This is a genomic window from Allobosea sp. MMO-172 (genome assembly GCF_037147855.1).
GTDB lineage: Bacteria > Pseudomonadota > Alphaproteobacteria > Rhizobiales > Beijerinckiaceae > Allobosea.
Map to the genome: position 1 here is coordinate 1 of NZ_JBBCUM010000017.1, position 112,768 is coordinate 112,768.

A 112,768-nucleotide genomic window follows, 5' to 3' on the forward strand; every position below is an offset into this window, starting at 1 on the left:
GACGAAGGAGACGCCGAAGAAGGAGAAGCCGCGCACGACGCGCGCCTTCGGCACGGTCAGCATCGAGGTGGTCAGCGGATAGGTGACCTGGTCCTCGATCACCTGCGGCGCCTGGCCGGGATATTCGGTGTAGACGATGACCTGGACGTCGGAGAGATCCGGGATGGCGTCGAGCGGCAAGGTCCTGAGCGCATGGACGCCGGCTGCCACGGCGAAGGCCGCTCCGACAAACACCAAGATCAGGTTGCGCGCCGACCAGGCGATCAGGCGGGCGATCATGGCTTGGCCTCCGGCTGCGCGAAACCGTTCAGGGCAGCCTTGAGGTTGCTCTCGGCATCGATCAGGAAGTTGGCGGAGACGACGACGCGGTCGCCCTCGGAGAGGCCTTCGCTGACCGCGACCATGCCGTCGCCGCGACGGCCGAGCTTGACGTCGCGCGGCTCGAAACGGCCCTCGCCGCGATCGAGGATGACGAGGCGGCGCGTGCCGGTGTCGATCACGGCACTGTCGGGAACAGCGAGTTCCGGGCTTGCATCGCCGGAGCCGATCTCGACATCCGCATACATGTTCGGCAGCAGCATGCCGTCGCGGTTGGCGAGCTCGATGCGGACCTTCGCCGTGCGCGTCGCCTCCGCGATCTGCGGGTAGATCACGCTGACTCGCCCCTCGAACGCAGTGCCCGGACGGCCGCGCAGCCGCACCGTCGCCGGTGCGCCGATCCGAACCGCGGCCAGCTCCCGTTCCGGCACATCCGCCAGCACCCAGATCATCGAAATGTCGGCGAGCCGGAACAGGCTGTCGCCGGCCGCCATCTTCATGCCGTCGCTGACATTGCGTTCCAGCACGATGCCATCGCGCGGCGCCGACCAATTGATGCTCAGCGGCACCTTCCGGCTGCGCTCGATCTCGGCGATGACCTCGGGCGGAACGCCGAGATTCTCCAGCCGCTGCCGCGCGCCGCCTTCAGGTCCGCCGCGCGCGGCGGCGTTGAGCTCGGTGATGAACTGCGCGCCCGCCGTGCTGATCTCGGGCGAATAGATGCGCGCCAGCCGCGTTCCCTTTGAGACCCGGTCGCCTGTCGTAATCGGCGCGACCTCCTGGACGAAGGCGTCGGCGCGCAGGGACACGACGGACACACGCCGTTCATCGAGCTGGACGGTGCCGGGCACGCGGATCGACTGTGCGATGGCGCGGCTTGTGACGGGTTCGGAGCGCACGCCGCTGCGCTGGATGCGGCCGGGCGAAAGCTTGACGACCCCGTCGTCGCTTCCCTCGCCTTCATGGACGGGGAGGTAATCCATCCCCATCGAGTCCTTCTTCGGCACCGGCGAGATATCCGGGAGTCCCATGGGGTTGCGGTAGTAGAGGATGCGCCCCTTCCCGGCCTGGGCCGTCCGCTCTTCGCCCGGAGGCTTCTCCTCGAAGCTGATATCCTCGCTGGCACGGACGGCCCTGAACGGCCTGCCATCCCCGGTCTGGCGCGGTTCAGCCGCATACACCGGCTTCCGGTCGGGGTCCTGATAGTAGATCACCGGCCCGGTGCCGGCAGGCTCGTTCGCCGCGAGCGAGCCTTCGCTGCCGAGCCCCCCGCGCGGGCCAGCCGCCGGAAGGCCGCGATGTCCGGCCCAATAGCCCGCTCCTGCCGCCGCCAGAACGGCGAGAGCCAGGCCCGTGAGGGCGATCCGTTTCATGGCACTGCCTTGAGGATCAGCTTGTTTTCGAGCGTGCCGGTTTCGCCCTGGACCTTGGCGCCCAGCGAGAGGCGCCAGCCCCCGGCCATGGTCAGATTGGTCTTGAAGCGATAGGTGCCGGGCTCGGTCGAGGGCATCGCCTCGATCGGCGACGCCATCGTCTCCATGCCGTCTGGCGCCATGTCGATGCGCTGGGCGAAGATCACGGCGTCCGGAACCGGCTTGCCCGAGCGCTTGTCGACGAGCTGGACGGCGACGACGACGCCGTTGCCCTGCTTGAGTTCGCTCTGCACGAGCCGGAATTCATAGTCCTTGATCTCCGCCAGCGCCGGCACCGCGAGGGCGGCGAGCGGAAACGCGGCGACGAGCGCGCGCAACGTGTTGATAGGGGTCATGGTCGAAATCCTGAATCCATCAGGCTGCCGCGCGGGCGCACAGCCTTGAACGTGGCGATGGCCACGGTTCACCGACCGTCGGCGCTGCCGCGCGGTCGGTGCCGACGCACAAGCGTCGGCGATGTCTCAGGTTCGCGGAGGTCGGGCGGGCGGCTCGAACGGCCGCGAAACATGATCGGCGTCATCACCGCCCAGTCCGAGTTGGGCAACGATGAGCCGGGCGAGCGCAACGAACGACGTCGGTTCACTGGCGAAGCACTTGGCCAAGCAGAAGCTCAACGCCGGGCAGTTGGTCGCGCAGTCCTTGGCCTTGCCCTGGTCCGGCGGGCAGCACGGCATCGCGCCATCCATAGGCATTGCCATTTCCACGGCATCGGTCCGCCCGAAGCTCGCTGACGCCGGGCTGACGAAGGCAGCCAGGATCGTGGCCGTGACGAACAGGGCCAGAACTAAACAATGCGCGAGGAGCCGAAGCTGCATGGGAATAGCAATGTCATGACTGGGCTGGTTGCGAAAGCGAGACTATTTCAAGACATCGTCATCGCCGATACCCCTGCCGGCTCAACGCAGGACGCGCCTGATCAGCCCGTTGGCCAGTTCGATCAGGATGACGAAGGTGACAACGACCAGGGTGAGCGTCGCGACCTTCTGATACTGAAAGGTCCTAACATAAACCTGGATGTAGAATCCGATGCCGCCGGCCCCAACGATGCCGAGAATAAGCGATTCACGCAGGTTCATCTCAAAACGGAACAACGTGTCGCGCACGATGTCCGGCGCCATCTGCGGCCAGGCGCCGAAGCGCAGCTTCTGCAGGAAGGTGGCGCCGGCGCTGTCGAGCGCCTCCATCGGGGCGCGGTCGATGCCGTCGATCGCTTCGGCGTAGAATTTCGCCAGCATGCCGGTGGCGTGGAAGGCGATGGCGAGGATGCCCGGCAGCGGCCCGAGCCCGACAGCGCCGACCATCAGCATCGCGACAAGGAGCAGCGGAATGCCGCGGATGGTGGCGAGGCACCATTGCACCGGCAGATGCAGCCAGCGCGGCGTCAGCGTCTCAGCCGCAAGCAGGCCAAAAGCAATCGAGAGCAGCACGCAGCCGAGCGTGCCGAGCACGGCGATGCGCAAAGTCTCGGCTGAGGATTCGAGCACGACGGGCAGCACCGACAGATCAGGCGGCAGCATGCGTGCGAGGAATTCGGCGATGCGCCCGCCGCTGCTAGCGACCCGGTCGAGTTCGATGTCGCTGCCGCTCCAGGACCAGACGATCAGTGCAGCCAGCGCCAGCGAGAACAGGAACGGCGCATAGGAGCGGGAGCGCCCGTCGCGGTCGCGGCGTGGTCCGGTGGCCCTGGCCGGGGAAACAGCGAGGCTGTCCTGTGCGCTCATCAGGCGGGTTCCGGAACCAGTCCGGCCTCCTCGTAGATGCCGGCCAGCGTGTCGTCGCGCAACGCCTCTGGCGGCCCGTCGAAAACGACGCGGCCGCGATCGAGCGCGATGAATCGGTCCACGTAAGGGGCGATCAGGCGCGGCTGATGCGAGGAGACCAGCAAGGTCGCGCCCCGGCGCGCCGCACAATCGTGCAACAGGGCCAGGATCGCTTGCGCCGTTACTGGATCAAGGTTGCTGATCGGTTCGTCGGCGAGCAGGAGCGCCGGATCCTGCGCCAGGCAGCGCGCGATGGCGACCCGCTGGCGCTGGCCGCCACTGAGGCGGTCGACCCGCTTGCCCGCGAGTTCGGCGATGCCGACATCGCCCATCGCCCGTTCCACAGCATCGTGGTCGTCCTGGCCGAAGCGCCCGAGCAGGGATCCCCAGGGCTGCGCGCGCCCGAGCCGCCCGTTCAGCACGTTCTGGCGCACGCTCTCCTGCTCGACCAGTGCGAATTCCTGGAAGACGAAGCCGGTGTCGCAACGCCAGGCGCGCGGCAGCGACCTGGCCGGGTCGAGGGCACGGCCGAGCACGCTGGCTTGCCCGCGAAAGCCGCGCAGGCGACCGTCGAGCAGCCTGAGAAGCGTCGATTTGCCGGCGCCGGAGGCGCCGATCAGCGCCACCTTCTCACCAGCCTCGATCCGCAGTTGCGCGATGGCGAGACTGCCACGATCCTCGCCCTTGTAGCGAAAGGACAGATTGTCGAGCGCAACTGCGCTGCCTGACATGGCGGTGACCCTAATTCATCAACCCATAGGCTTTCGCCAACTCCCTGACGCCGTCGAAGCTCTTCGGATCGGCCGCCACATAGCCGTCCGGGCTGTAGACGTGCTTGAGCAGCGCAACGTTCTGCGGCTCGTTGAGCTTGAGCATGGCGGCGACGAACTTTGCCTTGAGCGCCGGGTCGAGGTCCTTGCGCGCGATGACGACATGCGAGGGGATCGGCTTGGACTCGGCGATCCATTTCACCTGCGGCTGCTGATCCGGCGTCAGCAGGAGATCAGCGTATTGGCTGACGCCGGCGGCGTCGACCAGCCCGGCCTGCATCGCCTGCATGGCCTGCTGATAGCCGCCGGCGAAATAGACCTTGCCGAAGAAGCGCTTGGGATCCTCGCCGCGCTGGAGCAGCCCGCTCTCGACGAAGATGTCGAGCGGATAGAGATAGCCCGATTCCGAGATCGGATCTGCAAACGCGATGGCCTTGCCCCTGAGGTCGGCGAGCTGCGCGATCGCGCTATCGCGGCGCACGAAGATGCGGCCGGTATAGGCCGGGCTGCCGCGATAGACCTCGGCCAGCACAGCCACTGCCCCGGTCTGGGCATTGGCGATGACATAGGGCAGCGCGCCCATGAAGGAGATGTCGGCGTCGTTGTTGCGCAGAGCCTCCACCGCGGCGGCGTGATCGCTCCCGACGAAGCCCCGCACCGGCACGCCGATCTCCTTGGCAAGCCAGGCCGAGATCACCTTGATGTCGCCCTGCAGCTTTTCCGGGTTCTCCTGCGGAATGAAGGCGAGAACCAGTTCCTTGCGTTTCTGCGCCAGGGCCGGGGCCAGAGGCGCCGCTGCGATGGCGAGGCCGGCCAGCACGAGCGCGCGGCGGTCAATCGTCAGACGCGTCATCTCAATACATCTCCTCGTCGTACTTCGCCTGAAACTCCTTGAATCGCGCCCAGCTCTTCTCGGCTGCCGCCCAGTCGTCGGCAACGATCGCCTTGCGCACGTCGCTGAGAAGTCCGGCGACTTCATAGACCTTGGGCTTGGCCGCCGTATTGGCCATGCCGCTGGCATCAGCCGCGAGATCGGTCGCGACCGTCTCCAGCATCAGATCGGCGTGCTTGGCGTCACGCTTGGGCAACAGCGTCTCGAAGGTCGAGGCGAAGGTGGTCAGTTCCTCCCAGTCAAGCCGGAATTTGGTCTTTTTGCCCTCGAACTTCTGGTAGGGCTCGTTGGCGTCGCCGATGGTCTCGAGATAGGCGGTCAGGTCGGCCAGCTCCGTCTTGCGAAGCTTGAGTTTGTAGCGGTCGTTGAACCAATCGACGACGCTCGCCAGCGTCGGCATTGAGCCATCGTGGAAATAGGGTGCCGTGAACTTGGCGCCGAGCAGGGTCGGCGTGTCGAAGGCACCGTCGCGGCCACCTTCGTAGCTCGGCCTGGCCGAGCCGATATCGTGCGCCTTCCGGTCGAGGAAATTGGCCGATGGGATGTGACAGGTGGCGCAGGCCTTGCCGTCCATCTGTGGGAACGGCTTGCGGAACAGTTTTGCACCGCGGACGGCCGAGGCCGAGGCCTTTTCGGTCAGCTCGCCGCGTTTGTCGAGCTTGTCATTAGGCAAGAAATCGAACTCGATCATGTAGGCGACGAGCGCGTCGAGCATGAACGGCGTTGGCTCGTTGCCGGCGAACTCGCTGACGATGACGTTGCGGGTGAAGTCACGCAGGCTACCGAAGCGGCCGTCGCGGCCGTACGGGGCGGTGAAGCGCAAACCGCGCAGCGAGGGAATGTCAAGGCTCCCGCGCCGGTGGTCATTGAAGAGCGGGTTGAAGAACGAGCCCCGCGTGTCGATCGCGCCCTTCTGGTGGCTGATGCCCGGGATGAAGAAGGTCTGGTTGACGTCGCTGCGGTTGTGGCAAGACGAACAGGCGAGGCCGAGCGAGCGCGCCGGCTCGCCGAAGATGAGCGGGCTGTCGAACAGCATGTCGCCATAGGCGACGAGCGGCAGATCGGTTTCCTTGATCTCGCGCTCCTCGAAGTTCAGCACGAGCTTAGGCAGCGGATCCTGATTATTGAGATTGCTGCCCGGCGGCAGCCAGGGCCGGACCTTGACCTCGGCCTGGGCGGCGGCGACGCTTTCCGGCAGCGGCGTCAGGCGCTCGCGCGCTGTGAAGCGCTCCGGCTCGTAGTTGGCAGCGAGATAGTCCTCGATCACTTTGCGCGCGGCGGCAAACACTTCGAGCTCGGGAGCGACCGCGCCAGTGCCGAGCACGCCCTGCGAACCGACGCTGCTGGTCAGCTCCAACCAAGCGCGCCCGAGCCGCTTGCCGGCTTCCGGATCGGTCTGGTCGATGAATTCGCCGAAGGAGCGATAGAGCGTCTGCGCCTCCATCACCTTCTGATGTGCCTTGCCGGGCATAGTGAGACTGTCAGCCGCCTCGGCCAGCGCCTGGCGCGTCAATTGCGAAGTTGCCCGCGTCGCTGCCTCATAGAGCGCCTGGCGGTTCTTGGCCGCGATCGCCTTGACGATCGCGTCCGCGGCACTCCCCTTCAGGCTCTCGAAGTAGATTTTGGCCGGCCGCGACACCGCCGCCGCCGGATGGGGGCTCTCATAAGCGGTGCCAATCTGGTCCCAGACCACGGGTTTGAGATCACCTAGGAACATCATGCTGCGATAGGCGGCCGCGGCGGGGTGCCACGGCGTCTCGACACCGATATCGGCCCGTGCCGGCGCGTTCTGGCTCAAAGCCACTGCCAGCGCCAATCCGATCCACGCAAGAAGCCGGCGCCGCGCCATCTCGATCTCCCTCAACCTGCGACTGCGATCCATTCGCATAAAGTCGAGCCGAGATTACCGCGGAGGGAGGTAGAGTCAATGCAGTTGCAACTGATTTGCAATTAAGTCGCAGCGGGAGGCACGCTATCCGTCAGGCCTCGCTGTGCGACGTCCGTAGAGGACGAGCTTGTGCCCCGTCAGCTCGAAACCGAGCTGCTTGGCAACCTCCGCTTGCAGCCGTTCGATCGCATCCGAGCGGAACTCCACGACCTCGCCGGTGTCGACATTGATCAGATGGTCGTGATGGCGCTCGGCCGCCGGCTCGATCTGGACCCGCCCGCCCGCGAAACTGTGGCGCTCGACCAGGCCCTTCGCCGCAAACACCTTCAGCGTGCGGTAGACCGTCGATAGCGAGATGCGCGGATCGATCTCCGCGACCCGACGATACAGTTCGGAAATGTCGGGGTGGTCCGTCGCATGAGCGACCACCTCGGCGATGACCCGGCGCGGTCCAGTGACTCGCCGCCCTGAATTCCGATATCGCGCGATCAGCGCATCGACATGGGTCGTCATGACGATTCCTCTTGAGGCATCTCGCAAGTGCATTGACAATTTCCGTGGAAGCCAGATAACAGCTTTTGCAAATCAATTGCAATTATGGGATGCTAGATGCTCGACAAGGTCAGAGCCACCGAAACCGGCTGGCGAAAGTCGCGCGGCGAGCCGTCACTACTCGACGTCTTCAGGACCATCTCGGTCAAGCAAAGCGCGACGCCTTGGCGCAAGTTTCTTGCCTTCTTCGGGCCAGGGTATCTCGTCGCCGTTGGCTACATGGATCCCGGCAACTGGGCGACCTCGCTCGCGGGCGGAGCCCAGTTCGGCTACACACTGCTCTTCGTCGCGCTGGTCTCCAACATCATGGCGATCATCCTGCAGGCGCTCTGCGCGCGGCTCGCCGTGGCCACCGGTCGCGACCTCGCCCAGGCCTGCCGCGACGCCTATCCCCGCGCCGTCGCCTGGCCGCTCTGGGCGCTCGCGGAGCTCGCGATCTGCGCCACCGATCTCGCCGAGGTCATCGGCACCGCGATCGCGCTCAACCTGCTCTTGGGCATGCCGCTCGAGATCGGCGTTGTTGTCACCGCGCTCGACGTCTTCGTGATCCTCTGGCTGCAGAACAAGGGGTTCCGCTGGATCGAGGCCTTCGTCATCACCCTGCTCGGCGTGATTGCGATCTGCTTCGGCGTTCAGATCGCGTTGGCCGATCCAGACTGGGGTCAGGTCGTTCGCGGCTTCGCGCCGACGACGCAAATCGTGAACAACCCGCAGATGCTCTATCTCGCGCTCGGCATCATCGGTGCGACGGTGATGCCGCATAACCTCTACCTTCACTCAGGTATCGTGCAGACGCGCGCCTTCGGCGAGAGCCTGCCGGAGAAGCGCGACGCCCTGAAATGGGCGACACTGGACTCCACCGCGGCGCTGATGTTCGCGCTCCTGGTCAACGCCTCGATCCTCATCCTGGCGGCGGCGACCTTCCACAAAACGGGCCAGACGACGGTATCCGAACTCGAACGGGCGCATGAACTGTTGGCGCCGCTGCTGGGCCTGTCGATCGCGCCGACGCTCTTCGCCATCGCGCTGCTCTGCTGCGGTCTAAACTCGACGGTGACCGCGACCATGGCCGGCCAGATCGTCATGGAGGGCTTTCTCGACATCAAGCTGCCGGCCTGGGTCCGGCGGCTCGTGACCCGGCTCGTCGCCATCATCCCGGCGATCTTAGTGACATGGCTCTACGGGGCGGGGGAGACCGGCAAACTCTTGATCCTCAGCCAGGTCATTCTTGGTCTGCAGCTACCCTTCGCGATCGTGCCTCTCGTCATGTTCACCGCATCCAAGGCGAAGATGGGCGAGATGGTTGCGCCGAAATGGCTAACTATCACCGCCGCCCTGATCGCCGCGATCATCATCGCCTTGAACATCAAGCTAATGTTCGACCTCGCCGCGGGTTGACCGTGATCCGCAATACCACACATGTGAACGAGCGATTGACCAGAACGGTCGTCATCCGCGCGCGGCTCGCGCTGACGGTAGCTTATGTTCTGCTGCTGCAAGGGGCGTTCGCAAGCGCCGCGGCGGGATCCCTGTCGCAACCGAGATAGCGACCTTGATCCGTGCCCGGATCAAGGAGGTGAAGTACGCCGATTTCCAGGTGGTGACGCGGAGCCGTCCACCGGTCCAGAGGAGGTCGAGAGGTTCGCCGAAGCGCTTCTCGATCCGCTGTTCCCAGTTGCGAAGGGCAGCCGCCTGATGGGGCCGCGGCCCAATCCAGCCTGGTGCGAGAACGCGGCTCACGCGATCAGCTCATGATCGGGGTCTCGGCGACCTATCGCTTCGACTTCTCGCTATAGCCGACGCCGCGCCGGCATCAGAGGCGAGGTCCGTCCCTTCCTCAGCGCGAGCGCATCAAACGACAATGCCGTCATCATACCGCCTTTTGCAGCCGCGAGGATGAGCGCTGCTGAGGCCCGAACGGTCGCGACCAAAACGGTCCGCACCTGCTGCATTGCAGCATGTCCTTGACGTTTATGCTGCGCTGCACAATATGACGATCAATCCCCGGTGGTGAGCTCTCTTCACACGAGCCTGGGGGCGATACGTCGGGCCCAATGGCCCTTCAGCAAAGGGGCACCCAGGGTGCGCAAGGAGAAAACCATGAACCAGCAGATCGAAACCCTCCAGAAGACTTCCAAGGACAACATCGACGCCACGCTGAAGGCCTTCGACGCCGCCTCCAAGGGCGTGCAGACCATCGCCACCGAAGCGGCCGACTATGCCAAGAAGTCCTTCGAGACCAACACCGCGTTCATCGAGAAGCTCGCCGGCGCGAAGAGCTTTGACAAGGCTCTCGAGCTCCAGGCAGCGTACGTCAAGACCGCGTTCGAGGACGCCGTCGCCCAGGTGACCAAGATGGGCGAGCTCTATGCCGCTCTCGCCAAGGACGCCTACAAGCCGTTCGAGGGCATCGTCGCCAAGGCTGCTCCGGCTGCCGCCGCTGCCGTCGAGGCGGCGGTCAAGCAGGCTACTCCCGCCGCCGCCCCGGCCAAGCAGGCTGCCTGATTTCAACCGACTGCCACAACGACCATGTTGCCGGTCGAAAGAGTTCGAGGCCCGGCTGAAGTGGGCCTCGTGGACACCCATTGGAGGCTCCGGTTCGACCGTGGCCTTTCTCATATTGAGCATGATCTCGGCTAATGCGAGCTCCCGATAGGCCGGCCCTGCTCTGGACCCTCCGTATCTCCGGGTCCATCTGCGTCACCGCTGAGGTGATGGCCGATTAGCTGGAGACGCGGATCGCCAGAGGGCTGGGCCGTACGCAGCGTGAGCCCATCAGCTCGCGGTAATTTGCCGACCAGCGGCGCGTCCGCTGTCCCCAGACCGAGGACACGCAAAGTAAGCCTCTACTCTAACCGCTCGGCAATGAAGCGGGGGATCATGCGTTCGTCGCCGCAGGTCGCGCAGTAGTCGCTAGTTCGCCCCTCGCAGGCGGGGCAGTCGACCATCTGGAAATCGCGCATGTCGATCCGGTCGACGTCCCGCTGATCGAGCTCACCTTCGCCATCGCAGGCTGGGCATGGGCGGCCATGCCAATCACGCGCGCCCTCGCAAACAGGGCATTCGACGCGCTCATAATCTCGCAGGTCGATCCCGTCGGCATAGCGGCGGTCCATCTCGCGCTCGCCGCCGCATGCCGGGCATTGCTCACCACGAAATCGTCCTTCGCCTTTACAAACGGGGCAATCGACGAGCTCATATTCCCGTAGGTCAATCCTATCGCTCTGTTGACGCTCAAGTTTACCGTCACCGCCGCAGGCGGGGCAGTCTTGGCCCCGCAGCTTGCCAGAACCGCTACAAGCCGGGCAATCGACCTCCTCCCATTCGCGGGTGTCGATCTGCTCCGCGTAGCGTCGTTCCAAATCGCCATCGCCGCCACAAGCGGGACAGTCGCATCCTCTGAAGGTTCGCTTTCCGTCGCAGAGAGGACACTCGATCAATTCGTAGCGGGTGAGATCGACAGCATCCGCGTCGCGCTCTGTCAGCTCCGCTTCGCCGTCGCAGGCTGGGCAGTCCTCGCCATTGTAATGACCGCTACCTGCGCAGAGGGGACAGTTCACATAGCCCGCCCGCTGGGCGAACTCGGCCTTCACTGACGCGGCAAGATGCAGAGTGGCGCCGATATCCTGCGGCCCAGTCGAGCTGTCGGCGAGGGCTTTGAACTCAGCCGACATCGCTTCGAAGGCCCCAAAATGGGGGTCCTCCTTGGAAGTCGGCGCCATGTTCGGCACCTGGGCCAAAGCCTCCTTCGCCAGCTTGGTGACGGTGGTGACTTCGTCCGGAGTTGTGGCGGCCGCCAACTGCAAGTTCAGGCTCTCGCAAGCTTTCAGCATTGTGAACAGCTGCCCCGTCGCCTTGGCCTGCAGTTGCCAAAGCGCCCGCCGGTAATAGGTTAGGGAATGCTTGAAGCTAGCGACGAACTCGGCGTTCTCCGCCTTGGGCCCGTAGGTGTGTTTGTCGAACTTTGTGTGGTGATTGGCGCAGAGCCAAATCAGGTTTTCGGGATGATTGTTCTGCGTCTTTGCGACAGGGACGATGTGGGCAGCCTCGCAGGAATTGGCGTGGGCGTGACAGATGGCGCACTCGCCGCCGGCCTCATCCTGAATCTCCCGCCTGATACCTTCGGGCACGGGCGGCCGGCCGCCGTCCTTCTTGGGCCATGGGAGTTTTAGCCAGTCGTTGAAGCCCTCGAGCTCTGCCCGCTCGAAGTAGATCTGGTCATCCCCCTTGCGCGCCTTCAGCTTGCGGCTGGAGTCCTGCTTTGGTGCATAGCTGGTGAGCCAGCGAAGCAGCTTGGGCGACATCCCGACCAGTGACGCTGCCTGGAATTCATTGAGCTCGTCCTGCCCGGGGCCGGTTGTGGAGGGTTTCGGCACCTTCATGGAAGCTGAAACGTGAGGCTATGGGCGATCACGAAGAGGCCTCGGCATAAATCAAAATCAACGCACCGTCGTATACATCTGAAATCGGCACAAGAGAACGCCCTCGCCTAAGGTAGTGGGTCGGTGAGCAGCACAAAGCGGCTCGAAAAACTGGAGGAGCGTCCCAATCCGAGGGGACCGGCGTTGACACTGCGGTGCGCCGCATGGTCAAGTGTCCTTTGTCCGAGGACAGAGGACGCACGCAACTTCGATGATGAAGAGCCAGGATGTGGTCGTCCTGCTCAAGCTGGTGAGCTTGGAGGACGGCGAGCGCGAAATCGGCCAGCAACCTGCACGATATGGCGTCGTGACGGGAGAGGATTTCTATTCCGTACGCGGTCTGGAAGCGGCGCTCGGGATTAGCAAGACTGAGGTCAGCGCTTCGATCAAGCGCAGCCTCGATTCAGGCATTGCAATCAGGGACCGGAAGACCGGGAGAGCAAAGCCGAACCGGCGTCAGCTCCGCGAATTCATCGTCCACGGTCTGAAGTTTGTATTTCCGGCGAAGCCAGGGTCCATGCAGCGCGGTTTGCCTACGGCATTTGCCGCGCCAGTGCTTCGGGAATCTCTGCATAGCGCCGGCAACATTATCAGCGTGTGGCCCTATGCGCGCGGTCAGGAGATGGGTCAATCGGTCGAACCGCTCTTCAAAACCGTGCCCGAAGCCGCGGAACGGGACGAGCGCCTCTACGCCTATCTCGCGCTCGTCGATGCTATCCGCCTCGGCCATCAACGCGAAGCGGGTGTGGCCGCCAACCTGCTGGCGGGAAGGTTGGGATGACGATCCAGGGCCAGTTGAAGGAAATGCTCAAGGCCGTCGCCGTGGCGCTCGGCGACGAGCTTCGGCCGCGCCTCGTCTTTGTCGGCGGCTGCACGACCGCTCTCTACATAACCGACCCAATCACTTTGGAAGGCGTCAGGGCAACTGATGATGTCGACCTGATCGTGGATCTCGCCGGCTTTGCGGAATGGGCGGAACTGATGGCTCAGCTGCGAGAGCGCGGCTTCACCGAGGCGGCGGACGACAATGTCATCTGCCGCATGAAGCTGGGCGAGCTCAAAGTCGACTTCATGCCGGACGATGAGGCGATCCTCGGTTTCAGCAATCGCTGGTATGCGGAGGGGGTCAAGACGGCAGTTCCAGCGGCGCTGGAGGAAGCGCTCGAGATCCGGCACCTTACGCCTCCGCTCTTCGTCGCCACCAAACTGGAGGCCTATCGCGGGCGTGGTGGAGGCGACCTCCTCGGCAGCCGAGATGCGGAGGATATTCTCTTGCTCGTCGATGGGCGGGAAGAGCTCGTGGAGGAGATCGCGGCAGCCGCCCCCGAGATCCGAACCTATATCGCCGAGCAGATAGCGGCGATGCTGGGCAATCCCAGCTTCGAGCACTTTCTCGAAGGGAATGTTCGAGGACCGGCAGGACGCGCGGACATCGTCTACGAACGCCTGGTCGCGATCAGCGAATTTGATGGTCACTGACATGGGGTTTGCTGTCCGATGGCACTGTCAGCAGGGGACCAGAACGGCTGACAATCGCGATCACGCCGGAATCGGCATTCGCGGCGGTTCAATCCTGGCAATCGTTCTTGACGGATCGACCTCAGGATCGGCGAGCGGACTGTTCGCGCGCGAGATCGCGCGTCACGTCGTCGATTGGTTCGTGACCACGCCCGCGGAGGTCACCGCCGCGACGATGACGGAACAGCTTCGCATGACGCATGTGGCCCTTGCAGGGGATTTCAAAAAGGCCTCGGCAAGCTACGTCCTGCTGTACGCGGACGCCGCGCCACCCGCCATCGTATTGCACGCCGGCGATTGCCTACTTGGCCATCGCGATACCGATGGGCGGATATCATGGCTTCTGCAGCCACATACGCTCGCGAACGCACTAGCGGCGATCCCGCATGAGACCCTGGTAAAGGCTGACGCGAGGCACGTTCTCACGCGAAGCTTTCGATCGAAGCGCTTCATCGCACCCGATCTGACCTTGACCGATCTCAAGGACCAGACGTTGCTAGTTGGGACAGATGGCTTCTGGGCAGATCTCGACCTGCACGAACAGAATGCGTTTAGTGAAGGGCGGCTTCCGGCAAGCGAAGGCGAGCGTGATGATCGCGCCCTTCTTTCGATCTCGCGAGTCGGGGCCGGCGCTTCGATCGACGTTTCGGGCACTCACGCGCCGACGAGCATTTACGTGAGAAGAGCCTGAGAGGTCATCGACCATCCGCGATCGGCAGGCTGGAGCTTCGTGACACCCTTCCGGGATCAGCGAACGCTCCCGCGCATCGTTCAGCACACGTGCTCCCAACTCTTGGCCCCTGCGCGGTGGCGACATGTTCGTCGGCCCGATGGCGGCGGAAGAGACCGTCATGTATACTACCCCCTATCGGCGCGCTGATGGCGCGCGCTACCGTTCGAGGCTGACACGCAAACGGCGAGCGCGCTCCTTGAATGCCGCCTCGCCCCCTTCCAAGATGTCACAGACGAGTTTGCGCATTTCCGCGTCCTCCAACCCGCCGGATTGATAGGTAATCGGCGGCAGGTCGCCGGACTTATGTGGGCCTGCGGTTGCTACGATAATCTGATCGGCATCCGTATTGACGACGAGATTGGCATTGTGGGTCACCATAATGACCTGACGCTTGCTCTTGGCTGCGACAAACAGGCCGACGAGTTCGTCGAAGATCGATTTCGGATCAAGATTCTCTTCCGGTTGGTCGATGATCAGCGGGCTGTGGTCGCTTTCATCGAGTGCAAGGTAGAGGAGAAGAAGGACAATCCCTCGCGACCCCGGCGAGAGCTTCGTTATGTCGGTTCCTTCATAATCAATACTGTACGAGAGTTGGATATGATCGGTACTGAAAAGCCATTTGGCGAAGCGCATCAACCAGCTGCGATAACCTGCCTGATCGTTGGCCGCCACATTGGCTAGGGCGAGAAGATCGTCCTGCCAAGCTTCCGTGAATTGCTGGATGGCTTCGTCGATGGCGGCGATGTCGCCGGTCTCCCACGCCTTACGAAGGTGGGTGTTGGCCCATTGTTCGAGCGACCCCTTTCCCCTGAAATCGCCTGCACGGCGCAGGTCGAAGAGCCTCTCGCCCGTCGATGCCCACTGGCTCACGTCGGCATGCCGTCGAGCCGAGAAGGAGAGCTTACGCAAGGTGCCTTGGGCAGCCCCTAGTCGGTCGACCAGTGGTTGATACAAGTCGCGCAAGACCTGCTCCTCAGCGATGATCGCCTCGAACACACGAAGATAGGTCTCCCGCCGACGCTTGCTGAACTCCGCCATTCGTGTGGCCGCTCCTTCGCAGTCGGCGAGCGTTACGCGCGTAGCCTCTATTTGGGTGTTCTCTTCGGCGATGCGTTTGACCAGTCCGGCAAACTTCTTCGCTGTCTCGGTGTCGATATTGATCAAGCCCTGGAGCCGCAACGCCTCCGCCTCGAGCACTGCCAGCGGAGTCTTCTCCGGGTCGGCGTCGTCGGCGAGATAGGAGTGATTGGGATCGCTTGGGGGAGTCGGCACAGTCCCACGCCAACCCGCCGCCATTTTTCGGGCTTTCTCGAGTTTTGCAGTCAAAGCGGCGTCGACATCTCCATGATATTCCAGCAGGAACGCCTGCCAGTCCGCGTCCTCCAGGCGCGCGGCCACGAAACTCGACTTTGTCTGCCGCAGCGCCTCCGGCGCCTTGTTTTGACGAAAAGCCCTCACCTCGTCCTGGAGGGAAAGCAGCGCGCTCTCCTGGTTGGCGAAGTACCGGAGGTAGGAGCGAACCTTTTCTGCGGCGTCGGCGATAATGCTCAACCGATCAGCTCGTGTTTCCGTGCCCTTCACGATAAGCTTGTCGCGATCTGCTTCCAGGCCCTTTACGGTTTGCTCCTTCTGGGCGAGCTGCTGTTTGAGCCCCGCGATCTGCCGCCGTTTTTCTCGTTCCTGTCCGATATTGTCGGACAAGGTTCCAATCGCCTCTTCCTCGCGCCGGCGCCCGAGGCGGTACCGGGTTGCGCGCAATTCTAGCATCTGATCGAACCGAAACGTGCCGTCCTTTTCGGGATGGGCTTCAAATATCACCCGCTCGATTTCGCGCAGCAGCGCGTCGGTCATCCCGTCAGCCGAGCAGAGTTCCTCGACGAATTTCTGCGAGAGATAGCGCGCCCGCGGAAATCGGCCGTCGAGCTCAGTATCATACTCGTAGTCGAGCAGGTCGCGCTGGGAAGGTTCGCCGGTGCCCCAATCCAGCCGGACGCTGGCTCCCTCGAGGAGATCCCCTGCCCGCACCAAGAAGGAGGCGGAGCTAAGGTGCTCCGAGGCCGCATCACACCCCGCCGCGATCGCGTCAGCAAGCGCAGTCTTTCCTGAACCTCTCGCGCCGATGATTGCGACAAGGCCGGGATTGAGCTCGACCTTCGGCGTTGTCGCCCAGGCCGCGCCCTGGATCGTCACGCGAGATATGACCTGAGACGGGGTGGCACGGATCGGGGGCGCAGCACCGACAAAGGCGCGCCCTTCGGGATCGATGACCGCCTGCCGCAACGCGTCGAAATGGGCGTCGCCCTTGATCCAGGAATAGCGATCTCCGTCCGGAGCTCCGACCTTTGCGGTTTCATGGGCATCGCTGCCATGCAGGCACGGTTTGAGCGCGCCATAGCGAGCTCGGATCTCCTGTGGCGTTGCGCTGCCCTTGCGCCCTAGCCAGAAATCGCGCTGGCTCGCGCCGCTAGCGAAAATGATGTGCGCGAACCGCTCGACCTCCTGGCGCTGCGCGCCATCGGATTCACCGCGCATACCGGAAGTACCGTCATGCTCGCTGCCGGCCACAGCAACGAGCATGTTGGCTTTGGCCCAATCGATCGCGCGGTAAAGCTCGGCCAACTGCTCAAAGCTGACTTTGAATTGTGTCGCGCCGCGCGCCAGCGCGGCCCGGCCGGAGAGGCTGGGGTCGATCTTAGAGCCGAGCCGCATCAGCTCGTCCGGAGTGCAAGCGAAACGGTCTCCGGAATATTCGAAGGTCAGTTGCGCCAGAAGGCGCTGAGTGGCTCCGACATGGTCGGGATCATCCGGACTGACCAGCAGGTGGCAGTTTACCCAGTTCCCCTTGACCGTTCCGAAGGCTAGGCGCAGTTCGACATTCGGGAAGACAAGATCGACACCAGCAAGCCGCCCATCGCGAAGTTTCGCCTCGCGGACACGCTCATAGGTGTCGAGCAGATAGTAGTCGGTCACGCCTAACGCGCGAATGGCAGGTGTCGCCGACTCGATCTTAGCGAGGTACTGTTCGAAGCTGCCCGTGCCTTTGAACTGATCGTTGAGCACCGTGCCGGGGGCGTGAATATGGGGCTCCCATCGAAGCCACCGCGAGCCTGAATTCCCCAATCTTTCCCCCAATCAATGTCGCTTCGACGAAGCCGGAACAAGCGGCTGCGTCACTGTCGCATCCTCGGAGCCTGCAGCCAGGCATCCGCCTGCCCGAAGATATCCTGCCGCCACTGCTCGGGGTGCGCTCGTCAAGGTAACCGCCAAACGACACGTTAGAACAAGAGCCCGGCGTCGGCGGGGGACTGCGCTAGCTCTGCCGGCACGCGGCTGTGGTCAAATACGCGCTCCAATTTCTGACTGCGGATAGCGACCACAACCTTGACCTGTTTTCTGCCGCGTACGAAACCGTGATAGCGGACTGACCAGAACGCAATACTAGGCATGGGTAGGTTTGCGCTTCCTATGAAATTCCTCAAGCGCGTTGGCTCCCACGGCCGGTCATCTCTCGCATATGCTCGGCACAAACGCTGCAGCCGCAACGGCGAGTGCACGCCGCATTCATTTATTGATCAGAGAAATAACTCCATGCGCCGCTCAGGCTTCTCGGTAGCAGCGACCGATCAGCCGATTACGGCGTGAGCACCATCCTCTTCAGCATCGAGACACCGGTCGACGGCAAGAGGGCTTCCAACGGCAACGGGACTCACATCGCCTTTTCAGCGGGAGGCCGGGAGACGGTCAACACCTTCTACCGGTCCACACTCGCCCATGGCCGCACCGATGCTGGCGCCCCAAGTGTGCGCGCAAGTTATCACGCTCACTACGATGGCGCCTTTGTCTTCGATCCCGACGGCGACAAGATCGAGGCCATCAAGGGCGCCGGCCGCCTGTTGCAAAGAGGGAGGCGCCGATTGCGCCTCCCTCCTGATTGTAGCCTGATCGGCAAGACCGCTTATCGCCGACCCAGGATCGTGCGGATCGGGTCGCGGAAGAACGAGGTGACGAAGCCACGATCATTCTTCAGGCCGAGCGCGGCAAGAATCTGCTCCCGCAGATGCGGGATGACGGCCCACTCGCCTCCGAAGGGCTTACCACCCAGGATCTGGCCCACATCCACATGGAGCATGTGCTTGGGCAACACCTTGCTCAGGCCGCCCGTCAAGCTGGTCACATACGCATCGGTGACATCCTGCAGGGGCTTCAAGTCCTTCGTGCAGGACGTCACCGCCTCGTCGATCTGGCGGCTCGCCGCAGCCTTATCAGCCAGCAGGCGGTTCCGCAGCGCCGGCAGGGTCTTGAACGAGCCATCCTCAGCCTGCAGCGCGATCTTGCTCGGATCGCCGCCGCCCTTGATGATCTCGGCGATGCCCTTGTCGATGGGGCCGAGCATCTCGTTGACCTTGGCCTCGACCTGGGCACGGCTCGGGCCTGCCCGCTCCTCGCAGTAGCTGGCCGCGGCCGGCGCCGCCTGACTCGCGATGACCGCGGCGAGCGCCGCGGCAACGAACTTCGTATTGGTCATGGTTTTCTCCTCCCGACTCCGCCGCGATGTCCGTCAGGCGCGACGGGGGCTTGCGGCAACGGCGCCGGTTGAGAAAACGCTACGAAATCAACGCCATGTCGGTCTATTCACTGGTTAACGACGTGTTATCCGTATGATTTACGGACATGCTGCCACCTCACGTTACCGATCAATTCATTTTCCGTTCAGGAGCGGTTCTTCAGCTTCCTTCGCGTTCGTCCGCACCCCCACTCACTAGGGCTTGCACAATGGCCGGAAGCCTTGCTCCCGAGTTGAACGTCCTCAAGAAATACATCTTCGGCACCGTTCCAAAGCTGGCGCGCGACCTTGGTGTCAGCGAACGCGTGATCCGATACCTCATGGGGTGGCCCAGGCACCACTCAGCCTCCCCGCTGGTGCGCAGCCAAATCACCAGCCTCTTCACGGCCCATTATCCGTTCCCCCTCCCCGACGGCCTTGCCGATCTCCGGCTCATGCTGAACGCAGCAAAGCAGCGGCCGGGAAGCCAGGAGCTCCTCGTCTGCGTCCAGACGATCGAGTATACGACCCAACTTAATCAGCTCGGCGAATGGGCTCAGATCGGCGCGCTGTACCTGTACTTCGCGGCATGCCATGCCCGCGCGATGCTGAACAATAAGCAATCCATGTTTGGCAATGAAAAGAGCTTCCGCCAAATCTTGGATCGCGGCATTGATGCTCTCGAAAAAGCCCGCAAGTTGGTTGCAGATACGCTGCAGAAAAACCCGCATCATCCCGATATGAAGAAGATCCGGGAACTGGATGCGTACCTCCTGCTGAATCACGTCACTGCTCGCGGTTTCTACATCACGGATGAGACGGAAATCCGCAAGGACGAGGTCACGGCCGAGCTTAAGGAAATCAATGCCATCGAGCTTTTCCTCGACGCGATGCTCACCGCGCCCTGGGAATGGCGTCTCGCCTATAACGGTCTCGATGTTGCCAACCGGCTCAATCAGCCCGACGACATCCTGATGAAGTTCTACGGGCCGCTCATGTCCTTCGATCGCGGTTTCTCGGACGTCGCGTACAGCCCCGGAGAGGTGCTCTCGATTGAGAAAAATCCCGACTGGGGTCATCTCCGTCAACGTCTCAAGAACAAGCGCTTCAAAGACCTGGTTTCCGCCCATCTCAATGCCAGCAAGTAGGAGGTACAGATGACCAAGACACAGATCGCCCAGACGTTCGTCACCACCGAGATCCTCGCAGTCTCGGGAATCGGCACCACCGTCTGATCACCACCTCGATGCAATCGGGCTGCCCGAGCGTTCACCCGCCGGGCGGCCCGATCTGTTTGTAGCGAGCACGTTCGGCCGCTCGATGCGATATCCGGGATATCGTCTAGCTCGGCGCCACCCCTGACTCCTTTGAACGACGCATGGCGAAGCTGGCGGTCATCAGTCCAGCCCCAAAACTGGACCTCGGAAGGCGAGTTCCGCCGCGACCGACCGATCAAAGGATATGACCCCGCGGGCCACACCCGGTCATCGCGCAAGCGGCGAAGATCCGCCGCGGCCGTCGCGGTTCCATGCCCTGGCCCAGACCATCTGCACATTCAGACAGGGCCGGATCATCGATCAGAGCCGCGAGTCTCTAGAATATCGCGCCTCTGGACTAGGGCTTGTTGAGGTTCAGAGTTTTCTGGACGGCGATATCATGATTCAAGCTCCTTTTGAGGAGTTTGATGATGCTTCGGACTGTCTTGACGGATTCCCAGTGGGCAAAGATGGCTCCGCACTGCCATGGCAAGGCACCGATCCGGGCCGCAGCGGAGGCGACAATCGGCTTTTTGTCGAAGCGGTTCTGTGGAAAGCGCGCACCAGCAGCCCCTGGCGGGATCTGCCGGCCGAATTCGGCAATTGGAATACGGTCTTCAAACGCTTCGATGACTGGTCGAGAAAAGGCGTGTTCGAACGGATCTTCGAAGCCGTCTCGGATGATCCGGACATGGAATATGCCATGATCGATGCAACCATCGTTCCGGTCCACCGCCATGGACACGGCGCAAAAGGGGGACTCAAAATCAGGCGATCTGACGATCGAAAGGCGGATGGACGACCAAAATCCTTGCCTTGACCGATGCCCTTGGCAACCTCGTCCGGTTTCACCTCTTGCCAGGTCAACGCTACGACACGATCGGAGTGGCTCCGCTGATCGAAGGGATCGCGTTCGAGGCGATCCTTGCTGACAAGGCGTTCGACGCCAACTGGATCATCGAGGACATGAACGAGCGCGGTGCACAGATCGTGATCTCGCAGCGCCCCAAGCGAAAACATCCGATCGAGGTCGACAGGGAAGTCTATAAGTGGCGGCACCTAATAGAGAACTTCTTCTGCAAACTCAAAGAGTTCAAGGCAATCGCCATGCGGTCCGACAAAACCGACCGGAATTTCTCAGCGATGATCTACGCTTGCGCCGCCGTCATAAATTCAAGATGAACCTCAACAAGCCCTAGACCTCGTCATCGCCGCCATCATCTACTGGCACTCCACCTATATGTTCGGTGCTGTGGCTCACCTGCTATCAACCGGCGAAACTGTTCCCGACGACCTCCTAGTTCACACCTCGCCAGTCGGATAGGAACCCGTCGCCTTCTCCGGTGACTTCCTCTGGAATCACGCCGCGCAGATGGCTGAGGGCAAAATTCAAGGACGAACGCTCAAAGGATGCCCCAGGCGCGATAGCTCCCCCTCCCCGTCATCTCGCGAACGCCAAGCTCAGCGATCAGATTGAGGGCGCCACGGGGTGTCACGTCGGCCGCCTTAGCGACCATGGCAGCCGAAACGATCGGCCTTGACAGGATCAGTTCGATCGCGGCCGGGAGACTGCTGGTCGACCGGCGGCCGCGGAGCTTGCGCTCCATAAGCTGGCGGGCCTGATCGAGCCGGGCGATCTCCTTCATCCCCGATTCCGCCGCGAGGCACATCGCATCGAGGAAGGCGAGCAATCGCTTTGTCCGATCGAAAGAGCGCCGCCGCTCGCGAGGTACGGCTTTCAGGCCGACGTTGAGCGCAGGCAGGTGCGAAACGACTTTGCCTCGCGCCTGCAGACAGGTCGCGACGAGCTGGCTGCCGAGCCAATGCTGCCGCTGCAACGGCTCAATAGCTTCCCATGCGTCGAGGAGAAGCGCGGCCGACAACACAGGCGGCAAATCAGCTGCGTCGCTCCTTACTCCATGCCATTCGAACAGCCGCTCCTGTTCGTCCCACCCCGCATCGCGGATAACGAGCTCGCCGACGACGAGCGATGGCTTTTCGCGAACGGCCACCGGCGCCTGCGTGGCGATCCCGTCCAGAACGCGCCGCGAGCGTTCCAGCATCGCATCGATGTGTGCGAGCTCGCGAGAAAGTGGATCATCGTCATCATCGGGAGGTGCCTCGTCCTCCTCCCCTCCCCTCTCATCAGAAATGCCTGGTGCTTTCGGCGAGGTGATGCGCTCGGCCCCCGTTAGAGCCGCGATACCGGCTTCGGAAACTGCCCACCCAGGCTCAGCGCCGGCGACGCGACGTCGCGCGCGAAGGATGACGTGGCCGACAACCAGTTCATGCGTCGGCGACCGGATATCCATGTGGGCGTCGTGAAAGACCAGGTCCTCGATGTGGAGAAGCTGGCCCGAGATCCACATGCTGGCGGCCGCCTCGAGGAAATGCCCGCGCTCCGCGAACCCCTCGCGGACCGGGCTGCGGCGCACGATCTCATCGAGCCGAGCCAGCTGGTCCTCAGCTCGCGCCACCTCAGGAAGCAGGGTCCGAAGTGGCAGTTCTCCAATTTCATAACCCATTGTAAATACGCCGCTTCGATATCAATACAGAAGCTATCACGATTTTGATTTCCGTCACATAGATATCTAACAGACACGCTCGTGGTGGGTAGAGTTGCCTGGCCGTCCGGATTGAACAGGGGCACGCCGGTCGTGCCTCAGATCGACGAGAAGCCCCGATTTCATTGGGTTTTCGCGCAGCTCGCGCGCCGGAAATAGCACCTAGAGACGTTTACAAACGATCAGTTATCCGTATCTTCTGAATTTGGAAAACCGATGCTCTGCGTTCTCTCAGGCGCTCCAAATGGCCCGCGACACCCAAAATCGAGCTTCCCGTCGACCCCAGGGACGCCTGATCGGCTATGCACGGGTGTCGACCGACGAGCAGACGACAGAAGCCCAGGAGATCGAGCTGCGCTCGGCCGGCTGCGATCTCATCGTCCAGGAGCACGGTTCTGGCGCATCGCGTGCTCGGCCAGCCCTGACGAAGCTGCTGCGGGAGATCGGCGCCGGCGACACGCTCATTGTCGTCCGGCTCGACCGCCTGGCACGCTCCGTCAGCCATCTGCTCGACGTGATCGAAGATCTGACGGAGAAGGGGGCGCATTTTCGTTCGCTGCGCGATCCGATCGACACGACGACGCCGCAGGGCATGTTCTCGCTGCAGGTCCTCGGCGCCGTGGCGCAGCTCGAGCGCGCGCTGATCTCCGAGCGGACCAAGGCCGGCATCAGGGCAGCGAAGGCCAAGGGCCGGCTTCCCGGCAATCCCGGCATTCGCGAGCGACGGCCGGAGATGCTGGCGAAGATGACCGCGGCCCAGAAGGCGGCCTATGGGGATCGCATTCAGGCGACGGCGAGCCAATGGCTGCCGACGGTCAGGCGCATGCGGCCGGATCATAACTGGGACGACGTCGCCCGCGTGCTGAAGCAACGCGGCTTCGACTGGACCCCTGAGCGCCTCCGCCGCGCCGTCAAATGGCTGGTCAGCGAGCACATGGCCGACCGGGCGCTCTTGCGAAAATCTCCTCCGCGCCTCCCGGAGGATCGCCTGGTCACGCTGGTGGCCGGCATCCACGTATCGAACCCGACCCTGACGCTGCGCGAGATCGCAACCCAGCTCGAACGGCTGCACGAGCGGACGCCGCGCGGCGGCTCGAAATGGTCGCCCTCCTCGGTGAAGAACCTGATCGACCGCGCCCGCCGTTCCGGATTGATCGCCGGTGACGACAAGACGACGGTCGGCGCCGCCCAAGGCTAGGACGTGGTTCATCACGGCCGCGGCTTCTGCAGGCTCTTCAAGAGCGCTTCCGAGGCCTGCAACCGAGGTTTAGCAGTTGCGACGGCGCCCTCAGCAGTGCCCTCGTCAACTCCCATCGATTTTTGCGCATCGAGCCGGGCCCGCAGCAGCGCCATGACCATCGGCCAGGTCGAGAATTTCTCCTCCTTCGCCCTTTCGGTCAGGCTGCGCAGGTAACCGCCGGCGTTGTTGATCTGCCCGGCGCGCTGATACATTGCCGCCAGGGTGATCGCGGCGTGCTGCTCACCCATGACCTCGCGCGCTTCACGCCAAGCGCTGGGACTGATCCCGAGCGACGGCCGGGCCAGCTCTGCAGCAGCCAGGAAATCGCGCCAGTGTCGGATTTCCCCGCCCTGCGCCAGATCCCGCAAGTTCGGGCAGGCATCGAGCACGATCCCAAGAGGCAGTTCCCGCTTCGGCAGGCTCCGGATGTTGTCGGTTTCCGCGACGATGACGGCCGCTTCCTCACTCTTCGAAAAGCGGTGTTCAGATTCAGATAGAGGGTCTGGATTTGAATTCTGTATGTGGCGACCAGAATGGGACTCATTGCCATCCAGATTCTGAGCTTTAGCGAATGATTCCAGCACGTCACGGATCTGCGTGCAGAGATCCTGCAGATCGAGGCAGATGGCCTCCACCAGCTGCCTGGGGGCCGTGCGCGGCAACCGGCCGATGATGGCCTGATAGGTCTGCTGAACTCGGCCCCAGTTGCCCGGAACCCGCTCCTCGATACCGGTGTCGATCATCTTGACGATGTCCCGGCGCAGCAACGTGAGCCGCTCCTTCGCGACCCGAAAAGCCTTCTTCTCGGCGTGAACGGCCTCCGCCAGGTCCTTGATCTCTTCGGCGCGTGCGACAATCGGCGCGAGGTCGAAGCCATAAGCCTGCTCGATCTCCCCTCCCCTGCCCTTACGCGCGAAGCGCTTGCCGTTCGGGCTGTCGCGACGAATGATCAGGCCGCATTCGACGAGCACCGCGATGTGCCGCCGCAGCGTCGTCGCTGGCATGCCGTTGGCCCGGGCCATCAACTGCTCGTTCGATGGCCACACGACGAGCTCCGTGTCACCGGTGAGCGCCGTTTCCGGGTGAAAGGTCAGCAGCGCGTTGAGGATCGCGAGAGAACGATCCGTCGCGCCGACGAGTTCCCGGGCCACGCGGATGTCCTGGAAGACCTGCCACTTGTGCACGACGGCATCTGGCTTCGCCGCCTTTGCCGTCATCTGATTTGAAATCTGGCCGAGCGTCATCGGCCGCCGCCCAAAGGGCGTCGTTGTCACATGCGTCTGCATTGTCCTTCACCTATCGCTAGGCAAAAGAAGTCCAGCCTCCAAAACGGCATGCAAAAGCGCCGTTGGACTTGACACTGATTCGCGGAAGTGGGATTCTCTCAGTCGCCAAACTGATAAGAGAAGGGCTTCCGGAACTCCGTTTCGGGGGCCTTTTTCTTTTGCGGGTTAGCCTCCATCCCTCTGTGAAACTGCATCTCTACGGAATTCCTCATAAAGCCGGTCGAGGCTATCCGAGAGAAATGCTCCGAATGCGTGCGCATCGGCGTTCTTGGCCTTGAGCGCCAGCGTAAACTTCTTGCCTTCCGCCAGAATATCGGCCGACAGCGCCTTGTCAGACGCCGTCCAGCCGCGTTTTTCCAGCGCAGCTCGTTTCCGACCAGGCTTCACTTTCAAGCGCTGAACAAGCAGATGAAATCGTTCATCGCTCGACAACGGCACAAACCCATCCTCGCGGAGAATTTCGCTTGCCCGCCCGTGGTTCGCCGGATTGTCGAGGAGCAGCTTGAGCTCATACCAACGGTCTCGGCCGACGCCTTTGGCTTGACCGATTGCAGCAAGCACTCCCGCTGGAAGAGTTGCGACAGACAGCATTTTCGAAAGCGTTGCTCGGTCGATGGACAACGCGCTCAGGATGGTCGAGTTGTCGTCGTCGTAGTGCAGACGTGCGACGTCGGCAGCGAATAATGCTCGTTCGATGAACGGCACATTGGCCCGCGCTGAGTTCTCCTGTCCGAGGGCAAGGACATGCTCTCGGTCCTCCATCTCCTTGACGATCGCGCGAACTTTGCGCCCGAGCTCCTTCGCAACCCGCAGGCGCCTATGCCCAAAGACGGTCATGTATCGACCCGCCGATTTCGGATGCGGTCGAACTAAGATCGGCGAGTTCTGCCCGGTATCGCGTATAGCGCTGAGCAGCTCATCGAACTCCTGATCATCGTCCGTGCGTCGATCTCTGACGAAAGAAACGTCAATCAGATCCGGATCAAGGTCGACGACGGTCTCGCCTTCCGCGAGTCGATCCGCGCGAGCGGCCATCTCGTCCAACGAGTTCAGAATTGACCGCGATGCTCCCTTGGTCGTGTAATCCAAGACAGCACGGTTCGACGGGGTGTCCTTATCAACGAGGTTCGCGAACGGGTTCTTACGAGCCATAATTCAGCCTCTTGGATTTCGCTAGATAGCTGAAATAAAAGGGTCTTTCCCCGGTTTTGACTGCGGTCAACATTACAGACGCCCCCACGCACGGTGAATCAGCCCCTGAATCTCGAAATTGACCGCGTCCAACGCCTCGATCGCCCGATCGTATGTGTCCCGGTTGAAGTTCGCGCGCTCCACCTCGTAAAGCGTCTGCTTCGTCAGCCCCGCGTCCGATACCGCGGTGGACTTCAGCATGGGATTCTTGAGGATCTCCTCGGCCAGCATTGATTGCATGAACCCGAGCATCTGCGCTTGCGGGACATCAGTCGGTTCGTAGCGGGTGATCAGATAACGCAGCCAGTCGATCTTGACCGGCGCGCCCTTCTCTCGGATCGCCTTCACGAAATTCCCGAGCATCAGCAAAAACTGGCTCATAGACATCAGGTCCAGCATCTGGGGATGCACAGTGATCAGAACCGAAGTCGAAGCCGTAAGCGCCGTAAGCGTCAAAAACCCGAGTTGGGGAGGGCAGTCGATGACAACAACGTCATATCGGTCGTCGACTTGCTCAAGCGCTCGCCCGAGCCGGGCGTAGAACCGCTTCCCTTCGTTCGAGCTCTGCATGGAGAGAGGGGTATCGTACTCATACTCCTGCAATTCAAGGTTGGCGGGGATGATATCCAGCGAAGGGAAGTTCGTGGGCATGATGACATCGCCAACCGGCCGCCGCTTCTCATCGTAGCGGATGGCATCGTACAAAGATCGATTCCGGTCGAGCTCCGGCTGAAACCCATGCAAGGCGGACAACGAGGCTTGGGGGTCCAGATCAATTGCCAGCACGCGGTGACCAGTCAGGGCCAGATGCTGACTGAGATGGGCGGCGGTAGTAGTCTTTCCCGACCCACCCTTAAAGTTGACAACCGAGATAACCTGAAGCTTTTCCCCCGGCTTACGATAGGGGACGTACTTCTTCGCGTCCGAGCGCCCGTTCTTGTCCAGGTAATGCCTGAGCTCGATCATCTGTTCGGCGGCATAGAAGCGTCGCCCGGCCGCGGCAATGAAGGGCTCGGGCCCTTTGCCTTCGAGGTGCAGTCTTTTCAAATTATTCGGACTAACACCAAGATAATGTGCGACTTCGGCCATCGGGAACCGGCGCAGCGTCTTCTTTGCGTCAGGCGGAAACTTCTCCAGTCGCAGTTGATCGAGCTTGCGCGAGATCTCTGCCCCTTGGGACAAAATTTTCTCGTCAAATTCGAACGAGGGGAGGGAACCCATCTTAGCCTATCCTGAAGAAAATAGCGCCATAAGCGGCCAAAATACCGATTTGGCGCCAGTATGGGCGATTCTATCGGGCTGACAAGGAGTTTAGGGTTAACGAGTCCTTAAGGGATCTATCCGAACAAGGCCCGCCAACAACACCTCATCCTAGATTTCATAAACGTATTCAGTCCCATAGCGGAAACTCCCCTGAGCTGGCGGCTCGGAAACCCACTAATACTTTTATTAGGGTAGGAAGCCCTGTTTTTCCCGCTTAAGGACCGTTTTCAGGGTCGATTCGTTCCGACAGGCCCGACCTGCGAGAGAATCGGACTCATACTTTCATTAGTCGCGCCGGCCCGACGATGGTGGCCTTTAGCCCTCCGACCGCAATGGATTCGGAGGATCACGCATGCAGGCGATCGCCATCGCGCCGCAGGCTTACACTAGCCAGGCACCGCTTCTCGATTCGATGCACAAGCTTCGCGCCCGCGTCTTCCGCGAGCGCATGAATTGGGATGTGGACGTCAGCAACGGCCGCGAGAGAGACCAGTTCGACCATTGCCGCCCGACCTACGTCCTCGCGATATCCGACCGGAATCAGGTGGCCGGCTGCGCCCGACTGCTGCCCGCGACGGGACCCACCCTGCTCTCAATCCTCTTTCCGGAGCTCGTCGGGTCGAGTCTGTTCAAGCCTCACGCCGCGATGATCGAGAGTTCGCGCTTCTGTGTCGACACATCGATCGGAACGAGCAGGGCAGGGGAGGGGCTGCACGGTGCGACCTGGACCATGTTCGCGGCGATCATCGAGTGGTCGATGGCGAACGGCTATAACGAGCTCGTCACCGTGACCGACATCCGCATCGAGCGGATCCTGCGCCGCGCCGGCTGGCCCATGGCTCGGGTCGGCAACCCCAAACCGATCGGGAACACGACGGCCGTTGTCGGCCTGCTGCCGATCGACCAGGTCAGCTTCGAGAGCGTGCGTCCGGCCGGCTACACCTCGTCGATCAAGCCGTTCCGTCGAGCAGCGTGAGGCGGAGCCCTTCGCGATGACGCAACCGCGCTCCCACCCACGCCTGATCCGCAAGCTGCAGGAGGCACTGGGCGACCAGCTCTGTGTCGCCCTCGATGACCCCAGCGTGGTAGAGATCATGCTCAATCCCGATGGGCGGCTGTTCGTCGAACGGCTCGGCCACGGCATGGCCGCGACCGGAGAGATGACGCGGGCGGCGGCCGAGATCGTCATCGGCAGCGTTGCGCATGCACTCAACTCCGAGGCCGACGACGAGCAGCCGATCATTTCCGGCGAGTTGCCGATCGGCGGCCACCGCTTCGAGGGGTTACTGCCGCCTGTCGTCAAGGCACCGACCTTCACGATCCGCCGACGTGCGTCACGGTTGATCCCTCTAGACGACTACGTGAAGGCCCGGGTGATGTCGGAACGCCAGGCAGACGTCATTCGCAATGCCGTCGCCTCGCGACTCAACATCGTCATTTCCGGCGGCACCGGCTCTGGCAAGACGACGCTGGCGAACGCCATCATCGCGGAGATCTCCGAGGCGGCCCCCGACGACCGCATCCTGATCCTCGAGGACACGGCCGAGATCCAGTGCCCGGTCGAGAATGTCGTCGCCCTGCATACCAGCGACACCGTCGACATGGCCCGGCTGCTCAAAAGCACCATGCGGCTGAGGCCCGACCGGATCGTCGTCGGCGAGGTTCGCGACGGAGCAGCGCTCACGCTGCTGAAGGCCTGGAATACGGGACACCCCGGCGGCGTCGCCACTGTCCACGCCAACACCGCCGAGTCGGCCCTGCGCCGGCTCGAGCAGCTCACCGCCGAAGCGAGCCAGCAGCCGATGCGCGAGGTGATCGGCGAGGCCGTCAACCTGATCGTCTCGATCGAGCGGACCGCCCGGGGGCGCGTGCTGCGCGACCTCCTCCACGTCAACGGCTTCGTCAACAACCGCTACCAGACCGAATCCTATTGCCAGAAAGCAGAAGTCCATGACGCCTGAACGTCTTGCGGTCCGCATCGTCCTGTGGGCCGCGCTCGGCCTGTTGATCACGCATCCCGCGCTCGCTTCGTCGGGCGGTAGCCTGCCCTGGGAAAGCCCGCTCGAGCAGATCCAGAAATCCATCACCGGCCCGGTCGCCGGATTCATCGCGCTCGCAGCCGTGGCGGTTGCCGGCGGCATGCTGATCTTCGGCGGCGAGCTCAACGATTTCGCGCGCCGGCTGATGTACATCGTCCTCGTCGCCGGCATCCTGCTCGGTTCGACCCAGATCGTCGCCCTTTTCGGCTCGACCGGCGCCTCGATCGGCACGCCAGCGAGCATTGCTCCTGCCTGGAGCGATGACAGGGCAGGGGAGGGAGCCCGTGGCTGAACCCGGTTCCGCGCTCGCCCGTTCGCGCATTCACCGCGCCCTGTCGCGGCCCAATCTGCTGATGGGCGCCGATCGCGAACTCGTGCTGTTGACGGGGCTTGCGGCGGTGATCCTGATCTTCGTGGTGCTGACCTGGTACGCAGCGCTGTTCGGCATCGTGATCTGGACCTTTACCGTCGGCCTCCTGCGGATGATGGCCAAGGCCGATCCGGCGATGCGGCGCGTCTACATGCGCCATGTCGGTTATCGGCAGCACTATCGCCCGACCTCGTCGCCTTGGCGGCGTTTCTGAGGTCCGGTCATGGTTGCGCTGCGGTCCTTTCGCCATTCCGGCCCCTCCTTCGCCGATCTGGTGCCCTATGCTGGGCTGGTCGATGACGGCATCGTCCTCAACAAGGACGGCTCGCTGATGGCCGGCTGGTATTTCGCCGGACCGGATTCCGAGAGTTCGACCGACGCCGAGCGCAACGAGGTGTCCCGGCAGATCAACCTCATTCTCGCCCGTCTGGGCTCGGGCTGGATGATCCAGGTCGAAGCGCTGCGCATTCCCACGACGGACTATGCCGCCCGCGAAGATGGGCATTTCCCCGATGCGGTCACGCGCGCGATCGACGAGGAGCGGCGCGGGCATTTCGAGCGGGAGAGGGGGCACTACGAAAGCCGCCATGCCCTGATCCTGACCTGGCGGCCGCCGGAGCGGCGCAAGTCGGGAGTCGCGAAGTATATCTACTCCGACAAGGACAGCCGCTCGGCGAGTTTCGCCGACACCGCGCTTGACCATTTCAGGACCTCGATCCGGGAGATCGAGCAGTACCTGTCGAACCTGCTGTCGATTGAGCGCATGCGGACGCGCGAGACCCCCGAGCACGGCGAGACGCGGGTCGCACGCTATGACGAGCTCTTCCAGTTCGTACGCTTCTGCGTTGGTGGCGAAAACCACCCCGTCCGGCTGCCGGAAATCCCGATGTATCTCGATTGGCTCGTCACGGCCGAATACCAGCACGGGCTGACGCCGACGGTCGATGGCCGCTTCGTCGGCGTCGTGGCGATCGACGGCCTGCCGGCCGAAAGTTGGCCCGGCATTCTCAATGGGCTCGATCAGTTGCCGCTGACCTATCGCTGGTCCTCGCGCTTCATGTTCCTCGACGAGATCGAAGCGCGCGAGCGGCTGGAGCGCACCCGCAAGAAATGGCAGCAGAAGGTCCGCCCCTTCTTCGACCAGCTCTTCCAGACCCAGTCGCGGTCGGTCGACCAGGATGCCATGGCGATGGTCGTCGAGACGCAGGATGCGATCGCGGAAGCCGCGTCACAGCTCGTCGCCTATGGCTACTACACACCCGTCATCGTGCTGCAGGATCAGGATGCCGAACGGCTCCGCGAGAAATGCGAGGGCATTCGCCGGGTTGTCCAGGCCGAGGGTTTTGGCGCCCGGATCGAGACGTTGAACGCCACGGAAGCCTTCCTCGGCTCGCTGCCGGGGAACTGGTATGCGAACATCCGCGAGCCGCTGATCCACACACGCAATCTTGCCGATCTGCTGCCGCTCAATTCGGTCTGGTCGGGCAGCCCGGTCGCGCCTTGCCCGTTCTATCCGGAAGGTTCGCCGCCGCTGATGCAGGTCGCATCCGGCTCCACTCCCTTCCGGTTGAATCTTCATACCGATGACGTCGGTCACAGCCTGATCTTCGGCCCGACCGGCTCGGGAAAGTCGACGCTGCTGGCACTGATCGCAGCGCAGTTCCGCCGCTACAAGGACGCGCAGATCTTCGCTTTTGACAAGGGCCGGTCGCTGATGCCGCTGACGCTGGCAGCAGGCGGCGATCATTATGAGATCGGCGGCGGGGCAGGGGAGGGGCCTCAGCTCGCCTTCTGCCCGCTCGCGGAGCTCGCCACCGACGCCGACCGCGCCTGGGCGTCGGAATGGATCGAGACGCTCGTCGTCCTGCAGGGCGTGACCGTCAGCCCGGACCATCGCAACGCCATCTCGCGGCAGATCGCGCTCATGGCGGCGGCGCCCGGGCGCTCGCTCGCCGATTTCGTCTCGGGCGTGCAGATGCGCGAGATCAAGGATGCGCTGCACCACTACACCGTCGACGGCCCGATGGGGCACCTGCTCGATGCCGAGCAGGACGGGCTGACGCTCGGCCGCTTCCAGACCTTCGAAATCGAGGAGCTGATGAACATGGGCGAGCGCAGCCTCGTGCCCGTGCTCACCTATCTTTTCCGCAAGATCGAGAAACGCCTCACCGGCGCACCGAGCCTGATCCTGCTCGACGAGGCCTGGCTGATGCTCGGCCATCCTGTCTTCCGCGACAAGATCCGCGAATGGCTGAAGGTGCTGCGCAAGGCCAATTGCGCGGTCGTGCTCGCGACCCAGTCGATTTCCGACGCCGAACGCTCAGGCATCATCGACGTGCTGAAGGAATCCTGCCCGACCAAGATCTGCCTGCCGAACGGCGCGGCGCGCGAACCCGGAACGCGCGAATTCTACGAGCGCCTCGGCTTCAACGAGCGTCAGATCGAGATCGTCTCGAACGCGATCCCGAAGCGCGACTATTACGTGACCTCGCCCGCCGGCCGGCGCCTCTTCGACATGGCGCTCGGGCCGGTCGCGCTCGCCTTCGTCGGCGCCTCGGGCCGCGACGATCTCAAACGGATTATCGAACTCAAGACGGCGCACGGTCCCGCGTGGCCGATGCATTGGCTCCAGACAAGGGGGATCGGTCATGCCGAGACGATACTCGCAGATGACTAGGCGCGAATTCCTGCGCGGTACAGCGATCGCGGCCATTGCGCTGCCGCTGATCGCGAGATCCGCGTTCGCAGGCGGCGGCGCCCTGGGTGGCGGCGCGACCGAATGGACGCAGATGCTGAACAATAGCGAGCTCATCGCGCTGGTCGGGAAATCGGCCGAGCAGGTCAACAACCAGATCAAGCAGATCACCCAGCTCGCCGAGCAGATCACGAACCAGCTCAACATCTACAAGAACCTGGTGCAGAACACTGCGCAGCTGCCGGCCCGGATCTGGGGACAGGTCGCCGGCGAGCTGAACAAGCTGAAGACCATCGTCAGCCAGGGGCAGGGCATCGCCTTCTCGATGGGCAATCTCGACGATGTGCTCAAGCAGCGCTTCAAGAGCTTCGCCGACTTTAAGTCGAACCTGCCGGACGGTTCGAGCTTCTCGCAGACCTACCAGAACTGGTCGTCCACCAATCGCGACACCATCAGCGGCACGCTGCGCGCCGCCGGCCTGACGGCCGATCAGTTCTCGAGCGAGGAGTCGACCATGTCGCAGCTCCGCTCGCAGTCGGAAAGCGCCGATGGCCAGATGAAGGCCCTGCAGGTGGGGCATTCGATCGCGACCCAGCAGGTAGCCCAGATGCAGAAGTTGCGGGGGCTCGTCTCCCAGCAGATGACGATGATGGCGACCTGGTATCAGTCGGAACAGGCTGAGAAGGACCTCTCGCAGGCGCGCCGGCAGGAGTTCTTCAAGTCGACGGCGCCGTCGACCTCGGGTGGCCAGGAAATGCGCCCCCGATGGTAAGGCCCCCCGTTCGGATCATCATCCTGTGCGCCGGCGCGGCCGCGGCTGTCGGCCTCTGGCTTTCCCTACGGACACCGCCAGACCGAGCTGCAACCGATCCAGCGCCGGCTGCGCGCCCGAGCAAGGAGCGCGAGCGCGCCAAGGCGTTTTTCGGCATGCCGCAGAAATACGACATGGACAACGGCCAGGAGATGCGGCCGCGATGGTGACGGTCGCCTTCCTCACCCGTCCAACGACGATGTTCGTCATCGTCGTGACGATGGCGGTGTTCCTGCATGCCTTGGACCCCGCCTTCGCCGCGGCGGACGGGAGCGTGCTGACAACCGTCGAGAACCAGGTGGTTGCGGCCGCGAAGGGCTGGGAAACGACCATCACCAACGCAGCGAAATCGCTGTTCTGGATTCTCGCCGGCATCGAGATCGGGATCGCCGCGGTCTGGCTCGCCATTCAGGCGGCGACGATCGAGGCCTGGTTCGCCGAGCTCGTGCGCCGCATCCTATTCATCGGCTTCTTCGCCTTCGTGTTGACCCAGGGGCCGAGCTTCGCCAAGGCGGTGGTCGACAGCCTGTTTCAGATCGGCGGCGGCTCCGGCTCGGCCTCGCCGGCGAATGTCTTCAATGCCGGCCTGACCGTCGCCTCCGCCATGTCGGAGAAGATCTCGTTCGGCGTCTTCCAGGACAATGCGCTGGCGCTTTCGGCCTCGCTCGCCATGATCGTCAGCGTCATCGCCTTCTCGCTGGTCGCCGCGATCTTCCTCGCCGTGCTCGTCGAGATGTATGTCGGCCTTCTCGCCGGCATGATCATGCTCGGCCTCGGCGGCTCGTCCTTCACCAAGGATTTTGCGATCCGCTACCTCGTCTACGCCTTCTCGGTCGGCATGAAGCTGATGGCGCTCGTCATGATCGCCAAGATCGGCTCCGACGTGCTGATCGGCTTGGCGAAGGACACGTCGATCGGCAACCAGTACCAGACCGCGCTCGCCATCGCCGGCATCGCGGTCGTCGTCTTCATCCTCGCCATGTATGTGCCGACCATCGTTCAGGGCGTGGTCCAGGGCGCCTCGGTTACCGGCGGCATGGAGGTGATCCGCCACGGCTCGCAGGCAGCGAGCTTCGCGACCGGCGGCGTGGCGCTCGGGGTCGGCGGAGCCAGCGCCGGCGCGGCAGCTTTCAACGCGGCCCGGGCCAGCGGCACTTCGATGGGCGGCGCGGCGCTCGCCGGCCTGCGTGGTGCGGCTTCCGCCGGCGGCGCTCTTGCCTCGGCCGCCCGCGACAAGGCGATCGGTTCGCCCGGCGCCTATGCCGGATCGCTGCTCGGGCTCGCCAACGCCAAACTCGAACGAGGCGGCAACGGCTCGCGGACACCACTGCCCGAGAAACACGACAAATGACGGATGAACCGCGCTTGGCCTCGACCAGATCGCCTGAGAATCCCTACATCGCCGCCCGGCAGGAATGGACCGAGCGCTATGGCTCCTATGTAAAGGCAGCGAATTCCTGGCGTGTCGTCGGCATCGCCAGCCTTAGCCTTGCGCTGATCAGCACGAGCTACGCGCTCTACCAGAGCACGAAGGTCAAGCTCGTCCCATACATCGTCGAGGTCGACAAGCTCGGCTCGTCGGTGAGCGCAGGTTTCCCGGCCCAAATCGAATATGCCGATCCGCGCGTGGTGCGCGCGACGCTGGCCGGCTTCATCACGAACTTCCGCTCGGTGACGCCGGATACCGTGGTGCAGAAGCAATATATCGACCGCATCTACGCCATGCTGCGCACCACGGACCCAGCGACCGAGAAGGTCAATGCCTGGTTCCGCTCGAATTCCCCGTTCGACAAGGCCAGGACCGCGACGGTCGCGATCGAGGTCAACAATGTCGTGCCGCTGTCGCCGCTGTCGTTCCAGATCGACTGGACCGAGTACGAGCGCGACCGCAAGGGCAAGGAAGTGGCGTCGCGCCGCTTCCGCGGCGTGGCCAGCGTCGTGCTGATTCCGCCGCAGGACGAGGCGGTGATCCGGCTCAATCCGCTCGGTCTCTACCTCAAGGATTTCGACTGGACCGCTCAGATCTGAAAGGCGCGCCCAAACCCATGACTGCAACACGACCAGGATTCCAGGCGGCCTTTCTGATTGCGATCGCCCTCGGTTCCATCGCCGGCGTCACCGATGCCGGTGCCCAGGCCATCAACCGGAAAGAAGCGAAGGGGATGGACATCTCTGGCCAGTGGCGCGGCCGGACCGGGTTGGTAACGCGCGGCGCCGATGGCAAAGTGATCTTTCTCTATGGCGAGGTCCAGCCTTCGGTGGTCTGCTCGCCCCTGCAGGTCTGCGATATCGAGCTGCAAGGTGGCGAGGTCGTGCGCGATGTTCTCGTCGGCGACACCGTGCGCTGGAAGGTCGAGCCCGCGACGTCCGGCGCGAGCGGCGGCCAGGCCATCCACCTGATCGTCAAGCCGACCGAAGCCGGGCTCGTCACCTCCATGGTTGTGACGACGTCGCGCCGGACCTATCACATCCAGCTCAAATCTCACGCCACGCATTACATGGCGCGCGTCGGCTTCGACTATCCTGAGGATGTGTCCACGCGTCTGGCTGACGTCAACGCCCGGATCGAAGCGGGCGGCGCCGGCGTGCCGGCGGAGCAGCTCAGCTTCAGTTATTCGGTTTCGGGCAATGCCGGCTGGCGTCCGACTCAGGTCTATAGCGACGGCACCAAGACCTACATCCAGTTCCCGGAATCGGTCGCCTCGCGCGACGCACCCGTCCTGTTCGTCGTTTCGGGCGGGCAGAACCGCATCGTCAACTATCGGATGAAGAGCAACATGATGATCGTCGACTATGCGATCGACAAGGCCATCCTGATCTCCGGCGTCGGCTGGTGGACCCAGGAGAAGGTCACCATCCAGAGGGGAGGGTGACGGCATGACCTATCCGCTGCTCCCCACTTTGCGGCCGGCACGCTCCGGCGCTCTCGTTCTCGCCGCGGCTTTTCTTTCCGGGTGCTCGACATTCGGATCCGGCGGGCTCGTCGACAGCACGGCCCCGGCCGAACTCTCCGCGCCGGCCGCCTCGGCCGTCGCCGGCGATCTCGTGCCGCGCCTGGCCGAGCAGATCGGCCAGGGGAAGGTCACGGTCCTCCTGAAGTCCGACGGGTCGGCCTTCGGCACGGCGCTTGAAACCTCCCTTCGTGGCTGGGGTTACACGGTCAAGACTGATCAGGAGACCAAGGATCCAAAGGCCATCCAGCTCGCCTATGTACTGGCTTCCGCGGATGGGCAGGTCCTTGCCCGGCTCTCGACCGGATCGATCGAAATCGGACGCATCTATTCCGCGACCGCGACCGGGGCCCAGCCGGCAAGCCCGGTCTCGGTCATGAAACGCGGTTGAGGGGAGGGGAGCCATGACCCAATCTCTCCAGCTCGGCGGCGGACCTGGCGGGGCAGGCGCCCCCAAGGGCATTCGTCGTCTCAACCGCCTGCCTATTATCGTCGCGGGCGTGGTCGGCATCCTGTTCCTCGCGGTGATCATTTACGGGCTGGCCTCGCGCGGACTCATATTCCGCTCGGCATCCGATCGCAGCGCAAGCGGAGGCGCGCCGGCAACGACATTCGCCGATCAGATGAAACGGGGGATCGCCGACGGCATTATCGGTGACGGCCGAGAGCCGGCTCCCGCAGCGCCCGCGCCTGAACCGCAGTCCGCGCCGCAGAACCCCTTCGTCCCGCCGCAGCCCGCCACTGCGGAGCCTAAGGGAAGCGCGCTGGAATCCGAAGAGGCTTGGCGGACCCGTCTCGAACGCGAAGCTCAGGAGCAGTTGCTGCGGGAGCGGCAGCGCCAACGCATGGCGCGCCTGCAGGCCAGCAACGTCGCGCTGGATTCGCCGCTCGCCATCGACACCCAGAAGATCAAGGCTGCGTCGGCGGCCACATCGCCGGCGAATCCGGGCCCGATGGCAGCAGGCTCATCCTCGCCCAGCGATCTCTACAGCCTTGCGCTCCAGGGGGGCTTGGGCGGCCAGAACCTCGATCCGAACGGGCAGTCGAAGAAGGAGAGTTTCTTTAATTCCGACCTCGCCAAGCTCGGCTACCTGCCGAACCGTGTCGTGCCGCCGCAATCGCTCTACGAGCTGAAACGCGGCTCGGTCATCCCGGCGACGCTGATCACCGGCATCAACTCCGATCTGCCGGGTCGTATCACCGCCCAGGTCAGCCAGAAGGTCTATGACAGCGCCACCGGCCACCGGCTGCTGATCCCGCAAGGAACGAAGCTGATGGGCCGCTACGACAGCAAAGTTTCGTTCGGCCAGAGCCGCGTCCTGGTTATCTGGACCGACATTATCTTCCCGAACGGCTCGACCCTCCAGATCGGCGGCATGGCCGGCACGGACGCCGAAGGCTATGGCGGCTTCAAGGATCAGGTCGACAACCACTATCTGAAGACCTTCGGTTCGGCGGTCCTGCTCGCGATCATCGGCACCGGCATGGATATGGCGATCCCTCAGAACTCGACGCTGGCCAACCAGACGACGGCCTCGGATGCGGCACGGCGGAATTTCGCCGAGACGTTTGGCCGCGTCGCTGAGCGCACGATTGGCAAGAACCTCGATGTGCAGCCGACGCTCGAGATCCGTCCCGGCTATCAGTTCAACATCCTCGTCGACCAGGATGTCGTGTTCCCTGGCACCTACCGGGGATGATCATGATCGGGTTCAAGCCGCATGACGCTGAGACGCACTTCACGGCCTCCCGCGCGACCAGACGCCATGCGTCGAGCCTCGATGCCCAACTGCAAAATGCCGGCTAACTGAAATTGACATCTCAATCGGAGCGGGCAACGGTCGCGGACAACCGTCAGTTGGTCCGCAGGGGATGGAGTTCGATCATGCCCAAAGCCGATATGAATTTTGTCGAACGGGCGTTCGATTACATCGACAGCCTTGAAGACAACGCCGTGACCGAGCGCAGCATAACCTGCAGTTTCGGCAAGCTGTCGGCGGAATGCGGGTTTGATTTTGTGACGATCACTCGCCTGCCTCAACCGAAAGTACATCTTGGCCCTGCGATGCTCCTCAACAAGTGGTCCAAGGCTTGGCTCAACTACTACGACGGCGCCGGCCTTTATCAATATGATCCGGTGGGGCAACGGTGCCTTGAAACAACCGAACCATTTTGCTGGTCAGACGTTCGATACCCCACCAACGATCGGATGGCGTCGCGTGTGATGAATGAGGCCGCTGAACATGGTATGCGGCAAGGTCTCTGCATACCAATGCACGGACTTTCTGGTTTTTCAGCAGTCGCTTCTTTTGCCGGCGCCGCACCAGAACTGTCGAGAAGGCGGCGTAGCGCTTTGCAGTTGGCGTCGATCGCCACCTATGGGTGGTTTGAGCGGCGCGAAAGCTCCCAACGAGAGGCAGCCCATTTGAGGCTGAGCCCGCGAGAACGGGATGTTCTGGTCTGGACTGCGCTTGGAAAAACAAATGGGCAAGTCGGCACGCAGCTTGGAGTGTCTTCGCTCACGGTGCGCTCCCACTTGGAACGAGCGCGATTGAAGCTTGGCGCCGTCAACGCCGTAAGCGCGGTTGTTGAAGCGCTCCGGCATCGGGAAATACGTCTCTGACTTCAAGGTCCTTCGGTCTTCGGGGCGCGGCAATGGATTGGCGATCGAGCCATCTTGGCTGTGGCGAAGCGCTCCCAGACGATGTCTACGAATTGCGCGAACTGTCTCCGGTCGATCTGAGGCCTGCAAATTGGATTGGTCGGACTGCGGAGGTGCCCCGCTCAGCCATATGGCCGAATCTCACAGCCTCCGTGCTGTCTTCGAACCGATGAACCGGCGCATCGTTGGGAGGGCCCATCTTGACCAGAGCGGCGAGAAGTCGGGGATAGCGGTCGTTCGACAATCGCAATCGCTTGTGTGCTGGCCGGCAACGCAACGTTTTTCCCGCAACGAACGTGGCCAAGTGCCTTAGAAGCCATGTGAACGGTGTCCTCGTTTTCGAGGATACGCGGAGCGATTGTGCTGGCGCATCTTTCTATCCAGAGCGGAGGGAAAGATGCGCGTTCATGTCATCGACCAAGGAAATCGTAGGCACTTTGCAGATCAGCTGGATCAGCATCATCGCCTTCGACACGATATTTATATCGGGGAGCGCAAATGGCGCGCCCTTCGAGGCAGCAACGGCCGTGAGCATGATCAGTTCGATCTGCCGAGTGCGATCTATCTTCTTGCATTGACCGAGGACGGAGAGGTCGCGGGCGGTACGCGCCTGTTGCAGTCGACGGAGCCGACGCTGCTAGGTGAGGTCTTCCCGCACTTGGCGGATATGAGGCCATATGAGCGTGCGCCCGACGTGCTGGAATGGACGCGTTTCTTCGTCGCTCCGCGCTTCCGGGAAGAGGGTCGCCTGTGCCAAACCGGCGGCCTCGTCAGCGCAGCAATCATCGACTACTGCCTTCGAAGCGGCGTCCGCAAGCTCAATGCCGTCGGCGAAACGTACTGGATGCCGCGGATCAGCTCGCTTGGCTGGCGACCACGGCCGCTAGGTCTTCCGATCTCACACGATGGGATGTCGATCTGTGCCTGGACAATCGACGTGACGGAATATGCCCTGCAGACGACTCTCAGGGCCTACGAGCTCGAGGCCTCAAGGCTGGCACTGCCGTCCAACGGCAGACCGGATCCCATGGACCAACGGCGTCATAGGACCTTCGCGTAACGTAATCGGCGCGGCTATTGCTGTCGCATTGCGCCGCGTCATGTGCTGAGCGCGCATCATATTCAAGCAGCCCTGGGACGGGTGGCTGGATGTGGGCCGTGGTCAGCGGCTCACAACCTTAGCTCACATCCACAGTCAAACTGCGTCCAGCTTTCGCTTCGGAAGGTATTTGGGGCGCATCTGAGAAGACAAGGCCCCAAAGGTAATGGATTTAAGGACCTGGTTTCAGCGGCTGACGGACGTCACATCAGTCGCGCGATCGCAAGATATGCTAACGGGCGCGCTCCCGAAGCTCGTCGATGAGCTTGGATTCGACAGCTACGCTTACCTCTACGTTCATCCGTCCTTGACGAAGGCAGTATCGAATTACGCGCCAGAGTGGCAAGACCATTATTTCGATAGCAGCTACCCAACAATCGACCCGGTTGTGGCGGCCGCAAAATCGAGCTTGCGACCATTCGCCTGGTGTCCCAATTCATACCCTGCGGAAACCAAGGAAGCACGCCGCTTCTATTCAGAAGCCGCCGACTTCGGAATCCGATCCGGCATCAGCGTTCCGGTCAGGACCGCCTGCCGCCACATGTCGATGCTGACGCTGGCGTCCAACAAGCCCTCCCTGACCCTGGATAAAGACATCGACCAGATTGCCGCCATCACGGCTGTTGCCTACCTGCACGCCCGAATTGAAGAGCAAGACACGAAACCGACGGGGCAGACCCATTTCGACCTGACAGCGAGGCAGGCCGCCTGCCTAAAATGGTCGGCGGAGGGTAAGTCGATGAAGGCGATCGCGGTTCTGGAGAACATGTCGTTCTCAACGGTGAGCTTCCATCTCAACAACGCTCGCAAAGCGCTCGACGCATCAAGCCTTGCCCAGGCGACAGCGCTGGCCACGAAACTCGGCCTGATCTGACGGCGAGGTCACTCCGCAGGCATCTCCGGTACATATCCCAGGACACCGAGCAGGGTCGACAAGATGCTCTGCTGCGCGTGCATGTCGATCATCGCCCTGACATAGGCCTCGCGCGCAGGGCGGCTCGCGTCGTCGTGCTCGATAATCTGACGGCACTCGGCGTGGCGGAGCTCGGCAACGTCGCGGAGATAGCGATGCCTGTAGATCGCCTCGATGACGATCGTCTCGAGCCTGGTTTTCGGGAGGCTGTTCGCCAGTCCAATGATCGGACCCCAGCTGGCCGACTCAGCAGGAGCGTCACCCGAGATATCCATAGTTCCGCTCTGTGTGGCGTCCGCGGTACGCCCCCGCCGACATATCCCTTGACCCCGAGCCGGGGGTTAGAATCCGTGGTGACACGGCCCTACGACCTTTAGCTGGAAGCCTGGACATACGTCGCAGGCCCCCGGCCGTAGGTCAGAGGACTTGGTGCCGTTACGGCCGACACCAACCGGTCATCAGGGGATTCTAAGCCCCGAGGCAGCGCGTACCGCCCTGGCGCGCTTATAGAGGCATGGGCGTCCCCGCACCAGATCAAAGAGCAGCCCCAAACTACCGCAATCGCTTCTCCTACGGATCCGCGAAGGCGGCGAGGCTCTTGGCTCCTATTCAAAGGAACCGGATTCCGCCATATCAACGTCGAAACAGCATTGCCTCGGCGGAGCCTCGAGGATTGCAAAATCGAACGGAGACACGGTGTCCAAGCCCGCACGCAAACACACGGAGCCATTGCGGACGCGGCACGTCTTCTTCGATACCGAGGTCTACCGCCGCGCCGGCTTCAATGTCTCGCACACCGCCTTTGCTCTTCTGGCGAAGGAGATCGCTGCTGGGCGCATCGCTCTGCATATCACCGACATCACATTGGCGGAGATTCACCGACAGTTGAAGGAAATGGTGATCGAAAAGGCGGCCGAGGCAAAACGCCTTGCCCGGGATTTCAATCGGATCGCCCAGATCACCGGCCAGCAGAATGGCACTGTGAAGGAAATCGACGGACCGGCGCTCGCCGACAAAGCGTGGAGCGGCTTCGTCGAGAAGGTGATGACCGGAATGAATTGCCATTCGATCCTGGCACTCGAGATGCCGCCCCGGGTCGTTTTCGAGCGGTATTTCGCGCGGCAGGCGCCATTCGACGAGAGCGGAAGCAAGGAGTTTCCGGACGCTTTTGTGGTCGAGAGCCTCGCGTGCTACTGCAAATCCAACGAGATCACGATGTATGTCGTCAGCAGGGACGCAGCCTTACGCCGGGCGGCCGAAAGCCACGATGTCCTCATTCCCCTGCAGACGATCGACGAGATCCTTGCGGCTGCCGCGGCAGCGCCGGGCGACGAGGCCGAGATCGAGGCACTCGTCGATGAGCTCTTCGCAGCGCCAGGGTTTGACGATCAGGTGATCGCCGCCATCGAGACGGACTTGGATTTCGTCGACTTCACTTACTATGGCGATCTCCCGGAAGGGAGCGTCCAGGAGGCAAAGCTCGAGGAGATTGTCAGCCTCGACGACTATCGTGTCGCGGCATTCGACGGCAAGCAGATCGGCTTGATCCTTCAGGTCAATACGATTCTCGACGCGACCATTCGCTATCTGGATGAGGACAAACTGCGCGACAAGGATGACGATATCATCCTGACGGAGCTGAGAACCTCGTCACGGACCCATGCCCGCCTGAAACTCTACGTTTCGATCAATCTCGCCGATCAGCGTTTCAAGGAAACCGAGCTTCTGACGCTCGACGTCATCGTCGAATAGCGCTCGGCACCCCAATGGGTGCGCCAGCGGCCGGTCAAGGCGCTCGTCCGCCAATCCCCGAGAGGTCGATCCGGATGCTCGAATTGTTGGGGTCGCCGGTGGTTGTTTCCTGCGGGGTCGCGGCCGGGACGGCCTTGGCCGGCTGCACGGTGACCACCTGCTTCTGATCCGCCGTCGGCGATCCACCGGGATCGGGCGCGGTGAAGACGGCGGTCCCCTCGAACTGGCCCCGCTTCCAGGCATCGAGCGCATCGTCGAGGACCTGCCGCATGACTTCCTCCGAACTCGGCCGACCGTACCATTTCCAGACGATGCGCCAGACCTTGCCGAACATGGCCGTGCCGACCTTGATGTTCTTGCAGGCGTCAAACAAATCCGGCGAGACCTCGGACGGATCCTTGATGCTGACGCCGGCGGGATACTGCGTGATACCGACCCGCACGACCGCACGTCCGACATGGGCGCGGACGAGCTGAAGCGCCTCGTCGGGTGTCTTTGCCGGCGGCACGAGGATGAGGCGGTCACCGCTGCGAACGACGACGGCAAGCGGATCGGCCGAGCCCGCCGCCTGGATGAACTTCTCGACGATGGCGGGCTTCAGAGAGGGGTCGGCGCATGTCCGGATTAAATCGGCATCGATGGCCATGGAGGGGGTTCCTGGTTAGCGGTTGAAGGCGGTGACGAGCGGGATGGCAAACAGCCGTGCCCAGGCTTCGAGCGCAGCGATCTGAATGTCGGGAATGGAGGTGCCGATCGCCCACCAGCCATTGGCGATGGCGACGATCGCGTCGGGCCGCTCCAGCATCGATTGCAGGACAGGCCAGACCAGGAGCTGCTCGTAGCAGATGAGCGGCGCGACCTTCCGGCCGGCAATGTCGACGACGGGATCGCCGAAGAAGGTCGCCTGCGCCCCGCCGCTCGCGCCGAGCCACGCCCGCCAGGGCTGCCACATCGAGACCGGCACGGGCATGCGGGAGCGATAGGGGATCCTCGCACCGGACGGTTCGATCGCCACCATGGCATTGCCGTAGCCATCGGCATCGAGGACGGCCACGCCGGCGATCACGGTGACGGGGCGCCCGGCGAGGCTGTCGGCCCAATACCGGGCGACGGTCGGAGTCAGGACACCAAGGGTGCTTTCGGGGAAGACGACGACATTGGCTCCTCCATCGGCAGCCCGTGCTGCCCGTCCAGCCAGCACGCGATGCTGGTCGAAGACATTGCCTTCGCCGAGCGCGGAGCTCAGCGCGGTGTCGATGCCCAGCCAGCCGATGGGTGTCGGCGGCGTCGACCACGATAGAGCCGACCAGATCCAGAAGCCCACCATGACGGCCGCCGCGAGCGGCCAGGCGCGCGTCGTCATGGCGAGGAGGAGACTGGTCGCGGCCGCGAGGCCCCACCAACCCCAACCGGGAAAGAGGACGCCCGCTGCGGTGATCGGATGGGCCCATCCGACGATGCCGAAGGGCGGCACGGCCATCAGCACGGCGGCGGTGAGATAGCGGAGCGCCTTCACTCGCCCCGGGCCGGAACTCCAGACCGCCGCGTGGACTGCAATGAAACCGAGGGACGCGCAGAACCACAACAGAACCCCGGCCCAGACCGAGGTGCTGAAGTAGCTGGCGACACCCGCCGGCAGGCCACGCGACGCGGCGAGGAAGTAGCCCACTGCCACGGCCGCGGCGGTGAGGCGATCGCGCGAAGCCGCCCATAGCGCCGGAAAGACCATCGCCATCGGCAGGGTGAGGGCATGGCCGCTCCATCCGATCCCGCCAGCAGCCACGGCCGCGGCGACGAGGACAAGCGCATGGAAGCGGTCAGGGATCGAAGACGAGGACCGGCCGTGCCAGTCCGAGAAGACCGGCCTCCGGGACCAGCCCGAAATACCGGGAGTCATAGGAACCTGCGAAAGAAGAGTGGAGGAAGAGGTGGCCGGGCTGAATGACGCCCCCCGGCCAGGGTGAAAGAGAGCGCCCTTCACCATCGGCCGTGCTGGTGCGGGATTGAGGAAGCTGCGCGCCGTCGATGACGACATCGGCGGCAACGAGAATGCGGCGACCTGTCGTCGCGGCGACGATCTTGATGAGCGGCGCCGCGCCGCCGTCGCAAAGCCCGCTCCGGAAATATCCCCGCTCGAGACCGAAAACCGAGACTGGCCCGGCCGGTGGGCAGATGAAGACGAGATCGCCTTCGACGACGGGCCGATCGAGCGGCACGATCCGCCACAGCCCAAGCGGTTCGCTCGGCGTCACATTGAGGCGCAGATCGCCAAGCCAGGCGCCGCCGGCGAGGACAGCCACCATCAAGCTACCGGCCACCAGGATCGTGCCAGCGCCCCGGCGCTGCCGCCACCTTCTCCTTCCGGCCGCTCCATTCGGACCATGCGATCCGTCTCTGAGATTCAGCCCTGATCTCATTGCAGCCTCAGCCCTTGCGACTGTGCCTGCCTCATGGTCTCGGCCTGCTTCAAGGCCTCCGCCGTGCGCTGCTGTGCGGCGAGTTGCTGCGCGGTCCGGAGATCCGGCCAGGCCGCCTTCAACTCCTGCTTCTGCGCCGGGCCCATGCCGTCCGACAGCGTCTTGAACACCTTGCCGTCCGCCTCCTTCGCCGCGACGCCGGTGAAGCTGCGTTCGCCGAAACGCTCGGAGACGGCACGGGCAAAACCTTCGAGCTCGGCGCCGACCATCTTGTCCTCGAGCGCGAATGCGAGCGCTGCCGGCAGGTCGTTCCGATCGATGGCATCGCGAATGCGTTCGAGCGTGTTCTTCGCCGCCGGGGACAGCGCCGGGATATCGACCGCGACCTTCAATCGGGTCGCGCGTTCCTCGGCCTCGTAACGCCTTTCGGCCTCGGCGCGCAGGCGCAGAAAGCGTTCGAGATCACGGGCGAGCGCAGGCGCGTTGCGGTTCGCCTGCTCGCGCTCCTGCTTGTCGGTGCGGCTGGCGAGAAGGCCCGTCTTGCCATTCAGCGCACCGAAGCCATCGGGCGCTTGCGAGAGCTTCGACAGCGTCGATTCCGCCGCCTGCCTTTCCTTCAGCATGCCGCCGACATCAACCTTGCGGAAGGAGGATTCCGGATCGGCGAAGACGAGGCGGAACCGGGTCGAGATCTCCTCCCACTGCTTCTTCAGTGCGGGATCGGCGACGACCTTGTCCTCGACAACCTGGTCGATCGATTTGGCGAATGTGGTGGTGCCGGCAACCATCGGCTTTGCCTCCTTGATGGTTTCGGGGATCGTGGGTTTGGAACCTGAGACAAGGCCGAGCCGCGCGCCGAGGGCCTGCAGGCGAGCGCCGAGATCGGCGAGCTTCTCTTTCTGCCGAACGGTCCAGCGGAGCTTGTCGGAGACGAGCGTGCGGGCGACACGCATGAGATGGAGACCGCGCGCATCGGCGAAGCGCAGCGTCTGGCGATAGGCCGACGATTTCTCGTAATCGAGCGTGGTTTCCTTCGAGCCGTCGCGCGACAGACGCGCGGTCAGCCGCTCCATGGCGACGTCCCGGATCGGAACGACCTCCCAGCTATTGCGCTGGGCCGTGGTGTCGTTGGGGAGGCGAACGGGCTCGGCGCCCTTGTGGTGAAGGCCAATGCGATCGCCGATCTGAGAATCGGCTTTCTCCATCGCGCGGCCGAGGTCGACACCCCAGATCGTGTGCTGCTCGCCTTCGCGGAAGGACAAGGTGACGAAGTAGCTGTCGCGGTTCTTCGGATCGTTCTCGAAGGGCGCCTCGCCATGGGCAACGAGAACGCCGCCACGGCGATTGGCGAACTCCGCCATGCCGACATAGAGCTCGGCCGCCTCGCGGTGGCGCGTCATCGCGACATAGGTCAGATGGCGATCGAGCGTGGTCGAGGCGAGCACCTTGACCCTATCGGCTGTCGCGCCCTGCGACTTGTGGATGGTGGTCGCATAGCCATGATCGACATTGGCAAAGAGGTGCTGATCGACCGTCACTTCGCGACGGTCCGCACCCTCGCCGATGGCGGCAATGATCCGGCCAGGTGCCGCCTCGACGACATCGGCCAGCATGCCGTTCTTGACGCCAAGGCTCCCCTCGTTCTTCAGGAACACGATCCGGTCGCCGGTTGCAAACTGGCGCGTGCCGTCCTCGGTGCGGAAGGCGAAGCTCTCGCCGAGAATGTCGCGCTCGACGAGTTTCGCGCGGGCCATCTCGTTGAGCGTGCGCACGTCACGACGGCGATGCGCGAGGATCAGCGACGACTTCTGTTGATCGTAATCGCGGTTCCAGTCGTCGATCAGCGCGTCGATCGCCTCGGCCCGCGTCCACTCGGTCCGCACCATGCCGGCCTGGTCATAGGCGTCGAGCGCGGAAGCGACCCTGCCGCGCGCCAGATCGAGCGAGGCGTTGCGCATCCATTGCTCGCGTTGGCGATAGATCGTCTCCAGCTCGGCATAGCCGACGCGATCGGCGATGGCGCGGAAGGCGGCGCCCGCTTCGATGGGTTGAAGCTGGTCGGGATCGCCGACGAGGATGAGCTTCGCGCCCGCCCTCGTGACCGCATCGACGAACAGCGCCATCTGCCGCGATGACACCATGCCGGCCTCGTCGATCACGAACACGGTCTTGTCGTCGAGCACGTCCCGGCCCTTGCTCCAGGCAAGCTCCCAGAAGGCGAGCGTGCGCGAGGCGATGCCGGCTTCCTTCTGCAGACCTTCAGCCGCCTTGCCCGCCAGCGCCGCGCCGACAACGCGGTAGCCCGCCGTTTCCCAGACCTCGCGGGCCGCCTTCATCATGGTGGTCTTGCCGGCGCCGGCGCGGCCGACGACGGCCGCGATCCGCGCCGCGCCGGCGACGTGCTCGATTCCCGTTCGCTGCTCCTGCGAAAGGCCCGCATGCCGCTCGAATGTGGTTTTCAGCGCGGCCTCGCCAACACCATGCGAGGATCGGCCGGCGAGCCAGATTGCCTGCCGCGCCATTGTCGCCTCGAGCGTGATGAGCTCGCGCGTCGTGTACTTGGCTGGCTGCCGTGTGCCTGTCGAAAGCGCGATGTGCTCACGGTCGAGACGCAGAACTTTCGGGTCCTGCATGATGCGCGCCATCACCTGCAGGAAGGTTTCGGCGTCGTCGATATAGCGATGCAGCACCTTGGCGATGTCGCGCTCAGTGAAGACGCTCATCTCGCGCGTGACCAACTCGAGCACGATCTCCGGCCGGCGCAGGATGCGCGTGCGGTTCTCCGCCTTGCGCTGCTTGAAGAGCGCGATGCGTTCGGGCTTTTCCGCCGCGCCCGCCTCTTCCCCTTTCCGGTCGATCGCCTTGGTCGCGACGCCGATATGCGTGGTCGGCACGAGATCGATGCCGCGCTCGGCGTAGGAGCGGCCATCGACACGGATATCGAGACCAGCGAGCGCCAGATGCCTGTTCTGGAGGGACAACCAGCCCTCGCGCTGTTCGAGGAAATCGGCCTTGTCACCCGACCACAGGCGATAGACGATATTGCCGGCTTCGGTGCGCAACGGCGCGCCGTCCTCGCCGAGGACCGGCACCTTCTTCGGCCCGAATCCATCCTCGGCGAGCGGCCGCAAGGTGGTCATCAGGTGGACGTGCGGATTGCCGGGTTCGTCGTGGAAGACCCAGTCGGCAACCTGTCCGCGGGCGAGGACCTGGGCTTCGACGAACTCGCGCACGAGCGCGATGTTTTGCTCGACGCTAAGCTCCACCGGCAAGGCGATGATGAACTCCTTGGCGAGCTGTGCGTCGGACCGTTTCTCGAAAGCCTCGACCACGTTCCAGAACGCCTCGGCCGCGCCGGCAACCGAACGATCGGCGATCATAGCCTTCGCCCAGTCCGGCGCTTCCGGGGGCAGCAGGAACTCCTCATGGCGCAGGCCCCGCTTGCCGGAATAGTCGACGGTCCGGCCCTCGGCCTGGTGCTCCATCCGCGCGCAATGGCGATACGCGGCCGACAGCACCGCGCTGCGGCCGGAGCCGCGCGAGATGAGCTGGGGCGTGAAATGCGTGATGGCCAAGGCGGCGGAAGCTCCCGGTGACGGCGAAACAGGCGTGTTCGTCGGGAGCGGGAGTGGGGCGACGCCGGCAGGTGCGAAGCAGGACGTCGCGTCAGCGACGTATTACTGCGCCCTTGGAACCGCTCCTTCGGAACGGCCGGGATAATCTCAGGCGGCGTCGGCTCTGCCGACTAGCTAATTCATTAGTCGCCCTGCCGGGCGACTTTCGGAATTCTCCATGCAGACCAGCACGGAGATCCAACCGGAAATGAAGAAACCATCCTCGAAGATCCGCGAAGAAATCGCTCGCCTGCAGGAGCAGTTGAAAGCCGCCGAGACGCGCGAGGCCGAAAGGATCGGGCGCGTCGCGCTGCGAGCGGGACTTGGCGAGATCGAGATCGAGGAGGCCGATCTTCAGACCGCGTTCGAGGAGCTGGCCGCCCGGTTTCGCGGGAGGGCAGGGAAGTCGGCCGGAAGGAAAGGAGCCGAGACCGGCAACGCCGACGGCGCGCCCGCCGCGAAGGTCTCGGCTAGCGCGGATGCGGCAGGCGGTGGCGAGGCTTGAGCGCATGCGCCAGATGTCATCGACCGACGCCCGCAAGAAGGACACGCGCGAGAAGATCGAGCTCGGCGGCCTCATCGCCAAGGCGGGCTTGCGTTATGAGAAGCGCGCCGTCCTGCTTGGCGCGCTGATCGAGCTCGGCCGGCGGCTAGAGGGCGACGAAGCCGAGCGGGCGCGGCTTGCTGCCATCGGCGCGGAGGCGTTCGGCCGTGACGGCGAATAGGCTCCTGCTGCTGATCGTGCCGATGGCGATGATGCTTGGTGCGATCGTCGGATTGGCCGGCATCGGAGGCACCCTTGCCGTCCTCGGCAAGACGGAAGCGCAACGGCTGTTTTATATCCGCGCCGGGACCGCCATGCCTTACGCCGCAGCGGCAGGCATCGGCGTCATTGTCCTGTTCGCGACGGCCGGTTCCCCGAATATCCGCGCGGCCGCGTGGAGCGTCATCGCCGGCAGCGCGTCGGCGATCGTCATCGCGGTCACGCGCGAATCTGCTCGCCTTTCCGCGCTGCCGACGACCTCCGCGCCCGGCCGGTCGCTGCTGGCGCAACTCGATCCCGCGATCATGATGGGCGTGGGCCTCGTGGTGATGGCCGCAATCTTCGCGCTGCGCGTCGTGGTCAAGGGCAACGCGGCTTTCGCCACGCCGATCCCGAAGCGCGTGCGCGGCCGGCGCGCGCTCCATGGCGACGCCGAGTGGATGTCGATGCCGGAAGCGGCGAAGCTCTTCTGCGATGCCGGCGGCATCGTCGTAGGCGAGCGCTACCGCGTCGACAAGGACAGCGTGGCCGCCGGCCCGTTTCGTGCGATGGAGCAGGAGAGCTGGGGGCAGGGCGGGCGCATTCCGCTGCTTTGCTTCGATGCCTCGTTCGGCTCGTCGCACGGCATCGTCTTCGCCGGGTCCGGCGGTTTCAAGACGACCTCAGTGACGATCCCGACCGCGCTCAAATGGGGCGGCGCGCTCGTGGTGCTCGACCCGTCCAACGAGGTCGCGCCGATGGTGATCGATCATCGGCGCGCGGCCGGGCGCACGGTGCATGTGCTTGATCCGCGCGAGCCCGGAAACGGCTTCAACGCGCTCGATTGGATCGGGCGTTTCGGCGGCACGAAAGAGGAGGATATTGCCGCGGTCGCGTCATGGATCATGAGCGACAGCGGCGGTGCGCGCGGCGTGCGAGACGACTTCTTTCGCGCCTCCGCCCTGCAACTCCTGACCGCGCTGATCGCCGATGTGTGCCTGTCCGGGCATACGGAAGAAGAGAGCCAGACGCTGCGCCAGGTCCGCGCCAATCTCTCCGAGCCGGAGCCGAAGCTGCGGGCGCGCCTGCAGGAGATCTATGACGGCTCGGACTCGCAGTTCGTGAAGGAGAACGTCGCGGTCTTCGTCAACATGACGCCGGAGACCTTCAGCGGGGTCTATGCCAATGCGGTCAAGGAAACGCACTGGCTGTCCTATCCCAACTATGCCGCGCTCGTGTCGGGCTCGACCTTCGTCAGCGACGATCTCGCCAGCGGCGAGACCGACGTCTTCATCAATCTCGACCTGAAGACGCTGGAGACGCATGCCGGGCTCGCCCGGGTCATCATCGGCTCCTTCATGAACGCGATCTACAACCGAAATGGCGAGGTGTCCGGCCGGGCGCTCTTCCTGCTCGATGAGGTGGCGCGCCTCGGCTTCATGCGCATCCTCGAGACGGCGCGCGACGCCGGCCGCAAATACGGCATCACGCTCCTGCTGCTGTTCCAGTCGATCGGCCAGATGCGCGAGACCTATGGCGGCCGGGACGCGGCGAGCAAATGGTTCGAGAGCGCGAGCTGGATCTCGTTTTCGGCGGTGAACGATCCGGAGACCGCCGACTACATCTCGAAGCGCTGCGGCATGACCACGGTCGAGATCGACCAGATCAGCCGCTCGTCGCAAGCGTCGGGATCGTCGCGCACGCGCTCGAAGCAGCTCGCCTCACGCCCGCTGATCCAGCCGCATGAGGTCCTGCGCATGCGCGGCGACGAACAGATCGTCTTCACCGCCGGCAACGCGCCGCTCCGCTGCGGCCGCGCGATCTGGTTCCGGCGCGACGACATGAAGGGATGCGTTGGGGTGAGCAGGTTTCAGCCGGAGAAGAAATCGTGACGGCGGAACGCATCGCGCTCATCGGGACGGCGCTGGCGGTCGTGGTGCTTGCCGGCTTCTGGATCGCAAGCGATGAACGGTTCGGACGGCCGGCGAACGTTCCGAACCGGACCGTGGCGGTCGAGAACGTGCCGATCGTTGAACCGCCACGGATCGAAATGCATGCGGAGAGATTCACGCTCTGCAATGGCCCGGTCCGGATGAACTGTGTCGTCGACGGCGATACCTTCTGGCTCAAGGGCGACAAGATCAGGATCGCCGATATCGATGCGCCGGAGATCTCGGCGCCGCATTGCGAAGACGAGAAGATCGTCGGTCAGCTCGCGCGCGATCGTCTGCTCGAGCTCCTGAACGTTGGCGGCTTCAGCCTGCAATCGGGATGGCGGGAGACCGATCGATATGGCCGCAAGCTGCGCACGGTCACGCGCGGCAACCGATCGCTCGGAGAGATGCTCGTCGAGGAGGGACTGGCGCGCCGGTGGAACGAGCCACGGCCTGACTGGTGCGTCCGTGGATGACGTGAGCGGTTCTACAATCCCCGCGATCATCGGTTGCCTCGACCGCGCCATCGGCTGCGGGAGGATCGTGACCGGAGGCCGAAACCGAGTAGCGGGTTCGGTGCGCTATCGCGCATAGAGCCGTCCGCTCGTCAGAGCGGCCCGCCCAAATCCGGATCGCGGGAAGGCATCGGTCGCCCCTAATCGATTCAGGAAACTCATTGGACGCCGACTCCGCAGCGCGGGATTCTGCCGAGATGATCGCGCAGCCCTATAAGCTCTACGTCGAGCGAACCGACACCGCGAAGAACTTGGCGAGGTTCTACGCCATGAGCATCGAGCCGACGCTCTTTGGCGAAGTCCGATTGACGCGCCGCTGGGGTCGGATCGGCGCACGCGGACAGACGATGGCCCACAGTTTCACCCGCGAGGAGGAGGCTGTCGGGCTCTTCCTCGACCTGCTGCGTCAGAAGCGGAAGCGCGGTTATCAACCGAGGAGATCCGCGGCCCAATATTGATGCAATGGTGGCGGTTGTTTGAGCCGAGGAACCCTTTGCGGGCGGCATGCTGCGGCGCAATATCAAGTCTGCCCCTCCAGGGCGTTTCCTCCCAAAACTTCACCCCGTCGGCGCAGTCGGCGGGGCCTTTGGCATTCGCTCTTAGCGTCGGTGAGGCAGCATCGCCCCGTTGATGGCAAACCACCTGGACCCGCTTCGGCTACGTCTGACAACCTACCGGCGACGCCGGTTCGGCTCGCGGCGCCCGGTCATAAATCGCGGCCATCGTGTGGGGTGGCTCTGCGGCACTTGCGGCCCCGGCTCAATGAGCCGGCCCGCGCTCGTGCGGATCGAATTCGTGGTTATGCTCAGCTCCGCATAACCACGATTATGATCCGTGGGACATTATGACCACCTCCCGGTGAATCAACCGAAGCATGTGCAGCTCAAGCATCCCCGAGCTGCACATAATCCAGTCTGCTCAGTCGCATCGTTCTGTAGGCAACATGGCACCCGCACTCCCACCATGAAAGGAGAACGGGTATGCCGACAGCATCTCAAACGCGCCTTTGTACAGAAGATCCCGATAACATTTTGTGGCCGCATTCGGATTGCTTTCGGACTATCTCGCCCAAGGCCGCTATCGCGATAGACGTCACCGAATATACATCGCCAGCGTCCTTCATTTCGGCAGTTGGCTGAGTTCATGCGGCCTTCCGCTGGAATCTATTGACGAGGATTGCATCGGCGAGTTCTTGTCGGAACACCAGAGCGTTTGCACCTGCAAACATCGCATGCCGTCCAACGTAATCACCTTGAGGCCGGCGTTGAGCATCCTACTTCGCGTGCTGCGCGCCGAAGGTGTCGTCGGGCAGCCCGTGCCAAGCGCCATAGACATCGAGATATCGGCATTCGAGACAACGTTGAAAGATGTTTGGGGGCTATCGCTCGAAACATGCCGTCATCGATGCGGCACTATCCGGCGCCTTTTGATCGCTCGGATTCGTGCTGATCAACCGATCGCCAACTTTCTAACACCTTCCAATCTGCGCGCTTTCGTCATGGGCGACGAATATAGAAAACCTCGCACGATCCGCTGTCACGCAAGCGCAGTTCGGTGCTATCTGCGCTATCGGGCCCTGCTTGGTGACGACGTCCGCCTCCTACTGCATGCCGTGCCGACACCGTCATTCAAGCCGCCGATGGATCTTCCGGAGGCATTGTCGACAAGCGAGTTGGAGGAGCTGCTTCGGATTTCATCCACGCTGGGCCGCAGTAGAAGGAGGGCGCACGCCATTGTTCGATGTCTCGCCGACCTTGGGATGCGATCATTGGAGGTGGTCCGACTTACCCTGGACGACATTGATTGGGAGAATGGCCTAGTCAGGGTGCCAGCATCCAAGTCGCGCCGCCGTGACTTCATGCCGTTACCATCCGTTACTGGAGAGGCGCTCGCGGACTACATAGTCCATGAACGACCACCGAGCGTCCGACGAGAGGTATTTGTTCGTCATCTCGCGCCAATCGGAGAACCCGTTGGCAGACGTGTCGTGCAAAGGACATTGCATACGGCATATCGACGGCTGGGATGGGAGCGCACACGTGTCCACATCCTCCGGCATACGATCGCCAGCAATCTGGTCAACGATGCCGTGCCGCTGAAGCAGGTTGCAGATGTTATGCGCCACCGCAGCGTTGTAACGACCGCCGGCTATGCCCGCGTCGATTCCACGAGATTGTCAGCGGTTGCCCTGCCTTGGCCGGGAGAAAGCGCATGATGACGCATCCCACCATGCTATCGCGAGCAGAGGCTTATCTCGCCTATCGCCGTCATCTTGGATTCAAACTCGATCGCCCTGGCGACCAAACCCTATCCTTTGCCCGGTTCGCCGACGACATAGGCCACCAAGGCGCGCTCACATCCGAAATCGCGGTTCGCTGGGCCAAGGACGCTGCATCGCGCGGCGATCCCTTTACGTGGGCACGGCGCCTCGACATTCTGAGACCGTTCGCCCTGCATCTCACAGCGGAAGAACCGGATACGACCTTCCCAGCGACGAGTCCTTTCGGCAGTTCGAAGCGGCGGCTCGCACCTCACATCTTCGCCCCAGAAGAGATAACGGCCATCCTCTCCGTCGCTCGAAAAAATCGCCGCGCTTGCGCTGCCGGTACCCTGATGTTGCCTCCGCTAATCGGGTTGCTCGCATCCACCGGGCTTCGCATCTCCGAGGCGCTGGGGCTGCAAATCGGAGACCTCGACCTGAAGGCAGCGCATATCGTCGTCCGGCAAGCGAAGTACGGACGCCAGCGTATCGTGGCGCTTCACCCAACGACCGTAGCCGCCCTGAGCGCATTCGTCGAGGAACAGTGCCGGGGATTCCGGTGCAGCCGAAACGATCCACTCTTCAAGAATGAGCTGACGGGTGGCGTCTTAAGATACGCGAACGTCCGGCACGCATGGAGCCGGCTGGTGCTGAAAATCGGGATCAGACCCCGGGGGGAGCATCCATCCGTGCGGCTGCATGACCTGAGACATACATTCATATGCCGACGGATCATGGATTGGCAGGCGAACGGGGCGGACGTCGATGCGGCGATGATGATGCTCTCGACTTATGTTGGCCACGTCAACTTGCGTGACACCTATTGGTATCTCGAGTCGGTCCCTGAATTGATGGCCTTGGCTGGCCGCCGGTTTGAGCAACGTTTTCATGGGGCAGAGGGAGATTGCGATGAATGATCTTGCCCCATCTTTCCCGAGGCTGCTTCAGAGCTTCTTCGTCGAGCACCTGTGCCAACAGCGGGCGGTCAGTCCCTGCACGATCGCGGCCTACCGCGACACCTTCAAGCTGCTCTTGACGTTCGCCGAACGGTCGATCGGCAAATCGCCGACCGAACTGAGCCTTTCGGACTTCAACGCGGATATGGTGCTTGGCTTCCTCGATCATCTGGAGCGAGACAGGGGAAATAGTTCTCGCAGCAGAAACGCGCGCCTGTCGGCCATCCGCTCCTTCCTGAAATATGCCGCTCATGAGGATCTGACGGCGATCACGACGATTGAGCGTAGCCTTGCGATCCCGCAAAAACGGCACGACAGGCCCGTACTCGGCTATCTCACCCGGCCTGAAGTGGAAGCGATCATCAGCGCGCCCGATAGTGGAACATGGGCGGGTAGGCGGGATCGCGCACTGTTTGCATTCCTCTACAACACCGGCGCTCGTGTCTCGGAGGCGATTGGCCTCCGCGTTGGAGATGTCGTCCTGGAGATTGCGCCGGTTGCCCATCTTCGGGGGAAGGGTCGCAAACGCCGTAGCGTACCGATTTGGAAGGAGACCGCGAAGACACTCCGAAGATGGCTCGACCATCTCGATGACAAAAATCCCGAGGCCTATCTGTTTCCCAGTAGCTTGGGCGGTCGGATATCGCGCTCGAATGTCACGCAGCGGCTCAGCCTTGCGGTCGAAGCGGCTTCTCGCACGGTGCCCAGCCTGAAAAAGAAATCAATATCGCCACACACCTTCCGACATACGACGGCGATGCACCTCCTGCAGTCTGGCGTGGACTTGACCGTGATCGCTCTTTGGCTGGGGCACGAGGATCCGAGCACCACACACATCTACATGGAAGCAGATCTTGCAATGAAGGAGGCAGCGCTAAGCCGTTTGCAGCCAGTTGCTTCGCAAGGTCTGAGATATCGGCCGCCGGATCGGCTCAAGGCTTTTCTTCAGTCGTTGTGAGAGGAATTTGCTGCTGCGGTCTCTCGGCCAGCCAATCGACGCAAGATTATGTGCAGCTCGGGGATGCTTGAGCTGCACATGCTTCGGTTGATTCACCGGGAGGTGGTCATAATGTCCCACGGATCATAATCGTGGATGGGCTCAAGGTCGTCGTCGGCGTCGAGCTCCTCGCTGGGCAGGACGCCGTAATGGTCGCCGGACTTGAAGAGCGTGACCGGGACCATGAGGGTGCGGGCGAGGTGGAAGGCATGGTCCCGTGCGAGGCTGAGATCGGACATGGTATTGAGGCTCCATCCGGAGCGGGGGAATTCCCGCTCGATGGCTCCTCGAAGGGCCGGCCCCGGTCGCGATCACCGCGCGGGCTTCAGCCAAGCGGCCGCAGCTTGCTAGCGGCCCCCCTGTGGGTTGATCGTGGAAGATCCGGGGATGGACCAGGACGCCATCACGAGAGAGCGGGATTGCACCGCGTCAGTCGAAGCCGCTGACTGCATGGCCCTCATCCTCCAACGACACCCGGCGCCCCTCGCGCTTTGGATGCTGGCCGGCACACTCGACCGCTCCGGTGACGCGGCCCGAAATCCGCCGACGTAGAACCGCGCCGCATCTTGACGGGATCACGGTGCGTACGCCCTATACCGGACGCGTCGCTATTCGGCGCCTACGCACAGATTTGACGACCAACGACGACACCAAGGAGCGCCCCGATGGCCACCACTGCTGAGATTGTCGACAAGATTGCCGCTGATCAGAACCTGACGAAAGCGCAGGCCAAGGCCATCGTCGACAGCGTGTTCAAGCAGATCGCTGAAGCGGCCAAGACCGGCGCTGAAACGAATATCCCGGGTTTCGGGAAATTTAAGATCAAGGACATGCCGGAGCGCGAAGCCCGCAATCCCGCCTCCGGCGCGACGATCAAGGTCGCGGCTTCGAAGAAGCTGAGCTTCACGCCGGCGAAAGCCGTGAAGGATGCACTCAACGGCTGAAGCCCCCGACCGCGAACGGCAACACTGCCGTCGTCGACATGCGAAGAGGAGGCTCACGCCTCCTCCCTCTCGCGCCGCCGATCCGCCTCGGCGAGTAGTTGGTCGAGACGTGCCTGCGTCTCGGTGCGTTCCTTGCGGGTGAGGATGCATTCCGCGAGCTCCGCGCGCAGCTCGGCGATGTCCGCGTAGATGTCGAAAGCGTTGTTCATGTGAACCTCCAATGTCTCGATGACGGGAGGCCGCCACCGGTCATTGGAGGTCCGGGGCAAGGATTGCGTCAGCAACCGGCGGAGCCGGCGGGTGGGGGAGCCGATTTCGTTGTCGCGCAGCGGCGGCGAAATTGGGGGCACCGCCCGTCCTTGCGGCGGGCCGACTGACGGTATGCTCATTACCCCAGAGAGAAAGACGGCCTGGCTCCACGGTGCCGCTTGCTCGCGGAAACGCGGGCTCTCGGCTCTGATCGCCTGGCTCGACAGAGCGTCGGGCCGGGCGACGCCGGTGGAGAGGAGAAGGACGCGGTTGCACCGCCTCCCCGGCGTATGCTCACCACGGGATCTCCGCGTCCGGATCGGGGGATTGTGTCTTCGCGGCGAACCACTCTGGCGCCTGCTTCATCCGGTCAGCCGCGACGGACCAAAGAAACGGCGCATGGGAGCCGCGATTTCGGCCTCAGGCTTTATTCCCGGTTTCGCTTCCGCTATCGCCAAGTCTGAAATCAACGGCGAGGATATTGTGTATCAGGTCAAAGCCTTCACGCGGACCTCCAAGGACAGCAAACGCGCCGCCACCGCGGGCGAAGCGCTTCGACTCTTTCGCGAGATGCAGGCTGGATCCGGCGTCACATCTTGCGCGTCTTCCAGAAGGGTGTGCTGGTCAGCCAGTCCGAACTCGAGCGGGCGGCGAACCGTGAGCAGAACCTGCGCGCCTGACGTATCGAGCTGCTATGGCCTTGCTATGCACAAGACGCATAACCGCCTTCGGTAATGCTGCGTTGCAAAATGACCGGCGCAGATCGATATCTGCCCCACGGTTGTTCCGAACGGGCTCCGCCACCTCCTCCCGGCGTCGACCCCGTTTCAGCCGTTCCCCTCGGAGATATTCGGCGTGTCGCCGAATGTTTCAAACTTTCAAGGCCAGCTTCCGATAGGGACGCTGGCCTTTTTTTTCGCGCACAGCCCGGCCCCATGTTTTGCGACCGATGCACGCCATGCAGACAATTGGATGATGGGTTTCGCTCGACACGCGACGCGGCGCCATCCGCAGCAGCAATCGCTCAAGAAGAAGGGCCCGTAGGCCCTTGAGGTTGCCTGAGAACCAGGCTCTGGGAGAAATGGAAAGGGTCTCGCTTTCCGCAAGGGCAGGTTAGCCAAACGGAAGGGCAACGCAAGAGACCGCGATCGCTTTCCAGCAGAACCGTTAAGAAGCTGACATTCTGCTGATCATCCGTCGACGGCTCGATGACCGATGTGTTCGAAGACGACGGGGGTCGCAAACGGCCGCGAGCTAACCGGCGGGCCAGCTGACAGTATGCTCAAGGCGACACAGAGAAAGACGGCCTGGCTCCACGGTGCCGCGCGCTCCCGGAAACGCGGGCTCCCGGCTCTGATAGCCTGGTTCGACAGGGCGCCAAGCTGGTCGACGCCGGTGGAAAGATGAGAGGGAGGCGGCCGCGACCGCCGCCTCCCGGTATCTGATCACCACGGAATCTCGGCGTCCAGATCGAGGGATTGCGGCCTCCCGTTCAACCGCGCCGGTGCCTGCTTCACCCGATAGAATACGATCTCGGACGCGAAGCCCAGACAGGATTCCTTCACGATGGCGGGCAGGAGCGACGGGAGCCCGCATAACCGCTCCTTGGGGATCGGGAGGAACAACATGTCGTCACCGAGCTGCCCGCGGCAGCCTGTGACCGGATTGACGAAGCAGCCATCGCGCCCAACGCGATGCCATCCGCCGAGGCTGAAGGGGCTGATTTCGTACCAGTAGCTGTCGATCCCGCGCTGGCGCCGTCGCAATTGCCATGCGAGATCTTCGCGCAGCTCAGGATCGGTCTCGCAGAGCGCCCGGCTCTCGAAGGCGAGGTAATCCTGCAGGTCGGCCCGCAATTCCGTGAGGAGCGCGAGGACGTTGTCGTGGACCTCTCGGGGGAGGTCGTTGTCGCAGCCGATGCGATTGGCGCGGACGAGGTCGCTGAAGCAGTCGAGCATCATGCTGTAGTAGACGGCTTTCTGGGCAATCATGGTGTTCTCCTTTCGTCTCGATGACGGCAGGGGCCTGCACCGAAGCCGCGAGGGGTCATGGAGCGCGTAGCGCCCGCCAGCGGCGGCGAGCGGGGAGCCGGATTTCCGACCCGGCCGCGGCCGGGGCTGAAATTCGGGGGGACCGCGATGTCCTTGACGCCGGAGCGGCAGGTGTACACTGCGACGTCAGAGAGAGGGAAAACCACGGCGCCGGTCAGGCGCCGTGTCCGCTTGCCGGCGGCAGCCGGCCCAGCTCCCGTCGCTCGAACCTTGGTCGGCCGAACATGGAAATGGCCCCGCCGTGTGGCGGGGCCGGGGGCCGGACGTCAGTCCCGGTTCGACCGGGACCAGATCAACTGGAGACCTTCCTGGCCCTCCACCTCGACCAGGGTGGCGTAGATCGGAGCCGGGAAGCTCGGGTCGTCAAGCTTAACCGAGAGGTAGTCGCGGCCGCTCTGCTCCGAGTGCTTCTGCCAGGCCGCACCGAGCTCGACGCCTGCGGAGAAGATGCGGAAGTGCGGGCCCTTGTCCGAGGGGTTCTCGATGCGCTCGAAGCGGGCCTTGACGTTGAGGGTGAGGGTCTTGATCGCGCCGGAGAAGCCGGTGGCGGAAGAGGTGAAGGTGCCGATGTTAGCCATTGTGCCGTTCCTTTGCAGTTTCGGGCCGCGCCTTCGCGGCCTCGATGGCTGTCGACAAGACCGGGGACGATCGGACCGCACCTCGCAGAGGCCGAAATGCAATGGAGGACGGCAACTGGCGATTTTGTTAGTGGGTGAGGAATGACGGCGCAGCCGGCAGGGGTCAGAAAATCTACGGCGCCGTTGCGGGAGGACGATCGAGGCGAAGCCGTTCTCCGGTCAGACATGCCCCATCGAGCCCGCGGGAGGGACGGCCGGCATAAGACCGGAAAGGAACCGCGATATGGCCGCGGCCGTGTCGGCGCCTCCACATCCGCCAGCAGCTCACACTGGAACGATCCGCCCGTCGGCTCTCCACGGATGCGACAACCCTCTGCCTCGACCTCCGAGGTCCGGCCAACGCGTCGCGCTATTCTCGGTATCGGAACGTGCTCGCGCGCCGGCACTATCCGCAGCTGAGGTGCCGCTTGCCTCCATGGCAGGCCTTTGTGAGGGGCCGGGTTTTCCGCCGCCCCTCCTGCCACCGCCACTGAAATCGAAGGTGCGGCCAAGCGAAGCCTGCTCTGATCGCCAGGCAATCCGCCGCCACAGAACCCTGTCCAAGCTGGCCCCGCTGCCAGCGCGGAGCCGCAAGCATGAAAGGGTGTGGATCGCGATTCGCATAAGATCGATTATGGAACATAATCCTATTATAGGGTTTGTTTCATAGCGGCCCCGGACAGGCGCTCCAGCAAGATTTCCCGATGGTGCGCTGTATAACGCCGCTGGACAAACGATCGTAACCGGACCCGGCGGAGACGGCCGCAGGCTGGCTCCGTGCCGCAGGCATAGAGCGAGGCCGCCCGGAACGGGCGGTGACCCCAACTGGATCATGACCTGGTGCCTGTCACCCCGGACGTGGAAACCGCCATGGATCAGACACCGCAGATGCCCTCGCATTCGTCGCCGAAAAGATCGAGCTGGCCGTAGTCGGCAGCGGTCGAGAGGTCCGCCTCATCGAGCGGCACGCAGGAGCGATGCAGGAACACCTCGCCGCGAATACCGCGCAGTCCGGCCCGCAGGGCTCGGTCGACCTCGACGGCGTCGGCCCAGGCCTCGACATCGTGGTCGCGCATGTCGCGCCAACGGCCGTTGTCGTGAAACGGACAGCCGATGCAGGCCGATTTCGGCGGCTTGGGATAGCCATGACGGCGCAGCCAGGCGAGGCAATCGCGCCGGCTCATCCGCTGTTCGATCAGGGGAAAGCGTTTGACCTGCCACGCCTCGAAGCTCGGCTTGGCGCGGATGATCTCGTCGGTCGAGATTCCGATCCAGGCCTCGACAACAGCGTAGGAGGGAGAGCGCTTGCGCGTAAGGTCGGCAAGCTCCCGCACCTTCCTGCGGATCGGCACGATCTTGAAGTCGGTCGTGCATTGCCTGCGGATCATCCCAATCGAGATCGGCTCGCGCGATGTGCTGCGCGAGCCGATCTCGATGATTTCGCCCTCCTCATTCTCGTCGTAGACCGACAATTCCGAGCCGGCCGGAATGACGGTCTTCGCAAAGGCCGGGATCGAGGCCCAGCGTTTGCCCTCGCCGGCGCCAACGAGCTCCTCGCGAATGTTCCCGGCGGAGACGATGTGAACGGGGAAAGGCAGCACATTGCCGGTCCTCAGCCAGTCGAGGTGCTGGTAGACGGCCTTCGGCTCCCAGCCGGTATCGGCGAAGATGGCGCAATCGGGCATGGGCTGGATCTCGCCATGGGCGGCCATCAAGGCCATCGTCGTGGACTGCACGCCGGCGCCGAGGCTAAGGGCGCGCAGACGGATGGCCGAGGGCGCACAGTCCTTCGCGGCCGGGTTCGGGGAAGCCAGCATCAGGGCCCCTCCCCATCATGGCCATCGAGCCACAGCCGAAGATCGCGGCGCATTTGCCCGATTGGGCCGTAGATCTCACGCACCCGCGCATCGCTGACGACATAGCCACCCGTGCGGAACAGCTCGACCAGATGGCGCATGACATCGAGCCCCGGCCAGCGTGTCCCGAGATCGCGGACCTTCATGGCGGCGGCCACTTGGTCCGTCATGCGCGCATCGTAGGTCTCGATCGGGGAGCTGGCGGCGCGAAAGCCGAGATGCGCGGAGAGTAAGGCGACTTTCGCCTTTTCGCCGTAAGGATCGACGGCGCGCAAAGTCTGCCAGAGCGAACCGTCATACCGTTGGATCGCCGGCACGCAAGCCGGGCCGTTGCGCTTAGTCACCGAGCAGGCGAGGATCAGCAGACGGGAGGAAGAATGGGCAGCCGTTATGCGGCCTCCCGTTCTTCGGAGGCCGCCGGCTGAAGGCCATGCAGATAGGCGACAGCGCGCTGCGCATGCGCCGCAGCCTGGAAGATGGCGCGCTTGTCATCGGCGAGTACGCGCAACCAGGAATCGAGGTAGGAAGCGTGATCGGGACGCGGTTCGAGTTCGGGAACGATGCCGAGGTCCGCGCAGAGGAAGCAGCTTCCGAGCTCGGCGATCAGTTCTTCGCGGGCGCGCTCGCTCTTGTCCTTGGCGTAGCGGGACAGATCGCGGTTCAGGCGATGGGGCGCCGCTGTCCAGTGCGTCGCTTCATGGCTGAGGGTCGCCACATAGGACTCCGCGTCGCGGAACGTGGCGAAAGGCGGCATCTGGATGAATTCAACCGCGGGAGCGAAGAACGCCTTGTCACCGCCATGACGGATCACGGCGCCGGTGTTCGCAAAGTAGCGGTCGGCGTGCTCGATGCGCTGGATAGGGTCCCGGACCGACTCGGCCTCACCGTAGTATTGCTCGGGCAGCCTATCGATCTGGGCGACATTGAAGACTGTGTAAGCCTTCAGGAACGGAATCTCGCGATCGAATTCCTCGCCGCCGCAACCGACCTTCGTCTTGGTGAAGCGGCTGGCGAAGACGACGATGGTCCCGGTTTCGTCCTTACGGACGGCCCCGCCGAGCTCAAGCGCCTGTTTGAATGTCATCCAGGTGGGCGAGGCGAAGCCGCGGGCCATCGCCTCGGACCAGAGCAACAGCACGTTCATGCCGCCGTACGGCACGCCATTGTGCCGCAGCGGGCGCGTCACCCGGCCGATGGCATTCCCGGCGCGCCAGGGCTGCATCCAGGGTCGCACCCCCTTTTCCAGATCTGCGACGATCTTCTCTGTGATCCGGGTGTAGATGTCCGCCCGTTCGCCTTCATTCTTCCTTGTCATGGTCCTGAACCTCCATCGTGGAGGTCGCGCCGCTCGCGACCCCGTCACGGCGGTCCGCAGAGCCGGGGTCATCAGGGAGGGCGCGCACCCGAGCCGAGCCCATGGCAAAGCCAATGGGATGGCGAAGGGCCAAAACGCATGTGGAGGACGGCGCAGCCGTTGCGCGGCCTGCCCGCCCCCGGCAGGACCGCAGCCGGAACGGGGTCGCGAGCCGCGCTTCCCCTCTCCTTCTACGCTCATCCATCGGCACGGTCTGGCATCATGGCTCGGGATAGGCTATATATCTGACTATCTGACTAGGTGCGCGGAAATGGCCAGGCAGGCAGGACTGACGAAAGCAGGGCGAACTGGAAGCCAGGGGGCGACAAGCCGCTGGAAGCTGGAGGACGCGAAGGCCCGCTTCAGCGAAGTGGTGCGCCATGCCCGCGAGGACGGACCGCAGCGGGTAACAGTGCGTGGGCATGATGCTGTCGTCGTCATGAGCGTCGAGGAGTTCGAGCGCCTGGTCCCTCGGAAGCCCAAGCCTCCCTTCGTCGAGTTCATGGAAGGGCTTCACCTCAATGGCCTCGACCTTGAACGTGAGCCCGATCGCGGCCGGGATGTCGAGCTTTGAAGGGCTGGCTACTCGACACCAATGTCGTCGCCGCGCTGATCAATCCCCACGGTGCGCCCTCCGTAAAATCCTGGGCCGCCGGCCAGGACGAGGAGACCTTCCATATCAGCATTCTGACCCTCGCCGAATACGACAAAGGCATCCATAATCTGCCCGACGATCATCCTGACCGGCCGCGCTATGCGGCCGCCCGTGACACATTGGCCGAAAGATTCGGTGCGCGCGTGCTGTCGCTCTCTGACGATATCGTGCGTCGTTGGGGGCGTATGTCCGGAGAAGGGAAGCGGGCAACCGGACACGCCCCACCGGTGATCGATTCCATGATCGCCGCTGTGGCGATCGAGCACGAATTCTATCTCGTCACCCGCAATGTGAAGGACACACGCGGCTCCGGCGCGACCGTGTTTGACCCGTGGAACGACGACCCGGCCATGTTCCCGCTAAGCCCGCAGAAGAAACGACTGAAATAGCACCCTGAGTGACCGGGCGATTACGGCACGGTCTCAATGTCGGTCTCGCGAAACTCGTCGGCGGTCGCGAGGATCGGGACGCGGTAGTATTTCGCGCAGGCATAGTGCAGGCAATCGCCGAGGTTGAGGCCGCGGCGTCCGGAGCGATAGCGATGAACTGCCGAGAGGGAGAGCGTCGTGGCGCGTTTTGCCGGCGGCAGATCGCGGATATCGATGCCGCGCTCGTCCAGGAACTCCAGCATCAGCGGCTCGACCGCCTCGACCGACAGGTTGAATTTGTCCGGGCGCGTCAGGCCCAGAACGGCCTCGAGCACGGCAACCGGCGAGGTGATCCGCTTCTTTGCGCTGGCGAGCGCGTGGGACACGCGCTCGGCCTCCGGCTCATCCGACAAGACGGCAATGATGGCGCAGGCGTCGACGAACATCACGTCTGATCCCACAAATCGTCGAAGGCCTCTCGCGGCAGCGGCTCTCTTGCCTTGTCGTTGAGAGCGATGCCATGTTTCTCCCGCAGCCGTGCCGCAGTCTGCTGCGGCGTCTCGACATTGCGCCGCCGCTCGATCGCCTCCTTCATGGCGATGACGATGGCATCGGTGATGCTGACGCCGGCCATGCTGGCGAATTTCCGCGTCAGCGCGTCGGCCTCCGGATTGTTGACATTGATCGGCATGGCAGCCTCGATGTAGATAGCATCGAAATTGAATGTAGATACCGCGATCTACATTTGCAAGGCAGCGCGAAATGGGCGGGGCCGGAGCCCCGCCCTACGGCCTAGCCGAAGGCGGCCATCTGGAGTTCGGCCGCCTTGCGGTCGACGGATGTGCCGATGTTATCCATCGGACGCTCGAAGGGCTTCCAGCTCTCGCCGACGACCTGTTCGTAAGCTCGCACGGCGCCCTCGGCCGCCATGAGGAGCGCGTGAGCCTGAAGGCCCATGTCGGCGGCGAACTCGCGGCGGCGTTGGGCCTTTCCGTCGAAGCCGACCGGACCGTCCAGATCCTCGTCACGATCGTCGCAGGCGGATTTAGCGGTAGCGTCTCGCGCCTCGGTGACCGCGCGGGTGTAGAACTGGCCGGCGCCATGGGCCGAGCCGACATAGGCACCGACGATACGCTGGAGGTGGATCTGCATCGCCCGCTCCGCGAGACCCTCGCTGAGGCTGTCGGCGGTTTCGACGATCAGGCGCTCGTGCAGGTCACGGATGCCGTTGCTGTCGAGCACGGCGAGCCCGAAGCTCTCCGAGATGCGCGTGGCCTGCGTCGCATCGGGGCAGGCGAGGCGGACCATTTCGAGGGTGGTGCCCTTGCGCAGTGGCACGACGCGGGCGGTCTGACGGGAAGATTGTGCGGTCTTGGCCATGTCGTCATCCTTTCTTCGGTTGCTCCCGGGGAGCCTCGCTGGCGCTTGCCGGCATCGCCTCGGGTGCGGTCGAAAGGAACCGGCGCAAGCCGGGCGGTTCACAGGTCCGGCCTTTGCCAGGCGAGCGGGCCGGGGGTGCGGACGAGCAGGGCTTTCAGCCCTCGCGAAGGACGCAAGTCCGGCTTGCGAGATCGGCGAAGGCCGGCCGCCACGCGGCGCGGCACGCGACCTTGAAATGCACGGCCGACGGCTCAGACCGCAGCAAACCCGAGGCGATGCCGGTAAGCGCAGCTCAAACCGGAACGCTACCGGAGAAAGGCTACATGGTCCCGCTTCTCCCGATGAGCCGTCGCCACCGCATATGCCGGCGCAGCAAGGGAATGCCGCGTTGCCTGCCCGGATGCGCATCAGGTTCGCATCTGGACTTTCGAACTCTTCCGATCGATTGCGACTTCGCCGCGATGACGGGCGTGCCGAGACGCCGCTCCCAGCCGATCAGGATGGCGCGTGGAACAGGAGGCACCAATCGGCAATCAGCAAAGACCTCGATGACTATCGGTCCGCGATGCAGGCCAGCCTGAATGAGGCGCCGAAGTATGGCGCTTCTGCCTGCACGAACCCGCTATTTCGACTCATAAGATCGCTCGGCGCGAGCCGGGCCGGACGACAAAGGTGTCAAGTGAACACATTTAAGGTCGAGAAAGCAGCACAGGTCACCGCATACTTCACGCTCCGCGAAGACGATTCTATCGATGTGCTCAAGGTGGCCAAGCTCGTCTACCTCGCGGAACGAGCCTACTTGGATGCCTACGAGCTCCCTCTCATCGGCGACACGTTGGTCGCTATGCCTCACGGCCCGGTCCTCTCCCCGACCCTCGATCACGTGAACAGCGCCACTCCGGACAATCCGGAATGGAAGCACTACGTCGGAACGCGAGATCACTCCGCCGTAAAGGCCGCCCACGGCGTTTCCATCGACAACCTCGAGCACCTCTCGATCGCGGCCATCGAAGTCCTCGATGAGGTCTGGGCCAAATACGGACATCTGGACGGCTTCGCTCTGCGGGATTTGACCCACGACGAATGCGCCGAATGGACTGAGCCGAAGGGCGGCTTGGCGTAGACGACCCAGTTGATCCGCCGTTGCTCGGTCACCCTGCTGGCGAAGGCCTCGGGTCCGTTCAGCGCGGCGAGTTGCCCGAAGAAAGAGAGCTCGCCCGCCTCATGCGCCTGGACGAGCCGTTCGGTGAACCGGCGGCGGAACAAGCGCGAGAGGACATGGATGGGCAGGAAGAAGTTCGGCCGGCAGTCGATCCAGCGGCCGTCTCGCGCCAATGCGCCGCCGGGGATGAGGCAATGGAGATGGGGGTGATGCGTGAGCGCCTGCCCCCAGCTGTGCAGGATGGGGGCCAGAACAAGAGCTGCTCAAGATCGTACGCTAAGGTCGAACGGAGGATGAACCTTCGTCGCGAACCCGCATGATGGTCTGCCGGCTCGTTGCGAATTTCCTGGCAGTGGCCGAAATGCTCATCCCTGTCTCTAGGTCGTCGCGAACGTCCTGTTTTTGCTTGTCGCTCAGCGTCGCGGGGCGGCCGAGGGCTTTCCCTTCCGATTTGGCGCGCTTGAGGCCAGATTGTGTCCGCTCGATCAGCAAATCCCGTTCGAACTGTGCGACAGCATTGAGCACGTTCATGGTCATCATGCCGGCCGAACTGGTGAGATCGGCTCCACCAAGCGCGAGGCAATAGACGCGCACCCCCATTTCGGCCAACGTCTTGACCGTGGTGCTGACGTCGATCGCGTTGCGGCCGAGGCGATCGAGTTTGGTGACGATCAAAACATCGCCGGACTCCAGCTTGTCCAGGAGCCGGGAGAAACCACGGCGCTGCACGATGGCGGTGCTGCCGGACACCGTCTCGGTAACGATCCGACGCAGCTCGACCTGAAAGCCAGCCGCTTCGATCTCCTGAATCTGGTTCTCGGTGGTCTGCCCTGTCGTGGAGACGCGGACATAGGCGAAGGTGCGTGGCATGGGGCTGTTTTCGTCCGAATAGGCCGTCCGAAATATCACGCCTGTTCAGAAATATGTCAAGGTAATTTGTGGACAGGGTATTTTGCCCCTGTACGGAATCGTCCGTTTCTGGACAGAGGGTTGGTGCGCCGACGCTCACGTGCAAGGAGCAAAAGATGGCCCGACGGACACTCCTCAGGGCTCAGGATAGACAGGAGCTTTTCGACATCCCGACCGATGAGGACAGCCTCATCCGTCATTATTCTCTCGCGCCAGCCGATCGGCTTGAAATCGCGCTTCGTAGGCGCAAGCACAACCAGCTTGGTTTTGCGGTTCAACTTTGCCTTATGCGCTATCCGGGCCGGCCACTCATGCCGAACGAGAGTCCTCCAGCCGCGATGCTCAATTATGTCGCCGAGCAGATCAATGCCGATCCCAGGCAATTTGATCTCTACGCCCGCCGTGAGGAAACCCGTCGCGATCATATTGGACGTTTGCTGCGTTATCTGGATCTGAGGAGCGCATCCCTGCGGGATCGACGCGAGGCTCTGGTGGCGGCGATCGAAACAGCCTCGGCGACAGATAAAGGTATGCCGATTGCGAAAGCGATTATCGCCTCGTTCCGGGAGCGCCGGGTGCTGCTGCCGGCCGCGAACATGATCGAGCGCATGGGATTGGCCGCTCGGGCCATTGCCCGTCGTCGCGCCGAGAACACCCTGATCGCGGACCTTGATCCGGAAAAGCTGCAAATGCTGGACAGGTTGCTGGAAGTCGAGGTGGCGATTGGCCAGACGCGCTTCCACTGGCTGCGTTCGGCTCCGGATGCACCAGGAGCGATGAATCTCGTCGGATTGACCGAGCGCATCGCGTTCCTGCGTACACTCGGGATCGACCCGCGCCTGCAGGCCCGAATCCCCTCGGGACGGTGGGATCAGATGGTCCGCGAGGGTGACGCCACGCCGGCATGGCTCGCCAGCGACTTCAACGCCAGCCGCCGGCGTGCGACAATCGTCGCGCAGATCATCAAGCTCGGCCAGAAGCTCACTGACGATGCCGTGTTGATGTTCATCAAGCTGATGGGCAGGCTGTTTTCCCAGGTCAACAATCGGAAAAAGCAGCGTCATATGAGCGTCCGCCTGGAGACGTCGAAGGCATTGCGATTGTTCCTCGACACGATCGAGGCCCTGCAGGTGGCCAACGATACCGATGCAGATCTCATGCGGACGCTGGATCGGCGCGTCGGATGGCATCGGTTGCTTCAGGTCAAACCCGGGCTCGAGGCTATGGTGGAGCGCAGCGATGTGTCTCCCTTGGCGATGGCAGCAGAGCAGCATGCCACCGTCCGCAAATATGCCGGCGCGTTCCTCCAGACCTTTGCCTTCCACTCGCAGCGGCGTCACGATCCTCTGCTTGCCGCGATCGCGACCCTGAAACGACTCTACGTGGAAGGGCGGCGTGTATTGCCCGATCGCGTTCCGGTGTCGCATCTGACAAAATCGGAACGCGAACTGGTCTTTGACGGTGGAAAGCCGGATCGGCGGCTTTACGAGATTGCGACGCTCACTCATTTGCGGGATCGGTTGCGCTCGGGAGACGTCTGGGTCGAAGGCAGCCGCTCGTTCCGGCCGGTAGACGAACATCTCATGCCGAAGCCCGCCTTCGTTGCCCTGAAGCAGGAAGACAGGCTCGGCCTCGGCGTCCAAGATGACGGCGCAGCCTGGCTCTCCGAAGTCCGGGAAATGATGGACTTCAACCTGCAGCGTCTGGCCTGGCGGGCTCGCTATGGCAAGCTCGACAGCGTGAGGCTGGAGGCCGGCACCCTGATCGTGACGCCGCACGCGAGCGATATTCCTGCCGCGGCCGAGGCCCTCAATGCCGAAATCAGCGACATGTATCCCCTGGTCGAGGTGCCCGACCTGCTGCGGGAGGTGCATGAATGGACCGGTTTTGCCGACCAGTTCACCCATGTACGGACGGGAGATGCACCACCGAACATCGCCGCTATGCTGGCCGGCGTGCTCGCCGACGGCACGAATCTCGGCCCGAAGCGCATGGCGGGGGCGTCGAAAGGCATCAGCGCCCATCAGATCGGCTGGATGCGCAGCTTCCATGCTCGCTCCGAAACCTACCGGGCCGCGCAGGCTTGCGTGACCGATGCACATACGCGCCATCCGCACTCACGGCTCTGGGGAGACGGAACAACGGCATCGTCCGATGGACAGTTCTTTCGGGCCAGCGACCGGGCCGCCCGGCTCAGCGCCATCAATCTGCACTATGGCAGCGAACCGGGAACGAAATTCTATAGCGGGCTCTCCGACCAATACGGCTACTACAGCATCCTGCCGATCAGCCCGACCGAGAGCGAGGCTGTCTATGTGCTCGACGGTCTGTTCGACCACGACACGATTTTGGAGATCGAGGAACTCTTCACCGACACCGGCGGCGCCAGCGACCATGTCTTCGCGCTGTTCGCCTTGGTCGGCAAACGCTTCGCGCCCCGGCTGCGCAACATCAAGGACCGGAAGTTCCACGCCTTCGAGAAGGCCGATGCCTATCCGGCGCTGGCCAACCATATTGGCGTGCCGATCAACACCGCGCTCATCCTCGAGCATTGGGACGATCTTTTACGCCTGGCCGCCTCGATCACGACGCGTACCACAGCGCCGTCGACGATCCTCAAAAGGTTGTCCGCCTCATCGAAATCGAGCGATCTGGCCAAAGCGCTCCGCGAACTCGGCCGCATCGAGCGCACCCTGTTCATGATCGAATGGTATTCGAGTCCGGCATTGCGCCAGCGCTGCCAGGCCGGTCTCAACAAGGGAGAAGCAGCCCACAAGCTCAAGCGCGCCGTCTTCTTCCACGAGCGTGGCGAAATCCGTGATCGGTCCTACGACAGTCAGGCCTTCCGGGCGTCGGGACTCAATCTGGTGGTCAGCGCCATCGTCCACTGGAACACCGTCTATCTCAGCCGGGCGACAGCCCATCTGCGCCAGCAGGGTCGCAACATTCCCGACGAACTGCTCAAGCATGTCTCGCCGCTCGGCTGGGAGCACATCAATCTCACAGGCATCTATTCCTGGGACACCGAGCAGCAGATGACCGAGGGCTTCAGACCCCTGCGACTTCCCGCCAGAATCCTCCGGGCTGCATGACGTTCATTGTACGTTCGACCTTAGCGTACGATTTCGAGCAGCTCTTGTTCTGCCCCCTAGCAGAAACTGTCTGGGATATACTGGAGACCCCACGTAAAACGCAGGGAACCGTGCTCCTTTATGACGGGTTGGGCACGATCGCCGGCGCGGCGAGCGCAGAAATGCTGGCTGAGCAGGGCGCGCAACTCGTTTATGTTACCCCTGATAGGCACACGGCGCTGGAGACGAGCTTCCTCGATCGCCCTTTCATCATGCGGGAGCTCTATCAAAACGGCACGCCAATGTATCCGGATAAGCGGCTTGTTCGCGCTGTCCGCAACGGACACCGCATCGAAGCGACTTTCGTAAACGAATACACCGGCGTCGAAGAGGTTATGGCTTGCGACCGCCTCGTTATCGAGCGCGGAACCATTCCTATGGATGAATTTTACAATGACTTACGCGCAGGCTCGCGAAATGATGGTGTCACCGATTTGGACGCATTTGTCGTTGCTGACCGGCAAACCCTTAGTCTCAATCCCGATGGCCACTATGATCTCCACCGTATTGGTGATGCCATTTCCTCCCGCGACATCCACGCGGGAATGCTCGACGCGATGAGGCTATGCAGGCTCATCTGATGATGAAGATATTCGTGTCACCGGGCTCAGAACCGGCGCTTGCGGCGAGATAGTTTGGTCATTCCGCACAGTATCCCCGAGGTCGTGAATGAGAGCGTGGTCTGAGACCTCTCGCTTCAACCGGACGCAAGTAGATACGCCAGTTGCAGGATGGGACACGACTGCAGTGCTCACGTCAAAAAGGCAGCACAATATGGAAGCGTGCGATGAAGCACTGCTTGATGGGGCGGCAAATACAAATATTCGTAAATACCGTCGTCAGGCCACGCCCCTGGCGACGTTCCTTCGGGCGCATCGAAATCCCCGCCGCGCTTCGTGGCAGAGATGGGAACACGGTCACGGCCCTAAATCAACTTACTGTAATTTGATAGGGTCGCCGCTCGAATCTGGCATAGTCGAATACTGCGAGACGACAACAATTAGCCGTTCTTCACACCCGGCTCAGAAGAATCTCCTTCAAAACCGGAGGTCAACTTCCCGACACGAATCTTGGTCATTTCGATTATACTCTAGGAAATTAGGCCGATCGCCCTTAGGTCCCGTATGTCGTCCAGCATTGGGTTTTGGGTATCGCTCGACTAAGCTGTCCGCGTGGATAGCCAGTATGAGCTGGAGCGATTATCGGTGAATTTGATCTACTTTGCAGCGTTTCGAGCGGTCATGCTGACGGGGACCGTGAGCGCTGCAGCTGAGCTACTCGGGCGAAGCCAACCGGCGGTCAGCCGGCTGCTCGATAAGCTCGAGGCCGAGCTGGGCGTAACACTCTTCGAGCGTCGCCGCGGCCTGGTCACGCCGACATCCGTCGCGAGCCTTCTCCTGGATGAAATCGAACGCGCATATGTCTCGCTCGATTCCCTCAGAAGCTTCGCTGCACGCGTGGCGGAGGGTGAAAGCAGTCGCATCGAAACTGCCATGATGCCAGCCCTAGCTTTGGGGTTCGTTCCGCGGCTTCTCGCGAAATTCCAGGTTGAGTGGCCTAAGACCAAGATTCTGCTAAACGTCACCGTATCGGCCCGGGTCGAAGAGTGGGCGGCCTCTCAGCAGATCGACATCGGCCTAGCCGAGACCCCCCTTCGACGATCCGGATTCCGCATCGAACCCTTCAGCGATATGCCTTACGTTGCGGCCGTCCGCACTGATCATCCGCTTGCCGACAAATCGTGGATTGAGCCTGGTGATCTCGTCGGCGTGCCGTTCATCTCCTTGGCGTTGGTGACTTCAGGCGGCCAGCTGGTTGCGCAGGCATTTCGTTCGTCCGGTATCAAATACGAGCCTGCATATGAGACAACTGTGTCTGCCACCACGTACCAGCTCGTTAAACATGGCATGGGTGTCGGGCTCATAGATCCCTACACCGCTGTCACCGAAATCGACGAACACGTCCGCATCATCCCGTTTTCGCCGTCGATTCCCTTCAACGTCGCGCTATTGCGGCCGGGTTCACGGCCGCCCAGTCGGGCGGTCGACGCGTTGCTCGACCTGCTTGCAAGCGAACGCGATGAGGTACTGAAACGACTACCGCGCTAGCAGCGGGTACGCTTGATTGGCGACGAGGTTCAACAGACCAAGTTCGGTGGTACCGGCTTTGTGCCGCGGTCACAGGCCTACGAGAAAGACGCACAATCGCGATTCAATATAAGTTTTCTGCATAACGATCCCCGAACATTCTATTTTGAGTATTTCCGATCTGGCGATTAACTTGCGGCGTCGATTTTTTCGGAGAGGATCGTTCCGACGGATGGCAAGGGCAGGGGCCAGCACGAATAGCTTCGATGTCGTCGTCATCGGCGGGGGCATCAACGGCACCAGTGCGATGCGGGAGCTGACAGCCGCGGGCTACCATGTGCTGCTTGCCGAGAAGGCCGATCTCGCCAATGGCGCATCGAGCCGCTCGTCACGCATACTCCATTGCGGCCTGCGCTATTTCGAGACGCACCACCCTGTCAGGACGTTCGCCCGCTCGCCAATGCGCCTCCTGGGGGCGGTCAAGATGGCGAAAGCCGCCATGGAGTCGCGCGAAGAATTGGTTCGCCTTCGAACGGAGCGCTGCAAGCCCTTCACGATGTGCTTTCCGCTCTACAGCGGCGCCGATATCCGCGGCTGGCATCTCGACATCGGCTTCGCGTTCTTGAACCGCCTCGGTCCCGCGAACCCGCCGCTCGATTATCGCCGTATCCGAACAGACCTCGACCGAGACATCCCCTTCGTCGCCGATCTGCGCGACCGGGGGCAGCTCAAATCGGTCGCGACCTATCGCGAATACATGATCGATTGGCCGGATCGCCTCTGCGTCGACAACGCGCTCGAGGCAGAGCGGAACGGCGCCAGCTTGCGACTGTTCACGCGGGCGGCGCTGCGCGAGCGCGCTCCCGACGGCGACTGGATCGTCGATCTCACGGATCGCTCGGGTGGGAGCGAGGCGATCCGTGCGAAAGTCGTTCTGAACCTGGCAGGGAGCTGGGTCGACGACATAGGCCCGGTCGGGCAGCAACCCAATCAGCCGCTCGTGCGCGGGACGAAGGGCTCGCACATCGTCGTGCGCCTGCCACAGCGCTACAAGGATTACGGCATCGCGACGCTCCATCGCGGCGGCATGCCGTTCTATTGCCTGCCGCTTGAAGGAGACTGGTTCTATTTCGGCCCCACGGAGACGCCGTTCGACGAGGATGCGGACGAAGCGCGCCCGACCGGCGACGATGTCGACTTCCTGCTTGGCGAGGCCAACCACCTGCTCCCGGGACTGTCCCTGGGGAAGAAGGATGTGGGCTTCACCTGGGCGGGCGTGCGTCCGCTCACCTTCGACCCCGAGCAGCCGATGGGCCGGCGCACGCGCGAAATTCACGACCTGACCGCCAGGGGTCTGCCACGCGTGCTGGCCATGACGGCGGGCCCGGTCCAGAGCCATATGAGCGCCGGGCGCGAACTGCGCGCAGCCGTCTCGAGACTGCTGCCGCCTTCGCGGCCGAACGTCGGTGCTCGCATGGGCGATGCCGGCATATCTACCGACGGCGAGACCGATCAGGCCGGGGCCTACAGGGCGGCGGTGCGCGACGAGCACGCGCGCGATCTGCGCGGCATCCTCTACACGCGAACGGGCCACGCCTGGGGGCGGCATGTCGATCGAGACTTCGTCGCGCAGGCGGCCCGGTCCGTGGCCGATCTCCTGGGCTGGGAACCGGCCCGGGAGGCCGAGGAGGTCGAAACGTTCCTGGACTATCAGAGCCGCCATTTTCCGACGGGGAATGCGGCCTGAAGACGACCAGCTGCCAGAAGTCCAAACAAAAGGGGAAACAGAAATGGCATCGTCAAGCAGTTCGAAGCATCTCGCGGCGCTCGCCGCGATAGTGATAGGGTGCGGCGTCATCCTCGCAGCCGGACCGTCCCAGGCCGCAGAAGGCCGCCTCAAGGAGATTCTCGAGCGGGGCACGGTCAAGGTCGGCGTGCAGGGAGCGTTCAAGCCCTGGTCGTTCCCGGCTCCGGACGGCACGCTTCAGGGCATCGAAGTCGATCTCGGCAAGAGCGTCGCCGACACGCTCGGGGTAAAGTTCGAGCCTGTCGTGATCACCTCGGCCAATCGCATGCAGATGCTGCAGCAGGGCAAGATCGACCTCATCATCGGCGGGATGTACGACACCGCCGAGCGCCGCAAGATCGTCGGGATCATCGAACCGGCCTATTGGACCTCCGGCCCGAGCATCCTCGCTAAGAAGGGCGTCATCAAGGACTGGAAGGACATTGCCAACAAGCCCGTCTGCGGCAAGCAGGGCAATGCCTACAACAAGATGGTCGAGACCGAGCTGAAGGCCAAGCTCACGGCTTTCGCCGGAAATACCGAGGGTAAGGAAGCCCTCCGGACGGGCAAATGCATCGCCTGGGTCTATGACGACGTCAGCATCATGGCCGATCTCGAAGCGCCCGAATGGCAGGATTACGAGATGCCGGTTTCGGCGTTCTACAACAATCCCTGGGCAGCGGCGGTCCCGATCGAGGAACTGAACAAGGGCTGGGGCGCCTTCATGGCCGGGATGGCCTATCGCTGGCAGGGCGAGGGCAAACTCATCGAGCTGGCCAAGAAGTGGAATGTGAAGCCCGGCGACTGGTTCACGGAGCAGCAGAAAAAGCTGCGCTGGGACACGAGCTATCTGAACCCGAAGAACTAGACCGATGCGCGTTCAGACCCGTCCCGTCGATGATGGCCGCTCATGTTGAATCTCATCGGACCTTATTTCCGAAGGCTGTACGAGACGACGGGCCTGAACTTCAACGTGTTTTACGATCAGTATGAGTTCGATCGTTTCATCACCGGCGCCAGCAACTCGCTTCAGCTGATCTTCTGGACGTTGCTGCTGTCGCTTGTGATCGGCGTTCTCGGCGCCTGGGCTCAGAATGCAAGGAGCGCGATCGTGCGGGTGGTGATGGACGCGTATATCCAGGCCTTCCGCAACACGCCGCCAATGATCCAGCTGCTGTTCTTCTTCTTCGGCCTCGGCACGTTCATGCCGGCGGTCGACATGGGCGGTTACTCGCAGCCACTGATCACGTCCTATGGCTGGGCCATCATCTCGCTCGGCATCTTCGGCGGTGCCTTCAACGTCGAGATTTTCCGCTCGGGGCTGGAGGCCGTGCCGGATTCAACGCTTGAGGCGGCGGAAAGCCTCTGCTTCTCTCGCTGGCAGGCCTATCTCTACGTCACCCTGCCGCTCGCATTCCGGATCGCCCTGCCGGCGCTGACGAACAATCTGGTCAGCCTGGCGAAGACCACCTCGCTCGCCTACGTGATCGCGGTGCCGGAGATGACCTATGTCTTGAATCAGGTCTGGTCGGACAACGTCAACGTTCCCGAGATGATGCTCCTGCTGTTTCTCTTCTACATCATCGTGGTGACGGCGCTGGCGGGCGTGCTCCATTTCATCGAGCGCAAAGTTGCGTTGCCGGGGTACGGCCAATGACGACGCGCGCCTTCGTCATCGACAAGGAACGCCTGTCGCCGGCGCGCCCGCTGGCCTGGCTGAGTTGGCGGTACGGGCTGTGCCTCCTGATCGCATTCGCCTTGTCGCTGGTCTCCGCCTGGGCGCAGTCCAACCCACCCGGACGTGCCTCGGCTATCGAAACGCTCGGCATCTGGCTGCCCTTCATCCTGCGCGGGTTTGCGCTCAACCTCGCGATGAGCTTTCTGGCGATGGCGCTGGCCACGGTGCTGGGCATCGCGTTGGGCCTGATGCAGATCAGCCTGATCTGGCCGGTGCGCATGCCCTCACGGTTCGTCACGCATCTGCTGCGCAACTCGCCCTGGCTCGTGATCCTCTTCGCCATCATGTACATGCTGCCGACCGAGCTGCGCCTGCCCGGCGGAGGCAGGGTCCCCCTGCCGGACTGGGCCAAGGCCGTCGTCGCCTTCGCCCTGCCGGTGATGGGCAACATCAGCGAGATCGTCCGCGGAGCCGTGCACTCCATCCCGACCGGGCAGTGGGATTCGGCAGAAGGACTGGGATTTACGCGCTCCCAGACGCTGCGCTGGATCATCCTGCCGCAATGCGTCCGGCGTGCCATTCCGCCGTGGATGAACTGGTACGCGCTGCTGACACTCTCGACGCCAATGGCTTCGATCTTCAGCGTGCACGAGGCTGTCGCCAACGCCCAGGCGGGCATGGAAGCGACAGGTGCCAGGCCGGACCTGCTGTTCCCGTTCTACCTGTTCCTGCTGTGCCTCTTCTTCGCCTACATCTATCCGATCGCGCTTTTGACACGAAAGCTTGAGCGTCAATATGTCGTTTGAAACCAGAGTGACCGCCATATCGGCATCGCAGCCGGGCGAACCGATCGTCTCCTTGCGTGACGTGCACAAGTCGTTCGGCACGCTGGAGGTCATCAAGGGCATCAGCCTCGATGTCGGCAAGGGCCAAGTCGTCTGCATCATCGGGCCGTCCGGCTCCGGAAAATCGACCCTGATCCGTTGCATCAACGGCCTGAGCCCGATCCAGCGGGGCTCGATCACGGTCCAGGGCCAGGAGGTCAACGACCCCAAACTGGACAAGCTCGCGCTGCGGAGGAAGGTCGGCATCGTCTTCCAGCAGTACAATCTGTTCCCGCACAAGACGGCGCTCGAGAACGTCATGATGGCGCCGGTGAAGGTTCTCCGCGAGCCGAAGGCCGAGGTCGAGCAGCGTGCGCGTGCGCTGATCGGGAAAGTGCGGCTGACCGGCAAGGAGGATACCTATCCCGGCCAGCTTTCGGGGGGACAGCAGCAGCGCGTAGCGATCGCGAGGAGTCTCGCGATGCGCCCCGACGTCATGCTGTTCGACGAGGTCACCGCGGCGCTCGATCCCGAGACGGTCAAGGAGGTGCTCGTGACCATCAAGGAACTCGCGGCCGACGGCATGACCTGCATCCTCGTGACGCACGAGATGGGTTTCGCGCGCGAGGTCGCCGACCACATCTACTTCACCGACAAGGGCGTGATCGTGGAGCACGGTCCGCCGCAGGAATTCTTCACCAATGCCAGGGATCCGCGGACGAGGCAGTTCCTGAGCCAAGTCCTTTAGCAACGCGCCCCCGCGCCCTGCGGCGCGGATCTGTTCACCCATCACGGCAACCGCCGCACGAACCTCCCCGTTCGCGCGATCGGCGAAGCCTTGACGTTTTCCGGAGGCAACCATGTACCAACCCGACCCCGCGATCACAGCGAAAGATCCCCTGCTGCAACCGCTGACGATCAAGCATGTGACGCTCCGCAACCGGATCATGAGCACTAGCCATGCCTGCGGACTGGAGCAGAACGGCATGCCCGACGATGCCTATCAGGGCTATCACGAGGCGAAGGCCAAAGGGGGCATCGGACTCTCGATGTTCGGCGGCTCCTCCAATGTCGACATCGATTCTCCCAACATCTTCCGCCAGCTCAACGTCGGCACAGACGCGATCATCCCGCACCTGCAGCGGTTCGCCGACAGGATGCATGCGCAGGGGGCCGCCCTGATGTGCCAGATCTCCCATCTGGGCCGGCGCGGCGATCCCTATGGCGGCGACCGACTGCCGACGATCGGCCCCTCGCCCATCCGGGAGACTGCGCATCGCAGCATCCCCAAGGAGATGGACGAGCACGATATCGACCGGGTAGTGAAGGCCTTCGCCGCGGCTGCGCTGCGTTGCAAGGAGGGCGGCCTCGACGGCATCGAGACGATGGCAGGCGGGCATCTGATCGGTCAGTTTCTCTCGCCGGACACGAACCGGCGCACCGACCGCTTCGGCGGATCGCGGGAGAACCGCTGCCGCTTCGCCCTGATGGTCCACGAGGCGATCCGAAAGGCCGTTGGCGACAGCTTCCTCGTCGGGATGCGGTTCACGATCGACGAGGGGCCGGACAGCGCCCTGCGCCTCGAGGAGGGCATTCGCATCGCCCTGATCCTGAAGGAAGCCGGCGCCGTCGACTTTTTCAACGCGATCTACGGGTCGATGGAGAACGTGCCGGCTCTGGCGAAATACAACATGCCGGGAATGGGCACGCCGCTCGCACCTTGGGTCGAGCCGGTGGGCGTGTTCCGGCACGAGGTCGCTCTGCCCGTCTTCCATGCCGCCAGGATCGCCGACCTGTCCTCCGCTCGCTACGCGGTGCGCGAGGGCAAGGTCGATATGGCGGGAATGACGCGGGCGCAGATCGCGGACCCCTATATCGTCGCCAAGCTAGCGAGCGGGAGAGAAAGCGAGATCAGGCCCTGCGTCGGCGCCACGCATTGCCAGTCACAGCACCGGCCTTCCTGCCTGCACAATCCCGTCACGGGTCGCGAACTCACGCTGAAGCATGAAATCCCGAAGGCGCAGGGACCGGCGCGGAAGGTCGTCGTGATCGGCGGAGGCCCGGCCGGCCTGGAGGCGGCCAGGGTCAGCGCGGAGCGTGGCCACGAGGTTTCGCTCTACGAGGCCGCGGCGGAATTCGGCGGCCAGATCCTGCTGGGCGCCACCGGATCGTGGCGACGCGATCTAAAGGGCATCGTCGAGTGGCGCGTGGCCGAACTCGCCCGCCTGGGCGCCAGCCTGCACACCAACGCCTATATGGATGAACAAGACATCGCCGGGTTGGAGCCCGATGTCGTGATCATGGCGACCGGCGGATTGCCGCTGGTCGATATCGGCGAAGGTGCGGAGTTATGCACCAACAGCTGGGATGTCCTGACCGGGCAGGTCGCCCTGTCGGGCGATGTGCTGATCTTCGACGGGACCGGCCGGCACCCGGGCCCTCTGGCGGCAGAACGGGCGGTCGAGGCGGGCGCCCGAGTCAGCTATGCCTCCATCGATGCCGTGATCGCCGAGGAACTGACCTATTCGGAGCGCATCCGCTGGAAGCAGGTTTTCCTCAAACACGGGATCCAGCCGATCCCGGAGACGCGCCTGGTTTCGGTCGAGCGCCGCGACAACCGGTTGCTCGCCCGGCTCGTCAACGACCTCTCGCGGGACGTCACGACCGTCATGGTCGACCATGTCGTGGTCGAACAGGGCAGCATTCCCATGGCAGAGGTCTACGACCAGCTGCGGGCGGGCTCCAGCAACGAGGGCGTCAGCGATCTCGAAGCGATGGTGAAGGCCGCGCCGCAGCCGCGCAAATCGGCTAAGGGTTTCGAGCTGCACCGGATCGGCGATGCCGTAGCAAGCCGCAACATCCATTCGGCGATGCTGGATGCCCTGCGGATCTGCAGTGCGCTATGAAGCGCTACCCTCCCCCGTTGCTAGCGGCCGATCCGGTCGAGGAACTGGTACCAGCCGGCGACCGTGCGAACGGCCGGCTCGCGCATGAAGTAGAACGGGATCGGCTCCGGGCGCTTCCGTCGCATCAGGCCGAGATCGGCCTGGTCGCCGAGCAGGATGTCGAGCGCGCATCGGCCGAGAAAGCTCGCCATCGCGATCCCGGCGCCGTTGTAGCCGAGCGCGAAGGCGGTCCTGTCGTTCGCCAGGCCGATCTGGGGCAGGCTATCCATCGTCATGGCGACGAGGCCCGACCAGCGATGGGTCACCCTGGCGCCGGCGAGCTGAGGGAAGATCTCCTTCATCGCAGCTTCGAGCGCAGCGAAGGCGGCGGCGGAATCGGCCTTGCCGAATGCGCCGCGACCGCCGAAGAGCATGCGGTCGTCGATCCGGCGAAACCAGCGCATCATCCGTCGCGTCTCGCTGTAGCTTCGGCCGCCCCGCATCAGCGTCGCGAAGATCTCGGCCGGAAGTGCTTCGGTCGCGACCATCGCGCTCCGGAACGGGATCACCGATTTTCTGACGCCGGAGGTCGCCGGGGACAGGTCGGAATAGCCGTTGGTGGCGATGATCAAGCGCTCCGCGCGGAGCACGCCCTGCCCGGTGACGATCTCGACCCCCGCCGGTCCCTGGTCGACACGCTCGGCCAGCGAGCGTTCGAAGATCTGGCCGCCGCCGTCGCGGACGGCGCGCGCCAAACCACGGGCGTAGTTGAGCGGGTGGATGACGCCGGCATGCTTGTTCAGCACCCCGCCGACGAAAGCGCTGCTCCCAGTTTCGTCCCGGGTCTGCGCGGCATCGAGGATCTGCAGGCTCGTATCGCCGAAAGTCTCCATGGCGATCCTGGCTTCGTCGGAGAGACCCATCAGGGCGTTGGCGTTGTGGGCACAGCGCAGATTGCCGGCCATCGCAAATCCGGCGGCGTGGATCGCATGCTCTGCGACATTGCGCTCGACGCAGTCCATGGCGTCATGCGCCAGACGGTTCATGCGCTTCGCGAGGTCGACGCTGTGGTGCCTGGCCATGTCGCTTAGGGAAACGCGATACTTGGTCGAGACGACCCCGCCGTTGCGCCCGGAGGCACCGAAGCCGACTTCGCCCGGTTCGATCAGGGCCGGCTTGAGGCCTCTCTCGATCGCGCGCAGCGCGGCGCAGAGACCGGTATACCCGGCCCCGATGATGGCGACGTCGGCCGTCGCGGCACCTGCGAGCGCATGGGATGGGGAGGCCGCGATCGCGGTCTCCCGCCAGAGCGACGGCGGAAGCGTCAGGTCGGACATGGCCGTTGCTCCGATGGATTACAAAGGCCCGGCGTCACCCGCGCTCCACCGCATCGGCCAGTTCGCCCAGCGACGCGAAATGGAAGTCGGGCTTGGTGACCGCCTTCGGAACGGGAGTGCCGCCGAAGCCCTTGAAACCCTTGCGGCGTTCGATCCAGCAGACCTTGTATCCGAGTTCCCGCGCGACGCCGATGTCGTGATACTGGCTCTGCGCGACGTGCAGGATCTCGTCCTGCTTGAAACCGTGCGCGGACTGCCGGCCGAGATTGTAAAAGAAGAAGCGCGGATCGGGCTTCGCAAATCCAACCTCGTCGAGCGTGACGCTGTCGTGGAACGGCAGGCCCAGCTTGTTGGCGCAGTTGGTGTAGGCGACCTGGTCGTAGTTCGTCATCGCGACCAGGCGGAACTTGCGCCGCAGCCGCTTGAGCGCCTCGGCGGAGTCCGGAAAAGCCGGAGCGGTGAAAAACAGACGAAAGAAGCGATCGCCCGCGGCATCGTCGGCCGACAGGCCGAGCTTGCGGGCCGCCGTGAGATAGACATCGCGCATGACGGCGCTGGCGGGGCCGGGAAACTGCTCGCGGGCGGCGAGGTAGGCCGCGAAGATCTCGTCCTCCGTCAACTGGGCTGCCGCTGCCCCTCCGGCGGCGCGAAATCCATCGAGAACGCCCTTCTCGAAATCGATGCATGTTCCGACGATGTCGAATGTCAGCACCTTGAAGTCAGCGAACGACATGGCTTCGGCCTTTCGATTGTGGTCGCGGGCGCGCCATCGACACAGGCGCTGTCCGGACAAGTCGAGCATTGGGCCGGTTCCGGCAATCCGATAAATTATCAACGCGGGGGTTACATCCTGTAATGTCCCAGCTCAGGCGACTGCTCCCCTCCCTCAATGCGCTGGTTGCGTTCGAGGCCGCCGTCCGCTGCGGCACGTTCGCCAAGGCGGCGAAGGAACTCGGCGTGACGAGCCCCGCGGTCAGCCGAACCATCGCCCGGCTGGAATGCCATCTCGGCATTCCCTTGTTTCACAGGACGCCGAGAGGCGCCGTCCTGACCAGCGACGGCAACAACCTGTTCTCCGGGATTTCCCAGAGCTTCGGCGACATCGAGAGAACCGTCGCCGATCTCGTCGAGCGCCGCCGGTCGCTGCGCCGGCCGATCGTGCTGTCGGTATCCGCGGGCTTCGCAACCCATTGGTTCATGCCGCGTCTGGCCCGGTTCCAGACCTGCTTTCCGAGAGAGGAAATCCATTTCCAACTGATCAACGGCCCGCTGGAAGGACCTGTCGACGGCGTCGACATTGCGATGCGCTTTGATCCGCAGGCGGAAGCGAACACCCGGGTCTATCCGCTGATGCGCGAACTTCTGTTGCCGGTTTGCGCCGAGCTCTATGAGGGCGCTCGCACCGAGGCGGATAATCTCCTGCCCGCGGCGGCTCGGATGATCTCGCTCAGCGGTTCGCAGTTTCAGTGGCACCAGCTCTTCGCGTCCGATTTCGCCGGAGGCCGAGGGAACGAGATCCTGCTGACCGACTATAGCCTAGTGGTGCAGGCGGCCTTGGTCGGACAGGGCATGGCGGTCGGCTGGTTCAACGTGGTGTCCGGGCTTCTCGCCTCCGGCGCGCTGGTACCGGCGCTGCCGCAGGTCATCGCCACCGGACGCCGGTGCGACCTGGTTTTGCCGAAACGCCCGCATTCGCAAGTCGTGTCCGAGGTCTGCGACTGGATGCTGCGGGAATTCCAGAGCGACATCGCGCGCATTCGCCAACGCCACCCTCAGGTGGGGGAACAGCTGGAAGAATCCCTCTTCCGGCCACAGCATCAGAGTTTTGGGAGGACACAAGATGTATATCACGGCACGCATTAGAGCCGAGAAGGTGTTCCATGGTTACGACGAAAACCGCCAAATGATCGTCAGTGATCCTGCGCCCGCCGATTTCGTCGAAAAGGTCATCAAATTGGACAGGATCCTGTCCTTTACGGACAAGTATATTTTCATCGAATGCCCTCACGACACCGTTCAGACCTGGGAATACGAGGGGTCGCTCGATGACATCAAAACGCAACTCCGCGGTGCGGGCCTCCTCTTGGGCTGAGTTGGCTCGTGTTGGCGGCACGTTCATGGGAAATTCCCGATCATAGGAAGCCGGATCTTGCCGCGGCGTCATGCGATTTCCATCGACGCCTAGCCTGACAAAGCGCCGGTTACCCCGTTGCCCTGGTTGCGCCGCCACGCGGCGCGCCAACGCCCTGCTAGGATCCGCCGATGAAGCTCACATCCGCTCGCATCTACCTCATCGAGAGCGGCGGCATCCGGCCGGTCCTGCTCGAGCTCGAGACCGACGTCGGCATCACCGGGCTGGGCGAGGCCTGTGTCGCCTACGGTATCGGCGGCACCGGTGCCGCCGGCATGCTGAAGGATATCGTCGAACGATACATGATTGGCATCGACCCGCTGCGCATCGAGGCGCTGTGGAGCGAGATTTATGATCATGGCTTCTGGGCCAAGGGCGGCGGCCCGATCATCTACTCCGCCATGAGCGCGATCGAGCAGGCCCTGCTCGACATCAAGGCGAGATCGCTGAACATTCCCGTCTACGAACTTCTCGGCGGACGCGTCCACGACCGTTTGCGGACCTACTGCAACGGCTGGTATTTCGGCTGCACGCGCGACGAAGATCTGCCGGCTGCTGCCGCGAAGGCGGTTGAGGACGGCTTTGACGCGCTGAAGTTCTATCCGCTCGCGCTGATCATGCCCGAAGGGCGACTGCGCCATCCCTCCTTTCGTGCCGCCAGCGACCGCTCCGTCGTGCAGCGAGCCGTCGGCATCGTGAAGGCGATCCGCGAGGCCGTGGGGCCGCAGGTGGAATTGATGCTGGATCTTTCAGCGGGCCTCACTCCGGACGACACCATTCGCTTCTGTCGCGAGATCGAAGCGCAGGACATCACCTATGTCGAGGAACCGGCGGTGCCGGGCGATCTCGGTGCATTGGCGAAGATCGCGCGCGGCATTTCCCAGCGGATCGCGGTCGGCGAGCGCATCTATTCGCGATACGGCTTCCGCGACATCCTGGAAAGCCGCGCTGCCGACATCCTGCAGCCCGATATCGGCAATACCGGCGGCCTGATGGAGGCGCGCAAGATCGCGGCGATGGCGGAAGCCTACAGCGTGAAGGTGCAGCCCCATATTTGCGCGAGCGCGCTCTCCACCGCCGTCGGCATGCATCTTTCAGCCACGCTGCCAAATTTCTACATCCAGGAGCATTTCCCTTATTGGAGCCGGATTCCAGGGCATGTGGACGTTCTCGAAGACCCGATCGAGCCGCGCGTAAAGAATGGCTATCTTCACGTGCTTGACGCGCCGGGTTTGGGCGTTGGGCTGCGCAGGAACGCCCTCAGCAACAGCATCTTCTGCGAAATTTCGCTTTAGCGCTGCGAGTGATCCGTCGACGGTGTTCGACAACACGATCACACCTGCCCGGCCGGGTAGGGGTTGCGACCGCGCCCGAAGGCCTATCGAACTGAGCGCCCGCTCATCGACGCCGAGGGTATGATGCGCTGCCGCGCCCAGCAAGCTCGCCTGGGAGGCCTGCCCGCTGAAGCTGCAGTGCTCACCCAGTTTGCCTGCTCGCAAGATCCTAGGCTCGGAGGCGCGAGCGACGCATCAATCTCTTCAGTATTCGATTGTCATTTCGGTTCAGCGTGTCCCGATTCTCAAGCCAAAAACCTTCGGGATAGCTGCTGCGGCGCGCATGAGGGGCCCGGCCTGCTCACCTTTCTCCTCGGCCTCCTCGCAGCCGATGATGCCCCAGCGCACGAGTCTGCCGCCGATGGCCCGGAACGGCTCCGGCGGCAGCTTCGGCACCTCACGCGTGCACAGCGGCAGCGTCGACCATTCGTCCTTCGCGCCGAGAACCAGCGAGGCGAGGCACTGGCCGCCCATATAGGTCGGGTTGACGCCGTGGCCGGAATAGCCGGCACCGTAGTGGACGCGCGTGCCGGGCAGGGTGCGGAAGAAGGGCAGCCGATCCGAGGAAATATCGATGCCTCCGCCCCAGATCTTCTCGATCGCGACATCCGCGAAGGCAGGCAGAAGCCTGCGCAGCCCCTTTTCTGCCCGGGCTGCCGAAGCGCGATCCATAGTCAGTGCGGGATCGCTCGTATTACCACCGAAGCTGATGGGCCCGGAGCCTGAACCCATCAGGACGCGGCCGTCCACGGTCTTGCGAAAATAATGGACGAACATGCGGAGATCCGCGAGCCCCTCGTCGTGGTTCCAGCCCATGGCGGCCAATTTCTCGGGAGCCGGTTCCGTCATCAGGGCGTAGGACGAAAACACACTGACGTGCGGGCTGACTTCGGGGCGTTTCGCTAGTTCGATATTGGTCGCGAGCACGACCTCGCGGGCAATGATTTCGCCGGAGGGCGTCGAGATGCGGTTGGGAGAACCCGTCGCAAGCCCGCTCATCGGCGTTTTTTCATAGATCGCGACGCCGGCCTCGATGGCGGCCTTCCGTAGGGCCCGCGCCAACCGGGCGGGATGCACATTGGCGCCCTCGGGCAGATACAAGCCGCCACGGAACACTGGCGAACGGCAATGATCGGCGACCTGCTCCGGCGTCAGCGCCTGCGCGCTGTCCGGTACGCCGAGGCGCTTGGCCGTATCGGAATAGACCTTGATCTTGGCATCCTGCGCTGGCGCTGCTGAAACGCGGACATTGCCGGCTTCGCGCCACCAGACGTCGCGGCCGGGAGCGGTGGCGAAGGCTCGTATGGCATCCTGGGCGCGCGTTCCTGCCCGCGCCACGGCGAGCGCACCGTCGGGTCCGATATTGGCTGCCATGCCGGCAAGCGACGCCCAATAACCGTGAACCTTGCCGCCGTTCTTTCCGCTCGCGCCGGAGCCGCAGAGCGAGGCCTCGATCAAGGCGATCGAGAGCTGCGGGGCCCGCTCACGCAATGCTAGAGCCGTCCAAAGCCCCGTAAAGCCGCCGCCGACGATCGCGACGTCGACCGTGATCTGGCCGGATAACGAAGGCGAGGGCTTTTCGTTGCCTTCGGCGCGGAGCGCATCGCTGAACCACCAGGAAGGATCACCGGGAGAAACCGAGGGGAGGGATGGCTGCGACATGGATTGCACCGGAATGGCGGAACAGAACCGAAGTTTGATGGCCTCCGCAGCGAGAGCCGCCGCGGAGGCCGCAAGACTCAGACCAGCGCCTGAACCTGGATTTCGACGAGGATGTCGTCGGCTGCGAGACGGGATTCGACGGTCGCCCGCGCCGGCGGCTGCTTCGGATCGACCCAGGCTTCCCAGGCTGCGTTCATTTCGTTGAAGGTGCCGACATCCTTCAGCCAGATGTTTCCGACGACGATGCGGGTCTTGTCGGTGCCGGCCATGGCCAGGTAGCTGTCGATCTGGGCGAGGATGTCAGCGGTCTGCTCCTTGACGCCGCCGCTGCGGTCCTTGGCGGTCAGGCCGGATAGGAAAGCGAACCCGTTCGCGACCAGCACCTTGCTGAGGCGGCCGGTGACTTCGTGACGCGTAATCATAGTTCCTCGTGACGGTTTGGAATGATGGGCAGGCTCACGCCGGCCCGACGCTATCGCCCTAAAGGTGCGATTCCCGGATGTTGATGATCCATATGAGTCTCGCTTCGCGCTCGGAGCGATTGACGAGGTGGTGAGGGATCGTGCTCGGGAACTGGAAGCTGTCGCCTTCCGCGATCTGGAAGACTTCGTCCCCGACCGCCAACTCGACATGCCCCGACATCACATAGCCCGCCTTGTCCCCGGGTCCGGTCAGGACATCGGCGCTTTGCGCGCCTGGTGGGATCGTCAGGATCATGAAGCGGAGCTGGTTGTTGTCGCGCGGCGAAAGCAGCTCCTTGGTGAAATGGCTGCCGCCGACCACGATCTTCGGGCGCTCGCCGGGGTGGCGGACATAGCGGTTCTCGCGGGGAGGCTCGGCCTCGTTTTCGAGAAACGACCACAGCGTCACGCCCAGAGCCGCGCGGAGCTTCTGCAGAGTGCTGATCGATGGATTGGAAGCCCCGCGCTCGATCTGGCTGATGCTGCCCGAGGAAACGCCGGCCTTGGCCGCCATCTCGAGGATGGTCATGCTGCGTTCGGTCCTGAGCGCACGCAGGCGGCGACCGATTTTCACGGCCTCCAACTGCTCTTCGGACTCAGCGTCGAGGCTCTCGGAAGACTGGGCTACATTCGGCATGGGGTCGTGAGGCTGATTGAGATGGTCGGACGATATGATGAGCGCTCCGCATGCGCAATCAGTTTGTTGAAATTAGTTTCAGTCGAGAAAATTGTACGTAAAATCAAATATATAGATGGTAATATCCCTTGAAACGCGACTCTGCGCATGAATCAGCCACTTGACGAAACGTCCGTCTAATGAAAATTTTTGACGAAATTGCACGCCTTGAGACACAAGGCTGACTGTGGCGTTCATTATTATGTCGCTCCCTTTTCAGTCCGTTGAGCGGCTCGGGAGCTTCGTTGAGGGGAGATGGAACGTGGATAGAAATCGCTTCGGCCGGCTGTTCTCGCAGGTTGGTCTCAATCGCCGCGATCTGTTCGGGCTGGGGGCGGGAGCCGTCGCAGCAGCCTCCTTCAGGTCCGGCGCCCAGGCCCAGACGGCCGGCAAGGCGAGCCCGCCCCCGCCCGCGAAGCCGACGGGCGTCGTGGTGGTCGGCCTGTCCCAGGAGCCGGTCTCGTTCAATCCGCTGATGCCGGGCGTCGAAGTCGACGAAGTCGTCTGGACGAGCGTCTTCAACTCGCTCTGGGTCGCGGAGCCGAATGGCAGCCTGAAGCCGGATCTTGCGGTCGAAGTCCCCAGCGAGGCCAATGGCGGCATCGCCGAGGGCGGTCTGGCCTGGACCGTCAAACTGCGTAACGACGTCAAATGGCATGACGGCACGCCTTTCACTGCCGAAGACGTCAAATACTCGCTGGAACTGATCAACGCCGCGGGCTTCAAGGCGCGTACGCGTGTGGGGCACGCCTTCGTCAAGGACATCGCGGTCAAGGGGCCTCACGAGATCGCATGGCGGATGGAGAAGGCTTATGCGCCCTATCTGGCGATGCTCGCCAACACGCACATCGTTCCGAAGCACATCCTCGGCAAGGCCGGCGACCCGAACACGGCGCCGTTCAACAACGCCCCGGTCGGCACAGGCCCTTTCCGCTGGGGCACGCGCACGCCGGGAGACAACATCACACTCCTCGCCTATGAGGGCTATCACGGCGACGGCCCCTATCTGGAGAAGGCCGTCCTGAAATACGTGCCCGACATGACGGCGCTCTATGCGCAGTTCCGGACCGGGCAGGTCGATATCGTGATCATCTCGGGCATTCCGGCGAATTTCTATCAGGAAGCCATCAAGCTCCCCGGCCGCAAGGTCGTGGTCGCGCCCAGCGGAAATCTCGAGATCATCATGCCGAATCTCGGCAACAAGGTTTTTGCCGAGAAGGCCGTGCGCCATGCGCTCTACGCTGCCATGGACAAGCAGGCCATCATCGACGCGATCTACTACGGCGTCCCGAAACCGACGGAGTCTTTCGCGCCGCGGGAATCCTGGGCTTTCAACCCTAATCTCCCGGCCCAGAAGCGAGACCTCGACCGGGCCAACAAGCTGCTCGACGATGCAGGCTGGAAGCGCTCCGGCTCGGGCACGCGCATGAAGAACGGCGTGCCGCTCGAATTCGCCGTCTCCACGACGACGGGCAACCAGCTACGCGAACAATGCCAACAACTGATGCAACAGGACTGGCAGCAGATCGGCGCCAAGATGACGATCAACAACATGCCGGCGGCCGTGATCTGGGGCGAGTTCTACGTGCGCTCGAAATTCGAATCCCTGCTGGTCGGTACGACCTTCCGGACCGGCGTCGACCCTGATCCGGCCTCGCGCTTTGCCTCCGACGCGATCCCGGTCAAGGGCGGCAGCGGCGGCAACTACATGCAGTGGGAAAACGCCGAGGCCGACGCCCTGATGAAGCAGGGGCAGGAGACCTTCGATCAGGAGAAGCGCAAGGCGATCTACTGGAAGCTGCAGGAGATTGTCCGCGAGGAGCTGCCGATCCTCCCGATCTTCCAATACGCGCCGATCGAGGGCGTCAAGGAAGGCCTCATCGGCTATCGCCCCAACATCAACCAGCGCCAGAATGCCTGGAACATGGGCAGCTGGTACTGGGCCAAGTGATGGGCCAAGGACGGACCAAGTGAAGCAAGTGGCGTGAAGCGAGCTGAGTGAACCTATGATTGCGACCTGGAGAGCGGCGTCTTGATCGGCTTCCTTATCCGCCGGTTAGGACAATCGCTGTTGCTGCTGTTCATCGTTTCGATGATCGGCTTTGCGATCCTGCATCTGGCTCCAGGCGGCCCGCTTTCCCAGTTCGCTGCGGGCGGAGACATGACCCAGGCCGATCTCGACCGCATCGCGGAACAGCTCGGCCTCAATCGCCCTCTGCCGCTGCAATATGCGGAATGGCTCTGGCGCATGCTGAGCGGTGATTGGGGCCGCTCCTACCGCGACCAGCAGCCTGTCCTACACGTCATCGCCTCCCATCTGGGAGCGACGTTCGAGCTGATGCTGACCTCGACGCTGCTCGCCATGGTGATCGGCGCCTGGGTCGGCATTCTCGGGGCGATCAGGCGCTATTCGCTGTTCGACGCGTTCGCGACCGTCGGAGCGATGGTCGCGCTGTCGATCCCGACCTTCTGGTTCGGCCTCGTCGTGATCTATGTCTTCTCGGTCGGGCTCGGCTGGTTGCCCGCCGGCAATCGCTACACGGTCGACGACGGCTCTCTGCTCAACCAGCTGCACCACCTGATCGGGCCCTGCATCGTGCTGGCCCTGGTCTCGACCGCGGTCTGGAGTCGCTACATGCGCTCGTCGATGCTGGACGTCATCAATCAGGACTATATCCGCACGGCCCGCGCCAAGGGCGTGCCGGAAAGGCAGATCCTGCTGCGCCACGCGCTGCGCAACGCGTTGCTGCCGATGATCACCATCACGGGTCTGCAGATACCGACATTGCTGTCTGGTGCCCTGGTGACGGAAACTGTCTTCACCTGGCCCGGGATGGGCCGCCTGTTCCTCGATTCGATCAGCTATCGCGATTATCCGGTCGTCATGGGAATCCTCATGTTCTCGGCCGTCCTCGTTCTCCTCGGATCCCTGATCGCCGACCTTCTGTACGGTGTCGCGGACCCGCGTATCTCGGGGAGCCACTGATGAGCGATGCGCCATTCACGAGCGAGGCCCTGCACGGGCCGGCTCCGGGTTTCTGGAACAACCCTGGCCTGCGGCGCTTTCGCCGTCACAAGCTGGCCGTTTTCGGCACTATCACCATCGTGCTGCTGACGCTCGCCTGCGTTTTTGGGCCGATGCTGCTGCCCTACACGGACACGTTCATCGACATCCGTTCCCGCTTTGCGGCTCCGTTTTCTGGCCCGCATATCCTGGGAACCGATCCCCTTGGCCGCGATATCCTGGCGCGGTTGTTGATGGCCGGGCGTATTTCGCTGGCTGTTGGTTTCTCCGCCATGATCATCGCCATGGTGATCGGAATCGTCGTCGGCATGGTGGCGGGCTTCTACGAAGGGGCGGTCGGCGCGGCGCTGATGCGCTTCGTCGATGCGATGCTCTGCTTCCCATCCATCTTCCTGCTGCTCGCCATCTCCGCGCTGATCTCGCCTTCGGTGCCTTCCATCGTCATGCTGATCGCGATGACCTCTTGGATGGAGGTCGCTCGGGTCGTCGAAGCTCAGATCCGATCCCTCAAGACCCGTGAGTTCGCTCAGGCCGCCATCTCCTTCGGCGCCAGCAGCGGGCGCATTATGCTGCGCGAGCTTCTGCCCAACGCCGTCGCGCCGATCGTGGTCGCCGCCACGCTCAACGTTGCCCATGCGATCCTGGCTGAGAGCTACATCTCCTTCCTCGGCTTCGGCATCCAGCCGCCGACGCCGAGCTGGGGCAATATGCTCGAAAGCGCGCAGAGCTACCTCACCAGCGCGCCCTGGCTTGCGATCATCCCGGGCGCCGCAATCACGCTCGCAGTTACGAGCTTCAACTTTATTGGCGATGGGCTACGGGACGCGCTGGATCCGAAGCTCTAAGAGGCTACGGCTGAGCTGCTGATCGCGCCCAAGATAAAGTATTCGCCAGCGCGAAACAATAAAATCGGGCGCAAGCTGCCACGAATCCAGCGATAGGAATATGATATGGCGAACGATTACGAGGGCCGCGCCGAGGTCTCTAAGCGCAATTACATGTACGATCTCGAAAAATTTGGCAAGCATTCCAGCGCAATCCAACCCAATCCCGATCCGGTAGCTCTGGCTGCTGCGCTGACCTCTGCTTGTCATAGTGTTGAAAAAGGGCTGGCGATGGAAGCAACGCGCGCGGGTTTCGCGGCGCTAAAAATTGAATTCATGCTGAAAGCAATTGCCGAACTTGAGTAGGCTGGACATGTCGGTCTAGCGACCCAAGGCGCGCGCGGATGTCTCCAATCCTACGTAAAATTCCACGATGTCCGCAATCTAACTGCGGATTCCGACGAGGCCGCCCACCTATTCCGATATGAAGTCGCCCGGTTGGTCCAATCTGAAGCCGCCCGGGGATTCCGATCTGAAGCCGCCCACCTGCGAGGTTATTCCTTCGGGTCAGAGGGGATGATGGGTTGGAGGTGAAGATCGGTCAAGCTGGGGCTGTCACGGCCCCATCCTGAGGCCGTTTTTTACGGAGGCTCTCGCCGGCAAGCTCGATGCGATAGGCGTTGTGAACGAGTCTGTCCAAGATCGCATCGGCCAAGGTGGGATCCCCGATCAGGTCGTACCAGCGATCCACGGGGAGCTGGCTCGTGATGATGGTGGAGCGGCAGTTGTGCCGCTCCTCGATGATCTCCATGAAGTCCCGGCGCTGCTCGGCGGTCAGGCTTTCTGGGCCCCAGTCGTCCAGGATGAGGAGGTCGACGCGGGTGAGCGGGCGTAGCAGGTTGCGGGCATGCCGGCCGGTGCCGCGCGCGAGCGCGAGGTCGGCGAGGAGGCGCGGCATCCGGCGATAGGAGACGGAGATATCGTCCCGGCAGGCCTTCTGGCCGAGGGCGCAGACAAGCCAGCTTTTGCCCAGCCCGGTCGGCCCGGTGACGAGAAGATCATGATGAGCCCGGATCCAGTCGCAGGAGGCGAGCTTGAGGAACATGGCCCGGTCGAGACCGCGGACGGCGTGATAGTTGACGTCCTCGATGCTGGCGGCGACGCGCAGTTTCGCGGCGCGGGTGCGGGTCTCGAAGCGCCTCTGGTTCCTGGCGGTCACTTCGTGATCGAGCAGTAACGCCAGCCATTCGGCATGGTCGAGGCTGCGGGCTTCAGGTTGAGCCTGAAGGTCCCGGAAGGCCGCGGCCATGCCGGCAAGGCCGAGGGATTGCAGCAGGTCCAGGGTCGGATGCTTCAACATCAGATTTCTCTCTTTCCGGTTGGTCAGTGGAAGTAGCCCGGACCACGCAGGTTGCGATGGTCGATCACCGTCGTGTTGCCGGTGGCGACCGGGCTCACCATGCGGTTGGCGATGATGGAGGAGATGGCCTTGTAGGAGAGCGCGCCGATGGCAAGCGCGCGGGCCGAGACCTTCTCGGCATAGCCGGGGTCAAGGTCGCGATAGAGCCGCAGCACGCCAAGGCAGGAGCGGAAGCCCTGCTCCGGATGCTTTCCACGGGCGAGGATCGCGAGGATCAACCCTTCCGTTTCCGGCCCGATCGAGCGCCCCCACCGCTGGAAGCGCTCCGGGGTCCACTCGGCCCTGAACCGGTGCGAGCGCGGCATATGGTCCGTCACGGTGCCGTGCCTGGGAGAACCGCCATAACGGCGCTGGTGAGCTGCGACGCGCTGACCCCGATGGAAGACCTCGATGGTACGCGCGGTCGCACGCAGATCGACCTGCTCCCGGATCAACGCATGCGGCACCGAGTAGAAGAAGGCGTCGAACTCGACGTGGTAGTCGAGGTTCACCCGCACCAGCTTCCACTCGGCGAACTCGTAATCTTCCTCTGGCAGGGGCGCCAGTGCCGGGCGCTCGATGGTCTCGAACAGGTGGCGGCGGCTGACGCCAAGATGACGCATGACCTTCCCGTTCAGCCGCTCCAGCATCCCCAGGATCGCCTGGTTGGCTTCGTCGAGCGAGAAGAACGTCATGTTCCGCAGTCGGCCGAGGATGTAGGTCTGGGCCAGACGCACCCCGGCTTCGACCATCGCCTTGTCCCTCGGCTTGCGAGGGCGCGTCGGCAGCACGCCGACACCGTAATGCGACGCCATCATGCCGTAGCTACGATTGAGCTCAGGGTCGTAGAACGATGCCTTGTGGACCCCGGCCTTGAGATTATCCGGGACCAGGAGCCGGGCCACGCCGTTGTGGAAGCGGAACATCCGCACATGGGGGCACCTCAAGGTTTGTACGCTAAACCGCGCTAAGCTGGACGAAGCATGAACATGGCTCATGCTGCCTGCCGCAGCCGCGCTGTCGGATCGTTGAGCGAACGATAGGTGTTCGGGGCGATGTCGTCGGGCCGTTCCCACAGGTAGTCGCCTGTCAGGCCGACATGAGCCCAGCCCATCGGAGAGACATGGGTGAGCAAGGCTTCGGAGACGGCTTCGCCTCGGCTGCGCAGATGATCGACGGCGCGTTCGAGATACAGGGTGTTCCAGTAGGCGATCGCGGCGATGACGAGGTTCAGCCCCGAGGCCCGATGGGCCTGGTTCTCCAGGGTTCGGTCCGAGAAGCGACCCTGGCGATGGGCATAGACGGCCTGCGCCAGGGCGTGGCGGGCCTCGCCCTTGTTCAGTCCGGCCTGGCACACCCGACGCTGCGACGGATGTTCCAGCCAGTCGAGCGTGAACAGCGTGCGCTCGATGCGCCCGATCTCGCCGAGCGCGAAGTCCAGGCGGTTCTGACGCTTATAAGCTCCAAGCTTCTTCAGCATAGTCGAAGGCGCCACCGCGCCGGCCTTGATCGATGCGGCGAGGCGGACGATGTCGTCCCAGTTCTCGGAGATGACCTCGGTGCGGATCGGTCGCCCGATCAGAGCTTCCAGGCCCTTGTATCCTGAAGCCGGCTCGATCGTGCCGAGCCGGCGATCGGCGAGATCACGAAGCCGCGGCACGAACCGCAAACCGAGCAGGTGGCACAGCGCGAAGACGTGGTCCGTCGCGCCGCCGGTGTCGGTGTAATGCACTTGCGGGGCCAATGCGCTGCCATGCAGCAGCAGGCCGTCCAAGACATAGGGCGCTTCGCCGGCCGTCGCCGAGATGACGCGGGAATGGAACGAAGCGAAGTGGTCGGAGAGGTGGGTGTAGATCTTCACCCCCGGCTCGCCGCCATACTTGGCGTTCACTTCGGCCGCGCCCGCGCGCTCGCGGCCAGCCCGGAAGAACTGCCCGTCGGAGGAAGAGGCCGTGCCGTCGCCCCAGTGACGCGCGAATGGCAGCCGGTGATGAGCATCGACGATCATGGCGAGCGCGGCGCGATAGTTTTCTTCCGAAAGATACCAGTTGTGGGTCCAGGCGAGCTGGGCGTAGCTGACGCCTTGGCTGGCGTTCGCCATGCGCTCGAGGCCAAGATTGGTGCCGTCGGCCAGGACAGTGGCGAGCACGGCGTTCGGGTTGTCGTGGATCTTGCCGCTGCGCAGATCGCGGAAAGCCGACAGGAACCCCGTCCGAGCCGCAACCTCGCGCAGCAGATCGGTGATGCGCACGCGTGGCAAGAGCGCGTCGAGCTTGCGGTCGAGCATGTCGGCCTCGGGTGGCGTCGCCGGCGGCAGCGGCTTCACCTTCAGCTTGCCGCGCACCATCGACACGCCTTCCAGCTTGTCCTGCCGCAGCAGCGCAGAGAAGCGCTTCAATCGCCAATCCAAAACGCGGGCGCGACTTGCAATGTAGGCGTCCGCGGCAACACCGATCGGTAATCCGGTGGCGATTTCGACCGCTGCCCGCTTCGAGAGCAGATAAGCGTCGAAGCGCCGATAGTTCCGCGAGCACTCGATCCAGACGTCGCCTGCCCGCAGCCGGTCGCGCAGCGTCGAGAGCACGGCGGTCTCATAGAGCCGGCGGTCGATCCGGCCGTTACCCTGGCGCACGAGCCGCTTCCATTGCCTGTTTTTGAACGGCAGCGGCGCATCGTCCGGCACATCGCGCCGGCCACGCCGGTTGAGCTCGCGCAAAATCTCGACCGCCCGCAGGAGGGAAGCTCCGCCTCCAGCGGCGCGGAAAGCGAACGCCTCGAGGAACGCCGGCGCGAAACGGCGGATCGTGCCGTAACGTTCGGTCGCGGCCGCCAGCATGTCTTCGTCGGCCAGTTCGGCCAGCGCATCGATCTGGGGCTTGGCGGCGAGGAGCCGATGCCAGCCGACCGTCTCGTCGATCACGGCGAGAGCGTCGGTATCGCCCTCGCGCGCTTCCGACAACGCCGCGATCGTGCGGCCAAACAGGCGCATGAGCTGGCCGACGTCACGGGTCGTTGCCTGGTAGCGCCGTTCCTGACCGCGCCGGGCGCGGCTGAAGAGGGATCCGACGAGCTTGTCGAACATGTCGATCGCGGCATCCGCCAGTCGCATCTCGAGGTCGATCAGGCTCGCAATGAGGGTCGCCCGGCGTCGGTTTGCGGAGTAGTCGGAGAGCAGGAACGCCGGCGCCACCGCGCCTTCGCGCACGAACTGCCGGAAGCGGTGCTCGTGAACCGCGGACATGACGTCATCGGCGGAGATGCCGATGCCGCGCACGAAGGCCAAGCGATCCAGAAGGTCGTTGATGTTCGTCGTCGAGGGCGACTCCGGGATGTCGCGCAGCCAGGCAAACCGGGTCGAGTTCAGCGCGGCATCGTTGACCAGCAGAGCATCGAGGCGGCCGAGTTGCTCGGGCGCCAATGGAGCAACGAGAGCTTCCGCGGCTTTCCGTCGAGCGCGAGCCCGCCCGGCCAATCCGGCTCGTTCGATCGTGTCGGGGGCGGGAAGGATGATTTTGGCGGAACGCAGACCTTCGACAATCCCGTGAGCGATCGGTTCGCCCTTGTCGGTCGACCACGCGGCTGCGGCGGCGAGATCGAGAGCGAGCGGCACATCGGCACGGATGAAGGGGCGCAAGCCGAGATAGCCGAAGAGTTCGCCCGCGTGATCGAGCCGGGTCTGGGTGCGACGGCTATAATCGCGAAAGGCTGCCGCCGAGAGCCCGAGCTGATGAGCAAGGTAGGTCAGGAGCGCGTCGGGCACCGCATCGCCGGCGCGTAGGCCAAACCCCGGATAGCGCAGAAGGCAAAGCTGGACCGCAAATCCAAGACGGTTGCGACTGCCGCGCCGATCGGCGGCAAGGTCGAACTCAGCGGGCGACAAGGTGTAATGCCGGATGAGTTCGCTCTCGCCCTCGGGAATGCCGAAGAGGCGCCCGCGCTCGTCATCGGTCAGCAGCTCCCGCCGCGCCATGTCGGCCATCCTCCCCAAGGATGATCGACCCTAACCCGCCTCACCGACCTCGCCGAGTCCGATCAGTCGGATTGCGTCACACAATCAACAGCTCAATGCGTTTGCAGGCCTTTGACAGAATGACGGGATTAGTGACACGATTCGTCGATCATCAAGCTGCAGTAGCGGCGCTCGGATAATCGGCCGTTTGCGTGACGGCGCCGGAAGGGAAGAAGCTGGTGCTGATAGGCTACATGCGCGTGAGCAAGACGGACGGCAGCCAGGTCGTCGATCTGCAATCCGACGCGCTCGTGGCGGCCGGCGTCGCCGTCGATCAACTCTACACCGATCGCGCGTCGGGAAAACGCGACGACCGCCCAGGACTGGAGGCCTGCCTGAGAGCGCTGCGCGATGGCGACACGCTGATGGTCTGGAAGCTCGATCGGCTGGGCCGCAGCCTCAAGCACCTCGTCGATGTCGTGCAGGCTCTCAATAGACGCGGCGTCGGGCTGAAGGTGCTCACCGGCCAAGGCGCCGCGATCGACACCACCACGGCCAACGGCCGGCTGATGTTCAACTTCTTCGCGGCGCTGGCGGAGTTCGAGCGCGAGCTGATCGTCGAGCGCACCAATGCCGGCCTCGCCGCAGCACGAGCCCGCGGGCGCAACGGCGGCCGGCCCTTCAAGATGACGTCGGCGAAACTGCGGCTGGCGCAGGCGGCCATGGGCAAACCCGAGACGAAAATCGGTGAGCTCTGTGCCGAACTCGGCGTCACCCGTCAGACGCTCTACCGCCATGTCGCGCCCACAGGGGATCTCCGGCCAGACGGCGAAAAGCTGCTCGGCCGCAAGCCCAAATCGCCGCGTTCCCGGTCCGTCCAACTAAACGCGGTTTAGCGAACAAACCTTGAGGTGCCCCCCACATGGGCGCCGATCCAGTCCGACAACGTCTGCGTCCATACCACTTCGGCGTAGGCGTAGTTCGAGGCGCCGAGCACCGCCACGAAGATCTCCGCCTCCCGGATCTCGCCAGTCGTGCGGTCGATGATCGCGAGCTTCTTGCCCGAGAAGTCGACGAACACTTTGTCGCCGGCCACATGCTCCTGCCGCATCACCGGCGACAGATGCCGTTCGAAGGTGCGGTACAGGTCACACCAGCGGCTGTAGCCGTACCCCTCGGAATGGATCTCGCGGTACTCGCTCCAGAGGATCTCGAGCGTCACGCCCGGACGCTTCAGCTCGCAGGCGACCACGGCCCAGTCAGGCTCCGGTCGGCGGCGAGCCCCAAGCTGGCCGCCGGTCGACCGGCCGAACAACCGCTCTTCAAGAACGGCGTCGGTCGCGTCATCAGGCAGCGGCCAGCTCAGTCCGGCTGTCCCGGCGCGCTTCAGGTAGTCCCGGACCGTACTGCGCGCCACGTTGAGCGCCGCTGCAATCTCACGGCTGCTGCCGCCGCTCCCGGCAAGCCGAAGCATCTGTCGTATCTGTCTCATGGTCAGCTCTCTTGGGGCGGGCATACGCGTCTCCTCGGCATTGAGGAGGTCACGCTGCCCCGGAGGCTGACCCAAAGGAAAACGCCGCTCGCCCCGGGCGAATTCAAATCGGAACGCTGGGCGGTTTCATCTCGGAATGGTGGGCGGCTTCAAATCGGAATCAGTGGGCGAATTCCGTCGGAATTCTCAATCTAACGCTGCCTGTACATCTGGACGGGGAACTAAGGTCATTTGTAAACGCGATGGATCGGCAATACCCAGGCGGCTCCATCAGTATGACGAAGCAGGAAATCCTTGAGGCCGCTGACTTCGATTACACCAAGTTCGTCCGTACCCGACATAGCGTCCGCCATTTCACGGGGGAAAGCGTCTCGCCGGCCGCAATCAAGAAGGCGGTGAGCCAAGCGATCAAAACTCCGCGGACTTGCAACCGCGAGATGCGTCGAGTCTATGCCGCCTATGACGGCCCCTTGCGTGATCATCTTCTAACCTTCCAGCGCGGAAACGTCGGATTCGGTCACAACCTAGGCGCGGTCCTGATCGTAGCTGTCGACCTCCGTGAATTCGACATGATCGGCGAACGCAATCAGTGTTGGATTGATGGGGGCCTTTTCGCGATGTCGTTGGTCTTCGCGTTTCATGCTGCAGGCTTGGGTACCTGCATGCTCAATTGATCGGCCGATAGCGACCAGGACCTAGCACTTTGCGCCGAATTCGACATTCCTGACCACGAAGTGATCATCACAATGATTGGCGTGGGACATGTTCCGGAAAAATTTGAAGTCGCAGCATCCCCCGCGCCGACTGCCAATGAGATTCTGTTCTCCATTTCGATGCGAAATCCAAGGCGCGCTACTGCAGAGTGACAGCTGGCGGCGCCCCATGCGCGTGAAGTCCCGAAACGCCGAACCGGCTCGTCGATCTTGGCGCGCGATTTAGCGTAAGCCCTGAAATCGTCACATGGGTCAAGCCCTCTAGCTCGGAACATCAACGTTCATGCCCCTGGCCGGGAGGTGGGAACGGGGCGATGCTTACAAATATCTGCGCCAGACCTCCGTCTAATCGACCCGTTGCACAAGCGTGAGAAACCAGTGGGTGTTCGGGCATTCCGGGCCAAATCATAGCCTGCTGGCTTTCTTAGGTCCGGGTCCGCACCAGTCCAACGGTGCGTACGAACACGCCGACGCGATGCTTCTGGGCGGTGAAGACGGTCTCGACTGGCGAAAAGGGTAAACAACTGCTCGCGGAGCGGCCAGACCGTTTTGGCGTCGGGCACTGCATCCGCGAGCCCCAACCCAAGAAAGCGCATGAAGGAGAGCCGGTCCTTGATCTGAAACTCGGTGGCGTCGTCCGACAGCATGTAGAGTGTTTGCAGGATCAGGATCCTGAACATCAACATGAGATCGTAGGGCGGCCGGCCACCCTTCGATCCATCGGAGCGCTTCACCGCAGACATCAGCTTCGGCGGGAAGGTCGCGAAATCGATCAACGCCGCGAGCTTCACCAACGGATCTGCGCCAGCAGGGTCGCAACATTCCCGACGAACTGCTCAAGCATGTCTCGCCGCTCGGCTGGGAGCACATCAATCTCACAGGCATCTATTCCTGGGACACCGAGCAGCAGATGACCGAGGGCTTCAGACCCCTGCGACTTCCCGCCAGAATCCTCCGGGCTGCATGACGTTCATTGTACGTTCGACCTTAGCGTACGATTTCGAGCAGCTCTTGTTCTGCCCCCAGGATGGCAATGCCACCGATCTCGCCGCCCAGATGCCGCCGATCGGCGGCGATGGTCTTCAGGGTCCAGAGCGCGGCGTCGAACAGGATGGCGTAGACGACGGCCTTGTTCTGGAAGGCGATCGCTGCGATCGCGGCCGGCACGGTGAACACGACATGGAAGTAGGGTGTGGGCAGGAGATCCTTCTGCCGCTCGTCGAGCCAGGCGGCGCGGGCCGGCCCCTGGCACTTCGGACAATGCCGGTTGCGACAGCTGTTGTAGGCGATGCGGGTGTGGCTGCAATCGCCGCAGGCTTCGAGATGACCGCCGAGCGCCGCCGTGCGGCACAGCTCGATGGCGCGCATGACGCGCGTCTCGACGCGGCCGAGCGAACTCCGCCGATCCCGGCGATAGGCAGGGCCGTGGCGGCGAAAGATATCCGCCACTTCCAGATCGGGGCGCATACGCGCCGCTCAGGCGGGCGGCGTGACAGTCAGGTCGAGGCGATCCAGCGGGCTTTGCGTCCTGGCGATCGTCGAGGTCGCCACATGGGTGTAACGCGCCGTCGTCGACAGATTGCTGTGGCCCAGCAGCACCTGGATGATCCGGATATCGGTTCCGCTTTCCAGAAGATGGGTGGCGAAGCTGTGACGCAGCGTGTGGACGCTGACCCGCTTGGTGAGTCCTTCCGCCTTCGTCGCCGAGCGGCAGGCCGCGTGCAGGACCTGGACATCGATCGGCTTGTCCGGGCTGCGGCCCGGGAACAGCCATGGCGCCGGGCGCGCCAAGCGCCAGTAGCTGCGCAGGATGGCCAGCAGGGCCGCCAACAGCATCACGGTGCGGTCCTTGGCGCCCTTGCCATGCCGGACCTGCAGCACCATCCGGCTGCTGTCGATATCGGCCACCTGCAGGCTGACCGCCTCCGAGGCGCGCAAGCCCGCGGCATAGGCCGTGGCCAGCGCCACCCGTGTCTTCAGCGACGGCACAGCTTCCAGAAAACGCACGACCTCATCGGCGCTAAGGATCGACGGCAGCTTGCGCGGCGTGCGCGCATAAACGATCCGCTCGGGGAGCTCGGCATGGTCCATCGTCACGCCGTAGAAGAACCGCAACGCGCAGACGATCTGGTTCAGCGCCGGCCAGGAGATCCCCTGCGAGACCAGATACACCTGGAACGAGCGGACATCCTCCAGCCCGAGCCGATCCGGCTGGCAGCCGAAATAACGGCTGAACTTCGTCACCGCGTGCAGATACGATCGCTGCGTGGCCGGCGACAGGTTGCGCAGCGTCATGTCGTCGATCATGCGGCGACGAGGGGCGCTCATCGGCTTGGCTGCGGGCATCGGGAGCTCCTGCTGGCTGGGTGGCTTCAACACCCAAACCCTCCCAGCCGGAGCCTCCCGTCACAAACCCCGCAGCTCTCCCGCGTCAGCGGGTTCGTTCAATCCCAAAAACGCCAGCCGTGCTAAAAATCTGCCAAAGTAGAGCTAATCTGGAACTCTCGCTTAGTCCTGTCGGCGGGCGTACCTCACCGTGCTACGATTAGGTTTGGCTTTACGGGTGACCCGTGCCTGGCAAAGGCTCCGGCCACTAAAATGGCTCTTCATTCACTCGGTCCGGGCACGATGGAACCGGCTGAAGGTTGAGCCTTGAAGCAGAGTGTCGTGGTGCAAGTCGGACAACGGACCAAACCGTAGTGGCCGCCGTGTTGCTCGACCGCCCGCGGTGACCGTACAGATCCAACGATTCAGCTACCAAACGCGTTAGCCCGCCAAGCCGATGCCGGAGCCCGCCGCTCGAAGGCGACTATCCAGGCATCACCGCTGACCCCGACGCCGTGTCGACGTGAACGCCCGGCCAATATGGCTGGCAGGGAAAATGAGCCTTCGGCGCCGCGCAGGCCATTGCTCAACGAGCCACAGATCACATGACACATGTCAAGTTTGCCCCTGCATTCCCGTGGCACTGGACATGCCGCTGCTTGAGCCCGCAGGCGGAGCGCGGGCTACAAGGCATGGAATGCCACCGCATGCGCGGTGTGGAATCTCGCCTCGCCATGAAACTGCTGATTGTATCGGGAGTTGAATGACATGTTGTTCAACTCTCCTCAATTCATATTTCTGTTTCTTCCCTGTGCGGTCTTGGGGTTCTTTCTGCTAGGGCGCAGCGGAAAGCCAGGCCTGGCCCTGAGCTGGCTCGTCGCAGCATCCTTATTCTTCTACAGTCAGGTCAATCCCTGGCTCGTCTTCGTGCTTCTGGGCTCGCTGTTTTGGAATTTCGCGGCCGGCCTCGTTCTCGCCAGCAGGAAGTCGCGGCTCCTTCTCGGTCTCGCGATAGCCGGGAATTTGGGCGCGCTGGCTTGGTTTAAATATGCTGGCTTCTTCGCTGGGCTCGTCGATTCGCTGACTGGTGCCGCACCATTCGATCTGGCGAACGTCGCCGTACCGCTCGGCATTTCTTTCTACACCTTCCAGCAGGTCTCCTACGTCGTCGACGCATATGACGGGGTCAGTCGCGAAGACAACCTGATACGGTACTTCGCGTTCGCGTCGTTCTTTCCGCAGCTTCTTGCTGGCCCCATCGTTCGCCACAGCGAGATCGTCAGCCAACTGCGCGACCCCGCGACTTACGCTCCACAGGCTCGCAACATCGCCCTCGGCCTGTCTGCATTCGCCATAGGATTGTTCAAAAAGATCATCATCGCGGACAACCTCGCACCGGCCGCCAATGCCACGTTCGACCTTGCGGCTCATGGGGCGTATCCGCCTATCGATTTTGCGTGGATCGGAGCAACCTCCTACGCCTTGCAACTGTACTTTGATTTTTCGGCCTATTCCGACATGGCGATCGGCCTTGCCCTGATCTTCAATATACGATTGCCATTCAATTTTTCATCTCCGTACAAGTCTGCAAGCATCATCGAATTTTGGGAGCGTTGGCATATCACGCTGACCCGATTTCTCACGACTTACGTCTACAACCCAATCGCGATGCGCCTCACCAGAGCTCGTATCAGCGCAGGGAAACCGGGGCTGCGCCGATCATCTTTCGAGCTGAGGCCATTCCTTCACTTGATCGCGACCCCAACGATCCTAACCATGGCCTTGTCCGGTCTCTGGCACGGCGCCGGTCTTCAGTTCGTCGCGTGGGGACTCCTTCATGGCCTCATGCTCGTGGTCAACCGCGCCTGGAGAAGCGCCACGGCGACGCTGCGGAGCGTGCAAGGGATACGAGTGCCTCGTGCGGTTGGAATTCCGCTGACCTTTTTCTGTGTGACCGTTGCCCTCGTGTTCTTCAGGGCGAACGGTCTCGATCATGCTGTCACCGTCTTAGGTGGCCTAGCCGGCTTGGCGAGCGGCCCTACCCCCGCAGCACTCGATGCGGCCGGAGGCCTCAAGGTACTCGTGCTTGGGCTTTTTATCGTCTGGTTCCTGCCGAACACCCAGCAATGGCTCGGCCTCGTCGAGTGCAAAATGCTCGCAGGATGGACGAGTCTCAGGGCGGCTTTCGATCCGGGAGATCGGAGACTGCCCAAATTCCTGCATGGCGCTCTTGCCGGGGCGGTCCTGAGCATCGCGCTGTTGCGCCTTCTGGGCGAGGCGCCGGCCGAATTCCTCTACTTTACGTTCTAGGTGCGCACATGAAAGCCTACCTGCTTGGACTGCTCGTCGGCGGCTTGTCAGCATTGGCTCTCGTTGCGGGTGGGTTCATGGCTGTCATGAACTTCAAGCCGCAAAACCTCATCGCGCCTGCCATATCCAGCGTAGAATCGGTCAACGAAAAGTTCCGGTTCATTCGCCGTCATCCTGGCCTGAACCCTGAAGTTGTCTTGGTCGGTTCATCCGTCGCTTGGCGACAATTCGACGGAGCCGCTTTCTCGGCCGGGACTGGCGCAACATTTCTGAACGGGGCTACGGCCCTGCTCTCGGTTCATCAAACGCGATACCTGACGAAGTTCTATGCGGACTTGTTCCCGCGCGCCTCCACCTTCGTCATGCTGACCAACCTCACCGATTTCGGCGATTGCGGCCAGAACCGTAATATCTTCAAGCCCGACGACGCCGAGAAGTATGTGCGAGGAGAGTGGCCGGAAATTTTCTTTTACATGAAATACCTGACGCTCGCTCGATATTACTCCGCATACCGCATTTGGCCGCAGGTGACCGTGCCGTTTACTGGCGACCGCTGGCAAGACGAGTTCGGGTCCAGCCCGCTGCAGGTTGCCGATCGCGGCCTCCGGTATGGTCCGCTGAAGTTCGATCCGACCTGTGTCGAGGAACTCAAGCAGTTTTCGGCTGAGCTTCGGGCCGGCGGGCGTCAGCTTGCCGTCGTCATCACGCCGGTCCGGCCAGGCTATCTTGCAAACTATCCCGATGCCCGCTCGCAGCTCGAGGCCATCATCTGCGAGATCGATCCGCAACTCCATAAAGACGGCAACCTGCTCGTGGACTTGCGTGAGGCCGATGTCCAGGAGTCGGATTACTGGGACGCCTTTCATCTGCAATGGCCCGCAGTTCAGCGGCTCACTGTCGGACTGAGCAAGGAGTTGGCGCCGTTCGTCCGGCGCGGAAACAAGGTGCCCGAGATGCAGATTGCGAGTTGCAGATGCGGGATCAACGAGCCTCGGAGCGGAGATGATGCTTTCCAGCTTCCCCTTGAACAATAGCTGCCTGGCCGACACCGGGCCGGCATCGGATGGGACGCTCACTTCCGCGCTCGCCAGGTCGGCGCGGCTCTTTCCGGATCGACCTGCGGTGTGGGCGCGGGGAGAAACCCGAACTTTCGATGAGTTCTGGGGCGCGGCCGGCACACTCGCGGCGGCATTGATCGATGCGGGAGTCGAACCGAACGATCGGGTTGCTCTTCTCTGCTCCCGCACCATCACGGCCTACACGGCGATCGCGGCTGCCCTGCGTGCTGCCACGACGTATGTTCCGCTCAATCCGCGTTACCCGCTGGAACGAAACCGAAGCATCCTGGCGGCCTCCGGTGCGAGCGCGCTTATCATCGACCGCAAATGCGCCGCGCTGTTCGAGCGCCTCCTGGAAGCTCCTCCGCCGAGCTTGAGGGTGATCCTGGCCCCGGAGCCCGATACGCGCCGTCCTACGGTAAGCACGCTGTTTCTCGACCCAGAGGATCTGGATCGGAGCGCAACGAGGCGCGCCCAGTGGCCCTCGCCCGTGGCTGAGGACCTCGCCTACCTTCTGTTCACCTCGGGGTCTACGGGGGCCCCGAAGGGTGTCCCGATTACGCATGGGAACGTCACATCTTACCTTGCCGGAATCTCGAACGTCGCTCCGGTGAGTCCGGAGGATCGTCTCATTCAGCTTGTCGACCTCACATTCGATCTCTCCGCTCACGACATGTTCATGGCCTGGACGAACGGTGCATCGATCGTGAGCGTCCCCGAGAATGCGACTCCGCTGGCTCCTCGGTTCGTTCAGGAGCAACAGGCGACGATGTGGCTGTCCGTCCCATCCGCGATCGGCATCGCGCATCAGGCTGGCCTCCTGGGACCTGGCACGCTGCCGAGTCTTCGGTGCTCGCTATTCTGTGGCGAAGCCTTTCCCACTGCGCTGGCTCAGACCTGGGCCCGTGCTGCGCCAAACAGCGTGATTCATAATCTCTACGGCCCCACCGAGGCCACGATCGCCATCAGTTACTTCACCTATCAGCCGGGTGATGCCCCAACGGTCCTGCCCATTGGCCAGGCCTTCGAGGGACAGGGGATGGCTCTGTTCGACGAGACCCGGCAGCCCGTTGCGCCCGGTGCGGTCGGAGAACTGTGTTTGGCTGGATCACAGCTCACCCGCGGGTATTGGCGGCAACCAAAGCTCGACGAGGACAAGTTCCTGACAATCGACGGGACACGCTGGTATCGAACCGGCGATCTCGGACGATGGAGCGAGGGCGATGGCTTCCATTACCTCGGCCGTATTGATCATCAGGTTAAGATTCGAGGGTATCGGGTCGAACTCCATGAGATCGAAGGCGCTTTACGAGCAGCAACCGGGCGCGATCTCGTCGCCGTCATTCCTTGGCCGCAGGCCGTCGACGGAGTGGCCGATGGCGTCGTCGGCTTCGTTGTCGGCGAACCACTCGACCCGAGCATCATCCGCAAGCACCTGGAGACATGTCTCCCCGATTACATGCTGCCCCACTCATTGTTCTTTCTCGAAGCGCTTCCGTTGAACTCGAACGGAAAGATCGATGCGCGTGCACTCGCGGAAAGCCCTGCACTCCATGCTCTGCAAAGCAAGGGGCGACGTGAGCCGACCGGCCCGGCATGAGGCGCACCTGCGTCGCCGGCCGAAGACGCATCTTCACCCTCAAGACATGAGGATCAATACATGAACGTACTCAGTCATCTGCAGGAGATCGCAAGGAGCGTATTCGAGAACGAGCACATCGTGCTCGGACGAGAATCAACGGCGGCCGACATCGCGGAGTGGGACTCTGTCTCGCATATCTCCCTGGTGCTGGCTGTTGAAAGCGAGTTCGGCATGCGGTTCGGCACAGCCGAGATCGGGTCCCTCGAAAATGTCGGCGACTTCGTCAATCTGATCGAGAGAAAGATGGCAAACGCTGCTTGAGCGGGCGGCCATGGCGCGATCCCGACGGCTCGGGCCGCGTTTCGCAGGGGGGCGCCACGCCGGGCCGTATCGATAGGCCCGGAGGAGTCCGGTGATGCCGATACGATTTTTGGTGCTCGGCGAGGGCTGGCCCGCGAAGAGGGCCGTTCGGACCATCCAGGCCCACACAAACGGCCGCCTCGTAGCGTGGATCAGTCCGGATACTGACAAGCACGAGTTGGAAATCGAACTAAGCGATTTCAATTCAGCTCGTGGCGCCGAGTATGTGCGGAAGCAGCAGGTCGATTGGGTTGTCAGCGCGAACAACATACAAATCGTAGGCGAAGACGTTTTAAGGGAAGTCGGGTATAAAGCTATCAACCTTCATCCAGCTCCCCTGCCTGAATACGCAGGGCTCCACTGTCATCAATGGGCTATTCGTAATGGAGATAAATTCTTCGGAGTAACGATCCATGTGATGGGTGGCTGTATCGACTCTGGAGATATTGTCGCAGAGCATAAATTCGTACTGTCAGGGGAAGAGACCGGGCTTAGCTTATTCATCAAATGCATGGGAGAAGGGGCATCGTTGCTTGAGGTTGTTCTCAATACAATCCTGTCAGGACGCGACCTAGGCCGCCGACAACAGGATTTATCCAAGCGGCGAGTTTATCGGCACAGTGACGCGATAGCGTCCGAGTTGAATTGGCAAGAACCGGCTGAGCGTTTGATCCGGTTCATCAGGGCATGCAACTATGAGCCATTCGCGTCTCCTACTTACAGTGCAAGATTAAAGCTTATCAATGGCGATGTTGTCACTATAATATCAGCAATTATTGGAGGTTTCACTGCAGAGGAGCCTGGTAGTTTTGTAAAAGTATCGGAGAGTGGCATTCACGTAGCCGCCGGCGATCGTAGAGAAGTGGTTGTCACGAAGGCTAAACACGCGGGAATCGATCTGTACGGCCATGCACTTGCCGCGTTTTTTGGATCGTATGGTCGCGCAGCCTGACGGATCACAAGGGCGTTGTCCGAGCCCTAAGGGCCGAACTTACAACCAGAAGCAGACGGTTGCAGCGATGCAGACGGCTGCGAGAACGTTGACGGCGTTGCGGTTGTATCGCGCGGCAACGCGTCGGAAGTCCTTGATGCGGCAGAGCATGCGTTCGATGGCGGAATGAATCGGTCTGCCGCATGGTGCTCTAGCCGACACCGAACGAGACCGGGTGGCTTGCGCCGTAGCCCAAAACCGGGGCGCAAAGGGTCAACGGTCTCTCAATCGGGCGTAGTGAAATCAAAGGCTTAGGTGAAGCTGGGCGAAGTTTCGACCCGGCCCGCCATTCCGTTTCAGATCAATGTCTTAGCCAGAGGATTGGGCCAGTGGGACATTCCGGTGGGGCATTCCTGTGTTCAATCCGGCCTGTTTGCTGCGTTCTAAAGCAGCATCTTCTATCTCCGCTGGCCGATTCCCCGGTGGCCTTCAGACCGGGATCAGGGTCGCGACATGGCTCTCCGTCGGCCTCTCGCTATTGGCGAGGCCGGCGGCGACCTCGGCGCGATCGGCCGGGCCGGGCTGCAGTTCTGGCTGAGCTTGCGCTTGCCCTCGAGCGTCGTGATCGGCATGCGCAGTCCGACGATGCCGCGCAATTGCGCCTGGATGAACTCCGCCGGCGCATCCGAGACTGCCCACGGCGCGGCGCACTCGCCCTCGTGCAGGTTGGTGAGGCGGGTGACGACGTCTAGTAGGCGTGCGGCATCGTCGAAGAATTCGACCGGACCGGAGGCGTGGACGGTCGCATAGTTCCAGGTCGGTACGACCTTTCCGGTCTCCTGCTTCACCGCGTACCAGCTCGGCGTCACATAGGCGTCCGAATCTGCGGAGATGGCGAGGCCGTTGCCGACCGCCGGTGCGCGCCTTGCGAGTTCGCCCTCGCGAGATGGTCGTAGTGCACACCATGCTTGCCTTCGTTTTCGTCGATGAAGAGCGGCAGCGGCATTGCCAGAGGGCTTTGAGTGGTCCAATTGGAGGAGAAGGGCGTCGCCCGCCGGACCATCGCCGCGATCAAGCAGCGAATCCATGGCAGGGAATATCGGCCGGGCGCTCGCCGCCGAATGGGGGGTGTCGCGGACGATGGCCACAAGCGATCCTCGCCCGGCGAAGGTGAAACACTTCACATCTGAAGCCGACATCCCCATTTCAAACCTAGATCCTCAAGCCCCGACCGGGTTACCCTCGGGACAATCCGGAGGAGGATATGATGAGGACGTCCCGCCAAATCGCCCTGTCGGCGACCTGCCTGCTTCTCCTGGCTCAGATTCAATCCGCGGTAGCCCACCGTGCCAACCCCGGCTTGGGCGTTAAAGAGATCACCAGCGCGATCAACGGCAAGGTCTGTGCGACAGCAGGAGGGGCGAACTTCACCTTCGATAATGATGGGCGCTTCTCGTATGATAGCCTCTGGCAGAGCAGCGGAAACTTCACGCTTGGCGATAGCGCGGTCGTGGTGACCTTCGACAGCGGCCTTCAGCGCACCTTTGAAAGCTCCAAGCGAGACGGCGCGCTCTACATGGAACAGACCCGCGTCGTCTGCACTGCGAAGCAATAACGCGAACGTTCAGCCGGGCGAGCATAGCGCCCGGCTTCCAATTCAATCCCGGACCAGATCAGACCTGCTGGAGCCCTCGGTAGCGCGCAAACACGTGCTGCTTGCCGGCCGAAAAGATGGCGATTTCGTAGGACTGCGGCGTTTGACCAGGCACCTCCATGCCGGGCGAACCGACCGGCATGCCGGGAATCGCGATGCCGATCGCCTTCGGACGCTCGACGAGCAGTCGCTTCACCGCATCGGCTGGGACATGCCCTTCAATGACATAACCGCCAATCTCGGCCGTGTGGCACGACATAAGGGCATCCGGAACGCCAAGCTTGGCTTTGAGCGGCATCACGTCATCGAGCTCGAGCACTTCAACCGGAAAACCCGCAGCTTTGATATACTCGATCCAATTGCCGCAACAACCGCAATTCGGATCGCGGGTCACGGTCATCTTCGGCAGTGTTTCGGTCGCCACCACTGTTCCGGCCAGCGCCAAGGCCGTTAATGCTTGCGCCGCTCCGATCATCAGCCCTCGGCGGCTTAGTGGGATATCGATCTGCATATTCGTTCTCCTTCAATCTCGAGTGCGCCTTCACCGGGAGAAGACGTATTTGACCAACGCGGCGATCACCAAAAGCAGCACGGCGACGCGGAGCCAGTGGAACACCGCCATGCTCCTGCCCATCCCATTCATCAGGTCGTGCATGTCGGTCACTCCACCTCATTCAACAGCAGCAGCTGGCCGCTGCACCAATGCAGGCGGGACTGCCACGATGTTGGTTTCCTTGGCCGGCGGAAGCCGCCAGCCTTTGACTAGGCCGTAGATCGCCGGGATCACCAGCAGCGTCAGCACGGCCGATGAGACCATGCCGCCGATCATCGGCACGGCGATGCGCCGCATCACCTCCGATCCTGTGCCGGTGTTCCAGAGGATCGGCAGCAGACCAGCCATGATCGCGACGACCGTCATGATCTTCGGCCGCACGCGCTCGACGGCACCAAGCATGATCGCCTCGTGCAAATCGGCGCGGGTGAACGCTCGCCTTTCCACCGCGCAGCGCGCTCGCACTTCGCTGAGCGCGTGGTCGAGATAGATCAGCATGATCACGCCGGTCTCGGCGGCGACGCCGGCGAGCGCGATGAAGCCCACCGCAACCGCCACCGACATGTTGAAGCCGAGCCACCAGAGCAGCCAGACGCCGCCCACCAGTGCGAAGGGCAGCGACAGCATGACGATGAAGGTCTCTGTCAGCTTGCGGAAACTCAGGTAGAGCAGCAGGAAGATGATCGCGAGCGTCACCGGCACGACCAGCTTGAGGCGGGCCTCGGCCCGTTCGAGATATTCGAACTGACCACTCCAGGCGATGCGGTAGCCTGCGGGAAGCTTGATGCTCTGCGCGATCGCGTTCCGGGCATCGCGGACATAACCGCCGAGGTCGCGCCCAACCGTATCCACGAAGATATAGACCGCAAGCTCGCCGTTCTCGGTTCGGATCGAGGTGGCGCCGCGCTTGCGCTCGATGCTCGCGACCTCGCCGAGCGGTACGCTGGCGCCGGACGGCGTAGAGACCTGGACCTCGCGCGCAATCGCCTGGGGATCGGAACGCAGGTCCCGCGGGTAGCGGATGGCGACCCCGTAACGCTCGCGCCCTTCGACCGTTGTCGTCACCGTCTCGCCGCCCATCGCCATCACCACGGCGTTCTGGACGTCGCCGACGGAGAGCCCGTAGCGCCCTAGCGCGATACGGTCCGGTACGATGTCGAGGAAGTAGCCGCCGATGACGCGCTCGGCATAGGCGCTGCTCGTGCCCGGTACGGTCTTGAGGATGGTCTCGACCTGGCGCGATATCGCCTCCATCTGCGCGAGATCGGTGCCGAAGACCTTGACCCCGATCGGCGTGCGGATGCCGGTCGCAAGCATGTCGATGCGGGCCCGGATCGGCTGCGTCCAGGCGTTGGAGACGCCCGGGAACTGGAGGGTCTTGTCCATCTCCGCCTTGAGGCTGTCGAGCGTGACGCCTTCCCGCCATTCCGCCTTCGGCTTCAGGTTGATGATGGTTTCGAACATCTCGGTCGGCGCCGGGTCGGTTGCGGTCTGGGCGCGCCCAGCCTTGCCGTAGACCGAGGCGACCTCCGGAAATGTACGGATGATGCGGTTCTGAGTCTGAAGCAGCTCAGCCGCTTTGGTCACCGAAATCCCTGGCAAGGTCGTCGGCATGTACATCAGCGTGCCCTCGTCGAGGGACGGCATGAACTCCGAGCCGAGCTGCCGTGCTGGCCAGAGGCTGAGCCCGAGGACGGCCACCGCAGCCAGGATCGTCAGGGTCTTGGCCCGGAGAACGCCGCGGATCATCGGACGGTAAAGCGCTATCAGGCCTCGATTGATCGGGTTGCGGCTCTCCGGAATGATCCTGCCCTTGACGAAGATGACCATCAGCGCCGGGACGAGCGTCACCGACAGGAGCGCCGCGGCCGCCATGGCAAAGGTCTTGGTGAAGGCGAGCGGCCCGAACAGGCGGCCCTCCTCCGCTTCCAAGGTGAAGATCGGCAAGAACGAGACCGTGATGACGAGCAGGCTGAAGAACAGCGCCGGGCCGACCTCGCTCGCCGCCTCGATCAGGATCTCGACGCGCGGCTTGTCCGGCTGAGCCCGTTCCAGGTGCTTGTGCGCGTTCTCGATCATGACGATGGCGGCGTCGATCATCGCACCGACGGCGATGGCGATGCCGCCGAGGCTCATGATGTTGGCGCCGAGGCCGAGCGCCTTCATCGCCGCGAAGGCCATCAGGATGCCGACCGGCAGCATGATGATCGCGACCAGGGCGCTGCGCAGATGCAGCAGGAAGACGATGCAGACCAGCGCGACGATGATGCTCTCTTCGATCAGCGTGCCCTTCAGCGTCTCGATCGCCCGCTCGATCAGCCCGGAGCGGTCATAGACCGGCACGATCTCGGCACCGCCCGGCAGGCTCGCCGCGACCTCGGCAAGGCGCGCCTTGGCGTGTTCGATCACGGAGAGCGCGTTGGCACCGAAGCGTTGCAGAATGATGCCGCTCGCGACCTCCCCCTCGCCGTTGAGCTCGGTGATGCCGCGCCGCTCGTCGGGACCGAGTTCGACACGGGCGACATCGGAGAGACGAAGCGGTACACCCCGATCGCTTTTCAGGACGATATTCTCGATATCGGCGATCGACTTCAGATAGCCGCGGCCACGCACCATGAACTCGAACTCGCTGAGCTCGACCGTGCGTCCGCCGACGTCCATGTTGCTGCTGCGCACCGCCTCGCGCAGCGTCGCCAATGAG

103 protein-coding genes and 9 pseudogenes are annotated in these 112,768 nt (G+C 63.1%); 63 read left to right on the plus strand and 49 right to left on the minus strand.

Annotated elements, in window-relative coordinates; translation table 11 throughout:
* From WFK61_RS21390 to WFK61_RS21430, 9 genes are all read right to left on the minus strand, one after another.
* A partial coding sequence (locus tag WFK61_RS21390; protein ID WP_336814092.1) for an efflux RND transporter permease subunit occupies positions 1-279 on the minus strand: 279 nt, incomplete at its 3' end.
* Complete coding sequence (locus WFK61_RS21395) at positions 276-1,691, minus strand: efflux RND transporter periplasmic adaptor subunit (protein ID WP_336814093.1); 1,416 nt, start codon at positions 1,689-1,691, stop codon at positions 276-278. The genes WFK61_RS21390 and WFK61_RS21395, both read right to left, overlap by 4 nt.
* Positions 1,688-2,086, minus strand: a complete 399-nt coding sequence (locus tag WFK61_RS21400; RefSeq protein WP_336814094.1) for a FixH family protein — start codon at positions 2,084-2,086, stop codon at positions 1,688-1,690. Before WFK61_RS21400 ends, WFK61_RS21395 begins: the two co-directional genes overlap by 4 nt.
* 126 nt (positions 2,087-2,212) lie before the next feature.
* The gene (locus tag WFK61_RS21405) at positions 2,213-2,566 is read right to left on the minus strand and encodes a hypothetical protein (RefSeq protein WP_336814095.1); all 354 of its coding nucleotides are present in this window, start codon (positions 2,564-2,566) and stop codon (positions 2,213-2,215) included.
* A gap of 81 nt (positions 2,567-2,647) precedes the next feature.
* Positions 2,648-3,472, minus strand: coding sequence for a phosphonate ABC transporter, permease protein PhnE (gene phnE, locus WFK61_RS21410; protein ID WP_336814096.1), 825 nt, complete (start codon positions 3,470-3,472; stop codon positions 2,648-2,650).
* A complete protein-coding gene (locus WFK61_RS21415; RefSeq protein ID WP_336814097.1) occupies positions 3,472-4,242 on the minus strand; it encodes a phosphonate ABC transporter ATP-binding protein in 771 nt (256 codons plus the stop codon). The genes phnE and WFK61_RS21415 overlap by 1 nt, the downstream gene beginning before the upstream one ends.
* Before the next feature lie 10 nt (positions 4,243-4,252).
* Positions 4,253-5,134, minus strand: coding sequence for a phosphate/phosphite/phosphonate ABC transporter substrate-binding protein (locus WFK61_RS21420; RefSeq protein ID WP_336814098.1), 882 nt, complete (start codon positions 5,132-5,134; stop codon positions 4,253-4,255).
* 1 nt (position 5,135) lies between these two features.
* On the minus strand, positions 5,136-7,022 hold the full coding sequence (locus tag WFK61_RS21425) for a cytochrome c peroxidase (RefSeq protein ID WP_336814099.1): 1,887 nt from the start codon (positions 7,020-7,022) through the stop codon (positions 5,136-5,138).
* Between the two features lie 123 nt (positions 7,023-7,145).
* A complete protein-coding gene (locus tag WFK61_RS21430; RefSeq protein ID WP_336814100.1) occupies positions 7,146-7,574 on the minus strand; it encodes a Fur family transcriptional regulator in 429 nt (142 codons plus the stop codon).
* Between the two features lie 96 nt (positions 7,575-7,670).
* Between WFK61_RS21430 and WFK61_RS21435 the strand changes: the two genes are divergently transcribed.
* The 3 genes and pseudogenes from WFK61_RS21435 (at position 7,671) to WFK61_RS21445 (ending at position 10,118) form a co-directional block, all read left to right on the plus strand.
* Positions 7,671-9,011, plus strand: coding sequence for an Nramp family divalent metal transporter (locus tag WFK61_RS21435; protein ID WP_336814101.1), 1,341 nt, complete (start codon positions 7,671-7,673; stop codon positions 9,009-9,011).
* Between the two features lie 299 nt (positions 9,012-9,310).
* Positions 9,311-9,409: pseudogene (locus tag WFK61_RS21440) on the plus strand (MipA/OmpV family protein); the annotation flags it as partial.
* A gap of 304 nt (positions 9,410-9,713) precedes the next feature.
* The gene (locus WFK61_RS21445) at positions 9,714-10,118 is read left to right on the plus strand and encodes a phasin family protein (RefSeq protein ID WP_336814102.1); all 405 of its coding nucleotides are present in this window, start codon (positions 9,714-9,716) and stop codon (positions 10,116-10,118) included.
* A 341-nt stretch (positions 10,119-10,459) separates the two neighbouring features.
* Here the strand turns inward: WFK61_RS21445 and WFK61_RS21450 are convergent, their stop codons facing one another.
* Positions 10,460-11,995, minus strand: coding sequence for a zinc finger domain-containing protein (locus tag WFK61_RS21450; protein ID WP_336814103.1), 1,536 nt, complete (start codon positions 11,993-11,995; stop codon positions 10,460-10,462).
* A 250-nt stretch (positions 11,996-12,245) separates the two neighbouring features.
* Here WFK61_RS21450 and WFK61_RS21455 point away from each other — a divergent pair, with 250 nt between their 5' ends.
* Genes WFK61_RS21455 through WFK61_RS21465 form a run of 3 tightly spaced genes read left to right on the plus strand, consistent with a single transcriptional unit; the run spans position 12,246 to position 14,243 of the window.
* A complete protein-coding gene (locus WFK61_RS21455) occupies positions 12,246-12,815 on the plus strand; it encodes a hypothetical protein (RefSeq protein WP_336814104.1) in 570 nt (189 codons plus the stop codon).
* Positions 12,812-13,513 (plus strand): hypothetical protein, encoded by a 702-nt coding sequence (locus WFK61_RS21460; RefSeq protein WP_336814105.1) that lies wholly within the window; start codon positions 12,812-12,814, stop codon positions 13,511-13,513. The genes WFK61_RS21455 and WFK61_RS21460 overlap by 4 nt, the downstream gene beginning before the upstream one ends.
* Positions 13,503-14,243, plus strand: coding sequence for a hypothetical protein (locus WFK61_RS21465; RefSeq protein WP_336814106.1), 741 nt, complete (start codon positions 13,503-13,505; stop codon positions 14,241-14,243). Before WFK61_RS21460 ends, WFK61_RS21465 begins: the two co-directional genes overlap by 11 nt.
* Positions 14,244-14,441: 198 nt before the next feature.
* On the opposite strand, the gene WFK61_RS21470 is transcribed toward WFK61_RS21465, so the two are convergent.
* Together WFK61_RS21470 and WFK61_RS21475 are read right to left on the minus strand one after the other, a co-directional pair.
* Complete coding sequence (locus tag WFK61_RS21470) at positions 14,442-17,405, minus strand: TrlF family AAA-like ATPase (protein WP_442896347.1); 2,964 nt, start codon at positions 17,403-17,405, stop codon at positions 14,442-14,444.
* An 835-nt stretch (positions 17,406-18,240) separates the two neighbouring features.
* Positions 18,241-18,810, minus strand: a complete 570-nt coding sequence (locus tag WFK61_RS21475) for a hypothetical protein (RefSeq protein ID WP_336814108.1) — start codon at positions 18,808-18,810, stop codon at positions 18,241-18,243.
* Between the two features lie 248 nt (positions 18,811-19,058).
* Between WFK61_RS21475 and WFK61_RS21480 the strand changes: the two genes are divergently transcribed.
* The 3 genes and pseudogenes from WFK61_RS21480 to WFK61_RS26140 all read left to right on the plus strand — a co-directional run.
* Positions 19,059-19,976: a hypothetical protein gene (locus WFK61_RS21480; protein WP_336814109.1), complete on the plus strand. Its 918-nt coding sequence runs from the start codon at positions 19,059-19,061 to the stop codon at positions 19,974-19,976.
* A 533-nt stretch (positions 19,977-20,509) separates the two neighbouring features.
* A pseudogene (locus WFK61_RS21485) lies at positions 20,510-21,266 on the plus strand (IS5 family transposase).
* A 13-nt stretch (positions 21,267-21,279) separates the two neighbouring features.
* Positions 21,280-21,561, plus strand: a pseudogene (locus WFK61_RS26140) (Tn3 family transposase); the annotation flags it as partial.
* Here WFK61_RS26140 and WFK61_RS21490 read toward each other — a convergent pair.
* A complete protein-coding gene (locus WFK61_RS21490; RefSeq protein ID WP_336814110.1) occupies positions 21,488-22,609 on the minus strand; it encodes an RHE_PE00001 family protein in 1,122 nt (373 codons plus the stop codon). The pseudogene WFK61_RS26140 and the gene WFK61_RS21490 sit on opposite strands and share 74 nt — an antisense overlap.
* Positions 22,610-22,892: 283 nt before the next feature.
* Between WFK61_RS21490 and WFK61_RS21495 the strand changes: the two genes are divergently transcribed.
* Positions 22,893-23,846: a recombinase family protein gene (locus WFK61_RS21495; RefSeq protein ID WP_336814111.1), complete on the plus strand. Its 954-nt coding sequence runs from the start codon at positions 22,893-22,895 to the stop codon at positions 23,844-23,846.
* Positions 23,847-23,857: 11 nt separating this feature from the next.
* Here the strand turns inward: WFK61_RS21495 and repC are convergent, their stop codons facing one another.
* The 3 genes from repC to repA form a co-directional block, all read right to left on the minus strand.
* Positions 23,858-25,174: a plasmid replication protein RepC gene (gene repC, locus WFK61_RS21500; protein WP_336814112.1), complete on the minus strand. Its 1,317-nt coding sequence runs from the start codon at positions 25,172-25,174 to the stop codon at positions 23,858-23,860.
* A 165-nt stretch (positions 25,175-25,339) separates the two neighbouring features.
* On the minus strand, positions 25,340-26,326 hold the full coding sequence (gene repB, locus WFK61_RS21505) for a plasmid partitioning protein RepB (RefSeq protein ID WP_336814113.1): 987 nt from the start codon (positions 26,324-26,326) through the stop codon (positions 25,340-25,342).
* A 72-nt stretch (positions 26,327-26,398) separates the two neighbouring features.
* A complete protein-coding gene (repA, locus tag WFK61_RS21510; protein ID WP_336814114.1) occupies positions 26,399-27,586 on the minus strand; it encodes a plasmid partitioning protein RepA in 1,188 nt (395 codons plus the stop codon).
* Positions 27,587-27,980: 394 nt separating this feature from the next.
* On the opposite strand from repA, the gene traI reads away from it, so the two are divergent.
* The 15 genes from traI to WFK61_RS21580 all read left to right on the plus strand — a co-directional run bounded on the left by traI (position 27,981) and on the right by WFK61_RS21580 (position 41,129).
* Positions 27,981-28,604 carry an acyl-homoserine-lactone synthase gene (gene traI, locus WFK61_RS21515; protein WP_336814115.1) on the plus strand — a complete coding sequence of 208 codons (624 nt, stop codon included), beginning with the start codon at positions 27,981-27,983 and terminating at the stop codon, positions 28,602-28,604.
* A 16-nt stretch (positions 28,605-28,620) separates the two neighbouring features.
* Positions 28,621-29,589 (plus strand): P-type conjugative transfer ATPase TrbB, encoded by a 969-nt coding sequence (gene trbB, locus WFK61_RS21520; protein WP_336814116.1) that lies wholly within the window; start codon positions 28,621-28,623, stop codon positions 29,587-29,589.
* A complete protein-coding gene (locus WFK61_RS21525) occupies positions 29,579-29,959 on the plus strand; it encodes a TrbC/VirB2 family protein (RefSeq protein ID WP_336814117.1) in 381 nt (126 codons plus the stop codon). Before trbB ends, WFK61_RS21525 begins: the two co-directional genes overlap by 11 nt.
* Complete coding sequence (locus tag WFK61_RS21530) at positions 29,952-30,251, plus strand: conjugal transfer protein TrbD (RefSeq protein WP_336814118.1); 300 nt, start codon at positions 29,952-29,954, stop codon at positions 30,249-30,251. Before WFK61_RS21525 ends, WFK61_RS21530 begins: the two co-directional genes overlap by 8 nt.
* Before the next feature lie 9 nt (positions 30,252-30,260).
* Positions 30,261-32,714 (plus strand): conjugal transfer protein TrbE, encoded by a 2,454-nt coding sequence (locus tag WFK61_RS21535; RefSeq protein ID WP_336814119.1) that lies wholly within the window; start codon positions 30,261-30,263, stop codon positions 32,712-32,714.
* Positions 32,686-33,504 (plus strand): P-type conjugative transfer protein TrbJ, encoded by an 819-nt coding sequence (trbJ, locus tag WFK61_RS21540; protein ID WP_336814120.1) that lies wholly within the window; start codon positions 32,686-32,688, stop codon positions 33,502-33,504. Before WFK61_RS21535 ends, trbJ begins: the two co-directional genes overlap by 29 nt.
* Complete coding sequence (trbK, locus tag WFK61_RS26145; RefSeq protein WP_442896348.1) at positions 33,498-33,713, plus strand: entry exclusion protein TrbK; 216 nt, start codon at positions 33,498-33,500, stop codon at positions 33,711-33,713. The genes trbJ and trbK overlap by 7 nt, the downstream gene beginning before the upstream one ends.
* A 29-nt stretch (positions 33,714-33,742) precedes the next feature.
* Positions 33,743-34,894: a P-type conjugative transfer protein TrbL gene (gene trbL / locus WFK61_RS21545; RefSeq protein ID WP_442896353.1), complete on the plus strand. Its 1,152-nt coding sequence runs from the start codon at positions 33,743-33,745 to the stop codon at positions 34,892-34,894.
* Positions 34,895-34,908: 14 nt separating this feature from the next.
* Entirely contained in the window at positions 34,909-35,571 is a 663-nt protein-coding gene (trbF, locus tag WFK61_RS21550) for a conjugal transfer protein TrbF (RefSeq protein ID WP_336814122.1), read from the plus strand.
* A 17-nt stretch (positions 35,572-35,588) separates the two neighbouring features.
* Complete coding sequence (gene trbG, locus WFK61_RS21555) at positions 35,589-36,416, plus strand: P-type conjugative transfer protein TrbG (protein ID WP_336814123.1); 828 nt, start codon at positions 35,589-35,591, stop codon at positions 36,414-36,416.
* Positions 36,417-36,420: 4 nt separating this feature from the next.
* Positions 36,421-36,885: a conjugal transfer protein TrbH gene (gene trbH / locus WFK61_RS21560; protein WP_336814124.1), complete on the plus strand. Its 465-nt coding sequence runs from the start codon at positions 36,421-36,423 to the stop codon at positions 36,883-36,885.
* A gap of 13 nt (positions 36,886-36,898) precedes the next feature.
* Positions 36,899-38,194, plus strand: coding sequence for an IncP-type conjugal transfer protein TrbI (gene trbI / locus WFK61_RS21565; RefSeq protein WP_336814125.1), 1,296 nt, complete (start codon positions 36,899-36,901; stop codon positions 38,192-38,194).
* A gap of 185 nt (positions 38,195-38,379) precedes the next feature.
* Positions 38,380-39,117 (plus strand): helix-turn-helix transcriptional regulator, encoded by a 738-nt coding sequence (locus tag WFK61_RS21570; RefSeq protein WP_336814126.1) that lies wholly within the window; start codon positions 38,380-38,382, stop codon positions 39,115-39,117.
* Between the two features lie 436 nt (positions 39,118-39,553).
* The gene (locus WFK61_RS21575) at positions 39,554-40,216 is read left to right on the plus strand and encodes an acyl-homoserine-lactone synthase (protein WP_336814127.1); all 663 of its coding nucleotides are present in this window, start codon (positions 39,554-39,556) and stop codon (positions 40,214-40,216) included.
* A 268-nt stretch (positions 40,217-40,484) separates the two neighbouring features.
* Positions 40,485-41,129 carry an autoinducer binding domain-containing protein gene (locus WFK61_RS21580; protein WP_336814128.1) on the plus strand — a complete coding sequence of 215 codons (645 nt, stop codon included), beginning with the start codon at positions 40,485-40,487 and terminating at the stop codon, positions 41,127-41,129.
* An 8-nt stretch (positions 41,130-41,137) separates the two neighbouring features.
* Here WFK61_RS21580 and WFK61_RS21585 read toward each other — a convergent pair whose 3' ends face one another.
* The gene (locus WFK61_RS21585) at positions 41,138-41,443 is read right to left on the minus strand and encodes a transcriptional repressor TraM (RefSeq protein ID WP_336814129.1); all 306 of its coding nucleotides are present in this window, start codon (positions 41,441-41,443) and stop codon (positions 41,138-41,140) included.
* Between the two features lie 421 nt (positions 41,444-41,864).
* On the opposite strand from WFK61_RS21585, the gene WFK61_RS21590 reads away from it, so the two are divergent.
* On the plus strand, positions 41,865-42,920 hold the full coding sequence (locus WFK61_RS21590) for a PIN domain-containing protein (RefSeq protein WP_336814130.1): 1,056 nt from the start codon (positions 41,865-41,867) through the stop codon (positions 42,918-42,920).
* Positions 42,921-42,954: 34 nt separating this feature from the next.
* Here the strand turns inward: WFK61_RS21590 and WFK61_RS21595 are convergent, their stop codons facing one another.
* From WFK61_RS21595 to traA, 4 genes are read right to left on the minus strand one after another with little or no spacing between them, the layout of a single operon-like run.
* Complete coding sequence (locus WFK61_RS21595; protein ID WP_336814131.1) at positions 42,955-43,566, minus strand: TraH family protein; 612 nt, start codon at positions 43,564-43,566, stop codon at positions 42,955-42,957.
* A gap of 15 nt (positions 43,567-43,581) precedes the next feature.
* Positions 43,582-44,817: a conjugal transfer protein TraB gene (locus WFK61_RS21600; RefSeq protein ID WP_336814132.1), complete on the minus strand. Its 1,236-nt coding sequence runs from the start codon at positions 44,815-44,817 to the stop codon at positions 43,582-43,584.
* The gene (gene traF, locus WFK61_RS21605; RefSeq protein ID WP_442896349.1) at positions 44,738-45,337 is read right to left on the minus strand and encodes a conjugative transfer signal peptidase TraF; all 600 of its coding nucleotides are present in this window, start codon (positions 45,335-45,337) and stop codon (positions 44,738-44,740) included. The genes WFK61_RS21600 and traF overlap by 80 nt, the downstream gene beginning before the upstream one ends.
* Positions 45,334-48,912 carry a Ti-type conjugative transfer relaxase TraA gene (gene traA, locus WFK61_RS21610; RefSeq protein WP_336814133.1) on the minus strand — a complete coding sequence of 1,193 codons (3,579 nt, stop codon included), beginning with the start codon at positions 48,910-48,912 and terminating at the stop codon, positions 45,334-45,336. Before traA ends, traF begins: the two co-directional genes overlap by 4 nt.
* A 247-nt stretch (positions 48,913-49,159) precedes the next feature.
* Between traA and traC the strand changes: the two genes are divergently transcribed.
* The 8 genes from traC (at position 49,160) to WFK61_RS21650 (ending at position 56,316) form a co-directional block, all read left to right on the plus strand.
* Positions 49,160-49,456: a conjugal transfer protein TraC gene (gene traC, locus WFK61_RS21615; RefSeq protein ID WP_336814187.1), complete on the plus strand. Its 297-nt coding sequence runs from the start codon at positions 49,160-49,162 to the stop codon at positions 49,454-49,456.
* Entirely contained in the window at positions 49,431-49,676 is a 246-nt protein-coding gene (gene traD / locus WFK61_RS21620; RefSeq protein WP_442896350.1) for a type IV conjugative transfer system coupling protein TraD, read from the plus strand. The genes traC and traD overlap by 26 nt, the downstream gene beginning before the upstream one ends.
* On the plus strand, positions 49,663-51,585 hold the full coding sequence (traG, locus tag WFK61_RS21625) for a Ti-type conjugative transfer system protein TraG (RefSeq protein ID WP_336814135.1): 1,923 nt from the start codon (positions 49,663-49,665) through the stop codon (positions 51,583-51,585). The genes traD and traG overlap by 14 nt, the downstream gene beginning before the upstream one ends.
* Positions 51,586-51,629: 44 nt before the next feature.
* Entirely contained in the window at positions 51,630-52,103 is a 474-nt protein-coding gene (locus WFK61_RS21630) for a thermonuclease family protein (RefSeq protein WP_442896351.1), read from the plus strand.
* A gap of 236 nt (positions 52,104-52,339) precedes the next feature.
* Positions 52,340-52,600, plus strand: a complete 261-nt coding sequence (locus WFK61_RS21635; protein WP_336814189.1) for a WGR domain-containing protein — start codon at positions 52,340-52,342, stop codon at positions 52,598-52,600.
* Between the two features lie 575 nt (positions 52,601-53,175).
* Complete coding sequence (locus tag WFK61_RS21640; RefSeq protein WP_336814136.1) at positions 53,176-54,357, plus strand: tyrosine-type recombinase/integrase; 1,182 nt, start codon at positions 53,176-53,178, stop codon at positions 54,355-54,357.
* Positions 54,354-55,319, plus strand: a complete 966-nt coding sequence (locus tag WFK61_RS21645) for a tyrosine-type recombinase/integrase (RefSeq protein WP_336814137.1) — start codon at positions 54,354-54,356, stop codon at positions 55,317-55,319. The genes WFK61_RS21640 and WFK61_RS21645 overlap by 4 nt, the downstream gene beginning before the upstream one ends.
* On the plus strand, positions 55,312-56,316 hold the full coding sequence (locus WFK61_RS21650) for a site-specific integrase (protein ID WP_336814138.1): 1,005 nt from the start codon (positions 55,312-55,314) through the stop codon (positions 56,314-56,316). Before WFK61_RS21645 ends, WFK61_RS21650 begins: the two co-directional genes overlap by 8 nt.
* A 92-nt stretch (positions 56,317-56,408) precedes the next feature.
* On the opposite strand, the gene WFK61_RS21655 is transcribed toward WFK61_RS21650, so the two are convergent.
* The gene (locus WFK61_RS21655) at positions 56,409-56,594 is read right to left on the minus strand and encodes a hypothetical protein (protein ID WP_336814139.1); all 186 of its coding nucleotides are present in this window, start codon (positions 56,592-56,594) and stop codon (positions 56,409-56,411) included.
* A 426-nt stretch (positions 56,595-57,020) separates the two neighbouring features.
* On the opposite strand from WFK61_RS21655, the gene WFK61_RS21660 reads away from it, so the two are divergent.
* Positions 57,021-57,299: an HU family DNA-binding protein gene (locus tag WFK61_RS21660; RefSeq protein ID WP_336814140.1), complete on the plus strand. Its 279-nt coding sequence runs from the start codon at positions 57,021-57,023 to the stop codon at positions 57,297-57,299.
* A 53-nt stretch (positions 57,300-57,352) separates the two neighbouring features.
* On the opposite strand, the gene WFK61_RS21665 is transcribed toward WFK61_RS21660, so the two are convergent.
* From WFK61_RS21665 to WFK61_RS21690, 6 genes are all read right to left on the minus strand, one after another.
* A complete protein-coding gene (locus WFK61_RS21665; protein ID WP_336814141.1) occupies positions 57,353-57,508 on the minus strand; it encodes a hypothetical protein in 156 nt (51 codons plus the stop codon).
* A 1,485-nt stretch (positions 57,509-58,993) separates the two neighbouring features.
* Complete coding sequence (locus tag WFK61_RS21670; RefSeq protein WP_336814142.1) at positions 58,994-59,539, minus strand: hypothetical protein; 546 nt, start codon at positions 59,537-59,539, stop codon at positions 58,994-58,996.
* Positions 59,540-59,865: 326 nt separating this feature from the next.
* Entirely contained in the window at positions 59,866-60,177 is a 312-nt protein-coding gene (locus WFK61_RS21675) for a DUF736 domain-containing protein (protein WP_336814143.1), read from the minus strand.
* Between the two features lie 914 nt (positions 60,178-61,091).
* Positions 61,092-62,033, minus strand: a complete 942-nt coding sequence (locus WFK61_RS21680; protein WP_336814144.1) for a hypothetical protein — start codon at positions 62,031-62,033, stop codon at positions 61,092-61,094.
* Positions 62,033-62,389 (minus strand): hypothetical protein, encoded by a 357-nt coding sequence (locus tag WFK61_RS21685; RefSeq protein ID WP_336814145.1) that lies wholly within the window; start codon positions 62,387-62,389, stop codon positions 62,033-62,035. The genes WFK61_RS21680 and WFK61_RS21685 overlap by 1 nt, the downstream gene beginning before the upstream one ends.
* A 71-nt stretch (positions 62,390-62,460) precedes the next feature.
* A complete protein-coding gene (locus tag WFK61_RS21690) occupies positions 62,461-63,387 on the minus strand; it encodes an ArdC family protein (RefSeq protein ID WP_336814146.1) in 927 nt (308 codons plus the stop codon).
* Between the two features lie 310 nt (positions 63,388-63,697).
* On the opposite strand from WFK61_RS21690, the gene WFK61_RS21695 reads away from it, so the two are divergent.
* Together WFK61_RS21695 and WFK61_RS21700 are read left to right on the plus strand one after the other, a co-directional pair.
* Complete coding sequence (locus WFK61_RS21695) at positions 63,698-64,000, plus strand: type II toxin-antitoxin system Phd/YefM family antitoxin (protein ID WP_336814147.1); 303 nt, start codon at positions 63,698-63,700, stop codon at positions 63,998-64,000.
* Positions 63,997-64,470 (plus strand): type II toxin-antitoxin system VapC family toxin, encoded by a 474-nt coding sequence (locus WFK61_RS21700; protein WP_336814148.1) that lies wholly within the window; start codon positions 63,997-63,999, stop codon positions 64,468-64,470. The genes WFK61_RS21695 and WFK61_RS21700 overlap by 4 nt, the downstream gene beginning before the upstream one ends.
* Positions 64,471-64,490: 20 nt before the next feature.
* On the opposite strand, the gene WFK61_RS21705 is transcribed toward WFK61_RS21700, so the two are convergent.
* From WFK61_RS21705 to WFK61_RS21715, 3 genes are all read right to left on the minus strand, one after another.
* Positions 64,491-64,895 carry a type II toxin-antitoxin system VapC family toxin gene (locus tag WFK61_RS21705; protein WP_336814190.1) on the minus strand — a complete coding sequence of 135 codons (405 nt, stop codon included), beginning with the start codon at positions 64,893-64,895 and terminating at the stop codon, positions 64,491-64,493.
* Positions 64,895-65,140: a type II toxin-antitoxin system VapB family antitoxin gene (locus tag WFK61_RS21710; RefSeq protein ID WP_336814149.1), complete on the minus strand. Its 246-nt coding sequence runs from the start codon at positions 65,138-65,140 to the stop codon at positions 64,895-64,897. The genes WFK61_RS21705 and WFK61_RS21710 overlap by 1 nt, the downstream gene beginning before the upstream one ends.
* A 101-nt stretch (positions 65,141-65,241) precedes the next feature.
* Positions 65,242-65,829 carry a hypothetical protein gene (locus tag WFK61_RS21715; RefSeq protein WP_336814150.1) on the minus strand — a complete coding sequence of 196 codons (588 nt, stop codon included), beginning with the start codon at positions 65,827-65,829 and terminating at the stop codon, positions 65,242-65,244.
* 565 nt (positions 65,830-66,394) lie between these two features.
* Here WFK61_RS21715 and WFK61_RS21720 point away from each other — a divergent pair.
* Positions 66,395-66,952 (plus strand): Panacea domain-containing protein, encoded by a 558-nt coding sequence (locus tag WFK61_RS21720; RefSeq protein WP_336814191.1) that lies wholly within the window; start codon positions 66,395-66,397, stop codon positions 66,950-66,952.
* Here WFK61_RS21720 and WFK61_RS21725 read toward each other — a convergent pair.
* Together WFK61_RS21725 and WFK61_RS21730 are read right to left on the minus strand one after the other, a co-directional pair.
* Positions 66,931-67,254: pseudogene (locus WFK61_RS21725) on the minus strand (transposase); the annotation flags it as partial. The gene WFK61_RS21720 and the pseudogene WFK61_RS21725 overlap by 22 nt on opposite strands.
* 13 nt (positions 67,255-67,267) lie before the next feature.
* Positions 67,268-67,861: a recombinase family protein gene (locus WFK61_RS21730; protein WP_336814151.1), complete on the minus strand. Its 594-nt coding sequence runs from the start codon at positions 67,859-67,861 to the stop codon at positions 67,268-67,270.
* Positions 67,862-68,016: 155 nt separating this feature from the next.
* On the opposite strand from WFK61_RS21730, the gene WFK61_RS21735 reads away from it, so the two are divergent.
* From WFK61_RS21735 to WFK61_RS21775, 9 genes are all read left to right on the plus strand, one after another.
* Positions 68,017-70,992, plus strand: a complete 2,976-nt coding sequence (locus tag WFK61_RS21735; RefSeq protein ID WP_336814152.1) for a Tn3 family transposase — start codon at positions 68,017-68,019, stop codon at positions 70,990-70,992.
* Complete coding sequence (locus tag WFK61_RS21740) at positions 70,989-71,612, plus strand: hypothetical protein (RefSeq protein ID WP_336814153.1); 624 nt, start codon at positions 70,989-70,991, stop codon at positions 71,610-71,612. The genes WFK61_RS21735 and WFK61_RS21740 overlap by 4 nt, the downstream gene beginning before the upstream one ends.
* A gap of 624 nt (positions 71,613-72,236) precedes the next feature.
* Complete coding sequence (locus WFK61_RS21745) at positions 72,237-73,139, plus strand: LysR substrate-binding domain-containing protein (protein WP_336814154.1); 903 nt, start codon at positions 72,237-72,239, stop codon at positions 73,137-73,139.
* 211 nt (positions 73,140-73,350) lie between these two features.
* Entirely contained in the window at positions 73,351-74,865 is a 1,515-nt protein-coding gene (locus WFK61_RS21750) for an FAD-dependent oxidoreductase (RefSeq protein ID WP_336814155.1), read from the plus strand.
* Between the two features lie 43 nt (positions 74,866-74,908).
* A complete protein-coding gene (locus WFK61_RS21755) occupies positions 74,909-75,772 on the plus strand; it encodes a transporter substrate-binding domain-containing protein (protein WP_336814156.1) in 864 nt (287 codons plus the stop codon).
* A 42-nt stretch (positions 75,773-75,814) separates the two neighbouring features.
* A complete protein-coding gene (locus tag WFK61_RS21760; protein ID WP_336814157.1) occupies positions 75,815-76,561 on the plus strand; it encodes an amino acid ABC transporter permease in 747 nt (248 codons plus the stop codon).
* Positions 76,558-77,388: an amino acid ABC transporter permease gene (locus tag WFK61_RS21765; protein WP_336814158.1), complete on the plus strand. Its 831-nt coding sequence runs from the start codon at positions 76,558-76,560 to the stop codon at positions 77,386-77,388. Before WFK61_RS21760 ends, WFK61_RS21765 begins: the two co-directional genes overlap by 4 nt.
* Before the next feature lie 7 nt (positions 77,389-77,395).
* Complete coding sequence (locus WFK61_RS21770; RefSeq protein WP_442896352.1) at positions 77,396-78,154, plus strand: amino acid ABC transporter ATP-binding protein; 759 nt, start codon at positions 77,396-77,398, stop codon at positions 78,152-78,154.
* A gap of 112 nt (positions 78,155-78,266) precedes the next feature.
* Positions 78,267-80,312, plus strand: coding sequence for an NADH:flavin oxidoreductase (locus tag WFK61_RS21775; protein ID WP_336814160.1), 2,046 nt, complete (start codon positions 78,267-78,269; stop codon positions 80,310-80,312).
* Positions 80,313-80,332: 20 nt separating this feature from the next.
* Here the strand turns inward: WFK61_RS21775 and WFK61_RS21780 are convergent, their stop codons facing one another.
* Together WFK61_RS21780 and WFK61_RS21785 are read right to left on the minus strand one after the other, a co-directional pair.
* Entirely contained in the window at positions 80,333-81,628 is a 1,296-nt protein-coding gene (locus tag WFK61_RS21780; RefSeq protein ID WP_336814161.1) for an NAD(P)/FAD-dependent oxidoreductase, read from the minus strand.
* 34 nt (positions 81,629-81,662) lie between these two features.
* Complete coding sequence (locus WFK61_RS21785; protein WP_336814192.1) at positions 81,663-82,361, minus strand: HAD-IA family hydrolase; 699 nt, start codon at positions 82,359-82,361, stop codon at positions 81,663-81,665.
* Between the two features lie 122 nt (positions 82,362-82,483).
* Here WFK61_RS21785 and WFK61_RS21790 point away from each other — a divergent pair, with 122 nt between their 5' ends.
* The 3 genes from WFK61_RS21790 (at position 82,484) to WFK61_RS21800 (ending at position 85,054) form a co-directional block, all read left to right on the plus strand.
* Positions 82,484-83,491: a LysR family transcriptional regulator gene (locus WFK61_RS21790; protein WP_336814162.1), complete on the plus strand. Its 1,008-nt coding sequence runs from the start codon at positions 82,484-82,486 to the stop codon at positions 83,489-83,491.
* Entirely contained in the window at positions 83,469-83,720 is a 252-nt protein-coding gene (locus tag WFK61_RS21795) for a hypothetical protein (protein WP_336814163.1), read from the plus strand. The genes WFK61_RS21790 and WFK61_RS21795 overlap by 23 nt, the downstream gene beginning before the upstream one ends.
* A 170-nt stretch (positions 83,721-83,890) precedes the next feature.
* Entirely contained in the window at positions 83,891-85,054 is a 1,164-nt protein-coding gene (locus tag WFK61_RS21800; protein WP_336814164.1) for a mandelate racemase/muconate lactonizing enzyme family protein, read from the plus strand.
* A gap of 267 nt (positions 85,055-85,321) precedes the next feature.
* Here WFK61_RS21800 and WFK61_RS21805 read toward each other — a convergent pair whose 3' ends face one another.
* The 3 genes from WFK61_RS21805 to WFK61_RS21815 all read right to left on the minus strand — a co-directional run bounded on the left by WFK61_RS21805 (position 85,322) and on the right by WFK61_RS21815 (position 87,853).
* On the minus strand, positions 85,322-86,755 hold the full coding sequence (locus WFK61_RS21805) for an NAD(P)/FAD-dependent oxidoreductase (protein ID WP_336814165.1): 1,434 nt from the start codon (positions 86,753-86,755) through the stop codon (positions 85,322-85,324).
* Positions 86,756-86,832: 77 nt separating this feature from the next.
* Positions 86,833-87,177, minus strand: coding sequence for a RidA family protein (locus WFK61_RS21810; RefSeq protein ID WP_336814166.1), 345 nt, complete (start codon positions 87,175-87,177; stop codon positions 86,833-86,835).
* Positions 87,178-87,235: 58 nt separating this feature from the next.
* On the minus strand, positions 87,236-87,853 hold the full coding sequence (locus WFK61_RS21815) for a helix-turn-helix domain-containing protein (protein ID WP_336814167.1): 618 nt from the start codon (positions 87,851-87,853) through the stop codon (positions 87,236-87,238).
* 301 nt (positions 87,854-88,154) lie between these two features.
* Between WFK61_RS21815 and WFK61_RS21820 the strand changes: the two genes are divergently transcribed.
* The 4 genes from WFK61_RS21820 (at position 88,155) to WFK61_RS21835 (ending at position 92,107) form a co-directional block, all read left to right on the plus strand.
* Positions 88,155-89,843 carry a peptide ABC transporter substrate-binding protein gene (locus tag WFK61_RS21820; RefSeq protein WP_336814168.1) on the plus strand — a complete coding sequence of 563 codons (1,689 nt, stop codon included), beginning with the start codon at positions 88,155-88,157 and terminating at the stop codon, positions 89,841-89,843.
* An 81-nt stretch (positions 89,844-89,924) separates the two neighbouring features.
* Positions 89,925-90,878 (plus strand): ABC transporter permease, encoded by a 954-nt coding sequence (locus WFK61_RS21825; protein WP_336814169.1) that lies wholly within the window; start codon positions 89,925-89,927, stop codon positions 90,876-90,878.
* A complete protein-coding gene (locus tag WFK61_RS21830; protein WP_336814170.1) occupies positions 90,878-91,762 on the plus strand; it encodes an ABC transporter permease in 885 nt (294 codons plus the stop codon). Before WFK61_RS21825 ends, WFK61_RS21830 begins: the two co-directional genes overlap by 1 nt.
* A gap of 105 nt (positions 91,763-91,867) precedes the next feature.
* The gene (locus tag WFK61_RS21835) at positions 91,868-92,107 is read left to right on the plus strand and encodes a hypothetical protein (RefSeq protein WP_336814171.1); all 240 of its coding nucleotides are present in this window, start codon (positions 91,868-91,870) and stop codon (positions 92,105-92,107) included.
* Positions 92,108-92,342: 235 nt separating this feature from the next.
* Here WFK61_RS21835 and istB read toward each other — a convergent pair whose 3' ends face one another.
* From istB to WFK61_RS21850, 3 genes are all read right to left on the minus strand, one after another.
* Entirely contained in the window at positions 92,343-93,101 is a 759-nt protein-coding gene (gene istB, locus WFK61_RS21840; RefSeq protein ID WP_336814172.1) for an IS21-like element helper ATPase IstB, read from the minus strand.
* 23 nt (positions 93,102-93,124) lie between these two features.
* On the minus strand, positions 93,125-94,066 hold the full coding sequence (locus tag WFK61_RS21845; RefSeq protein ID WP_336814173.1) for a Mu transposase domain-containing protein: 942 nt from the start codon (positions 94,064-94,066) through the stop codon (positions 93,125-93,127).
* A 68-nt stretch (positions 94,067-94,134) separates the two neighbouring features.
* Positions 94,135-97,110 carry a Tn3 family transposase gene (locus WFK61_RS21850; RefSeq protein ID WP_066733572.1) on the minus strand — a complete coding sequence of 992 codons (2,976 nt, stop codon included), beginning with the start codon at positions 97,108-97,110 and terminating at the stop codon, positions 94,135-94,137.
* Between the two features lie 218 nt (positions 97,111-97,328).
* Here WFK61_RS21850 and WFK61_RS21855 point away from each other — a divergent pair, with 218 nt between their 5' ends.
* Positions 97,329-97,985, plus strand: a complete 657-nt coding sequence (locus WFK61_RS21855; protein WP_067990406.1) for a recombinase family protein — start codon at positions 97,329-97,331, stop codon at positions 97,983-97,985.
* Here the strand turns inward: WFK61_RS21855 and WFK61_RS21860 are convergent.
* Positions 97,982-98,563: a hypothetical protein gene (locus WFK61_RS21860; RefSeq protein WP_336814175.1), complete on the minus strand. Its 582-nt coding sequence runs from the start codon at positions 98,561-98,563 to the stop codon at positions 97,982-97,984. The genes WFK61_RS21855 and WFK61_RS21860 overlap by 4 nt on opposite strands.
* A gap of 293 nt (positions 98,564-98,856) precedes the next feature.
* Between WFK61_RS21860 and WFK61_RS21865 the strand changes: the two genes are divergently transcribed.
* Positions 98,857-99,255, plus strand: coding sequence for a nitroreductase family protein (locus tag WFK61_RS21865; RefSeq protein ID WP_336814176.1), 399 nt, complete (start codon positions 98,857-98,859; stop codon positions 99,253-99,255).
* A gap of 560 nt (positions 99,256-99,815) precedes the next feature.
* On the opposite strand, the pseudogene WFK61_RS21870 reads toward WFK61_RS21865, so the two are convergent.
* Positions 99,816-100,094: pseudogene (locus WFK61_RS21870) on the minus strand (transposase); the annotation flags it as partial.
* On the opposite strand from WFK61_RS21870, the pseudogene WFK61_RS26150 reads away from it, so the two are divergent.
* Positions 100,094-100,261, plus strand: a pseudogene (locus WFK61_RS26150) (Tn3 family transposase); the annotation flags it as partial. The pseudogenes WFK61_RS21870 and WFK61_RS26150 overlap by 1 nt on opposite strands.
* 56 nt (positions 100,262-100,317) lie before the next feature.
* Here WFK61_RS26150 and WFK61_RS21875 read toward each other — a convergent pair.
* Positions 100,318-100,761 (minus strand): annotated as a pseudogene (locus WFK61_RS21875) (IS91 family transposase); the annotation flags it as partial.
* Between the two features lie 9 nt (positions 100,762-100,770).
* On the minus strand, positions 100,771-101,640 hold the full coding sequence (locus WFK61_RS21880; protein ID WP_336814177.1) for a site-specific integrase: 870 nt from the start codon (positions 101,638-101,640) through the stop codon (positions 100,771-100,773).
* A gap of 747 nt (positions 101,641-102,387) precedes the next feature.
* Here WFK61_RS21880 and WFK61_RS21885 point away from each other — a divergent pair.
* The 5 genes from WFK61_RS21885 (at position 102,388) to WFK61_RS21905 (ending at position 107,881) form a co-directional block, all read left to right on the plus strand.
* Entirely contained in the window at positions 102,388-103,929 is a 1,542-nt protein-coding gene (locus tag WFK61_RS21885; protein WP_336814178.1) for an MBOAT family O-acyltransferase, read from the plus strand.
* 8 nt (positions 103,930-103,937) lie between these two features.
* The gene (locus tag WFK61_RS21890; protein ID WP_336814179.1) at positions 103,938-104,963 is read left to right on the plus strand and encodes a hypothetical protein; all 1,026 of its coding nucleotides are present in this window, start codon (positions 103,938-103,940) and stop codon (positions 104,961-104,963) included.
* Entirely contained in the window at positions 104,932-106,587 is a 1,656-nt protein-coding gene (locus tag WFK61_RS21895) for an amino acid adenylation domain-containing protein (protein ID WP_336814180.1), read from the plus strand. The genes WFK61_RS21890 and WFK61_RS21895 overlap by 32 nt, the downstream gene beginning before the upstream one ends.
* A gap of 60 nt (positions 106,588-106,647) precedes the next feature.
* Entirely contained in the window at positions 106,648-106,890 is a 243-nt protein-coding gene (locus tag WFK61_RS21900; protein ID WP_336814181.1) for an acyl carrier protein, read from the plus strand.
* 94 nt (positions 106,891-106,984) lie between these two features.
* Positions 106,985-107,881, plus strand: a complete 897-nt coding sequence (locus WFK61_RS21905; RefSeq protein WP_336814182.1) for a methionyl-tRNA formyltransferase — start codon at positions 106,985-106,987, stop codon at positions 107,879-107,881.
* A 39-nt stretch (positions 107,882-107,920) separates the two neighbouring features.
* On the opposite strand, the pseudogene WFK61_RS21910 reads toward WFK61_RS21905, so the two are convergent.
* Both WFK61_RS21910 and WFK61_RS21915 read right to left on the minus strand, forming a co-directional pair.
* Positions 107,921-108,046: pseudogene (locus WFK61_RS21910) on the minus strand (IS5/IS1182 family transposase); the annotation flags it as partial.
* 303 nt (positions 108,047-108,349) lie between these two features.
* Positions 108,350-108,923 (minus strand): annotated as a pseudogene (locus WFK61_RS21915) (FMN-binding negative transcriptional regulator).
* Between the two features lie 201 nt (positions 108,924-109,124).
* Here WFK61_RS21915 and WFK61_RS21920 point away from each other — a divergent pair.
* Entirely contained in the window at positions 109,125-109,475 is a 351-nt protein-coding gene (locus WFK61_RS21920; RefSeq protein WP_336814183.1) for a hypothetical protein, read from the plus strand.
* Positions 109,476-109,533: 58 nt separating this feature from the next.
* Here WFK61_RS21920 and WFK61_RS21925 read toward each other — a convergent pair whose 3' ends face one another.
* Both WFK61_RS21925 and WFK61_RS21930 read right to left on the minus strand, forming a co-directional pair.
* Positions 109,534-110,025 (minus strand): DUF411 domain-containing protein, encoded by a 492-nt coding sequence (locus tag WFK61_RS21925; RefSeq protein WP_336814184.1) that lies wholly within the window; start codon positions 110,023-110,025, stop codon positions 109,534-109,536.
* A 159-nt stretch (positions 110,026-110,184) separates the two neighbouring features.
* Positions 110,185-112,768, minus strand: a 2,584-nt coding sequence (locus WFK61_RS21930) for an efflux RND transporter permease subunit (RefSeq protein ID WP_336814185.1), incomplete at its 5' end; no start/stop codon positions are given.

Excerpts from the sequence above, each read along its gene's own strand:
- WFK61_RS21850 (WP_066733572.1), bottom strand. The coding sequence starts at position 97,110 with ATGGCGCGGCGGGAGCTGCTGACCGATGACGAGCGCGGGCGCCTCTTC.
- WFK61_RS21705 (WP_336814190.1), bottom strand. The coding sequence starts at position 64,895 with ATGTTCGTCGACGCCTGCGCCATCATTGCCGTCTTGTCGGATGAGCCG.
- WFK61_RS21735 (WP_336814152.1), top strand. The coding sequence starts at position 68,017 with ATGGCCCGACGGACACTCCTCAGGGCTCAGGATAGACAGGAGCTTTTC.
- WFK61_RS21645 (WP_336814137.1), top strand. The coding sequence starts at position 54,354 with ATGATGACGCATCCCACCATGCTATCGCGAGCAGAGGCTTATCTCGCC.
- traI (WP_336814115.1), top strand. The coding sequence starts at position 27,981 with ATGCAGGCGATCGCCATCGCGCCGCAGGCTTACACTAGCCAGGCACCG.
- WFK61_RS21835 (WP_336814171.1), top strand. The coding sequence starts at position 91,868 with ATGGCGAACGATTACGAGGGCCGCGCCGAGGTCTCTAAGCGCAATTAC.
- WFK61_RS21715 (WP_336814150.1), bottom strand. The coding sequence starts at position 65,829 with ATGGCCAAGACCGCACAATCTTCCCGTCAGACCGCCCGCGTCGTGCCA.
- WFK61_RS21445 (WP_336814102.1), top strand. The coding sequence starts at position 9,714 with ATGAACCAGCAGATCGAAACCCTCCAGAAGACTTCCAAGGACAACATC.
- WFK61_RS21480 (WP_336814109.1), top strand. The coding sequence starts at position 19,059 with ATGGCCGGAAGCCTTGCTCCCGAGTTGAACGTCCTCAAGAAATACATC.
- repB (WP_336814113.1), bottom strand. The coding sequence starts at position 26,326 with ATGGCTCGTAAGAACCCGTTCGCGAACCTCGTTGATAAGGACACCCCG.
- WFK61_RS21570 (WP_336814126.1), top strand. The coding sequence starts at position 38,380 with ATGCCCAAAGCCGATATGAATTTTGTCGAACGGGCGTTCGATTACATC.
- WFK61_RS21595 (WP_336814131.1), bottom strand. The coding sequence starts at position 43,566 with ATGGCCATCGATGCCGATTTAATCCGGACATGCGCCGACCCCTCTCTG.
- phnE (WP_336814096.1), bottom strand. The coding sequence starts at position 3,472 with ATGAGCGCACAGGACAGCCTCGCTGTTTCCCCGGCCAGGGCCACCGGA.
- WFK61_RS21805 (WP_336814165.1), bottom strand. The coding sequence starts at position 86,755 with ATGTCGCAGCCATCCCTCCCCTCGGTTTCTCCCGGTGATCCTTCCTGG.
- WFK61_RS21680 (WP_336814144.1), bottom strand. The coding sequence starts at position 62,033 with ATGCTGGCTTCCCCGAACCCGGCCGCGAAGGACTGTGCGCCCTCGGCC.
- WFK61_RS21730 (WP_336814151.1), bottom strand. The coding sequence starts at position 67,861 with ATGCCACGCACCTTCGCCTATGTCCGCGTCTCCACGACAGGGCAGACC.
- WFK61_RS21890 (WP_336814179.1), top strand. The coding sequence starts at position 103,938 with ATGAAAGCCTACCTGCTTGGACTGCTCGTCGGCGGCTTGTCAGCATTG.
- WFK61_RS21720 (WP_336814191.1), top strand. The coding sequence starts at position 66,395 with ATGCAGGCCAGCCTGAATGAGGCGCCGAAGTATGGCGCTTCTGCCTGC.
- WFK61_RS21580 (WP_336814128.1), top strand. The coding sequence starts at position 40,485 with ATGCTAACGGGCGCGCTCCCGAAGCTCGTCGATGAGCTTGGATTCGAC.
- WFK61_RS21885 (WP_336814178.1), top strand. The coding sequence starts at position 102,388 with ATGTTGTTCAACTCTCCTCAATTCATATTTCTGTTTCTTCCCTGTGCG.
- WFK61_RS21860 (WP_336814175.1), bottom strand. The coding sequence starts at position 98,563 with ATGCTTCGGCTTGCCGGGAGCGGCGGCAGCAGCCGTGAGATTGCAGCG.
- WFK61_RS21585 (WP_336814129.1), bottom strand. The coding sequence starts at position 41,443 with ATGGATATCTCGGGTGACGCTCCTGCTGAGTCGGCCAGCTGGGGTCCG.
- WFK61_RS21415 (WP_336814097.1), bottom strand. The coding sequence starts at position 4,242 with ATGTCAGGCAGCGCAGTTGCGCTCGACAATCTGTCCTTTCGCTACAAG.
- WFK61_RS21465 (WP_336814106.1), top strand. The coding sequence starts at position 13,503 with ATGGTCACTGACATGGGGTTTGCTGTCCGATGGCACTGTCAGCAGGGG.
- WFK61_RS21400 (WP_336814094.1), bottom strand. The coding sequence starts at position 2,086 with ATGACCCCTATCAACACGTTGCGCGCGCTCGTCGCCGCGTTTCCGCTC.
- WFK61_RS21600 (WP_336814132.1), bottom strand. The coding sequence starts at position 44,817 with ATGACTCCCGGTATTTCGGGCTGGTCCCGGAGGCCGGTCTTCTCGGAC.
- WFK61_RS21865 (WP_336814176.1), top strand. The coding sequence starts at position 98,857 with ATGACGAAGCAGGAAATCCTTGAGGCCGCTGACTTCGATTACACCAAG.
- trbB (WP_336814116.1), top strand. The coding sequence starts at position 28,621 with ATGACGCAACCGCGCTCCCACCCACGCCTGATCCGCAAGCTGCAGGAG.
- repA (WP_336814114.1), bottom strand. The coding sequence starts at position 27,586 with ATGGGTTCCCTCCCCTCGTTCGAATTTGACGAGAAAATTTTGTCCCAA.
- traF (WP_442896349.1), bottom strand. The coding sequence starts at position 45,337 with ATGAGATCAGGGCTGAATCTCAGAGACGGATCGCATGGTCCGAATGGA.
- WFK61_RS21780 (WP_336814161.1), bottom strand. The coding sequence starts at position 81,628 with ATGTCCGACCTGACGCTTCCGCCGTCGCTCTGGCGGGAGACCGCGATC.
- WFK61_RS21695 (WP_336814147.1), top strand. The coding sequence starts at position 63,698 with ATGGCCAGGCAGGCAGGACTGACGAAAGCAGGGCGAACTGGAAGCCAG.
- trbL (WP_442896353.1), top strand. The coding sequence starts at position 33,743 with ATGTTCGTCATCGTCGTGACGATGGCGGTGTTCCTGCATGCCTTGGAC.
- WFK61_RS21845 (WP_336814173.1), bottom strand. The coding sequence starts at position 94,066 with ATGTTCCGCTTCCACAACGGCGTGGCCCGGCTCCTGGTCCCGGATAAT.
- WFK61_RS21775 (WP_336814160.1), top strand. The coding sequence starts at position 78,267 with ATGTACCAACCCGACCCCGCGATCACAGCGAAAGATCCCCTGCTGCAA.
- WFK61_RS21430 (WP_336814100.1), bottom strand. The coding sequence starts at position 7,574 with ATGACGACCCATGTCGATGCGCTGATCGCGCGATATCGGAATTCAGGG.
- WFK61_RS21785 (WP_336814192.1), bottom strand. The coding sequence starts at position 82,361 with ATGTCGTTCGCTGACTTCAAGGTGCTGACATTCGACATCGTCGGAACA.
- WFK61_RS21790 (WP_336814162.1), top strand. The coding sequence starts at position 82,484 with ATGTCCCAGCTCAGGCGACTGCTCCCCTCCCTCAATGCGCTGGTTGCG.
- WFK61_RS21420 (WP_336814098.1), bottom strand. The coding sequence starts at position 5,134 with ATGACGCGTCTGACGATTGACCGCCGCGCGCTCGTGCTGGCCGGCCTC.
- WFK61_RS21405 (WP_336814095.1), bottom strand. The coding sequence starts at position 2,566 with ATGCAGCTTCGGCTCCTCGCGCATTGTTTAGTTCTGGCCCTGTTCGTC.
- WFK61_RS21810 (WP_336814166.1), bottom strand. The coding sequence starts at position 87,177 with ATGATTACGCGTCACGAAGTCACCGGCCGCCTCAGCAAGGTGCTGGTC.
- WFK61_RS21670 (WP_336814142.1), bottom strand. The coding sequence starts at position 59,539 with ATGATTGCCCAGAAAGCCGTCTACTACAGCATGATGCTCGACTGCTTC.
- WFK61_RS21800 (WP_336814164.1), top strand. The coding sequence starts at position 83,891 with ATGAAGCTCACATCCGCTCGCATCTACCTCATCGAGAGCGGCGGCATC.
- WFK61_RS21650 (WP_336814138.1), top strand. The coding sequence starts at position 55,312 with ATGAATGATCTTGCCCCATCTTTCCCGAGGCTGCTTCAGAGCTTCTTC.
- WFK61_RS21575 (WP_336814127.1), top strand. The coding sequence starts at position 39,554 with ATGCGCGTTCATGTCATCGACCAAGGAAATCGTAGGCACTTTGCAGAT.
- WFK61_RS21925 (WP_336814184.1), bottom strand. The coding sequence starts at position 110,025 with ATGCAGATCGATATCCCACTAAGCCGCCGAGGGCTGATGATCGGAGCG.
- WFK61_RS21450 (WP_336814103.1), bottom strand. The coding sequence starts at position 11,995 with ATGAAGGTGCCGAAACCCTCCACAACCGGCCCCGGGCAGGACGAGCTC.
- WFK61_RS21765 (WP_336814158.1), top strand. The coding sequence starts at position 76,558 with ATGACGACGCGCGCCTTCGTCATCGACAAGGAACGCCTGTCGCCGGCG.
- WFK61_RS21435 (WP_336814101.1), top strand. The coding sequence starts at position 7,671 with ATGCTCGACAAGGTCAGAGCCACCGAAACCGGCTGGCGAAAGTCGCGC.
- WFK61_RS21830 (WP_336814170.1), top strand. The coding sequence starts at position 90,878 with ATGAGCGATGCGCCATTCACGAGCGAGGCCCTGCACGGGCCGGCTCCG.
- WFK61_RS21740 (WP_336814153.1), top strand. The coding sequence starts at position 70,989 with ATGACGTTCATTGTACGTTCGACCTTAGCGTACGATTTCGAGCAGCTC.
- WFK61_RS21900 (WP_336814181.1), top strand. The coding sequence starts at position 106,648 with ATGAACGTACTCAGTCATCTGCAGGAGATCGCAAGGAGCGTATTCGAG.
- WFK61_RS21760 (WP_336814157.1), top strand. The coding sequence starts at position 75,815 with ATGTTGAATCTCATCGGACCTTATTTCCGAAGGCTGTACGAGACGACG.
- WFK61_RS21525 (WP_336814117.1), top strand. The coding sequence starts at position 29,579 with ATGACGCCTGAACGTCTTGCGGTCCGCATCGTCCTGTGGGCCGCGCTC.
- WFK61_RS21880 (WP_336814177.1), bottom strand. The coding sequence starts at position 101,640 with ATGCCCGCAGCCAAGCCGATGAGCGCCCCTCGTCGCCGCATGATCGAC.
- WFK61_RS21495 (WP_336814111.1), top strand. The coding sequence starts at position 22,893 with ATGGCCCGCGACACCCAAAATCGAGCTTCCCGTCGACCCCAGGGACGC.
- WFK61_RS21690 (WP_336814146.1), bottom strand. The coding sequence starts at position 63,387 with ATGACAAGGAAGAATGAAGGCGAACGGGCGGACATCTACACCCGGATC.
- trbH (WP_336814124.1), top strand. The coding sequence starts at position 36,421 with ATGACCTATCCGCTGCTCCCCACTTTGCGGCCGGCACGCTCCGGCGCT.
- WFK61_RS21475 (WP_336814108.1), bottom strand. The coding sequence starts at position 18,810 with ATGACCAATACGAAGTTCGTTGCCGCGGCGCTCGCCGCGGTCATCGCG.
- repC (WP_336814112.1), bottom strand. The coding sequence starts at position 25,174 with ATGCAGACGCATGTGACAACGACGCCCTTTGGGCGGCGGCCGATGACG.
- WFK61_RS21460 (WP_336814105.1), top strand. The coding sequence starts at position 12,812 with ATGACGATCCAGGGCCAGTTGAAGGAAATGCTCAAGGCCGTCGCCGTG.
- trbI (WP_336814125.1), top strand. The coding sequence starts at position 36,899 with ATGACCCAATCTCTCCAGCTCGGCGGCGGACCTGGCGGGGCAGGCGCC.
- WFK61_RS21795 (WP_336814163.1), top strand. The coding sequence starts at position 83,469 with ATGTATATCACGGCACGCATTAGAGCCGAGAAGGTGTTCCATGGTTAC.
- traC (WP_336814187.1), top strand. The coding sequence starts at position 49,160 with ATGAAGAAACCATCCTCGAAGATCCGCGAAGAAATCGCTCGCCTGCAG.
- trbK (WP_442896348.1), top strand. The coding sequence starts at position 33,498 with ATGGTAAGGCCCCCCGTTCGGATCATCATCCTGTGCGCCGGCGCGGCC.
- WFK61_RS21755 (WP_336814156.1), top strand. The coding sequence starts at position 74,909 with ATGGCATCGTCAAGCAGTTCGAAGCATCTCGCGGCGCTCGCCGCGATA.
- WFK61_RS21675 (WP_336814143.1), bottom strand. The coding sequence starts at position 60,177 with ATGGCTAACATCGGCACCTTCACCTCTTCCGCCACCGGCTTCTCCGGC.
- WFK61_RS21395 (WP_336814093.1), bottom strand. The coding sequence starts at position 1,691 with ATGAAACGGATCGCCCTCACGGGCCTGGCTCTCGCCGTTCTGGCGGCG.
- WFK61_RS21635 (WP_336814189.1), top strand. The coding sequence starts at position 52,340 with ATGATCGCGCAGCCCTATAAGCTCTACGTCGAGCGAACCGACACCGCG.
- WFK61_RS21655 (WP_336814139.1), bottom strand. The coding sequence starts at position 56,594 with ATGTCCGATCTCAGCCTCGCACGGGACCATGCCTTCCACCTCGCCCGC.
- WFK61_RS21425 (WP_336814099.1), bottom strand. The coding sequence starts at position 7,022 with ATGGCGCGGCGCCGGCTTCTTGCGTGGATCGGATTGGCGCTGGCAGTG.
- WFK61_RS21750 (WP_336814155.1), top strand. The coding sequence starts at position 73,351 with ATGGCAAGGGCAGGGGCCAGCACGAATAGCTTCGATGTCGTCGTCATC.
- WFK61_RS21535 (WP_336814119.1), top strand. The coding sequence starts at position 30,261 with ATGGTTGCGCTGCGGTCCTTTCGCCATTCCGGCCCCTCCTTCGCCGAT.
- WFK61_RS21905 (WP_336814182.1), top strand. The coding sequence starts at position 106,985 with ATGCCGATACGATTTTTGGTGCTCGGCGAGGGCTGGCCCGCGAAGAGG.
- traD (WP_442896350.1), top strand. The coding sequence starts at position 49,431 with ATGCGGCAGGCGGTGGCGAGGCTTGAGCGCATGCGCCAGATGTCATCG.
- WFK61_RS21710 (WP_336814149.1), bottom strand. The coding sequence starts at position 65,140 with ATGCCGATCAATGTCAACAATCCGGAGGCCGACGCGCTGACGCGGAAA.
- istB (WP_336814172.1), bottom strand. The coding sequence starts at position 93,101 with ATGTTGAAGCATCCGACCCTGGACCTGCTGCAATCCCTCGGCCTTGCC.
- WFK61_RS21455 (WP_336814104.1), top strand. The coding sequence starts at position 12,246 with ATGATGAAGAGCCAGGATGTGGTCGTCCTGCTCAAGCTGGTGAGCTTG.
- WFK61_RS21665 (WP_336814141.1), bottom strand. The coding sequence starts at position 57,508 with ATGAACAACGCTTTCGACATCTACGCGGACATCGCCGAGCTGCGCGCG.
- WFK61_RS21490 (WP_336814110.1), bottom strand. The coding sequence starts at position 22,609 with ATGGGTTATGAAATTGGAGAACTGCCACTTCGGACCCTGCTTCCTGAG.
- trbG (WP_336814123.1), top strand. The coding sequence starts at position 35,589 with ATGACTGCAACACGACCAGGATTCCAGGCGGCCTTTCTGATTGCGATC.
- trbJ (WP_336814120.1), top strand. The coding sequence starts at position 32,686 with ATGCCGAGACGATACTCGCAGATGACTAGGCGCGAATTCCTGCGCGGT.
- WFK61_RS21895 (WP_336814180.1), top strand. The coding sequence starts at position 104,932 with ATGATGCTTTCCAGCTTCCCCTTGAACAATAGCTGCCTGGCCGACACC.
- WFK61_RS21920 (WP_336814183.1), top strand. The coding sequence starts at position 109,125 with ATGATGAGGACGTCCCGCCAAATCGCCCTGTCGGCGACCTGCCTGCTT.
- WFK61_RS21815 (WP_336814167.1), bottom strand. The coding sequence starts at position 87,853 with ATGCCGAATGTAGCCCAGTCTTCCGAGAGCCTCGACGCTGAGTCCGAA.
- WFK61_RS21660 (WP_336814140.1), top strand. The coding sequence starts at position 57,021 with ATGGCCACCACTGCTGAGATTGTCGACAAGATTGCCGCTGATCAGAAC.